The organism is Flavobacterium agri (assembly GCF_013401995.1).
Classification (GTDB): Bacteria; Bacteroidota; Bacteroidia; order Flavobacteriales; family Flavobacteriaceae; genus Flavobacterium; species Flavobacterium agri.
In genome coordinates, this window is sequence record NZ_JACBJI010000001.1 from 346,609 (window position 1) to 459,254 (window position 112,646).

Genomic DNA, 112,646 nt, shown 5'->3' on the forward strand with positions numbered 1-112,646 from the left:
AGAAAGGTTAGACGACTGCTTTCCAGATGACGTCGTCGGGGACGGGCGCGACGATTTCGATGGGTTCTTTCTTTACCGGATGGAGGAATGAGAGTTTGCGTGCATGCAGATGGATACCGCCATCGGGATTGCTGCGGTCGAAACCGTATTTGAGATCGCCTTTTATAGGTGAGCCGATGGCCGAAAGTTGCGATCTGATTTGGTGATGACGACCCGTATGTAAATTGATTTCCAGTGCGTAGTAGTTGTTTAGTTCTTTTATCACTTTATAATCGAGGCTTGCTTTTTTGCTGTCGGGAACTTCTTTGGCGAAGGCTTTGGAAGTATTCGATTTTTCGTTGCGCTTTAGGAAATGCACCAATGTATCGGCATCTTTCGCCGGACGGTTTTTCACGACGGCCCAATACGTTTTTTGGGTGTCGCGGTTCTTGAACATCTCGTTCATGCGCTCGAGCGCTTTGGACGTTCGCGCGAAAAGAACAATTCCCGTCGTCGGTCTGTCAAGGCGATGCACGACACCCAAAAATACTTCTCCCGGTTTCTGGTATTTGTCCTTGATGTATTCCTTGACGACTTCCGACAGCGGTTTGTCGCCGGTTTTATCGCCTTGCACGATATCACCGACGCGTTTGTTCACGACGATGATGTGGTTGTCTTCGTAGAGGACTTGGAGGTTGTTCTTGGTGGAAACGGTTTTCATATGGACACGCTGCGCTTGAGACATGCTGCGCTAAAGACACGCTGCGCTTTAGATTGCAGGACTCTTTTATTGAATTGATTGGTTTTTTGTTAAACTGAGACGGAATCTTGAAATCATTTTTACGATTTCGTCTAGCTTAAGATTCAGTTCTGTGAGCTTTGTTTCCGGTAGGAACTTAAGATCATAAGAAATCAACAACTGTGTCTCTATTTCAAAAGCAGAGCCCGTAGCGATTTCCAGAAATCTTGAAAAATCTTTTGAAGAATTCCTTGACGATCCCTCAGCTATATTTGAAGCAACGGAAACCGCCGCCCTTCTGAGCTGGTTAGTTAACCCGAATTTTTCGTTCTCGGGAAAATTTTCGGTTGCCGAATAGATTTCGGTACAAAGCTGACGGCTTCGTTTCCATATCTCAAGTTCTTTAAATCTGTGGTGCATATATTCAATATTTTAAGGCTTATAATAATCGGTCTTGATTAGGTCTTGCAGTCCAAAGCAAAGCGTGTCTAAAGCAAAGCGTGTCTAAGTCAATATTGCTCTTTCTCATTCGGGAAATCGCCTTTCTTCACATCGTCGTGATAATTCGCAAGAGCGCCCGTCATAATTTCCCACAAATTCGCATATCGTCTCAAAAACCTCGGGCTGAATTCGTTGTTCATGCCCAACATGTCGTGGATGACCAAAACCTGCCCGTCGACGCCGCCGCCAGCGCCAATGCCTATGATCGGGATGTTCACGCTTTTGGCGACCTGTTCGGCCAATTTCGCAGGGATTTTTTCGAGTACTATAGCAAAACACCCTAGTTTTTCGAGCAATTGCGCGTCTTCCATGAGTTTCTGCGCTTCGGCTTCCTCTTTGGCGCGAACGGTGTACGTTCCGAATTTGTAAATCGATTGAGGTGTCAATCCCAAATGTCCCATCACGGGAACGCCCGCGTTGAGGATGCGTTTTATAGATTCCTTGATTTCGCTTCCGCCTTCTATCTTGACCGCGTGTCCGCCCGATTCTTTCATTACTCGGATCGCCGAGCGCAACGCTTCCTTAGGATCGGATTGGTAACTCCCGAACGGCAAATCGACGACCACCAACGCACGGCCCACGGCGCGAACAACGGACGAAGCATGATAAATCATCTGGTCGAGCGTAATCGGTAAAGTGGTTTCGTGTCCGGCCATCACGTTCGAGGCCGAATCCCCGACAAGGATCACATCTACACCGGCCGTGTCGACCATTTTGGCCATCGTGAAATCGTAAGCGGTAAGCATCGAAATTTTCTCACCGTTGTGCTTCATTTCGATCAATGACTGCGTGGTGATGCGTTTGTAGTCTTTTTTGGCAACTGACATGGTTTGTTTTTTTGAAGAATGTAAAGGTAGGTTAATTATGAATTATAAAATATGAATTGTTTGGGCGTTGCGCCGGATCGAATTTCATCTTCAATTCACCTCTATGCCGGCGCCGGGCTGTCCGCTATTATCTTTTTGGCATCGGGATTCGCAGTTCGGGAAAATTCCGTTTGCCAAAAAGGATAGCCGCTTCCATCCCTAACGCATACGTTTCCAAACGAACATCCGGTGTAACATTTAACGATTTGTCCTAACTAACTTCAAAAATCCGAACCATGAAAAAACTACTGTTCTTATCTGTTATCCTGATTTCCCAAGCCATTTTCGCCCAGGATGCGGCCGTCAAAAAGACGATTGAGGATTTCTTTACGGCTTTCCACGCCAAGGATACCGTCGGCCTCAAGAAGACTTTCTCCAAAGAAATGGTATTGCATTCGATAGCTGAAAAACCCGACGCAGGTAAACTTTCGGTAGAACCGGCTTCCGAGTTCCTCAAATCGATGGCTTCTATTCCCGCCGACATGAAATTCGAGGAAAGGTTGCTGTCGTGGAAAGTCGATCAGGACGGCAACATGGCGCATGTCTGGACACCTTACGAGTTTTACATCAACGGCAAGCTGAGCCACAAAGGCGTGAATTCGTTTTCGCTTTTTAAGGATAAGGACGGATGGAAGATTTTGTATTGTGTGGATACGAGACGTAGGCCGTAGAAATTCCAAATTCCAAATCCCAAATCCCAAAGCGGAAATGAAGAATTCGACTAAATCTTCGGTTTGTCTCGAAGGTCTGGCAAAGAAGAAAGAAAACTCCAGACTGTTGGGTTAGGTTTTTTTTGAAGTAATTGAACGAAGCGAAGCTATGGAAGTCATCGGTCTCGTTTGGAATTTGGAATTTGGAATTTGGAATTTGGAATTTGGAATTTTTTTTTCCAGAATTTAACTTCCCTAACTTTGTCCCATGACCTCAATCCTCATCATCGACGACGAAGACAAACTGCGCGGGCTTTTGGCGCGAATCATCAAAGGCGAAGGTTTCGAGGTAAGTGAAGCGTCCGATCTCAAATCGGGTTTCAGGAAATTGGAGCAGCAGCATTTCGACGTGGTCTTGTGCGACGTGAAATTACCCGACGGAAGCGGCGTCGAGTTCGTCCAAAAAGTCAAGACTGCGTTTCCGGCCGTCGAGATTTTGCTGCTGACCGCTTTCGGAAATATCCCCGACGGCATACAGGCCATGAAAAACGGCGCTTTCGATTACATCGTCAAAGGAGACGACAACGACCGCATCATCCCGTTGTTGTACAAAGCCGCCGAGAAAGCCCAAATGCGTGAGCAGATCCAAAACCTGCAAAAACAGCTTGGTGACAGGCATTCATTCGATGCGATCATCGGCAAGTCGAAACCGATCGTGTCGGCCATCGAATTGGCGCAAAAGGTCTCGGTCACGAATTCGACGGTTTTGCTGTTGGGAGAAACCGGAACCGGAAAGGAAGTGTTCGCGCGTGCGATTCACGAAAACAGTACCCGCAAAAACAAATCGTTCGTGGCCTTGAACTGCAGCGCTTTCGGGAAAGATTTGCTCGAAAGCGAACTTTTCGGATACAAGCAAGGTGCGTTTACCGGAGCCGCCAAAGACAAAAAAGGCTTTATAGAAGAAGCCGACGGCGGCACGCTTTTTTTAGACGAGATAGGCGAGATGCCGCTCGAGTTGCAGGCAAAATTATTGCGCGTGCTCGAGTCGAACGAGTTTATCCGCGTAGGCGATACTGTGGCCCGAAAATCGGACTTCAGGCTGATCGCCGCGACGAACCGCGATCTGAAATCGGAAAGCGAACAAGGACGATTCCGTGCCGACCTGTATTTCCGACTCAACATTTTCGAGATCCGTATTCCGACGTTGCGCGAAAGGCTTAAGGATGTCGCCGCTCTTGCCGAATTTTACGTGTCGCAGTTTTCTCAAAAAATCAACCGTCAAAAACTCCCGATTTCGGACGATTTCCTGTCGGCTTTGCAACAGTATTCGTGGCCCGGAAATATCCGTGAATTAAAAAACATCATCGAGCGAGGCGTGATCCTGGCTTCGGACGAAGGCTTGACGCCCGATCTGCTTCCGTCCGAAATCCGCAATTACGAAACCAACCCGAACAAGACGGTTTCGGCTTTTTCGATGGCCAGCGTCGAAAAACTCCAGATCCGGAAAGTGCTCAATTACACCAAAGGCAATAAGGCCGAGGCGGCGCGATTACTTGAGATCGGTGTGGCGACTTTGTATAGGAAAATGGACGAATATGGGTTGGAGAAATAGCGTCGGATCAGACTTCGATCGGAACGCTTTATCCTAAACTTAACTATTTTACCCTGCGTTTTTTTGCAATGTCTTTTCAAGCCTTGCGGCAATCACCGAGATTGCGGTAAGCATGAAAGTGGCCAGAATGCACATGGCGAGAAAGCCTGCCGGGTCGTCTCTTTTGTCGTGTGCGATCTTGATGAATACGCCCGCGATGACGATCGAGCCGATCAGGAACATCGCACAATACCTTATACCCTTTAAAGTTTTGACCGCTTTTGGAGAGTAAATTTCGTTTCGCCCGACAAAGCCAAGTAGTTGGAACGTCTTATAAAGCCCGATAAAGAAAGCGATCGAGACGACATAAGCGTACAGGATGAACGGATCTGCGTAGATGCTGACCACATCCAAGTTGGCGGCTCTTCCCTCTACCGTGGGAAACCATATCAGCATAGCGATTGCCAAAATGCCTATAAGTGCTATGACTGCCTGAAGAAATACGATTGAATTTTTTTTCATGATCTGGTGAATTTTGTTGACTTCTTTTAGTGTTAGCTTTTTACTTTTTAAAAGTACTTTGAATTGCAAAGTTATTGATTTTTATTTTCCTTCGACATCGGAATTCATCTTTTTTAAAACAATTTGTTCTGTTTTCCAATGCAATAATTCCAAGCGTCAATCATAACCACATCCTTATCATTTTAAAAATGACCTTCTCATTTTGAGACGGTTTTTTAATCCAAAAATCTTTCAGGAAGAAACAATCTACTGATAATAAATGGTTTGTGTGTAAGCGTGCCATATCGGAACGCATTTTGGCATAAGCGGCGCGAACAAAATCCTAACACGATGAAAAATCGCATCACCTCGATCTACAAGCAAGCCGACCGCTTTGCCGAGATCACCAAAACGTTTATCCGCACGGGCAATATCGCACGCGCCAAAAAATGCCTGGCCATCGCCGAAAAACTGTTCAACGAAGGCAACCAGCAAACCAAGAGCGTCATCGCCAATACGTATGTGTTTTCGGTTACGACATTCATGGAATTGCGCAATTGCAAAATCGCCAACCTGTTTCCGCAATCGCTCAAGAAAGAATATATCAACCAAATCACCGCATCGGGCGTATAATGGAAACTTTTCTTCTCTTATTGCTCGCTACCGTCATGTTTGGGATTTGCTATAAATCCGTCGATTTTTTCGAAAAAATGTAAGCCATGACCGCACTGTTTATCATCGCACTTCTTGTTTTCGGCTATTTGGTGTACGTACTCATCAAACCCGAAAATTTCTAAACCAGATCTTATGTATACAGAATTTGTCGGAATCGCGCTTACGTTCGGCCTCGCCATACTGCTCGCGATTCCATTCGGGAAGTTCATCGCCCAAACGTTTTCGGGCGAAAAAACCTTTGCCGATCCGTTTTTCAATCCTTTCGAAAAAATCATTTTCAGCGTTTCAGGAATAGATCCGACGCGTGAAATGAACTGGAAACAGCAACTAAAAGCCATGCTCGGGCTCAATTTCCTGTGGTTCGGTTTGTGTTATCTCGTGTTGCTTTGCCAGGGATTCTTGCCGCTCAATCCCGACGGAAACCCATCAATGTCGCCAGACCTGGCGTTCAACACCGCAATTTCGTTCGTCGTGAACTGCAACTTGCAGCACTATTCGGGCGAAAGCGGATTGAGCTATTTTGGGCAGCTGTTGCTGATGTTCCTTCAGTTTGTCTCTGCAGCGACCGGAATTGCCGCCGCCGCCACGGTTTTCAACGCCATGAAAGAAAGAACGACCCAAACGCTCGGGAATTTTTATAACTATTTCGTCAAAAGTTGTACGCGTGTTTTATTGCCGCTTGCGGTCGTCATCGCCATTTTCCTTGCTTTCAACGGTACTCCGATGACGTTCGACGGAAAAGATAAAATCACTACGCTTCAAGGCGATTCGGTAGAGGTTTCGCGAGGCCCGGCGGCGGCTTTCGTCTCGATCAAGCATTTGGGTACGAACGGAGGCGGATTCTTCGGGGCCAACTCTGCGCATCCGCTAGAAAACCCGAATTATTTCACGAATTGCGTCGAATTGTGGGCGCAATTGATCATTCCGTTTTCGATGATTTTCGCGCTCGGCTTTTACCTGAAAAGGAAAAAAATCGCCTATGTGATTTTTGGCGTGATGACGATCGGATTCCTGCTTTTGGTGATTCCGACGGTGGTTTCCGAAATCAACGGGAATCCTGCACTCTCCAAAATGGGAATCTCCCAAACCGGTGCCATGGAAGGCAAGGAAGTTCGTTTCGGAGCGCCGATGACGGGTTTTTGGAGCATCGCCACCACGGTGATTTCAACGGGTTCGGTCAACGGCATGCACGATTCGACGATGCCGGTTTCGGGCGCGATGCAGCTTCTGGCGATGATGGTCAACGCGTTTTACGGAGGTTGCGGCGTCGGATTCCTCAATTTCTACATCTTCATCATCCTCGCGGTTTTCATTTCGGGACTCATGGTCGGACGCACGCCCGAATTCCTCGGAAAGAAAATCGAGGCGAGAGAAGTCAAGATTGCCGCTTTTATCGCGATCCTTCATCCGCTTTTGATATTGTCGGGAACCGCTCTGGCTGCCCATTTTGCGGCATCGGATACCGAAATGGGTTATTGGCTCGACGGAAAAGCTTCGGGTTGGCTCAACAATCCGGGTGCGCACGGTTTTTCGGAAATGCTGTATGAGAATACGTCGAGCGCGGCCAACAACGGTTCGGGTTTCGAAGGCTTGGCCGACAACAATCCGTTCTGGAACATCCTCACGGGAATCTTGCTTTGGCTAGGCCGTTTCATCCCAATCATCGGACCTGTCGCGATCGCCGGATTGCTTGCCAAAAAGAAATTCATCCCAGAAAGTTCGGGTACGCTCAAGACCGATACGACAATTTTCGGCATCATGGTTTTTGCCGTAATCGCGATCATCGCGGCTTTGAGTTTCTTTCCGGCTTTGGCGCTTGGGCCGTTGGCTGAATATTTTTCTTAAGTGATTAGTGAATGGTGATTGGTTAATGTGGGACTTGAGATTCGAGTTTTCCGATTAGGCCCGAAAGCAATCTTCCGATATGATTAAGCCTTTGTGTCAAATCCGTTGCTTGAGCACTAGTGATAAATTCAAATCCAAGCTTAGTAGAAGCAGTGTGTCTAATTCTGTAACAGAACCCAATGAATAATGGAGAAGCTGGATGAATTCTTTTTTGCTTTTTCTGGCCGCGCCCTCGGCAATATTTACCGGAACGGAAACCGATGCTCTCCTGATTTGCGATACGAGTCCAAAACGCTCCTGCTTCGGAAAGAAATCCGTGGTCAGGTATACAATTTTTACAAATTCGAAACTCAAGGTATAGGCGTGTAATTTTTTATGTGGATGCATATTCGAAATGATTGGCTTAGACGAACATAAGTTACCAATTTTTCATCAATCACCAATCACCGTTCACCATTTACCAAAAATCAAATCCAATGAACAATAAAAATAATTTATTCGAACGCGATCAATTGAAAGTTGCGTTCAAACAGGCATTCGTGAAACTCAACCCGGCGGTGATGGTCAAGAACCCCGTTATGTTTACGGTCGAAATCGGAACGTCGATCATGGCTTTCGTGTGCGGCGCGATTTTGCTCGGACACCAAGGCGAAGGCAGTTTCCTGTACAATTTCATCGTCTTCCTGATTCTGCTGTCGACCTTGCTTTTCGCCAATTTCGCCGAAGCCATAGCCGAAGCGCGCGGTAAAGCCCAAGCCGACAGTTTGAGAAGGACGCGAGAAGAAACGCTTGCCAAGAAAGTCCTGTCCGACGGAAAAATTGAGGAAGTCAACTCGTCTTTCCTCAAAAAGGGCGACCACTTTTTCTGCGAAGCCGGAGACGTAATCCCGATGGACGGCGAAATCATCGAAGGCCTCGCCACGATAGACGAATCGGCGATTACGGGTGAAAGTGCGCCGGTGATTCGGGAGGCGGGAGGCGATAAATCTTCGGTGACTGGCGGCACGAAAGTTTTGTCGGACCGTATCAAAGTGCTCGTCACTTCTGAACCCGGCGAAAGTTTTCTCGACAAAATGATTGCCTTGGTCGAAGGCGCAAGTCGGCAAAAAACACCAAACGAGATTGCGCTCACGATTCTTCTGGCCGCATTCACGCTCATTTTCATCATCGTATGCGTGACCTTGAAACCGTTCGCGGATTACGCCCAAACACCGATTACGATCGCGGCCTTCATCTCGCTTTTCGTATGTCTGATCCCGACGACGATCGGCGGACTGCTTTCTGCCATCGGGATTGCGGGAATGGACAGGGCTTTGAGGGCGAACGTGATCACGAAATCCGGGAAAGCGGTCGAAACGGCCGGCGATATCGATGTTTTGCTACTCGACAAAACAGGCACGATTACCATCGGGAACAGGAAAGCCACGAATTTCTATCCGGCACAAGGCGTGAGTTTCCATGATTTTGTCGAAGCCGCGGTCTTGAGCTCGCTTTCGGATGACACACCCGAAGGAAAATCGATCGTCGAACTGGCGAACCAGATGAATACCGATATCGGTCTTGATGTTTCGGAACTTACTTCACGGATTTCCGAATCCATAAAATTCACGGCCGAAACCAGAACATCGGGCGTAATCCTCAAAGACGGCACCGACATCCGCAAAGGCGCACAGGACGCGGCCCGCAACATCGCCAAACACGCAGGAAATGATTTCCCGATTGCTACTTCGGACAAGGTCACGACGATTTCCGCAAACGGTGGAACGCCTCTGGTCGTCATCAAAAACGGCAAAGTACAAGGCGTGATCGAACTTCAGGACATCATCAAAACGGGCATGAAAGAACGCTTTGAGCGCCTTCGCAAAATGGGCGTAAAAACAGTGATGGTCACGGGCGACAATCCGCTCACGGCAAAATTCATTGCCGAAAAAGCCGGAGTCGACGATTTTATTGCCGAAGCCAAGCCCGAGGACAAAATGAATTACATCAAAAACGAGCAGCTTCAGGGCAAACTCGTCGCGATGATGGGCGACGGTACGAACGACGCGCCCGCTTTGGCCCAAGCCGACGTCGGTGTGGCGATGAATTCGGGAACGCAAGCCGCGAAAGAAGCCGGAAATATGGTCGACCTCGACAACGATCCGACCAAACTCATAGAAATCGTCGAAATCGGGAAACAGCTACTGATGACGCGCGGAACGCTCACGACTTTCTCGATCGCGAACGACGTAGCCAAGTATTTCGCGATCGTGCCCGCGCTTTTCATCACGGCAATCCCGGCTTTGCAAGGCCTCAATATTATGGGCCTGCATTCACCTGAGAGCGCGATTTTGTCGGCGGTGATTTTCAATGCGGTGATCATTCCGCTGCTGATTCCGTTGGCGCTCAAAGGCGTGGCATACAAACCGATTGGCGCGAGTGCGATCCTCAAAAGAAACTTGCTGATTTACGGCCTCGGAGGAATCATCGTACCGTTCATCGGTATCAAGCTCATCGATTTGGCCGTAGGGATTTTTGTGTGAAATGTTGTTTGTGAAATGTGAAATGTGAAATGTAAAATGAAAGATGGAAGATGGAAGATGTGAAATGTCTGACATCCATAATTCAACAATTTCCAAATCACATTTTACTGATAACATATCACATTTCACAAACAACATTTCACAAACAACATTTCACAAAACAACATTTCACATTTCACAAAATGAAAAACATAACATCCATGTTGCGATTGACCCTAGTGCTCATCGTCATATTCTGCATCTACTATCCGCTTATGGTTTTCGGAGTCGCCCAGGCCGCGCCAAATAACGGAAAAGGCGAAATACTTACGATCGACGGCAAGACCGTCGGCTATAAACGGATCGGGCAAAAATTCGACAAACCCGGATTCTTTTGGGGACGTCCGTCTGCGGTCGATTACAATGCGGCCGGAAGCGCCGGAAGTAACAAAGGCCCTTCGAATCCGGATTACCTGATTCAAGTACAGAAAAGGATCGACGCGTTTTTGGTCGCGCATCCGTATCTCAAAAAATCGGATGTGCCGGCCGATATCGTCACGGCTTCGGGCAGCGGCCTCGACCCGCACATTTCGCCACAAGCCGCTTTGATCCAGGTGAAACGTGTCGCCAAAGAACGCAATCTCGATGAATCGAAAGTGAGATCACTTGTGGAGAAACACATCGAAAAACCGACAGTCGCGGGAACTGAAACCGTAAACGTGCTTGAACTCAACCTTGAATTGCAACAACTTAAACATTCAAATATTTCCAAATGACATCATTTAAATTTTTGGCGGGTGCATTGCTCGTCACACTCGGGCTTGGAGCTCAAACCGATTCGACTTCGACCGCGAAAGTGCCTTTCGAAGGCATGGACCTTGGCTGGATCAACGGCCAGAACCGCCAGACCGACTTCCCGCTACAGCTCAAGGACAAAGACGGGAATGCTATCGTGACTGGAGTGGTATACGTAGATTCGTACTACAATTACGATTTCCACCATCCGAAAGACAATACGCACACGATTTCCTCGTCCATCGGGCGCTCGAACGAGTTTACGATCAACATGGCGAGCATCGGGCTTGAGACGAATTACAAGAACATGATCGGACGTCTTTGGCTGCAATGCGGCCAGATGGGATCGATCGTTCAGGATCTGGACGGAACCGTCGGCCATGGTCGCAACACGAGCATCAACAACCTCAAGTACATCCGTGAAGCCGCGGCGGGTTACCATTTCGACGTCGATTATGGATTGAACGTCGAAGCCGGTATTTTCATGAGCTACATCGGACTTGAAAGTTATGTGCTCGGCGAAAACTGGTCGTATCAACGATCGATGGTGTGCGATTTCACGCCTTTCTATTTCCAGGGCGCGCGTGTGCAATATTTTCCTTCCAAACATTTCAAGACCGAATTGTGGCTCTTGAACGGATGGCAGTCGTACAATAGCTGGAACCGTAGTCTTGGCCTTGGGTCGTCCACTTACTGGCGTCCGAATGACAACTTACAGGTCGTGGCAAATTTCTACATCAACGGAAAAGATTCGAGAAATTCCGAAACCGCTCGTTTCCACCACGACAACAGCGTCGTGTACCGCTATTTCAAGAACAAGGAAAGCAATGGGATTTCGCAGGCGGCATTCAGCTTGAATTCGCACTACGGATTCCAGTCGGGCGGCGGTGTAGAGGCGAAAGACAATTATATGCTCGGGACCTCGTTGGCGAACCGCGTCTGGTTCATGAAAAATAAGCTGGCGTTGACCTTGAGAGGTGACGTGATCACGAATCCGGGCGCTTACCTCGCGTTTTCGCCTTCGCCTGTCGCGGATAACGATTTCAACGACGCTTTGGCAGAAGGAAAGGACTTGAAGATGTTCCAGGGAACGGCCACTTTCGACGTGATGCCGAACGACTTTGTCACCTTCCGATTGGAGTACGGCTACCGCTCGAGCAACATGCCATATTTCGCCGGACCCGGAGGGACGACTTCGCCCGATGGTTGGGTCGATACGCCTACGGATACATGGCGCCCCGATCTCAGAAAAAATGAGAACCGCATCACGCTGGCCGTGAACTTTAGGTTGTAACATTCATTTTTGGTTTGTTAGGTAATTTCGGAAGTTGATTTTTCGGCTTCCGGAATTGCCGTTTAAGTGTGAGTGACAATCGGCTGGAAAAATGACAATTGTTGTTGGAAACAAGAACGTGACGAAGATTGCCTTACGCTTTGATTTAACAAAATTTCCGTTTTTTCTGTAATGTCGCCTCAGTCAATTTTTGTAGGGATGTCATCGGCCCTTTCCCCAAAGGGAACTTACGAATTCCCGGAATAACCTCATTACAGAAAATCTGTACCAAATCATAAAATAGCTGCAATCCGCTTTTTAATCCAAATCTAAACATCATGTCAACACCCGAACATTTCCTCGAACTCATACAAAAGTCCAGGCGCGGCAAATTCAAGATTTACATCGGGATGTCGGCCGGAGTAGGCAAGACGTTCCGTATGTTGCAGGAAGCGCATTCGCTGCTCAGGAACGGCATCGACGTCAAGATCGGATATGTCGAAACACACGACCGGCCCGAAACCCACGCGCTTTTGGCCGGTTTGCCTATCATCCCGCGACGACGGCTTTTCTACAAGGGCAAGGATCTCGATGAAATGGACGTGCAGGCGATCCTGAACCTGCGTCCCGAAGTCGTCATCGTAGACGAACTCGCGCACACGAACATCGAAGGCAGCAAGAACGAGAAGCGCTGGCAAGATGTGCTTGAGATCCTGGAATCGGGCATCAATGTGATTTCGGCCGTGAATATCCAGCATATCGAAAGCCTCAACGAAGATGTAAAGCGGATCACCAGCATCGATGTACGCGAACGCATTCCGGATCGGGTTTTGCGCCTCGCCGATGAAGTGGTCAACATCGATTTGACCGCCGACGAACTTATTTCACGCCTCAAGGAAGGCAAAATCTACACTTCCGATAAAGTTCCGCAGGCACTCAAAAACTTCTTTAAATCGGAACAGATCCTGCAATTGCGTGAATTGGCGCTCAAAGAGGTCGCGAGCCAGGTCGTCAGGAAGGTCGAGACCGAAATGCCAAAAAATGTAGCGATACGGCACGAGCGACTTTTGGCTTGTATTTCCTCGAACGAGAAGACCGCGAAGACCGTGATCCGCAAAACCGCGCGTCTGGCCAATTATTACAACAGCGGCCACTGGTTCGTACTGTATGTGGAAACTCCTAACGAAAGCCCGAACCATATCGCGCTAGACAAACAACGTCATCTGATCAACAACTTCAAGCTCGCCACGCAATTGGGAGCCGAAGTCATCAAGATCGAACGAAAGCATGCGGCCGAAGGTATCCTTGAAGTCACTTCCGAAAAGAATATCACGACAGTGTGCATCGGAAAGCCACATTTCAGATTGTTTAAAGTAATTTTGAGTACGACGATCTTCAACAGGTTGCTCAACAGATTGTCGCGCTCGAATGTCGACTTAGTCATCTTGTCATGAAAACCAAAACCAAACTCAATCTTGCCGTCGGGCTGTTGTTCACACTGATTTTGCTGCTTACGATCCTCGGCTCGTATTATATTTTCGCGATCAAACGCGACACCGAGAACATCCTCAAGGCCAATTACAATACGCTCGAATATTCGCGCAAAATGCTGTCGGCGCTCGATGATATGGATTCCGGAAATGCCGCATCGGTCGCGGTTTTTGAACACAACCTGACGCGTCAGTTGGCGAACATCACCGAAGCCGGAGAGGAAAAAGCGACCAAAGACGTCGAGGCTAATTTTGCCGACCTCAAACGGAATCCGACCGACGGGTCCGTGAAGACCGTCATCCGTCAAGGGATTTTCGAAGTCATGAAGCTCAATATGGATGCGCTCAAGAAAAAGTCGGATATGGCCCAAAACACCGCAGAAACCGCCAATTGGGTCATTGCGATCGCGGGCTGTCTGTGTTTTTTGATCGCGTTCAACCTTATGGTCAACCTGCCGAACCATATCGCGAATCCGATTCGCGAACTCACCCAGAGCATCAGGGAAATCGCTAAAGGGAATTATCGTCAGCGTGTGAATTTTTCCGATGCCAACGAATTCGGCGACCTGGCCAAATCGTTTAATGCGATGGCGCAGAAACTTCAGGAATTCAACGACAGCAACCTCAACAAGCTGCTCATCGAGAAAAAGCGCATCGAAACTTTGCTCGACAACATGCACGATCCGGTAATCGGCCTCGACAACGAAGGACGCATCTTGTCGGCCAATAGCGAAGCATTGAAAATCATGGGATTGAAAGCCGAAGAGATTGTCGGGCAACCGGCTGCACAAGTAGCTTTGAGGAATGATTTGCTCAAGTCGCTGATCGTAAACGAATTCGAAAGCCCGAAAGCGCATCCGATGAAAATCTACGCCAACGGAAAGGAAAGTTACTTCGAGCGCGAAAACGTCGACATCAGTATCGTGCCGACAGGTGAGGAGCAATCCGTCGAGATCGGGAATTTCATCATCCTGAGGAACATCACGGTTTTCAAGGAACTCGATTTCGCCAAGACGAATTTCATAGCGACGGTTTCCCATGAGCTCAAAACGCCGATAGCGGCCATAAAATTGAGCCTGGATTTGCTTCAGAACGAACGCAACGGCGAACTTAACTCCGATCAAAAACAACTGCTCGAAAGCATACGCGAAGACAGCGCACGCCTGTTGAAGATTACGGGTGAATTGCTTGAGATGTCGCAGCTCGAGACGGGAAATATCCAACTCGCGATCGGGAAATGTGCGGTTGCCGATATCGTATCGATGGCACTCGAAGCCGTGAAGACTCAAGCCGACCAAAAAGAGATCTCGATCGTTTATGAGGCATTCTATTTGCCCGAAATCCGCGCGGATAAAGACAAAACGTCGTGGGTGTTGATCAATTTCCTCACGAACGCGATCCGTTATTCTTCCGAAAAAGCGCAAATTTTGGTAACGGCGAATGTAGAATCCGATTTCGTTTCGGTAATCGTAAAAGACAACGGCCAAGGCATCGACCCGAAATACCAATCGCGTATTTTCGACCGGTATTTCCAGGTTCCGGGAAAATCGAAATCGGGTACAGGTTTAGGATTGGCGATAAGCCGCGAATTCATAGAAGCGCAAGGCGGTGCGATAGGCGTAGAGAGCGATTTGGGATTGGGCAGCAGCTTTTGGTTCAGGTTGCCGTTGACTTAGATTCTTGAATCCGCTAAAAAGCTTTGAGCTGGATACCCAGCTTCTTAATTTTTGAATTCAGCGTAGACGGTGGGATGTTGAGCAGTTCTGCAGCTCCGCCACTGCCATAAATTTTCCCTTTGCACTTTTTGAGAATGGCTGAAATGTAATCGCGTTCGTTCTCTACGATCGTCTTTATTCCAAAAGGCATTTCAGGTTCTGGATCATAGTTTTGCGAAGCCGGGATGTCGATTTCGGTGATGGTGTTGCCTTCGGTAAGCAGGATGCTTCTTTGTATCAGGTGTTCCAATTGCCTGATGTTGCCGGGCCATTGGTAGGAAACGATTTCCTGGTGTATTTCTTCTGAAATCGACAGTTTCTCGCGGCCCATTTTGGAACAGTACAAGTCGATGAAATGATCGGCCAGCGCGGCGATGTCGTCTTTGCGTTCGCGAAGTGCAGGTACGGTTATCGGGAAAATGTAAAGCCGGTAATACAGATCCATGCGGAATCTTCCGGCGGCTACTTCTTCTTCAAGGTTCTTGTTCGTGGCCGCGATGACGCGCGTGTCGATTTTTATCGGGAGCTTTCCGCCGACGCGTTCTATTTCCATTTCCTGAAGCACGCGCAGCAATTTTACCTGCAGATCTATCGGCATTTCACCGATCTCGTCAAGGAAGATGGTGCCTTTGTCGGCGAGTTCGAATTTGCCGATATGTTTGTCGTCGGCACCCGTAAAAGCGCCTTTCTCATGCCCGAACAAAACCGATTCGGCCAGTTTTTCGGGAATCGCGCCACAGTTGATGACCACGAACGGATGGTTTTTCCTTGGCGACAGATCGTGTATGCACTTGGCTACTTTTTCTTTTCCTGTGCCGCTTTCGCCGAGGATAAGCACCGAAGTATCCGACGGAGCCACTTTTTTGATGTAGTTGAACACCGTGATCATTTTTTTGCTCGAACCGATCATTCCTTCAAAATGCGATGTCGTCGTTTCGGGTTGCGGCTCATCGGTCTTTTTGGGTTTTTGTTTTGATGTAGGGAACGTGCGTACTTTTTCGGCGAATTTGGCAAGCGTGCCCAAAATACCGGAAACCAAAAAAAGATGCTCATTGGTATACGCATCGCTTTGCCTCGAATAGAACAGGAAGTGGTAAATGTCGCCATGCGTTAAAGAAATGGGTACGGCCAGAAGCGCGCGCATCCCGAACGATTCGGCCACCATGCGAACCGGTGCGAAATCTTTGCAAGTTCCGGCAAAAGTACCGTTTTCTATGATGCTAGGTTCTTTCCATTGCGGTATCGTGGTTTCGTGGTCCGTTGTGAAGGAAGAGGGAGGAACGATTTGGTATTTTTCGAAATTGCCATGCAACAAGCTCACGGTTTCCTGTCCCATTTCGCCTATTTTACCGAACGTCATATAATCGAAAGGAATGAATTGCTGCAGGGTTTTGCCCAAATGCAACGTCGCTTCTTCACGGTTCTTCGCGTTCTTTAATGCCGTTTCTACACTTTCCTGCAAAAATCCGATCTGGCGCAGCACGAACTCGAGACTGTGCGTATGTCGGTAACACGCAATTTCCAATGTAGTCAGTACGTCTTTTTCGCGGAAAGGCTTTACGATGAAACCATAAGGCTGCGTTTCTTTGGCGCGATCCAGGATGTTCTTGCCCGAATTGGCCGAAATGTAAATGAAACCGATATGGCTTTCCCTGAGTTTTACGGCCAGGTCGATCCCGGTTTCCTTTCCGTGCAGGAAAATATCGAGACACACCAGATCGGGTTTCTTTTCGGTGACCAGTTGTATGGCTTCTTTTGTGTCGGACGCGATCCCGACTACTTCATAGCCCGCATTTTCAAGGATAAGCTGTAGGTCGTATGCCTCGACGAACTGGTCTTCGACAATAAGGATTTTCTTTTTTGCCATATTTTCGTTTCGTTTCATGTCGTTGCACTTTGGTCTATAGCCGTCGATAGGTTTTCCTCTACGAGTTCTTGGGGAATCGGTTTGATAGCGTTGCGGAAGGAAACCGAAATCTTCACGCCGCTTGCCGTTTCGAACAGAAGATTGCCGCCGAGTTCCTTTCCGAAACCTTTTATGAGTCTCATGCCAAGAGACGGCAATTCTTTTTCCGGAGAATAATCGGGAATGCCGATGCCGTCGTCCTTTATTTCCAGTTTGATAAGGTCATTTTCGTTTTTCAACGAAATGGAAATCGTGCCGGCGGCGTCATCGGGAAACGCATGTTTGATCGCATTGGTCACGGCTTCGTTCAGGATGAGCCCTAAAGGAACGGCTTTCGTGGTGTCGAGTTCGACGGGGTCGACTTCGGTAACGAACCTGATGCGTTGGCCTGTATCGAACGTAGCCTTGAAATACTCTACCAATTCCTTGATGTAAAGCCGCATGTCCACCGTCGTCATCGTATCGGATTGGTACAGCTTTTTATGGATCAGCGACATAGAATGGATGCGGTGTTGGCTGTTCGCGATCGCCGCTTTGGCCTTTTCGTCCTTAAGGAAATGAGATTGCGTATTGAGCAGGCTCATCACCACTTGCAGGTTGTTCTTGACGCGGTGGTGTATTTCCTTGAGCAACCATTCCTTTTCCTTGAGCAGGCTTTGGAGCGTATCGTTCTTGAGTCCGATTTCGTTTTTGATGCGCCGGTTGATGCGATAACGCCTATAAACAAAAAAAACAATCATCAACAAAAGCCCGATGGCGCCCAAACCGATATTGCGCATTTGCGTCGCTTTCGAGATATGCGCCTGCTGGATTTCGTTTTTGCGATGCAGTTGCAACAAGCTTTTTTCCTTTTTTTCGGTCTCGTATTTTACCTGCATCTCGGCCACTTGTTTGGTCTTCTCTTTGTTGAGCATGGTTTCGCGTATGGCCATTTCCTTTTTGAGATGGGCGAGCGATGTCTCGTAATCGCCTTTGATGGAATCCAATCTAAAGAAAAGATGCGCTATACTTGCCTCAATTTCGGGGCTTTTGATTTTCGCGTTGAATTTTTTGTAGCGCTGGCCGTATGATCGGGCGCGTTCGTATTGCTTGGTGGCATACAGGTATTCGATGATCGGCGGATAAAGCGATTCCTGTCCGACCGCATCGGGTGCGAGTCCATCCGATTCGGATATGGCCATTTCGATATACTTTCCTGCGCCTTCATAATCTTTTAGAGTTAGGAAGTTCCTGATCAGTACGCTTCTGGTGATCATCTGGTATTCGGGCGGCAATCTGTTGAAATGACGGTCGATGTTTTTGAGGAACATCAATGCCTCATCCTTGCGTTGGCTTTGCATGTACAATTCGAGTATGTTGCCCTCAAGTTGCATCGTCGCCCCGAAATCGTTGTACAGCAGTGAAATCTCGTGGGCTTTCGAGAAGCTTTGCAAGGCACGGTCCACATCGCGTACATGAAAATTTGCAATTCCCGCATAGTTGTAGATCATGACCGCGTCCTGGCTGTCATCCGAATATTTTTCGGCAAGACGCATGGCGCGCAGCCCATAATCGACGGCGGCATCGTATTGGCCCATCGTATCGTAAAGTATGCTCATCCAGGCGTATACGAACTGCACTTTTTCTTCCTCAATCATCGCGTAAACGTCGAGGCTCTTCTTGAACAGGTCAAGTCCTTCCTGCATGCGGCCGGCTTTGGCGATGAATTCTGCCGCACGGCTCATCGCATAGGCCTGTTTTTTGAATTCGTGCTCGCTTCGGTACAGGTCGGCGGCTTTTTGTGCCGTCATCGCGACTTCGGGCGCTTCCCTCAAATTGATTTTGGCGTAGAACAACCCCATGTAGGCGTCGGCCAACTGCGATTTTTGGTGCGGCTCGAACAGGTCGACGGCTTTTTGGGCAAGTTCTTCGGCCTGGGCATAAATCCGTTGTCTTTCGGCTACGTTTTCATGACGTGCTTTTCGTTTGTTTATGCGCGACAAAAGCGTGTAGCCCTTGCCCAATCCGGTTTTGTAATGAAGTTCCTCGCTGAGTTTTTCGGCTTTTTTGGTATAGAAAAACGAACTGTCCAAGGCTTTGGGTTTGGCTATTTTGTTGGATTCCGAAAAGTAGTTCCCGCCAAGCCGCAACAAGACATCGACTTGTGTGGAATCGGGTTTTGTCTTTACGAGAAGTTTGCGCAATTCCTTGTTCGAAAGCGAATCGGCGTTTTGGCAAAACACAAACGAAACCGCTCCAATCCAAAAAATAATCGGAAGTAAGATTCTGGACATGACGCATGAATATGGGTTAAACTACTCATTTATCGTTGTGGCAGAGAAGAGGTTGTCCGGGCATTACATAGGGTCTTAAAATTAGTGAAAAAATACCCATCACAGCTTTGTTATCCGATGTTTTTCAGTCGCTGGATGCGAATGTGGACGTCTCTGGTTTATCGGTTTTTGCGACATCGTTTTTTTCGCTGTTTAGCGAACCTACCGCGAATTTTCGTTGTGCGTTTTATGCTTCCAGATTCCTTGCGGAAAAAAATATCTATACGCTTTAGCCTTTGTTGATAAGGGTTTTGCAGAGATTCCTTATCCGTTTTTCCATAATCGATTTTTTGGCTGGCATCAAGTTGGACTTCACCAAATCGGCTTTGACCGAGCCAACCTTATGTTCAACTTAAATATTCAAGACAAATGAAAACGATTACCGAAAAGATCGGATGCAAAATGGCCTTCCGACACAGATTGATCCAGCTTTTACTATTGCTTGCCGCGCCCATTTGCATGGCACAGAACACGGCTTTGGCGGCGAGTGCCGTCTCCGGCGAGATCCGTCCTTTTAAAGTGAGCTTTTCCAAGGCCGACCTTGACGATTTGCGACATCGCATAAAGAGCACGAAGCTCCCCGAAAAGGAAACCGTCAACGACTTTTCGCAAGGCGTGCCTCTAAAGACCATCAAGGAATTGACCGAGTACTGGGCCAACGACTACGACCTTGACAAACTTGAAGCGAAATTGAACGCCTATCCGCAATTCATTACGAACATTGATGGGCTTGACATCCATTTCATCCACGTGCGCTCCAAAGAACCTAAAGCGATGCCTTTGATCCTTGCGCACGGTTGGCCCGGTTCTACGATAGAGCTCATGAAGATCATTGACCCGCTGACCAATCCGAAAGCGTATGGAGGCAAGGCCGAAGATGCGTTCGATGTCGTGATTCCGTCCATGCCGGGTTATGGTTTTTCGGGCAAGCCGACCTCTACGGGTTGGGGACCGGAACGCATCGCAAGCGCGTATACCGAACTCATGAAACGTCTCGGATATAAAAAATTTCTTGCCCAAGGCGGCGACTGGGGTGCGCTAATCGTAGATATGATGGGCGTACAGGCACCGCCCGAACTGGTCGCCATCCATACCAACATGGCGGGAGCCGTCCCACCCGAAATCGATAAGGCGGCTTTTACGGGAGCACCGATGCCGTCGGGTCTTTCTGCCGATGAACGCTATGCGTACGAACGACTCGCTTTCTTTTATAAATCGGGATTGGCCTATGCGCTCGAAATGGCAAACCGTCCGCAGTCGTTGGCGGCCTTGTCTGATTCGCCGGTCGGGCTTGCGACTTTTTTGCTCGACCACGACGCTTTGAGCCTCGAGATGATCGCGCGTTCTTTCGCCGGACAAAAAGAAGGGCTTTCACCCGATGACGTGCTCGACAACGTTTCTATGTACTGGCTTACGAACACGGCCGTGTCCTCATCGCGTCTTTATTGGGAAAACAAACTGGCCTTCTTCGCGCCCAAGAACGTAAAAATCCCGGTTGCCGTGAGCGTGTTCCCCGACGAAATCTATGCGGCTCCCAAAAGTTGGGCAGAGAAAGCTTATCCGAACCTCATCTATTATAACAAAGTAGGGAAAGGCGGCCATTTTGCGGCTTGGGAACAACCCAAACTTTTCGTGGAGGAATTGCGTGCCGCTTTCGGAAAATTGCGCAAACCGGTAAAAGGCTGATTGTCGATAAATCTAAAAACAATCGACATGAGAACCGCTCAAACTACAATTGTGCCGACGGTCGATGATCCGCAGGCCATACGTCCGTTCGAGGTACAATTTTTACAAAACGACCTTGACGACCTGCGCCAACGGGTTACTGCAACGAGATTCCCCGAAAAGGAAACCGTCGACGACAATTCACAAGGCATTCCGCTCAAGACCGTCAAGGCTATCGCGAAGTATTGGGCCAACGACTATGATTTCGGGAAACTGCAAAGGAAACTTAACGCTTATCCGCAGTTCGTTACCGAAATAGGCGGTTTGGATATTCACTTTATCCATGTACGCGCCAAAGAACGCAACGCGTTGCCGATCATCATTACGCATGGTTGGCCCGGATCGGTGCTCCATCAGATGAAAATAATTTGTGCGCTGGCCAATCCGACTTCGTATGGAGGTAAGGCCGAGGATGCGTTTGACGTCATCATCCCGTCGATACCGGGTTTCGGTTTTTCAGGCAAGCCCAATGCTACGGGCTGGAATCCTACGCGTATCGCTTCGGCCTGGATCGAACTTATGAAACGCCTCGGCTATGACCGGTTTGTAGCTCAAGGTGGCGATTGGGGCGCGCTTATCACCGAACAGATCGGCGTGCTTGCGCCACCGGAACTCATAGGATTGCATACCAATATGCCCGCAGCCGTGCCTGCTTATATAGATCGTGCGGCCGCATTCGGAGAAGCTTTGCCATCGGAAATTCCATCTGAAGAAAGACAGGCTTACGAAGACTTGGCTTTCGTGTACAAACGGGTTTATTACGCCCATTATATGGCGAGTCGCCCTCAGACTTTGGCGGCTTTGGCGGATTCTCCCGTCGGAATGGCGGCGTTCATGGCCGATTTCGATGCTCGCGGGCTCGAGCTCATACAGCGCGCTTTCGATGGGGTGGAGGAAGGCATTTCGAGAGATGACCTGCTAGACAATTTCTCGTTGTTCTGGCTCACGAATACCGCGGTTTCGGCCGGTCGTATTTATTGGGAAAACAAGCTGCCGTATTTCAGTCCCAAAGGCATTGAAGTGCCTGTTGCTGTAAGCGTGTTCCCCGATGAGCTGTATCGATGTCCGAAAAGTTGGGCAGAGGTTGCTTATCCGAATCTTATCCATTACAACAAGCTTGAGAAAGGCGGCCATTTCCCTGCATGGGAACAGCCCGAAATCTTCGTGGACGAGCTTCGGAACGCGTTGCGAAAACTGCGTACGACAAAAAGATCTCATGAGAATTATTCAATAACAATTTAAAAATGAAAACAATGAAAAGTACAGAAAACACAATGACGATGGAGGCCACCGAAATCCGTCCGTTCAGGGCAAGTTTCTCCAAAAGCGAACTCGACGACCTGCGCCGCCGCATCGCCGCGACCAAATTCCCCGAAAAGGAAACGGTAAACGATTTTTCGCAAGGCGTGCCTCTCAAAACGATCAAGCAGCTCACAGAATATTGGGCAAACGATTACGATCTTGACGGATTTGAAGACCGCGTGAACGCCTATCCGCAGTTCATCACTACGATCGACGGTCTCGACATCCATTTCGTGCACGTCAAGTCGAAAGAGGCCAATGCGTTGCCGATCATCATTACGCACGGTTGGCCCGGATCGGTGATCGAGCAGATGAAAATCATCGGACCGTTGACCGACCCCGTCAAATACGGCGGCAAGGCAGAAGACGCTTTCGATGTCGTGATCCCTTCTATGCCGGGTTACGGTTTTTCGGGCAAACCGACCAACACAGGTTGGGGACCAGATCACATCGCATCGGCCTGGAGCGAACTCATGCAACGATTGGGTTACAACAAGTTCCTTGCCCAAGGCGGTGACTGGGGCGCGCTCGTGACCGACCAGATCGGGGTTCTTGCGCCTCCGGGGCTCATGGGCATACACACCAACATGCCCGGTGCGGTTCCTGCTGCTTTGGATAAGGCGGCCTTTTCAAGTGAACCGGCTCCGGCCAACCTTTCGGCAGAAGAACGCTATGCATACGATCAGCTCGAGTTCGTTTACAGGCATGTGTTCTATGCGTTTTACATGGCGAGCCGCCCGCAAACTTTGGTAGGTCTTACCGATTCTCCGGTCGGATTGGCGACTTTCCTTATCGATCACGACGCCAGAAGCCTTGAATTGATCGCACGTTCTTTTGCAGGACAACAGGAAGGCCTTACGCCCGATGACGTGCTGGACAACGTGACTTTGTTCTGGCTGACCAATACAGGTGTGTCCGCGTCACGACTTTATTGGGAAAACAAATTCGCGTATTTCAGTCCCAAAGGCGTAAAAGTGCCTGTAGCGGTAAGTGCTTTCCCCGATGAGCTTTACCAATGTCCGAGAAATTGGGCAGAAGAGGCGTATCCGAACCTGATCCACTATAACAAAGTGGCCAAAGGCGGACATTTCGCGGCTTGGGAACAACCTGCGATCCTTGTCAACGAGCTTCGTACGGCGTTCCGTCAGTTGCGTTGAGGTTTCGTTTAGACTGTTGTGGAAGGGCGGTGATTGGCTGCCCTTCTTTTTAGAATACAAAATATAGTGTGTTGATTTTTAAGTTGTTGTGTAAAATTTGTAACTTTCATCAGATTTCGAAATGTTCGTTTTCTACAAGTCAATTCAGTTCCGATCGGAATCCCTTACAAACATGAGATACTTCTAAAAATTCAATGTGATGATAGAAAAATTATCCAACCTTCCGAATCCGTGGCAGATACTCAACGATCCGGCGTCGATAATCGTAATCGGTATATTTTTGTGCCTGATGGTGGCCGAAGCCGTATTCCCGGGACGGCCTTTGCCCAAAATACGATATTGGAAACTCAAGGGAATCGTGGCTTTTGTGGTTTATTTTTTCCTCTCGTCTTACCTGCCGCTGATCTGGAACGATTTCCTCTCAGGCTACCAAATCATCGATATGTCTGGGCTCGGCGATTATTGGGGTGCGTTAGTGGCTTTGTTGATTTATGAGTTCGGCGTGTATGTTTGGCATCGCGCCATGCACAAGAACAATGTGTTGTGGCGGGTTTTTCATCAGATGCACCACAGTGCCGAGCGCGTGGATACGTACGGGACTTTCTTTTTCAGCCCGATGGACATGATTGGGTTCACTTTTCTTACGAGCCTCGCGTTGGTCTGGATTGGAGGCTTTACGCCCCAGGCGACGATTTACGCGATTTACGGTGCGACGTTTTTGGCCGTCATCCAACATACCAACATCAGGACGCCTCAATGGATGGGCTATATTTTCCAGCGGCCCGAATCGCATTCGGTACATCATGAAAAAGGGGTGCACGCGTTCAATTATTCCGACTTGCCGTTGTTCGATATTTTATTGGGCACGTTCCGCAATCCGAAGGAATTTGCGCATGAGACTGGTTTTTATGACGGAGCTTCGGGAAAAATCGGGGCGATGATGTTGTTTAGGGACGTAAATAAGGGATAAATGCCAGATAGTTGGATGATAAGAAAGCCGCTGTTGCGGTTTTTTTGTTGCTTGGCCGACGCTGCGCCGAATCTTCTGGCCCCGAAAATTTATGTGAATACGAATCGGGGAAAGTTCATACATTTATCAACCGTAGCAAATTTGATCCAATAAGGCACCTATGGCACTTTCTCCAAAAGCGGAAAACATTTTAAGTCGAATAGACGACAAAACCAAACTCGGTGACTTAAGGAAAATTGCCGCCGAAATCAAAAAAGATCATGTGCTGGCAATGGAACTTTGGGATTCAGGAACGTTTTTGCCGAGGCAATTGTCCATCCTGATTATGGATAACAAGCTTCTTTCGCAGGAATCGATCGACAAACTGGACCGCGATATACGAACTCATCCGTTCGATGAGCGCAATCATTTGACGGATTGGTTGATGGCCAATCAGCTTACTAAAAACAAGAAGACGATCGAGTTGATCCAATCTTGGGAAAATAGCCTTTCCTCACTCCAAAGACGCGTGTTTTGGTATTACCAGGGAAGATTGAGATGGGTCGGACAAGTCCCGCCTGACGACACGGAAAACATATTGTCCGCCATCGAAAGTAAAATCGAAAATGAAGCGCCCGAAGTGCAATGGGCCATGAATTTTACCGCAGGCTGGATTGGCGTTTATGATAAGAAGTATCGGAACCGTTGCGTAGCGCTTGGCGAGCGAACTGGCCTTTACAAGAGCAAGATGGTATCGAAAGGATGTACGCCCGAATATTTGCCCGAGTTCATCGCGATCGAAAGCGATAAGAGAAAGATATAGCCGACGAATGAACCGCAAATTAAAATGAGCCTTAAATTTTCACCTATCGATTTCTACAAGGAGCTCGAATCTTCGCTGCCGACAAGCACTGAAGACCAAAGAAAAGTATGGGCGACTGCCATTATCGAAAAAAGCATAGCCATCAAAGATCTTTCGGGATTATTGAAAGGCGAACAGAAAATCGCCTCTCGGTTTCTGTGGCTGTTGGGAAGGATCGGAATGTCAAATCCGAATACGTTATTTGTCGAACTTCCTTTTTTATTGGATTTTTGTGACCAGGTCAATCCTATCTACAAAATGTCCTTTGCCAATTTTTGGCTGATCGCAGGCGTTCCTCCCGAAAATGAAGGAAAAGCGATCGACTTGTCGTTCAAATGGCTTTTGTCTGCCGATACGAATGTCACGATCAAATCCAGATCGCTTTCGGTGCTGTTCAAACTCACAAAAAAATACCCTGAACTCAAAAACGAGCTAAAATTTTGTCTGGAAGACCAGATGGACAAGCACTCGAACGAATTTAGAAAGAAAGCTACCAAAATACTTCTGGAAATAAGTCAGTAATCTGCTGTTAACCGCGGCTCGTCTCCAGTTCACGCGAACGAATCTTTTCTTAACTTCGTCAGCATCATGATTTACAATATTCTAAACGGTGATGCGCTTGCTTATAGTTTTCCCGACAGTAAAATCGAAGGAGACATAATCGTTGTCAGGGAAGCGCTTATTGACGGAGACTTGTCGGGAAATGACCTGCACGCCTTCTGGCATTCAAGGGCTGAATACCTGCAATCGACAGAATCGGAGTATCACGACAAAGTGGTAAGTGAATTTGAAAAAATAAGGAATGCTCCCGAGGATTCCGAATTCAATCTTTGGTTTGAGTACGACCTGTTTTGCCAGGTAAACATGTGGTTTGTCATTTGGGTCATCAATAGTTTTTCGGCAAAGAAAAAAGTGTATGCGGTTTACACATCTTATCTGGACAGCAGCAGCAAGCATTTTTGGAACGGGTTCGGACCGGCCGATTCCGATCAACTTCAAGTTTGTTTTTCCGACAGAATCCTTTTAAACGATAATGATCTGCAATTAGCGGATGACTTATGGACGGCTTATAAAAACGGCGCCCTCGAGCAATTGGCCCGGCTTGCGACACATCGATCTTCTGCTTTTCCTTATTTACGGGAAGTAGTGGAAGCGCATATCGGGCGTTTCCCGAAAGAGGGTACGAAAGCAAGGCCTGAACGAGTTTTGGAAGACATAATTAAAAATAGTTCGACCGACTTTCACGAAGTATGCAAAGAGTTTTGGAGAAGGGAAGCCATTTATGGATTCGGCGACACCCAAGTAAAAGAGCTTTATGATAAAGTGATGTGTCATCGCTGAAAACCCATCCGCAAAATGAACAAAGAATCAAAGCCTTTCCCGATATTGACTAGCGAAAGATTGACGCTTCGGCAACTTTCGCAAACTGATGCCGAACGAATTTTGCAATTGCGTTCGGATCCCGAAATCAATAAATTTCTCGACAGAAAACCAAGTAAAACACTGCAAGACGCTTCAACCTTCATCCAAAGCATAATTGAAAACGGAGGCGACGGACTTTTTTATTGGGCAATTACAAGAATCGGTGATGAAAAATTGATCGGTACTATTTGTCTGTTCGAATTTTCAAACGATGGGAAGAAATGTGAAATCGGATACGAGCTTTTGACCGAATACCAAGGGCACGGATTCATGATTGAGGCTGCGCAGAAAATAATCGGATTTGCAGGTAAAACGCTTGGATTGAAAACGGTGGATACCGTGACGCATAAAGACAACAAAAGTTCGACCGGACTTCTCCTTAAATTAGGCTTTGAGGAATTGGAGGATAGTGATGTAGGGAATCGGGATTTGATTGTATTCAGGTTAGCGAGATAGGAATCGATCGATGTCTGGGAGCTTTCCAGAACTTCGTATCTTCACGCATAGGAACCCTTTCCGGATTCTCCATTTTTTTCAAATTATGTCGAAAAAAAAAGCAAAAGAAATACTGACTGACTTCGGAACCGTGCTGTTTCTGGTGCTTTTTCCGCATTTCGTCCCGCTTCCTTTTTATTCGTACGCGATAATTTGTTTTTTCGTGCTTGTGGTCGTATTAAAGCGAAGCGGCCGGAATTTGGCGGACATCGGCCTACTCAAACGCGGGATGACCTCAAAGACTATTGTAGTTGGGATTATTTCCGCACTCATTTGGGTAGCGTTCATGCGATGGGTTTTCGCGCCGCTTATTTCCTTTTTTTTCACGGTTCCGGACTACACGGAATATGATTTTATTCGGAACAACATTTCCAACCTTATCATAACGATCGTCGCAGCATGGGTGGTCGGAGGATTTTATGAAGAAGTGGTCTTTCGCGGTTTCATCCATTCCACTTTCAAAAAATATTCGAATTCCTTTTGGCTAAGCGCCTTTTTTACGAGTGTGCTGTTTGGGGTGTACCATTGGCAGCAAGGCATCTTCGGAGTCGCTGCGGCCACGTTGGGAGGTCTTTATTGGAGCCTGGTTTTCAAATATTCGAAAGAGAATTTATGGAGCACGATATTGTCGCATTCCATTTTTGATACGATTACGTTGCTATTGATCTATCTTGGGTTGTTCGGCTAGGAATGTCGCTTCGGACGCTGAAACAAAGAATAATGACCGTAAATGCATCCTATGAAATCACTTTTCAAAAATAAAGTTTTGCCTTTCGCTGCGATCGCGATGTGTTTGAGCTGTTCTTCAAGATCACAGCAGCTCACCGAAATTTCATGTGCTTCGGGCGGAGGCGAATTGGGAATTTACGTAACGTTAAGGGTTACCAGGGATTCCCTCATAACACAATATAGGGATGCCCCGAAGAAGCTGGACTTCATCGAAAAGAATAAAAGCGGCCTTTGGGATTCCCTGACCAAAAACATTACCGTTGCCGACCTGAAAACGCTCAAAAGCAACAAAAGCACCGCCTACATTGACGATCCCGACGAATTCCTGACGGTTAAAACCACAGAAGGCGATCTGTCGTTCATCAATATAAAAACCGAGGAAATCAAAGACAAACGGTTATTGGAATTCGTCGAGATTTTGCAGGGCAAGCAAACGGAAATTTATGAGAAGCACAGATAGTAAAAAGACGACATGGGACATTACAAGGTAAACTCCACCGACTCGAGAAATTTCAGCTTGTCAAAAAGCGATGTTCTTATCGGCGAACTGAAATATTCAAAATGGTACTCGTTCAAAGCTGAAGTATCTCTTGCCGACGGATCCATTTATACACTTGAACCGAAAGGATTCTGGGATTCCAAGATCGAATTAAGAAAAGGTGACAAAACGATACTCTACTTTGAAATGGGCTGGAAAGGAATTGTCATTAACTTCATCGAAAGCGAAAAGAAATACCTGCTCAGGTTAAAAGGCCTTCTGAGCAGCAAATATGTCCTGGTCGACATACATGACAAAGAATTATTGGCCGTGGAAACCAATTTTAAATGGAGTAAACTGACGTTTGACTTCAACATAGAGACTTCAGGCGAATTCGACGAATTTGACAACAACGAAGTTTTACTGTTGACGACCCTGCATTGCATAAATTATTACATGGCCTTTGTCAATTCGACAGTCTAATGGAACCTACAACAAACGAATATAAAAAGTCGTTCAAAAAAGGATTGACGATTGTGGCGGTCATCATTTTCGTTCCGCTTGTCCTGCTTCCTTTGCTGAATTGGTTTATGGGCTATCACGGATACGAAAAAGAAATATACCGACGGAATTCGTGGGGCGACGTATCCGAATCAAAATACAGGGAAGCATTTGAAAAGAAACTGCATTTCATTGCGTACACCGAAGTTGATTCGATCGATTTCGATTCCCTCGATTTTTTTATCGAAAGAGGATATAAATACGGTTATTTCAGTTCCGCCAAAAGCAATTTCGATTTGGGAAAAACAAACTATCCGTATCAGGTTTCCCATACCGACAGGACGAACCATAATTTAGTAGTCTATCACATCTTAAATCCATCTGCGCCGGATTCGGTAGGTGAGCACGGGATAGTTCATTTAAAAAATCCGAAACTGTCGGATACATTACTGATGAGCATCGGGGCTTTTAAATTTATCGATAACAAGGCGCGATGGGATTCGATCGGTTATATAAAAGTGTTTGAATGAAATAACTGCGACCCATCACGATTTCCGCCGTTGAAGATTGACGGGCGCAGCCTCAGATGATGGATTGATTAAAAAACAACAGCTAATGAAAATCTGTATTTCTCTATTGCTCTTGATTGTGTCGTATGCCGTAAAAGCAGACACGATCACGACCTGGGATGTATACTACAACAATAAACTGCTCAAACAATCCAACGCGAATACGGGTTCAAAAGAAATCCGGATCAAGGCATCGGATTACAAAACAGGCGATTACCTGGCAATCAAATATGGTGACGACATGCCTTGCCATGAATGCACATACGAACTGAGTGTCGTGGTGGAAGGAAAAAACCACATTTTGACCCTGATATGAAAAGACAAATACAAATTGATCAAAATAGATATGAAAAGCATGATCGCCAAGTTCAGATCGGACAAGCGTAATGATTTTTTTGTGGTTTATTTTGCCGAGACCGATAAAAAAGGAAAGCTAAATTCCGGACCGAGGTTGTTCCATATAAAAATCACTTAGCCATATGAAGCTTCCTGATCATCGCTTTGAAATGAAACAGGAAGCGTTTGTTTTTATATCATAATATGTTTTCCGTAAAAGCCGCGACGACATTTTAAAAAATCTGTTGTTTTTCAGGAATCCCGATATCGACGCCGACACGATTTCGATACATGGCGTGAAACTCGGCGATTCCTACTACAAGTTTGCCTCTATATTCGATCCGCTTGGAATCGAGCAGCTCAGGCTGGATAAAGCGGATGAATTCGTCATTCGGCTCAAAGCTGTCGGTTCGGGGATCAAATTTGAGAATGACCGCGTTACGGGAATCTATTTTTTATTGGATGATTTCAAATTTACCGTCGCCGAGATGACTGCGATGTTCGGCCCATCCGGGAAAGCCAAAGGCGGTGATATGTTCGATGACGATAATGTTTGGTATCGGGATATATCGGATGACGTTTTCATTTACCGATCGAAAAACATCCGCTTCAAAAAACAGTACGCCTTCCTTACTTGCGAAGCATACACAATGACACTATCGGAACGAAGAAGGCGATTAGACTATCACTAACTTACATTGCGCTAACTTGCCGCGACCACTTCCATTCCCGAACTCTGTGTTTTCTACACTTTTCAGGTCGGGCCGTCGCCGGTTATGGACACGTTCGGCCAACGTTCCACCTCTTTATACCCTTATGAAATCCTTAGATACGTTCCATAGCTTAGATGCCTCCTCCTTATCCAAAGCGTAGTGTGCAACACCCTCAAAAATCGCAGGCCGTTTGTAAACGGTGGGAGCCTCGTTCGAATTCTCGAAATAACGGCCGCCTATACCATCCAATAGGGGTGACGCCGCCAATAATACCGATGTCGCCGCTCCCTGCTGCGGTGTCTTATGGAATTCCGGCTTAGACTGCAGTTTGCCGCCTACATATTTTTGCAGATTGGTCTGGATCGCGCCCGGGTTCAACGCATTCACCCTGATTCCGTCGTCAGCCCATCTTTTATCGGCCTCGATCGCGAACAAGATACAGGCCGTCTTCGATTGCGCATACGCGTTCCAGGCGTCATACGGGCGGAAATCGAAATTCACGTCGCCAAAAACGACAGGCGATAAAAGGTGGCCGCTGGAGCTTACCATTACGACTCTCGCCGAAACCGTCTGCCGAAGGAAGGGATGCAAGCCCCTCGTCAGTGCGAAGTGCCCCAGGTAATTGGTCATGAATTGCATTTCTATCCCGAATGAGGTTTTTTGGAGTTCGGGCAGGGCCATGACTCCGGCATTATTGATAAGGACATGCAGCGGCTCGGTCCATTGCCCGACAAACTCATTTACCGATTCCAGACGGCTAAGGTCAAGGTGGCGCACCTCGACATCACGATTGCCCGTCGTTGACCTTATTTCCCGGGCGGCTTTTTCCCCGGCCGATATGTCTCTGACAGCCAGCGTTACCGATGCCCCGGCCTGAGCCATCGCTCTGGCCGTCTCTATCCCGATGCCCGAATTGGCACCGGTTACAATGACGTTCTTTCCCGAAAGATCTATTCCGTCTATTATCTCGCTTGCCTTGGATTGGAATCCGAATTTTGTTTTTATAAGGCTCATGATTGTGTTTTTTGCAGTTATTCTATTGTTAGCCCGGTCTTCCACTAACTGTTTCCTATCAGAGATAAGATTGGCTTGAGCCGTCCCTGGCCGCCTTTTCTACGGCATCGATCATTTTGTGGCGAAGCAAGGCATCTTCGAACGTCGGAGCCTCTCCCGACTGTATCAGCATATAGTTCTGTCCCACGCTGGCCGGGATGTAATCCAGGCCGTAATCCGATACAAGGTTATAGCTTTGAGGTACCGGCGTCGGTTCCATCGGTCCGTTCAAACCGGCACTTATCCTTATTTCGGGTTCGAATACCGCAAGGCTGCCGCCTGCAGCGCTGATTTGTATATCCCCTTTTGTGCCGTTGATTTCCCAGAAAAAATTTGTTCCCGGAAACATACCTCCCCTAAAATGGATGCTGGCGACCGCGCCCGAAAGTAACTTGCCTGTAACAGCAACTTGGTCTGCGATTTTCATGGGGATGATATCTCCGTCTTCGACAATCGTGGTGGTCGCTCTTCTGGTGGCCGTCGTGGCGTTCAGCTCAGAAAATTCGCCCAGCACATAGCAAAGTGCGTCGGCCGCATTCCCGAACGTTACGTTTATCATCCCGGCTCCGTTTACGGGATCTACGGTATAGTCATTCGCCTTAGGCGTAAATTCCCCATAGATGATCCCGCTTCCAATCATACTCGTCGACAACACTTCGCCTATATTCCCCTGATCGATGTAATCCTTGATGAACCGTATGGCCGGTACCGATCTGGACTGTAATCCGATATATCCCTTGACGTTTTTTTCCTCAGCTAATGCGGTAAGTTTCTCTGTCTCCTGCAGGTTTTTTCCTAAAGGCCATTCACTGAACACCGATTTCCCATTTTCGATGGCTGTGCGCACCGCATCGAAATGCAGCGGTACCCGAATGGCGACCAATATCATATCCACGTCCGGGCTTTTGGCCAATTCTTCGCTTCCGGCGACAATATTTGCCACGCCGAATGTCTTGCTTAAAATTTCGGTGTTCGCCGCGTTCCTGTTCGACAAAGCGCTTATTTCATACCCCGGTAACGATTTCAACGCAGGGATGTGTGCCATGGACGCCCAGCCTCTTTCCGGATTGGCACCTATGATTCCGATTCTTGTTTTTTTCATTTTCTTGTGATTAAGTATTAATATCCACGTACGGACCGGCAGTTTTGATTCGAGTCCGTCGGTTGTAACGGTCAATGTTGGCTCGCCTAACTTAAGCCGAAATAGTTTCCGGATAAACGACCCGAGAACCAATTGGCGTGAAGTATATTATCGAACGTCGAATCGGCGATATGCCTAATTCGTTGCAAAAGTAGCCTTCGATCAGCAGTTCCGACATGGACAAAAAAGACTATTCTTTGGACAAATCGGCAACAACCGAAATGCCTGTTTTGTCCCGGAAGATTTGGGGTGAGACCCGTGTATGCTTTTTGAACATCCGGCTAAAATAAAATTGATCCTCGAACTTAAGCGTATAAGCAATCTCCTTGATACTTTTTCGGGTGAGGTGCAATTCTTGTTTCGCTGCCAGGATGATCCTTTCAGCGATGAGCCGGGACGGCGTCTTCTTGAAATATTTTAGGCATCGCCGCCTGAAATTATTGGGCGACATGCGCAACAGTGCCGCATAATCGCCTGGCTTACGAAGATCTCGATACCGCTCTTCCAGCAACTTCCGGAACAATTCCATTTTGTCGTCCCGGACAAACGGCGAAAATTGCCCGACAGTATCGGCCCTGACTTCGCTTGACTTCGCCAGTAAAAGCTGTAGAAAAGCTTTCAGAACTATGTCTGAGGGCCCGTTCTTCAGCAATTCTTGTTCCAGCAAATCCAGTAGTATGCTAAAGTTCCGGTTGTCGGCATCCGCAGGTGTTATCGACGGTTCAGTATAAATATTATCGAAAAGCACCCCGTTGCAGGCGACCTCTTCCTTGTGCTTTTCGATACAATAGAAATCAGCATGGAAACGAAGCAACGAATAGTCCAACGGATGAGCTTCCTGTATGCCGATGACCTGCATAGGGGAGGCGAAAAGGATAACGGGCGCACGGAAAGGCATGGAAAGCAAGTCGGAATAAAAGACTCCCTCGCCCTGATGGACAAAGAAAATCGCGTATTCGCTGAATTGTGTGGGATGCGACATGTCTATTCCGCTGCGTCGTAGTCCTAACAGGCATTCTCCGGAATCCGCAAGGAATTTATTGACATATGGCACGCCTGTTCTGTTATGTTGCGGGTACATGGCTGTCTGCGTAGTTAAGCGAACTGGTTCACTTTAATTCCTAGTTTTTTTATCTTAGAATACAACGTGGTAGCCGGAAGTTGCAGGATTTCGGCTGCACCGCCCACGCCCGACACTTTCCCTTTGCATTGTTTGAGTACAAATGATATGTAGTCCCGTTCATTGTCGTGCATGGATTTGAGGACATACTCGCTAAGGACCGGCGAGTTCGAAGGGGATGGTACGGTTCGCTCGAAATACAGGTCTTTAAGGACGCTGCCTTCACCCAGAAGCATCGCGCGATATATCCTGTTTTCGAGTTCACGAATGTTTCCCGGCCAGGAATACGCGGCCATTTCCTGGAGTACATCGGCAGATATGTCACGGACGGCCGTCTGGTGCCGTTGGCAGTAAAGAGCTACGAAATGACGCGCCAGGGATTCGATGTCATCCATTCTTTCCCGAAGGGCCGGGATACGGATCGGGAAGGTGAGGAGCCTGTAATAAAGATCAAGGCGGAAGCGCCCCGCGGCCACTTCTTCCTCAAGGTTTTTGTTGGTGGCGGCAATTACCCGTACATCTACGGGAATCTGGATATTGCCGCCAATACGCTCAATGGTCTTTTCTTGCAATACACGTAACAGTTTCACTTGCAGAGCGATAGGTAGTTCCCCGATTTCATCAAGGAAAATCGTTCCCCCTTGGGCCATTTCGAATTTTCCGGTATGCCGTTCGGTAGCTCCCGTGAACGATCCTTTTTCATGTCCGAACAAAATAGATTCCGATAACGTATCGCTGATCGTTCCGCAATTGACGATCACGAATTGCTTTTCCTTACGGCCCGAAAGCTCGTGTATCACCCGGGCAACTTTTTCTTTTCCCGTTCCGCTTTCCCCCAATATCAGAACCGATGTGTCCGACGGCGCGACTTTTCGTATGTAATCGAAAACCTCGATCATTTTTTTACTCCCGCCAATGATCCCAAGATTGGGCGTATCGGTCTTTTTTTCGACGGCCACCTGTTTAGGTATTTCTGTATTGTCGTCCCTGAAAAGTTCCGAGATGGACTTGGAAATTTTAAGGAGGATTTCCAGGTGCTGCTCACCATAAAAGTCCTCATCCCGCGAATACGCTACGATGTAAAGGCATCCCGAGTCTTTTGCTTTACAGCGGACTGAAATTCCCGATCTCATGCCGAAGGCTGTCGCGGCGAAACGAACCATTCGGTTTTGTGCACACGCCGCGGTAAAGAGCGTGCCGTTTAGGAGGGCAGAGTCTATCGGGGTAGGAATCGACGAGAGCAGTTCACGTTGCACGTCGATGTCGATATCGCTCATTTTTAAGATACGCGAATGGTCGAAAAGCTCGTAATCGGTTGCAGTTTTCCGCAGGTAGCATGACACATGGGGCTCCCTGCCCGTGTGCAGTACCGACATGAAGTCAAACGGGACCGACAATTGCAACGCGTGGCACACTTGGGTGAGCTTTTCGGGCAGCGTCGAAAAAGATTCCCCGATCTGGCGCACCTTTTCCTTTATGACGCGCTGTTGCTGCAATCGCATCTCGATACTGTGGTTGTGTCGGTATGAGGCGATTTCGAGCGTGGTTTTCACGTCCACCTCGCGAAACGGCTTGACGATAAATCCATAAGGTTGTGTTTTTTTTGCCGCATCCAGTATTTTCGCGTTAGAATTGGCCGAGATATAAACGAATCCGATGCCTTTTTCGCGTAATTTTTCGGCCAGTTCTATACCGGTCTCCGGACCTTGGAGGAAAACATCGAGGCACACGAGATCGGGCTTTTCGTTGAGTACCATTTCCCATGCCTGCGAAACCGAGCGCGCCGTACCCACCACATCATGTCCCGATTTTTGCAGTATTATCTTCAAGTCGTGCGCTTCGACGAACTGATCCTCGACAATCAATATCCGCTGTTTAAAAATCCTTTCCATAGATTTCTTGTTTTTCAGTTCATATTACGGGCTCTTTCATGTCGAATATCAACGAAATCGTCAATCCGTCTTTATTCTCGACTTCCAACAAGGCGTTCAGTTCGTCGGCGAGCCCGCGTATCAACTGCATCCCGAACGTTTCTGTAAAGCCACTTGCGGTGGGGGCCGTATGCAGTCCTTTGCCATTATCCGAAATTGAGAATAGAAAGCGTTTCTCAGCTATTATTTCTGATAATACGGTAATGGTGCCGCCATCGGGTCCGAAGGCGTGTTTGAGGGAGTTTGTGATCGCCTCGTTCAAAATCAATCCGAGTGAGACAGCCTGCGAAGCCGGAAGTTCGATCGGCGCCAGCCTGGTGAAAAAACGGATCTTCTCTCCGTTATCTAATGTAGATTTGAAATATTCAGTCAATTCTTCGATATATAGTGACATCTCTACAAACGAAACGTCTTTGGACTGATATAGCTTTTTATGAATCAGGGCCATGGAGTTGATACGCGCTTGGCTGTTCTGTATGGCCTTCATCGCCGATTCGTCGCGTGTATAGTGCGATTGGGCATTGAGCAGGCTCACGACCATTTGCAGGTTGTTCTTTACACGATGATGGTTTTCTTTCAGCAACCATTCCTTTTCCGCCACCAGACGCTCCAAAACGCTGTTCTTTTGGTTTATTTCGTTTTTTTGCGATTCAAGCATCCTGTTTGTTTTTTGTTTCACCCTGTATCGTCGATAACCGAGCAAGAGGGCCACGCCCAAGCCCGAAAGCACGGCCATGCTCACGTTCCTGACCAAGTTTGCGCGTGAAAGTTCGTACTGCTGTATTTTAGCGTTTTTAGAGAGCTCCAGGTTACGTTTTTGTTGTATGGCGAGGTTTTTCTCTTTTTTTTGGGTTTCAAACGCAACCTGCATCGCCGCGAGGCTTTTGTTTTTTTGTACGTTAAGTATCGAGTCACCGATTTTTTGCGATGCCTGCAGGTGTTCGATGGCTTTCTTGTAGTTGGCCTCGACAGAATCCAGTTGGAACTGCATCCGTTCCGCATCCCGCATCCCTTTCAGGATTTTGAGGCTTCCGTTGACTGCGGCGAACTTTCGGGCATAGGTGCGTGCGTTCCCGTATTGGCCCGTCGCGAAGTAATATTTGAAAAGAGGACCCGAAAAATACAGCTGTTCTTTTGCATCGTCCGGGAAACGATCTGATACAGGCTTTGCCTTGGCGACGTATTGTTCCGCTTCACGGAATTTTTTGAGGGATACGTACGTGACGATAGCCCTCGACAAAAGCATGTACTTTCCTGACGGTATCAGGTAATCATATTCTTTTTCCATTTCTTTCAGGTAGGAAACTGCCTGTTGTGGCTGGCCGAGCTGCATCAATACCAGGATGACGTTTCCCAGTACCATGGTGTTCAACTCACGGTCGTCGTACCGGCTTGAAATGGCATACGCTTTCAGGAAATAGTCCCTCGCCCGTGCTTTCTCTTTTATGTTCGACAGCGTGATGCCCGCGTAGTTGAGTATCTCCGCCGCTTCGGGAGAGTCGTCGTTCCTCTTCTCTACCAGCGACACGGCTTTGAGCTGATATTCGAGCGCCTTTTCATAATCTCCCTTTTCATTATAAAGCAACCCTGCCAGCGAATAAGCTCTTTGAGCGGAATCCGGGCTGGAGGAATTGTAAAGTGAAAGGCTCTTCTCCAACGCCTCCAGGGCCTCGGGTATCCGCGCCGCCTTCATGTATACATCGGCATAGGCCGTCCACGCCTGAGCTTCGCCCTTTTTGTCGTTTGCGTTCCTGAATGCGTCTATGGCAAGTTCTATGTTGGGCAAGTGCTCCCAGGGATAAGCTTGGTAATTCGCGCTCACTAAGGTCATATAGGCATATCCCAGCGACTTCGACTTCTGCGATTTATACACATCTATTGCCCTTAATGCGTAGTCGGCGGCGATGTCACCTTCCCGTAAAGCACGATAAGACTTGGAAGTCAATAAATAATTGTCGGCGATTTTTTCCTTATCGGCGGCCGTCGCGAGGAGTATTTTTTCACTCTGGAGCGAATAGTATACCGCGCTGTCGGCGGCGGTGGGCATAGACAGTTTGCGGGCATTTTGCAGATAAAAGCCGGCTAAAGCCTGAAATACCTCCGAAATTGCTTGTTGCGACGCCGCTTTTTTTAACCTAAGGTGCAATGCGTCGGGACCGGGATCAACTTGGCAACACGCGTGCCAACAATACAGCATCCCCGTCAGACAAATGACAGCTCTTTTCATGGCACATGTTTTTGGAATGCTACCGGGGCGTGTAACAATGTTAAATATAGTAAAATAATGCATCATTTACATGAAAAATATATAAGAATTGTTGTGATTTAACGTTTGTTTAAACGTTTGTATATCGTCGCCGCCGGACGTCTGTTCGTGTACTCCACACGCTCTCAATTATTGATGATGAAATCAAATGCGTATCCGGCCTCTTCCTTCCATCCGGGCGAACCCACCACGTAGTAATTGCTGCCCGTGAATTCTTTATACGCCGTCACCGAGTGCGGATTGCCCCGTTTATATTTCAAATAGTTACGGTAGTTCAGCCCCGCACCGACTATTTCGTCCGAATCACCCGCGATGAACAATAACGGCCCGTGGGCGGAGCTATATTCGATGCGATGCTTTTTCCCGAACAAGTCCCGCATTAAACGTTTGGACTCGGGAACCGCATATTTTTCATAAGATTGTATTTGCTCGTCCACCGTCATGCCGTTCGTGATACGCCATTTCCAATCCGACAGGCTCACCATATATCCCTTTTTAAGGGAGCCGAACAATCCTATCGGTTTCCATAACGCATACAGGAAAGAGGGCACATAATAAAGCGCTCCGGCCGGCGGAAACGAATGGATGGCGATGGCGGCCTGCACCAGGTTGCGATGCAGCAAGATTTGCGCGACCAGCCCCCCGAGTGAATGCCCTATAACGATAGGCTTTTCGGGAAGCACACTGACGGCCGCCTCATAATGGGCAAGCACATCCTCAAGACCAAGGCGCGCCGGCGATTTGTCTTCCTCGGCCGGTTTCGCGGCGATCGCGTTTTTTTCAGGCCGGGGTAGGAGTACGGTACGGAAGCCCTTGCCGTTGAAGAACTCCGCCCAATTCTGCCAGCTATTGTGATCTATGAAGGCGCCGTTGAGGAATACTATCGTTTTCGACGTGATGATGCCCATCTAAAAAAAGAGATTTGGGAATTGATGTCTGGACAAAGGGAGGGGAACGTTTGAAAAAGACAATGGGTGATCCGTGGGTCCTCTTTTTTTCCTGTTGAACAACGTTTCGGTTATGCGGAATGCGAGCATGGTCGGGTCGCACGTGTGGTCCACGTGGAGGTTTTCAAGTCTCGGCACGTCGACGTTCGGATGCCTCTGCATTTTATGGCGCAGGATGTTCATGTACGATCCGATGACATGGCGTACGCGGCGGTCGACGTCCTCATGTCTCAAGAGCCGCAGTGTGGGCAAAGAAAGGTCAATGATTGCGCTTTGCCTCTTTTTCTTGATTGTCGCCACCAATGTTTCCGAAATTGTTATCCCCGATAAAAATGCCGCTTCTATCCTTCCGGGATCCGCGATCACCCGTCCATTTTCCGTTTCGAGGTAGAGTTGCCCGCCGTTGTGGATGAATACGTTCACTTCAGGGAAGCATCGTTCGACCTTGTCCAGCAATGCTTCGACCTCCCTGCTGTCAGACAGGTCGCAGAACAGCACGGTGATATTCGGTGATTCCGCCTCAAGGCGCGCCAGCGATCTTTTGTCGATACCGGTGGCAATGACCCTGTTGCCCATGGCCGATAGTATACGGGTAAGGTGAAGGCCGGTGCCTACGTTCCCGCCCGTAATCAAAATAGAATTCTTGTTCGTTTTCATGCGATGCGTGTATGTTTGACTTGAATATGCCATCCAATACCCGTACCGTTTGCATTAATCCCCAAATGGCGGCAATTCACGGACCATGCTTTTACGATATCTCGTAATTGTCGGTAATGATAATCGATATATAGTAAATATCGGGCGCCGTCCGTTTCCTTTATGTCATGGCGTCCGGGCTTGCTCGTTTTCCGAAGTGGTTACTAAATATCGACACGATCCTGTAAAATTACGATATATAGTACCACAAGAGCAATTTTTAAAAATATAACTATTTGATTATGAGTGTTTTGTAATTAAGGCACACACATTGCCCAGAACCAACCAACCGAGAGGAGACAAAGTACCGCACCGCGTCATCCGCTACGGTATCGTAAAATTTTAATCAATAGATATTATGAAAACAAAAGACGTTTTGAATTTAGCCAAGTTGAGCACCATGCCCTTGGTATTCGTAATGGTATCCTGCAACAGTACCCAGGATTCGCAACCTGCGACAGAGGAGCAGGTTATCGCAGGCGAAACGGTCACCCCGGCAGACTACGCCACAGACCCGCACCTTGACAAAGACGTGAGGGAATTTCTCGGAAAGCTGAACGCCGGCGGCACTCCGTTGGAAACCCTTTCCCCGAAAGCCGCCAAACAGGTTCTGGTCGATGCCCAGGCATCGGTCGACGTGGACTTGAGCGGCGTGGAAGTTTCCGAGAAAACCATTTCCCAGGACGGACATACCATCCTGCTGAACATCGTGCGTCCTAAAGGGGTTTCCGAAAAATTGCCGGTATTCATATTCATACACGGAGGCGGATGGATCCTTGGCGACTTCCCGACGCACGAGCGCATGGTCCGTGACCTGGTCGTGCTCACAGGATATGCGTCGGTATTCGTGAACTACACCAGGACTCCCGAGGCGCAGTTCCCCGTTGCGATAAACGAGATATATGCGGCCACGAAATGGGTCGCGGAACACGGCGACGAAATCAATGTGGACGGAAAAAATCTGGCAGTGGTCGGGAACAGCGTAGGCGGTAATATGACGGCCGTCACGGCATTGAAGGCTAAGGAAAACAACGGCCCGAAAATAAAGGGTCTCGTAATGATGTGGCCGATAGTGGATGCAAATTTCGAGACGGAATCCTACAAATTATTCGGGAAAGACCGGTTCCTGAGCACCCCTTTAATGAAGTGGATGTATGATTTTTATATCCCGGACCCCTCGAAACGGAACGATATACACGCCTCGCCGCTTCAGGCATCCTTGGAGCAATTGAAAGGTTTGCCGCCGACATTGGTCGTCACTGCAGAAAACGACGTCTTAAGAGATGAGGGGGAGGCATTCGGAAGGAAACTCAACGAAGCGGGAGTCAAGGTAACCACCACGCGATACAACGGCATGATACACGATTTCGGTCTTTTAAATGCTCTTGCGACCCTGCCGGCCACCAAAGCGATGTTTGAGCAATCAGCCGGGCAACTCAAGGAGTTTCTGGGAAAATGACGCCGGATTTGCCGAATTGGCATACAGAAAGCCAAAATAGATAACAGCTAAATTATAATTATGAGCAATTTATATATAGATCGCAGGAAATTCATAGGATCCACAGGAATCCTGACGGCCGGATTATGGCTCTTCCCAAAACTTGTTTTTGAACAGGAAAGCCCCGTTGCCATCATTCGAAGAGCGGCAGCCACGGCAAAGATCACTGTGACCAGGCTTCGCGGAAACCTTTCCATGCTGGAAGGTTCGGGCGGAAATGTCCTGGTCCTTAACGGTCCGGAAGGCAAGCTGATGGTCGACGGAGGCATAGACCTCTCGCGGACGAACATGACCGCTGCGTTGGAGAGCATCAGCCCCGCGCCGTTGAAGCACCTGATCAATACCCATTGGCATTTCGACCACGTCGACGGAAACCTGTGGTTACACGAATCGGGTGCTTCGATTACGGCCCACGAAAATACGCTGAGGAACATGTCCAGGACAGTGACCGTCGAAGATTGGAATTTCACGTTTCCGCCTTACCCTGCCGGGTCGCTTCCCGAAAAGACATTCAGAAAAAAAGAATTCCTGGCGTTCAACGGGGAAGACATCGCCATGAGATATTACGGGCCTGCGCATACCGACAGCGACATTTCGGTTTATTTTCCGAAAGCCGACATACTTCACGTAGGCGACACGTGGTGGAACGGGCATTATCCTTTCATCGATTACAGCACGGGAGGCCATATCAAGGGTATGATCGAGGCCACGAACTACAACCTCAGGAAAGCCGGTGACGATACCATCATCATCCCTGGCCACGGCGAGATCGGCAATAAAAAGCAGTTGACCGTCTACAGGGACATGCTGGTCGATATCTACCAAAATGTAAAGACAATGAAAGATTCAGGTAAAAGCCTAAACCAGATCATTGCCGCGAAGCCCACCTCGAAATACGATGCAGTATTCGGGACATTTATCATAAACCCCGATTTTTTTACGAAACTGGTTTATAAAGGAGCCTGATGCATCGCGATCCTCAACAAATGAAAGCGATGATATTGGAGGAGCAGGGAGGTGTCGAGAACTTTTCGGTGGCCTCGGTCAAGATTCCCGCGATAAGCGCCGATGAAGTCCTGGTAAAGGTCAAGGCACTCAGCATCAATCCTGCCGATGTCATACTCCGCGTCAATAAAAATGTCAGTTGGGTCTTCGGTGGCGAGAAACCGATGATTCTCGGTTGGGATATTTCAGGTGTCGTGGTAGGAGTGGGACGGAACGTAGAACGTTTTGCCATCGGGGACGCCGTTTTCGGAGCCGTACGCCATCCCGGACACGGTAAGGCTTATGCCGAATATGTAGCGGCTCCGGCCGACCATCTCGCACACAAGCCGGAAAACCTGTCCCATTCAGAGGCAGCTGCTTCCACGCTCGCCGCTTTGACCGCATTGCAGCCCGTGCAAAAGGTAGGGATAAAAGAAGGCAGCCGGGTATTCATTACGGCCGCGGGCGGCGGGGTGGGCCATTTCGCGATTCAGATAGCCAAATATTACGGAGCCCATGTCGTGGCCTTGGCCTCGGAGTCAAAAAGGGAATTCGTGTTAGGTTTAGGAGCCGACGAGTTTATCAATTATGAGAAAGAGAGGTTCGAGGACAAAGTTTCCGGCATGGACTTGGCGATCGACTCGGTACGTACTCCCGGACATGTCTTGAGATCCCTCGCCGTGTTGCGTAAAGGAGGTGTGCTGATCAGCCTTTGGTCAGGCATCAGCGCACAAGAAGAGAAGGCGGCAAAGCAATTGGGAGTCACTGCCTTTTATAATGCCGTACAGTCATCGGGCAAAGACATGGAGTTTCTTGCCGGTCTTCTGGAAAGCAGGACAGTCGTCCCCTATATTTCAAAGACATACGGTTTCCTTGAAATTCCGCAGGCACACCTGGAAATAGAAACAGGCCAGACAAAAGGTAAGATTATAGTCGAAATGTGATGGAACAAGTAATTACTTCTACGGAAGCCGCCCTTGCCAGCGGTTTTGCGATGTCGGCTTACTGTCGGCTACTGGATATCAAAAAATGGGATTCGTGGAAAGACCTTATGGCCGGCGAGGCGACATTCGAGTTCCTGGACATTTCCGGGAACCGGGAACTATATTTTGATTCTCCTTCGGCCTTCGTGGCCGCCACAAAAGAATATATCGGTACAGCCGTTACCGTCCATCATCTTCACAATCAGGAAATATTGCAAACAGGGGCGGGTTCGGTCACGGTAAGATGGTCCATGGAAGACCGTATATGTTTCGATAAAGGGGCGCGTGCCGATTTTACCTTTTTCCACGGATTCGGACATTATACCGTAACCTTCGTAAAACGCAATGACGCGTGGCTTATCTCAAAGTTGGTACTGAGCAGGCTGGCGATATCCTTTCGTTGAGAAGCATCGATCACGCTTTGCGGCCGAGGTACCCGGTATACAATCCTTAACATTAAAAAACTAATTATGGAAAACAATAAGATGAAAGCACTCGTGCTCGAGGAGTTCGACAGGGAATTCGTCATGAAGGACCTGGATTTGCCCCAACCGGCCTCGGGCGAAGTCCTGGTCGCGATAAAGGCCAGCGGGATAAATCCGCTTGACCTTAAAATCAAGTCGGGGAAAGCCAGCCATGCCAAGGTCAGTTTACCGGCCATTTTGGGAATCGACATGGCGGGAACCGTGGCCGCGACCGGAAAAGGAGTCACCATGTTCAAACCGGGTGATGAGGTTTTCGGTATGACGGGCGGCATTGCAGGAGTGCAGGGTTCACTGGCCCAATATGCGTCTGTGGATCAAGACCTAATTGCGATCAAACCCCCCAATATCGATTTTAAGGAAGCCGCCTCGCTGCCTTTAGCGTTCATCACCGCCTGGGAGGGACTGGTAGACAGGGCGGCGATAAGCCGTTCCAAAAAAGTGCTCATACACGGCGGCGCCGGCGGGGTCGGCCACATTGCCGTGCAATTGGCACGGTCATTCGGTGCCGAGGTGTATGCAACGGGCGATGTGGCAAACAAGAAAGACATCGAGGATTTCGGCGCGGTCTTTATCGATTACAAGACACAAAGCGTTTCCGACTATGTGGGAGCATTCACCGACGGGGAAGGTTTCGACATCGTGTTCGATACCGTCGGCGGCGAAAACCTCGACCGATCCTTTACGGCAGTCAAGAATTACACAGGCCATGTAGTAAGCATTCTTGGTTGGGGAACCCACAGTCTGGCGCCCCTGTCCTTCAGGGGAGCTACATACTCCGGTGTGTTCACTTTGTTGCCGTTGATAACCGGGAAAGGACGCAAACATCACGGCGAGATCTTGCGCGAAGCTTCGAAGCTTGTCGAAGCAGGCAAGCTTCGGGGCAACACTCATCTTGGCTCGTACCGCCTGCATGAGGCCGAAGCGGCCCTCCAGATGATAGAGCGAGGGCTTGCGAACGGCAAGATCGTAATTGAGATAGACTGACCGGCCGAGCGTCTGAGCCCCGTCCAGATTCCAAAAAAAAAAAAGGGAAATAACAGAAATGATTCTAATAATTTTTAAATACTAAACATTATGCCTTTTGTAAACATCAAATTAGTAGACGGCGTCTTTACGCCTCAGCAAAAACACGAGATGGCCGCAGCCATTACCGACGTCATGGTAAAATTCGAGGGCTCCGAAGCTTTCAGGGAAGTCGTCTGGGTGTTGATCGAAGAATTGCACACCGACGGATGGCACATCGGAGGACGCCCTTTCGAGGGACCGAAATCTTTGATGCAGACTTTGGCGAACTCCAAATCCATTTATGAGACGATCGACGGGAATCCTACCTCTCGCGAGGAATTCGCCAAGGCAGCGCCTGTGAAAAGCAACTAGGAACCGATGGGATATCCTATAATTTTTATCGTTATGGCATTATTGGCGATCAAAACCGCAGTTGCTCAGGCCACGCCCGAGCAAAATCTGGAAGAAATGGGGATCATACTCCCGAAACTTCCGGACCCGACCAGCAACAGTTATGTAAACCTTGTCAGGAGTGGGAACTATGTCTTCGTTTCCGGAAAAGGACCGTTGACTCACGACTCGAAATACGTTACCGGCAAAGTGAACCGAGACATCTCGCTCGACGAGGCTAAAGAAGCGGCAAGGCTTTGCGCCATCCATCACATCGCAATCCTGAAACAAGAATTGGGAAATCTTGCCGGAATCAAAAAGGTGATCAAGGTTTCGGGTTTTATAAACAGCGACCCCGACTTCAACGATTTTCCGGCGGTCATGGACGCGTTCTCCAATGTGTTCATAGCCGTATTCGGCGAAAAGGGCAAGCATACCCGGACTGCCATAGGCGCCAACTCCTTGCCGTTCAATTGGGTGTTGGAGGTAGAAATCGTGGTCGAGGTTACCGATAGTAAGAGGCGCATGAAAGAAAACTGAAATGTTGCATGATAAGTACAAAGGCCGCTGTAGCGGCCTTTTTTTGCTGTTTACCAAAATTCCCCGTGCCTCCCGTCCGTGCCCCGATCAGGGTTCAGGGGCGTAAGTATCGGTAATGCAGTTGCGCGATGAGCTGACCCGATCCGTCGGTATCTGCGCCGTAGCCCGCCACAAGGATACCTTTGAGCCCGCATTGGGCAGACAAGGCAAAAACGATAGCCTCGTCGGCAGGGTCGGTGTCTCCTTCGTACCGGTAGACATCGGTTATCTCCAGCTCGTCCGGACAAAAAAAACGCCCGTCTGCCTTGAGTTTGCCGTCATATACCGTAAAATCGTGTCCGTACCCCTGTTCGCGCAAAATAGTGATGGCTTCCAGGACCGTCCCGTAATGAAATTGTCGCGTCGTTTCCATAGATTGGTTGTTTTTCGGATTATCGGATATGCTATTTTCCCCGTAAATGTAAAGCCTGTGTCCGTCGGGAACGATGTCCTTGAAAAGGTAATCGGCCGCAAAAGCCGCGGCTTTATCCGGGGTGACGTCCTTGAACCAGATGCCCTCAGGTTGGCTTATAACTATAGGCCCGTCGTTGCATCGTCCGTTGCACAAGGTCTTGGTGGTATGAATGCTTCCCGACCGGTCGTTTTCATCAATTTTCCGGCGGATGACCGCGGTGCTTTCCTCCGCTCCTTTCGCCTTACAGCTTCCGCCATTACACAGGAACAAGTGCTTTTTTATACAGGTGAGGTCTTTAATCGGCATTGGGCTTAAATGATTTGGTGCGCATGAATAGGTATGAGTAGAAAAGAAACATCAACACGAAGAAGGCCATACCGAACCCGGCCAACACGTCTTCCGCCAGGACAAACCACGGGAAAAACGACGACACCGTTTTATAACCGCCTACCAACAAGGCGGTACAGGCTATTATCCAGCCTAATTTCCTTCGGTAATCGGAAACCACCCGGTCGCCCGGGGCGGTCCTCATGATGGCATACAATACCCGGCAGTCTATCGTATCGGTAAAGATCATACCCGCAGAAAACGAAAAGCCCAACAAAAAGGAATACGAGATGCCAAGACCGCTTGTAGCGGTATAGGCCAACGCGGTGGCTTGTGTGGTAGTGTCGAAAACCATTGCGAAAAGTGCGCCGGTTGCCAATATGGCCAATGGATTCGAACTTCGCCGAAGCGGGGCGGGAAGGAACATCGATTTTAGGCCTTTCGGTCGGTAGGAATCGATTTTGAGTAGTGCGTATAAATTAGAGAAACCTACCCCCAATAAGATTATTCCGGGCACGAATTCAAGAAAATCCACCAGCGCACCCGGTAATTTCCAGGACGCGCTGAACACAGCGATGGCCACGATCACCAAGGTCACGACGAATCCGTGCCCCGCGGCAAATAAGGTGCCTGTCCACTTGGCCAGGTTCGGTTTCGTGTCGGCCAGCCGCACGCTCATCCCGTCGATGGCGGCGATATGGTCGGGATCGAACCCGTGCCGAATCCCCAAGAGCAGCATCAGCCATAAGCCCGGGAGTTCCATGATCAAAGGACGAGGTTATATCTTTTGGCCACCTCGGCTGTCTTTACGGCGATCTCGTCGGGCGTCAACACGCCTTTTTGGAGGAGTAGGTTAGAAGCCGAGACGATCCACTTTTCATAGTAAGATAATTTTCCGGCCATTTCACTCCCGATGTTTTCGGTTCCCCGCCTTTTTTCTTCCGTATTTACGATTTTATGGTAGTCAAGCACGTCCAAAAGAGCGTGGCAGCGTTTCTCCCACGGATAAAGGTCTCGTTCGAAGATGTGTATCTTATCATCGCTGCTCCCGGTACCGCCGATATCGTTAGGCAGGTGTTTTACAAGATTTTCAGTTGACATATGCGTTCTGTTTAGTTGCTTATACTCGGCAGGGCCACGCCGATCATGGTGTCCCTGGTGACCAACGCTTCCAGTTCTTCAGCGTTGAAGTTTTCAGTGCCCGCGGGGCGTAACGGCAACACCATATAGCGTTCGCTGGCGGTCGAATCCTGGACGATGACCTGCACCTCCTCGGGAATCAGTGTGCCGAATTCGGCCAGTACTGCCCGCGGCTCTCTCACCGTTCGCGACCGGTACTCCTTGCTTTTGTACCAATCAGGCGGAAGTCCCAGTATCGGCCTCGGATAACACGAGCAAAGCGTACAGACGATCACATGGTGTACGCCCGGGGTATTCTCCAGTACGGTCAGCTTGGTATTGTCATATATCGAAATGCCCATTTCCTCGGCCGCTGCGTTTCCATTTTGCACCAGCCGCGATCTGTAGGCAGGGTCCAGCCATGCCTTCACCACCATCTTCGCTCCCAATGCGGGGGAGCGGGAATCAAGCACCTCTATTTGCCTCCTGATTTCCTCGGGGCGGAGAATTCCTTTTTCGGTCAACAATTCCCGGATGCTTATTTCAAGTATTTCATAGTACGAAGGTGCAGCCTCATGAATTATAGGCTCGTGCTCTTCGGCATGGTCGTGCCCTTCGGGATGATTGTCCCCGTCGCGGCCCGTGTGCGGATTGTGTGCATTCTCGCTCATGTGATATCTTTTTTAATGGGTTCCAGCCAGTTTTCAAAAATCTCGATTTCAAGCATGTCGGTATCTGGCCCGTTGTACTCCTGCCACAGTTCTGTTTGCGGTATCCGTACCATGTAGTACCAGGATTCGTTGCCCGCGTTCCTGCCGAATGCTTCTTCCTCTGGGTTTATATGCCTTCCCAGGTTTTTCGAGATCGTGACGGTCCGTCCGCGCATGTACATCGGGACCCTATAATGTCCTACCGGAAATTTCATCGCGATCCTTACCTGTTCGCCGACCGTGTATGTTGCGGGGTTATAGTCTGTTGCCGATTTCATACTGGTTGTCGTTTACAACGGACCACACGTCAAAACAGATGCCAACCGGCCGAGATTCCGGTTAGTCACGGAAACGGGCCTTTTTGCCCCACGGTTTATTACGACATATGGTATTTTTACGTCACCGTTATGATATTTCGTACTGTCGGCAAGCCGTTTGGATTCACATGCGGTGGGAAATTCAAGCGTCGTGAAAAAGCATCGATTCGCGGGCAGACCTGTTGCCATCCGCATGCCGCGGTATTGCGGGCTAAGGCTGGTTATCGGCAGTGCGGGCCGGTACAATTGCGACCGCACTTAGCACGATTTTGGTACAAGCGACTCTATCAGCACGGTCCTTGCAGGGTCGGCAGATAAGATAGTGACCTAAAATAAACTGTAAAATGAAGACAACCAGCATCGGTATAACCGCGCCGTCTAAAGACCAGGTGGCACAGAAGCTCTCCCACATACTCGCCGACGAGTTCCTGTTATATACCAAGACCAGGAACGCACATTGGAACATAGAGGGACGAGACTTCCACGCCATGCATATTTTTTTCGAGTCGCAATATAAAGAGCTCGACGCCATGGTCGACATGATCGCCGAGCGAATCAGGACTATCGGGCATTATGCTCCTGCCTCCCTCCAGACGTTTCTTAACCTGACCCATCTCACCGAGCGCATATACCAGGAGAACAACGGCGAAGGTTTTATGAGAGAATTGCTTGCCGACCACGAAACGGTCGTCATCAAACTCAGGGAGCTTGTCGACTTCTTTTCGGGCAAGCTGCACGATCAGGGGTCGGCAGACTTCATCACAGGCCTCATGGAGCGGCATGAAAAACTCGCCTGGACGCTTCGGGCTCATTTGGTATGACGCCGGTGATTTCGACGAATAACATCCTGTAATCTTAATCTTCGAACGATGGAACATCCAAAAAAGAAAAAAGCACCCGACGGGAGCTTGCCGCCAATTACTTCTCAGCTGCGAAATGACGACGATCCTCCTCGCGAGGATGGGCCAAATACGACTAAATACCTCGAGCTGGAGCAAGCCGATCCCACTTATACGCCTCAGGGCCACCCGACGATGAACTCGGATTATTTTGAAACGGTCGAAGAGGGCAGGGACGAATATGACGAAGATGGCGACAACAGCCGCAATTCGGAGGCGTTCGACCAAGACGAAGATCTCCTGATTGACAATCTCGATCTCGATGAGGAAATGAACCGCTCCGTTTCTTCGGACGATTAAACGGGTTTTCTCGTCGCGCTTTCGGAACGACGGCCGGGTGCGTTGGGAAGTGGAGACGCCGGGCAATCGTTCCCGGATTGCGGAAAGCCGCTTAGTTAAGTTTATGCAACGACCCGCCCCCGCCGCCTCTTTGCCTCGCTACAAAAGAACCAATTCTACGCACGTATGGTTCCGGCACGAACACTCTGGCGATCTCACCGTAAAAAGACCGGAAGCGAGAAACCTGTCGGTTTCCAAGATCTCAAGATGTCGGGAAGTCCTCTGCACATATATGACCCGGCCGGGAAGACGTTTATTTTGTCGTGCGCAATCCACTCACCGGGAAAGTTTTTCGTATACCCTATAAGTACGCTTTTGGCCCCGATTCGCCTATGCCGCTTCCAGTATGTCGAAACTATCGATCCCCGGCCCCCAAACGCCTCAAAATCACCGACCGCAACCGTTCTTCATTCTCATCGCCCCATTGGCCTAAAATCGAGATCACCGGGATCAAGGTCTTGCCGAAATCGGTCAGATTGTATTCCACTTTCGGCGGCACGACCGGATAGATCGTTTTCGCGATAAGTTCGTGGTCTTCCAGTTCTTTTAACTGCATCGTCAAAACCCTCCTGGAGGCATCCGGAATTTTGCGCTGCAGCTCGCTGGGGCGCTTGTGCCCCTGATGGATGAACCACAACAGACGGACCTTCCATTTTCCGTACAGGACTTCGCCGATAAGGTCAAGCCCGCAATTCAGGTTCAAAGGTATCTTTCTCTCGTACATGGCGTAAAGGTAGGCAATGTTACAAATCGCGGATAGGGGAAAAATTCATCCCTATGCGATTCGATATTCCCTTATTGCAGGAACGTTACATACCTCCCAACTTTGCATGAAAATAATAAACGATGGAACACACATTCAATTTCAACAATGAATTATCGGGCAAGATCGCCCTTGTGACAGGAGGCACCAAAGGAACCGGACGGGCCATTGCGGAAAGGCTGCTGCAAGCCGGCGCGACGGTTGTGATCTCGGCAAGGAACGCGCCGGAAAACGAAGACGACAAGCTGCATTTCATTCCCGCAGACCTAAGTACGGCGGGAGGGTCTGAAAAAGTGATCAGCGAAGTGCTGTCGAGATACGGCAGGCTGGATATTCTCGTGAACAACCTGGGTTCGTCCTCGACACCCGCCGGAGGTTTTGCGGCATTAAGCGACGAAGAATGGGAATCGACCCTACAAGCCAACTTGTTTGCGCCCGTTCGGCTGGACAGGGGATTCCTGCCACAGATGATCGATCGGAAAAATGGGGTCATCATCCACATCGCCTCCATCCAGGGCCGATTGCCGTTGCATGACTCCACTTTACCGTATGCGGCCGCAAAGGCAGGCTTGATCAACTACAGCAAAAGCCTGTCGAATGAAGTGACGCCGAAAGGCGTGCGCGTGCTGACCGTTTCGCCGGGATGGATCAATACCTCGGCATCGACGGCGTGGCTGGGTGAGATCGCCCGAAACTCGAACAGCACGGTAGAAGAAGCCCGACAAGGCGTCATGGATGCGTTGGGCGGCATACCGTACGGCAGGCCCGCCGAACCCGAAGAAGTAGCCGAATTGGTCGGTTTCCTTGTTTCGCCAAGGGCCAATTATTTGACGGGAACCGAATTCGTGATCGACGGCGGCACGGTGCCCACAATTTAATCGTCTTTAAAAATAATGGAAATGAATTTACCGAAAGCGATAAAAGACCTGGTCGATGCTCAGAACAGCTTCGACAGCACAGCTTACGCCAACTGTTTCGCCGAAACCGCCGTGGTATCCGATGAAGGCAGGACCCATAACGGAAGAGGGGAAATCCGGGATTGGATTGAAGAAGCAAACCAAAAATACAGGTCGGTGATGCGACCGCTTGATTATACCGAAAACGGTGCGTCGGGCGTCTTATCTGCCGAGTGCTCGGGCACGTTTCCCGGCAGCCCGGTCGTATTGAAGTTTCATTTCGGGATCCTCGACGGAAAAATCCGGAATCTAAAAGTGACCGGATAACGAAATAAAATCAGCACGCACCCGATTTGCCAAAAACAGAACAACCCTTCCGACCTGGAGGGGTTTCTTTTTGCCCGGCCACGACAAAGCCGCTCAATCCGAGACGGATAGGTCGGGACGGCCCTTTCAGTCGTCGGATGAGAACATGACTAAAGAAAGATGATTGATTCGGAAATTTTAAGGGTAAAACCATAAAAACGTCTGGTAACCGCGGCGCTCGTCATCGCTGGCCGCGTTAGCACGAACGATCTTTTTCTTAACTTCGTCTTCGTTCGGCAGAGAGAACGCTCCCTGAATGCGGCGACGGCCAAGATGCCGGAGGCGTAGCCCGAAAGCTTTACCTAAATGAACATTCCATATGAAATTCACCTACAGTTGTAGTATAGATGATTATTTACAGTATCAACTTTATACCGCATCTACAAGTCCGACAATCAAAAAGCAACGGCTAAAAAGCCTGCTGATATTTTCTATCGTACTGATCGCTGCTTCCTATTTCTTCAATGAATTCAGGAGTTTTTTTGAAGTTGCAGTGATTACTGCCCTAAATCTCGGATTGATAACGTTGTACGCTGTCTACTTACGCAATCATTACAGGCAGCATTACCGGAAATTCATTAAGGACAATTACAAAAATAAAGCTGAAAAAATATCGTCTGTTACCTTCCGGGAGCACTATATTGAAACGATCGACGAAACCGGAGAATCTAAAATAAATTACACGAATCTGGAAGAAGTTAATGAAATCAGGGAGTATATCTTTCTCAAATTGAAAACCGGCGAAAGTCTTATCTTCCCCAAATCAGAAATTCAGGATATCGACGGCTTACGTGGAAAATTAGCGGAGCTGTCGGATGAATACAATTTGAAAAGTAATGTAGATTTAAACTGGAAATGGTAAAAGCTTCAGCTGACAGCCGATCGTGACCGTAACTGGCTTTGAATGAATCGCCGGTCTGATTTGCTGAGATAACATTACTTTTCCGATGGTCGCAATGGCTGTAAAGGTGCCACATGTCGCCATCAATCACCCCCAATTATGATGAATAGAATTCTCTTTCTTTTACTAATTTCAACCAACGGATTGTTCGCCCAGAACAACGGTGATACTGAAATATTGATAAAAAAAATTCTTAGTGACAGCACGTATGGCAAAGGTGAGCTTCGGGTTATCATGGAATTGGAAAAGGATCCTGTTGAAGATGCGTTGAAAGAAATGGAATCTTCAACCGAATTTGTAAATCCTTCAGACGGTGCAAAAATTGTTATTTCAAAGAAAGAGAAGAAGGAGTTGATTCGCGGCATACGATCCCAATACGGAAAAACAATTGACGGTAAATTTTTTAACGGGCATAAATGGATAAGCTATAAATACATAAAGCCGTATCTGGAACAAAGCACAAATAGGGTTGACGGCAATCGTGTAATGATGATTACCGAACCTGTATACATCAGGAACGGTGAAATATGCATGATATACACGTTGCATTTATGTTGTGATTTCGGGGGACAGGCAAGTTTGTGGTTTTACAAAAAAGAAAAGGGCAATTGGCGCAAATGGATCCCTATAAGCCAGGGGTTATTTAAAAGGCACGAATCGTCGTAAACAAACAGCATGTTACAGCAGAAATTTTTAGTCAGACGCGGTTTTACCGACAATCATTTACGAGAATTGACCATCAACGAAGATGAACTGAAATTCGAAGATGGGGATTCGACGAATCCGTTTAAAATTTTTCAGGGTTCTGAAATCAAAGATTACAGAAAAAAAGTTACATTAGACAATAATTTTTCCGAAAATAAATTTCTCTCCTTTAGGGGAAATATGCCGAACAGGTACCTTTTACAATAGTAGGCTTAATCAAATTTATTTTAAGATGAAAAAATTATTTGTTGTTCTGGCAATGTTGTTGTCCTTTGGAATCAACGCACAAGAGAAAGTTGGCGAAGTTAGAAGCGGTTCTTACGTTATTACTGCAAGTTTGAATCTGGTCAAACCAGTTTGGGCTCAGCTTGCAAGGGATGCGGGCTTCAATGACCCGCTCATATTTACCATTGAAAAAATCACAAACGACGATAGTACTTTTTATTACTGTCTATATGCAACGAATGCTGCAAAAACGGTAAGTATTGCAACCGGTATTGAATTGAGCGGATCGAACTTCTTGAAATTGCCGATTTCTTCAGGATCTTTCGGGGGCGGGACATTAACCTGCTCCGGTTGTAATGTCGGTTGCCATCCTAAATACCTTAGCAAAGATAAGGTTTGGATATGTTGGCCGGGATGCGTTGATGGCTGCACTAAGACAGAAACTATTACTACCAAAAACTTTTCTTCCCAATGAGAAATTTGATGTATATTCTGATCATTACCTTATTTGCCCAGTGCAAACAGGTAAGTGATAATAGTGTCGGCTATGAAAAAGATGGTCGGTTTACACTGGACTATCCTCAAAAAGACTCCATCGTTACCGCATGGAATAAAATACTATCCGACAACAAATTACAGTCGATGGTGAAGGATATTTCCATAATCGAAGGCACTGATTATGGCAATCACAAAAAATTTTATGCCTTGTTAGGACGCACCTCTGCCGATTCTGCCCAGGTAGCACAAAGTCTGATAAAAAAAGGATCTAAATTCTATTTCGACGGTGAAACCCCACAAACATTGGTCTGTCACGGTTCCAATGATTGCAAGCCTGTTAAAGGATACGATCAATGGGGGTGCGATTCAGGAGATGATCTGAAGTGTCATAAAATAGAGTCCATCAATGTTTCTCAGGATTCCCCTTGACTTAACTTTAGAATTCATAATCACAAAGCGATCTGTCTGAACCTTTGCGGCGTCAGGTGCCCGTCTGCGCGCTCATGGCGCCGGGATAGGAAAGGTTTATTTTAGCTGCGCCGAATCTTCGGAGCTGGAAAGTTTGCATGAATATCGAAGTACAGGCATGGGCCTCGATTTCCTCCGCTGCGCTTTGGAAAAGGGCGTAGTGTAAGGGAAAGTTAAGTCTTACGATTGATAGGATAGGGAATAGGTTGAATAAGGGAAAGTTTATACATTTATAAACCGTTATGCAAGATTTGAGAACGCGAACATCGAAAATAACATATTATGAAATTAAGATTTGTACTTTTTTTAATACTTCCTTTTCTTTCGTATGCGGATTGCTCAAGTAATGGAATTTGGGTCTTTCCCGGTAAATCTCAAATACAAACTAATTCCGTTTTTGTGATTACTGGATACGCAAATAGCCAAGAGATAATAAAAGGATTCAATGACAAATTCAATATTTATCTGTTCGACGGGATTGAAAAAGTAAATCTGGTTGTAAGGGAAACCAATATTGGTGGGTTTTCACTAACTCAGGCAATTTTAAAGCCCGATGGGATCTTAAAACCGAATCATAGTTACAGGATAATAATTGAGAACCTGCCAGAATATGAACTGATCGAAAGATACGATCCGGATGGCATCAGAACCTACAACCCGGAATATACGGTGATAGATTCTAATGACTCCGAGCCTCCAAAATATTCTGAGCCCGCAAAGATTGTAGATAAAACATATAACATGTATGGTTGTGGTCCCGCCGAATATGTGATATTCAATTGCCCAATCAAAGATCAATCAGAATATTTGATCAAAGCCAATGTCAAAAATTTGGAAAATGGCACAATTAAATCCTTCTATGTACTTCCATTTAAAAACCAGCTAAGCATCGGTCACGGAATGTGTTCAGGAGAATTCAGTTTCAATGGAAGCTCGACGTACGAAGTCTCATTTGAAATCATGGATGCATCAGGGAACTCTACTGAATGGACACAAAATCCAATCTCTTTTTCACGTCCTACTTTCGAAGATCAAAAAAAATAATCTGGAAGAACAAACCTCGCATAACGCCTATTCACGCCATTGCTGGCTGATGACTGATTGAACGAGCCGTTTCCAAAACTTCGTATCTTAACCGCGGAGAATGCTCTCATGTCGCCATCAATCACCCCCAATTATGATGCATAGAATTCTCTTTCTCTTACTAATTTCAACCAACGGATTGTTCGCCCAGGACAACGGTGATACCGAAATACTGATAAAAAAAATCCTTAGTGACAGCACGTATGGCAAAGGTGAGCTTCGGGTTATCATGGAATTGGAAAAGGATCCTGTTGAAGACGCGTTGAACGAAATGGAATCTTCAACCGAATTTGTAAATCCTTCGGACGGTGCAAAAATTGTTATTTCAAAGAAAGAGAAGAAGGAGTTGATTCGCGGCATACGATCCCAATACGGAAAAACAATTGACGGTAAATTTTTTAACGGGCATAAATGGATAAGCTATAAATACATAAAGCCGTACTTGGAGCAAAGCACAAGTAGGGTTAACAGCAACCGTGTAATGATGATTACCGAGCCTGTATACATCAGGAACGGTGAAATATGCATGATATACACGTTGCATTTATGTTGTGATTTCGGGGGACAGGCAAGTTTGTGGTTTTACAAAAAAGAAAAGGGCAATTGGAACAAATGGATCCCTATAAGCCAAGGGTTATTTTAGAAGGCACGAATCGTCGTAAACAAAAAGAATGGTACAAGAGAAATTTTTAGTCAGACGCGGTTTTACAGACAATCATTTACGGGAATTGACGATCAACGGGAATGAATTGAAATTTGAAGATGGGGATTCGACGAATCCGTTCAAAATTTTTCCGGGTCCTGAAATCAAAGATTACAGATTCGGAATCCGGTGGATTAAATTCGAATTGACCTACGGAAGGGAATACCAAATATTTGTTCGCGATTCGGATAACAACTCAATCAAGATAACGTTCAAATCTTACTTCGGAAGAAAGCGAAACCAACTGCATAAACTTTACATCAACATCTTGGATCGACTTTGGGATTGCTACTTCTCGCGAATGGTAGATAGATATCGCGAGCAATTTGCGGATGGTATGGAATTTTCGATCAACGACGTGCTGTTCAATAAAGACTTTATCGAAATCAGTGTCAGCGGAATAGTAAGCCAAAGCCGGAAACGAATTTATTGGGACAACGTCAGGACATCAAGTTACTGGACCTATTTTGCCATCTACTCTGTTGAAAACCCATCCGAAATAAATAGGGGATATAGTTATAAAGAAGATTGGAACACGAATGTCCTGTATAGTACTTTGAGGACAATTTTGCGGGAAAAGGGAATCGAAAAATATGAGTAAAACGGTATGGCCTTTAGCAAGTCGATATAATTGCTATTTGTATCCAGTAGTTTCATTGTAATGGACATCTTGTTCGGCATATGGAAGGAGTGCACAAAATGTTAATCGAAGTTGGCAATGGGCACAAGATGGAATCGCCATCAAAGAATTTTTATAAAAACCGTGTGTCAATTTTTTCAAACAAAAATGATTGACACAACTTTTGTGTCAAAAGCAAATGAAGCGAAAAATTGACACAGCTTTTTTTTTTCATAGTACAAAAAGTATGATTGCACCATTGGGAACGGATGTTTTCATTTTCATAACCTTTGCGGCGTCAGGTGCCCGCCTGTGCGCTCATGTCGCTGGAATAGGAAGTTTTTTATTTTCAGCTGCGCTGAATCTTCGGGCCCGGAAAGTTTCCGATATCGAGGTACAGGCTTGGGCCTCGATTTCCGCCGCTGCGCTTTTGGAAATGGGCGTAGGGTAAGGGAGAGTTAAGTCTTACTAACGATAGAATAGGGAATAGGTTGAATAAGGGAAAGTTTATACATTTATAAACCAGTCGTACGACATTTTTGAAACTGTCTTCCAACAACCAAACACGTAAATATGAAATTCAAACTCTATACATCGTTTTTAGTTCTTTCATTAGGTCTAATAATTAAAGTTTTACAAACGGAAAATGACATTGTAGGAACATGGAATTATGTTGAAACCCGTAATTCGTCAGGCCAAAAAATAAAATCGTATACCACAGGATTTGGAGAAGTTGAAGCCAGTGGACCTAAAATTATTTATAATTCTAACGCATCTTATAAAATGATTTTCTCTCCAAAAAATATTGACTCCGGAAATTGGAGATTTGATAAGTCGGAAATGAAAATCATTCATCAACTTTACATTGACAGTACAGATTGGATTGGAAAAGATTTAATCAAAAATGGCGAAGCAAAAAAGTATAAAGACGGAAAATATTACGAGATGATTGAAACAAAAGTTTCGAAGCTAACTAAAAATGAAATGGTCATAGTTAGCCGAGATGTTTTGGAAGTATATAAAAAATCAAATTAAAACGTCGCACAACCGCCACTAACCAAAATGGCGGATGATGACTAACGGGAAAATCTCTGTTCCAAAGCCGCAAAACATTTATTTTTTCAAACTTTTCAAGTTAGAAAAAATCAAAAGTTTTGCTACCTTTCTTCCGGGCGGAGAGTACTTTCTCCGCCAGCCGCCTGACGTTGGCAGAAATATTTGAAAAAATTGTAGAAAATGAAAATTATAAAAATACTATTAATTCTATTAATTTTTTCTTCTTGCAAAAACAGAACTGAATATGTCAGAACCAAAATTATCTTATCGGAAATAGACAATTTAAAATCTAAATCTGAAATAGAAAAGTTTATACAAAAAAGCGACACAAATTATAGAAGCTATGAATTAAAAAATCTTCAAGATTTTGACAGAGGTTTTGGAGGTGATAGTCTAAACAAAATTTTAGCCAACAAGCTTAATGTAAAAATCAATTATAAAAAAGTTGATTTTGATAATAATGGCTATACAGATTTGCTCGCAATTGGAGACAATCATACATGTTATGGCGAAGCTGAAAAATCCTGTAGTTTTTCACCTATCGTCATAATGAATTATGGAAAAAACAAAACTAAAGTATTTAATATCGATTTGGACCGGGGAAAAGCGATAGTTCCCAAAGTTGAATTTGTAGATACTCAACCATTTTTAGTCATCTACCAGAATAAATTAACTGATTGGCAAAAGAAAACCTATTCCGTATCCAAAACTATTTTAACTTTTAAATTTGGGGATTTTATAGAATATAATGCAAATCCAAAATCAAACAAAATCACTAAAATTGAATTCGAGACTTCCGGATGTTTTGGTACTTGTCCTGTTTACAATCTAACTTTGAATAGGGATTCGTTATCCACATTTGATGCCCGACATTATAACTTCAATAAAAACAGGGAAATCGCATACGAAAAACAAGAGGGTGTTTTCACAACTTCAATTAATAAAATGGAGTTTGATAAGTTAGAAGAAATTTTAAATTATTGCGATTTTGAAAATTTAAGTAGCGAATACTCTGTAATGCATACCGACGATCAAACAGGAAATTTGAAAGTCATCTTTAATAATGGTAAAGTAAAAACGGTACATGATTACGGAATGATTGGAACTAATGGCTTAAAAATTCTTTATGAAAAATTGGCGGAACTCAGGTTTAATCAAAAATGGAGGAAAAAGTGATATATGAGACAAGCCAAAACATCTAAGTGAGAATTCAAATTTCGTCACAATGAAAAATGCAAATGTCAAATTTGGAAAACATTATAAACTAGAAGTACTTTTCAAAGACAAAATAATTTTTGAATCCGAATTATACAATCACGGAATTGATTTTTATTTTGAAGAAGATCAACCTAATATTTCGCAAGGAATCAAATATTTCTTGAAAGATTCTGACAGAGCTGAAGTTGACTCAATAATTGTGCAAAATGAGATAGTCGCGAGCACTGAAACAATCCAATTGTCTGATTATAGAGATGAGGCAAAGGTTCAAAAACTATATTTGAAAGTTACAGTTGTAATAACAATATTAATCGGAGTTGTTTCATTAATTATTTCTTTAATGAAGTAAAGGCACGATCCCATAACCGCCGTTAATTTCGATTACGGCAAGCGGACTAAGTTTACGAGCTCTTCTTTAGTTTTCGTACTTTTCCACGGAGAGTACCCTCTCAGAATCGCCGCAACCGAAATCAGCCCCCTAACGTTACCAGCAATTTACGATGGACTCAAAACACAAGAAAATAATCAGTTTACTAGAGTCATATCTAGAAAGAAATCCTGACCAAAGATTTGGACAAGCTCTGTTAAATCTTGGTATAAATCAATTTAAGAATGAAAATCCTGAAAGAAAAGATTTTTCTATCCGCGATATTTATAATGATTCAGACCAAGCAATAATTGGACGCATCGAATCGCAACTGGCTTGGTTTGATTTACAAGAGACTGTTAGCAATGCTTTATCCGGAAGTCTTGAATTAAAAGGGATGACAGTAAATGAAAAACTATATATGACTGGCTTAATGAATGAATTTGATAAACATAAAATCCACAATAAGGAATTTGCCAGATTTATATTAAAGTCTTTAAGTGTTGATGCAGATTCAATCTCCTTAATTCTAATGTAAACTGCTGGTAACAGCGGCTTTTTGTTACCTCTGGTTCATTTTAACGGGAACCAACGTTTTCTTCGTTTGCATTCGGTGGAGAGTACTCTATCCGAAAGGCCTCAACCGAAATTAGCGGTCTAACGTTAGCAATGTCTACGCAGGTTCAGAAAACAAATACAACACCCATGAAGAAAATTCTCTACAGAGGCGGACTACTTCAATTTAAAATCCCCGAAAACGACGTCGAGGAATACGATGAAATCGAAGGCGCAACCTTTTATGAAGATGGCCCGTATACCGGAACTGTACGGCTGAACGTGATCACGTTGGAGAAACCGGGCGGGAGCGTTGCAGAGAGATAGAAGATTTTTTAATCCGAAAGAATGCCGACAATAGTACGCTCCGGAAATACGCTTCCGCGAGGAAAAAAATTTATCGTCGCTGTTTCGGCTTATCCGACGTCTTTGTTTTAGAAGTGTAAACTGAATAAGTTTTTGGTAGTTCTCGTGATAAAGGAAGAAAATCGCCGTCCTTCACAAGTAGTAGTTCTTTATCGCTTATGATAACAACCCATACTACTACGTTCGTACTCGGCTTCATTTGAATAACATTCAATTCGTTGCTATAGCACCAAGTTCCTTTACGAATTTCCCCCATATTGTTTTGAGTGAAACTTAAGTCCTTGTCAAATGTTATTTGAAAATCGAACACATGGCTCATTTTTGTGCCGTTAGATGTCGTAAAACTGTATTTCCAACTTTGACATAGTGTTTTTTCAATTTGAGTTTTATCTATTTTATTTTGTTGGGAATAGCTCAAATGACTTGTCAATGATAGTGCAATCAAAGCAAATGTTCTTAATAAATTCATTGATACCGTACATCTTGGATGACGAATATATGAAATGGTTTTTGTGTAATCCGATTGTGGGAATAATATATTTTTATAACGGTACAAAAATGTGTGTAGTATAGTATTGCATTTTTTTCGGCTCAACACCTGTATGCTTCGTGCCGACTCAATCACGATCTGCCGCTGTAGAGAAGTAAGGAACGATGGATTGATAAGCATTCTTCACGTAATCGTGGTTAAGAGTGCGGGAGATTGTTATTAACTGCGTTGCGAAGCCTTCTTTTCCCTCGCAGCAAAAGAGGCAACCCCGAAGCATCTGGAGCGTGTTGCGGGACCGCACACATGGCCGCCACATTCGGAAGCGAAAAAAACTCGCCAGTAGTACATTGGTTTCCGGAAGTCCGGTTCGGCTCAAACAGTTTTTCGCTTTTTCCGAACCTTTGTGGCGTCAGGTGTCCGCCTGCGCGCTCATGGCGCTGGGATAGGAAGGTTTTCTTTTTAGCTGCGCTGAATCTTCGGGCCTGGAAAGTTTCCGTTTACATCGAGGTACAGGCTTGGGCCTCGATTTCCGCCGCTGCGCTTTGGAAAAGGGCGTGGGGTAAGGAGAGTTAAGTCTTACTAATGATAGGATAGGGTAGTTTGAATAAAGGAAAGTTTTACATTTATAAACCAGTTGGCTGCAATTTCAAAAGACGGGTACCAAAAATCTCCACATTTATGAATGAAGTAAATCCTGAAAATAACCCACCAAAGCCTTTATCGCTAAAACTCGTAAGTGCCTTTAAAAACTTTAAAGAATATCTGCCTTTGGCAATTGCTTCCGCGACTATTATTGGTGGAATAAATCAATTTTACAATCTCCTCTCGATTGACACTTATTATGTGAGATTTTTTTCGGCAACTCAGCTAATAAGTGATGGTCTTTGGATTTTATATCTCTTACTTCCTTTTTACATCATTTTTACAATAATGCTCCCATTCATAATTGCTGGAGACAAATATTATTTAGAGAGATTCGACCCTGTAAGTGAGGATGGAAAATTCCAACGGAAAAAAGCGATTTGGTATAATGTTTTGCTGATTATGACTTTGTATCCGACGAGTTATTACTTCATTTTAACTGGTAGATGGCCGTATATGAGCTTTCTGCTGGTTATGTACACATTCCCAGCAATGAGAGCCAATTTTAAGCTCGCGAAAAAATATGATAAAGAAATTATTTTCGAATTATTCGGATTTATATCTTTTCTTGCATTTCTTTCGGGACTATACTTTACTTGGACTTGGACTTTTCGAGATAACGAAATTCCCAATAATTTGGAGAATAGTAGTTTTGTGACTGACAAGATTATCAAGAATTATCCAAACTACTCAAACAAAATTTTGTACATGAATGATAAATACGTGTTCACACAGATTTATTGTGATTCCATTGATGATCCTAATCGAAAAATTCTGTTGTTCCCAATAGAAACTTTTCAAAAAAGCGAGTCCAAATAATAGAAACTGCAGCCAACCGCCGCTAACCAAAATGGCGGGTGATGACTAAGTGGAAGATCTTGTTTCCAAAACTCCGTATATTCGTTTCGGAGAATACTCTCTCCAAAAGCCGCCACTTTTGGTTAGCGGCCTAACGTTGTGCAACAGCGATTGACGACCAAGCGTGTAAAATACAGTAATTGAAATAATTCTTAGAAAATATGGATATGAAAAATTTTATATTTATTTCTCTACTAACCTTACTTACTTTGAGTTCACAAGGTCAAATTCAAAATAATTCTGCCTTACCAAAACCAATAGAAGGTCAATTTGAAAATCCAATCTATAAGTTATTTCCAACTGAGAACTATTGGACTTTCATTAAGTTGGATACTCGAAACGGAAAAATGTCACAAGTTCATTTTACAATATCCGAAGAAGGCTACGAAGGTGAACTAATCTTAAATTCAGATTCACTTGTATTGACTAGCGAAGAGGTTAATGGAAGATTTACACTCTATCCAACAAAAAACATGTACAATTTTATATTACTTGACCAAATCAATGGAAGAACATATCAAGTTCAATGGAATAGTGAGAAAGAAAAAAGATTTGTAAGTCGCATATATTAAATCTGCCTAATTATTTCGCCGATCGCACAACCACCGTCATGGTAGCAGAATGACTAAGCGGAAGAGCTTGTTCCAAAAGCCGCAAAACTTAGATTTTCCTGCTTTGCCAAGCTAGGAAAAATTTTCGTCTCGGCGGAGAGATCCGTCTCCGGAGGGCTGCCACGATTGTTATAAGGAAGACAAATACGATACGGCGACAAATCAACTAAAAATAGATCAATTATGACTACTGAAGAATATAACAATATTAGTATGCTTTATCAATTTCTAACAAAAAGATTTGATATAAATCAAAATTATACATCAAGTGATTATCACAGATGTTATCACCCAAATTATTATGGCGTTCGAGGAAACGGATTGGAAGTTTTGAAAAGATTCGAACATTTAAACTTTCAAGATTTATATAGTGAGGAATATTTAAAATCTCAATTTTATTCTCAGGAGTATTTAACTTCTAAACTTGTTATTATAGAAGAAAATAGAGTTTGCGTAATGCCTGAATTAGGGAGCATACTATTTTATCAGTTAATTAGTATGATGAAAGGAGGAATCACAGAATATTTACGACAACTAAAATATATCGTCGAAAACAAAATTGGTATTTTCAGACTAAGTGATGACGGAGATCTTTTAAAATTTGACCTTCGTTCTTATGAAAATCTACTTCTAAAATTTGAGGCAATTAAAGACTTCAACCTGTTTCATCACTTATTTACTAAAACTAATTCAAATATAATTATGTTGAATTGGGACAATCAAGTTGAAATTCCAATTCATGAAATTGAAAAATTTATCGCGCATATAGACCATATGACTTTCCGCTAAACAACTTGCCCAGCTCATAACGCCGCTAATTTCGATTGCGGCAAGTTGACTAAGTGCGTGAGCTGTTCTTTAATTTCGTACTTTTCGGCGTAGAGTACTCTCTCCGAAGGCCCGCAACCGAAATTAGCGGCCTAACGTTACCGGCAAGCATTAAAACACGAATCGTAATAAACACAAGAAAAATGGATCAAGAACAAGAAGAAAAATGGTACTCAGACGGAGATGATGATTCCATTGGATATTCATTTAAAGAGTATGATATCACTTCTACTCCAAATGATTTTAATACCAAAACTATAATCGATTTTATAGAATCTGGATTATTTAAAATTCCCGGATTTCAACGAAATTACGTTTGGGATGTAAAACGTGCTTCAAAATTAATTGAATCAATTATAATTGGCTTACCCATTCCGCAAGTATTTCTGTATGAAGAAGGGAAAAACAGTTATTTGGTTGTAGACGGGCAGCAGAGGTTATTGACGCTTTTCTTCTTTCATAAAATGAGATTTCCGCGAAAAGATAAAAGATTTGAACTAAGGCAAATTTTTGAGGAAAGCGGGAAGTTTCCGGACGAAGTTTTATATGATGATAAATACTTTGAAGACTTTAAATTAAAACTTAATGAGCCTGGAGTTGAAAACAAGCTTGAAAATTTGAACTATGCAACTTTAGGTGAATTTAAAAATGGTTTTGATTTACGCACGGTGCGAAATATAATGATTAAGCAGAATTTTCCTAGTGATGACGATTCTGCAATGTTTGAAATTTTCAATAGATTGAATTCGGGCGGCATTACGTTGAAGCCACAAGAAATAAGAACAAGTTTATATCATTCACAATTTTATAATTATTTGTATAAGATAAACTTGTATCCTAATTGGAGAAGATTACTTAATAAGGCCGAACCGGACACTCACATGAAAGATGTTGAGATTGTTTTGCGCGGATTTGCAATGCTGATGGATTCAGAAAACTACCGTCCTTCAATGACGCAGTTTTTAAATAAATTTTCAAAAAAATCTAGAAATTATGATGCTAACGCTTTAGAATATTTTCAAAATCTATTCCAAGCTTTCTGTGATTATATCGTGGAAGTAGATCCAAATTTATTTGTTGCAAGAACTGGAAAATTCAGCATCACAATATTTGAATCAATATTCGTCGCTCTATGCTTCGATGCTTTAAAAAATAAAACCCTGGAAATAAAGAAAACTTCGCTAGCGAAAGTAGTTGAATTACAAGAAAATGACACTTTCAATCGGGCGTCGCAAGACAATACTGCCGGTAAAGCTAATGTTGAAACGCGATTGAGAATAGCAAAAGAAACTTTAGGATAATGGCTGCTGCAACACCAACCATAATTGATCAACAATATGTAAGTGGAAATTCGCTAGTTGACTATTTGAAGGCACAGAAAGAACTAACATTTTACAGTGAAGCTGAAAACAATTTTCGAAAAACGATTTTGCTTTCAGCCGCAAGTTTTTTTGAAAAAGAATTCACCGATTTACTTTCTGATTTTGCAAAATCTCAATCTGATGGTAATCAAATGATCATGTCGATAATTAAACAAAAGGCTATTAGCAGACAGTACCACACTAACTTTGATTGGGATTCGTCGAACGCAAATAAGTTTTTTGCGCTTTTCGGAAATGAGTTTAAAACAAAGATGGCGAATCAAGTTAAAGAGAACGCAGATTTAGATAAATCAATAAAAGCATTTCTTGAAATTGGAAGTGAGCGAAATAAAATGGTTCACCAAAATTTTGCAGAAATCACAATTGAAAAAACAGCCGAGGAGATATATAAACTTTATAAAACTTCTTTACTTTTTATCGAAACCATGAAAAGTGAGCTCATTAAAAAAAAAGTCAATTAAAAATATGTCAGCTGGTAACAGCTGGTAAGCGAAATTGCTGGATTTTTGGTAGCCGGAAAAGTTATTTCAAGAAGAAATTATTACTGCGGCAGAGAAAACTCGGCTTGTTTTGACCGCGACTTCGCTTTACCGGCAAAACGTTATGCGCAAATGACAACAACCATGAATCCACAAGAAATCGAAGATAACAGAGAATGGTCTAAAATCTATCTGCAACAATTTGTAGATAATTTAAAAGGCAACACTTTTATTGAGGCAGTTGAAAATTTAATTAAGCAATTCAATTCCGAACTGTCCAAAGAAATCGAAGATCATATTGAAGCTGAAAACGAATTTCAACAGCCGCTTCATCTCGATACCGATTATTGGGAAGATAAATTACTAGCTCTAACGGAAATGAATATTGTTTACGCTTATAAAGAGTTTGAAGTAAATCTAAAACGGCTAATCAAAATGACTTATAAAATAGATACTCGTGATTTATTCAGATGGCAATCAATCGAAGTCTTTTTAAAATCAAAAGGCATAAAATTATCTACATTAAAGAGTTTTAAAGAAGTTAATGAAATAAGACTTGTCAATAATTCCATCAAGCATTCAAATAAAATTGAAAATGAACTGAAAAAGATTGCAGAATTTAAGTCACGTGAATACATGGATTATAATTCCTTGTATAAGTTTTATCACCGCGTGAAAAATCATCCCTATATTTTCCTGGAGGATTTGTCAACCCATATTTATGACAATCTGTATAATTTTGACGAGAAGAGATTAGATTTCATAGCCAATTTATACGCAGAAAGGATGGATAAAGAATCAGCTATAAAATTTATGGAACTTTTAAAAACAAAATACTAAACTTCATTTGCGCATAACCGCCGCTAACCGCCATGGCAGCGGGTTGTTGGAAATACAATTAATTTCGGCGTAAAATGGGTGGGAAAAGGACAATGCTTCTTTTCAGGTTGCGACGGGTCTACAGCCACGGCACATAAATCGACTATGCTACGACATATATAATCTGAACTTTATAAAACTTCAAAATGATTACACCGCAATTGAAGGACCGCGTCTTAAAATGCTTATGTGAAAATATTCAACCAGAATCACATGTGCAAATTGATGTAGATGTCTTTTTGAAAACTGCTGAAATAGAATTTGACAATTTGAATTCAATTCTAAGATATTTTGATAGGATTGGATTCATCGAAGAATTAAATTGTAGAAGAGACGCACTATGGTTAGTTTTAAGAGTGGAAGCAATTGATTTTTTTAGACGAGGAGGGTTCTATGGACAGGAAGAGTTACTGGAAAATAACCTTCAAAAATTATTACTTGAAATAGACCATTTGAACAAACAACTCGGTCCAAATAATCTAGAAACGTTAAATAAACTTGCTTCAATTTCATCAGCGGTAATTTCTGGGATTGGTTTATTTAATAAGTAAGTATCTTACAAATACTAAGCAATATTCTAGGCTTTCCAAACCTGACCTCCGTCTCGATAACGAGCTTCATCAAAAGAAGTCCTGAGTCAATTTTTTTGTGAAGGAGAGAAAAAAACACTCATAAAAAAAGACCGCATTGCGGGTCTTTTATAATTTCATGTACACCTTAGTTCTTGCTCCTTTTCTCAGCTTCAAGTAACCTTTCATAAAGTTTTTTATTTTCTTCATAAGCCTCAATCAACTTATCCAAAGGATTAAAAGTGCAATGATGTCCGAATGCGCCATTGCTATGACTGAAATCATTGTCGTATATATTATTAAAATAGTTAATCACTGCGTCTTCCGAAAAATTCTTAATCGCCTCCGGACTAACCCCCAAAGCCTTCGCCACCTCAACCAATTTCTCCTCGTCGATAGTCTCACTGTTCTCCATCAGGGATATCGCTTGTTGGTTGGTGCCGAGGGCTTGCGCTAAGGCTTCCTGCTTCATGTCGCGCAGTTCGCGGATTCTGCTGATTTTTCGGCCGATGTGGTTTTTGGTAGGTGTCATGGTGCAAAGGTATTGATTGTGTTTGTTGTGCCGTAAATGTAAGAAACATGTACCATACACAGCGAAATGATTCGGTACGGAGAATGGTCTTTTTTACTTGCGGGCGTAACAAAAATACGATTTTTCAGGAATGTCCAACATTGCAAATCAGGAGTTATGTACCACAACGCGTTAGTCACCAAAGACCACCCCCAACAGGCCGCACTGGAGAAGGCCGTCGAACTGATCCTGGCGTTTTCGGATGCCAACACCGTGTATTTTTCGCCTCATCTCGAAGAGGGCCTTAATGCGGGCATCGTCATAGTCATCATTTCAAAGGACAGCCCGCACGGCTGGGATGAGCTGACCGATAACTATTGGAAGGTCTTCGAGGCGTTCCCGCAATTCTCCTTCCGGATTTTCGACCGGTACTGGGTCAAACAGGAGCTCAAGGACGGCAACCCGTTCTTTGCGATGCACTGCAACAAGAACAGCCTGGTCTACAGTACCGCGAAAAGCGATGAGTTCTTGTTTGTCGAACGGCTCAAGCCGAAGCGGTTCCTTAAGAAGGCGAAGTACCGTTTCCGTATAGACGATGAGTCGGCGTTTACGCTGTCCGTCAACGTGCGGTTTTATATCAGGCGCGGGAATTACGTGCAGGCGGCCTACACCTTGCACCAGAGCATCCGGTGGCTGTACGTCGCCGCGTCCTGGTTCCTGACGGGGGAGTGGCTCGTGGAGCACGATCTCGAAATACAGCAAAAGCATGTGGGTAGGTTCTCGAAAGTGCTGGCGAACGCGTTCGACGCCGAAAACGAAGCGGAAGCCCGGCTCTCGGACATCCTCAATGCGACGTGTCGCGCCATCCACGACGGGGGCGCCGTCCCCGAAGTCACGTTGGGAATGGTCAAGGCCATACAGGCCAAGATGGAGGGGATGCGAAGCGAGGTCAAACGGCTTTTCGAGGAGTGCGTCCACCGCTGCCGCTATGAGTTCTCGCGCACCAAAAGCCCGCTTATCGCGATCGATGATCCCGACCCGTTGAAGCACATCACACAGATCGTTACGCAAACGGTAGACGCCTCGGCGTTGTACTGCTTCGGGGAACGCAGCATAAGCACATCGGCTGCGGGTGTGCTGATCGAAAACAATGCGGTCGACAGCCAAAACACCCACTATTACCTGTTTTTGATCGTCAGGGAGTATCGCGCGGACGTCCCGGGAAACATCGCCTACCACATCAAATCGCAGACAAACGGCCGCTGTACGGCCACCGTCGTCATGCACTCCAACAAGTCGCTGCGGCAGCGTCCGGGCGACCAACAGCATTTCTTTTACCGGATCATGCAGCGCGCCCGATTGCTGTATCAGGAAACCGCGAAGCCGCCTTTCCTGAAGTTCGAAAAAGTGCCCGCAAGGGACGTATTGTCCGCGAAAATATATTGGGCGCAGGGCGACCGCACCAAATCGTTCCTGATGGAGGCCGAGGGGCTCGACGGCGGAGGTGCCACCAAGATCCACGTCTACCTGATGAACCTGGTGATCGAGCAGACCTGCCTGGGCCTGATCCGGGTGTTTCTGGGCTATATGCCCAACCATTTTTCGCTGTCCTTCCTGTTCGAGCTATGCGAGTACTTCACGCCGCTGACGGCCGAGATTTTCCCGCGCACGACCGACAAGGACAAGGAACTGCTGAGGATACTTTCCGGTCGTACCACCTCGCTGCGGTACGGCTTCATCGACGACGTACAGTACCACGACTATGAAGTGTTGAAAAACCGCTACCACGAATTCGTCGAAAGGGCCGATAAACTGGCCGCCGCCGAACTCGAACGGCTGGAGCGGTTAAATGAATCAAGTAATCCAAATACCTGACCGATGGAAGACAAGATCAATACGCTCGAAGACCTGAAGGAACCCGCGGCACACGCGTTTCACGTCGTCGAGCCCTCAAAGAACCGCAAAGGAATGGCGACCGTAAGGATTCCCGTGAACAGCTACGCCGAACTGAGCTATTACCTGATCGACGCGCTGAAAGTCTCGGTAGCCGCGCTCGATGCCGAACACGAAGACGTGACCGCCGTAAGGAACGTGTCAAGCGCGGTAGGCGGCGTGCTGGAAAAGCTGATCGAGATAATTCCGTTGGAAGAAATGGTGCTTTTGGATAAAGTCCGGGAATTGGTGTCGGATGCGGCTCAGGAAAAACAGCCAACGTAGCGCCCGCTTTTTCTAAGAAATTACGGCTTAATTTCCGTTCTTCTCTCTTGTTTGTTTTTTGAAGGGAACAGGTTGGGCTGGTTAAATGTTTGATAGATAGAGGCCGGCATAAAAAGTGCGATGCGGTCCCTAAGAATAAACATTTTCAAACAGACCGTCCAAATAGGAAAAGCGGTAATTTTGCACCCAGGATTGCCCCATTTCCTAAACCACGCGAAAATGAAAAATTACGTACGGCTTTTCGATGAAAGTCCGGCGCCGATGTACATCTACGACGAACGTACCTACGAGTTCCTCGCGGTCAACGATGCGGCCCTGCACCAGTACGGCTACGGCAGGGAAGAGTTCCTTTCCATGAAAGCCTTTCAGATACGGCCTCCGCAGGACGTAGAGCTTTTTACGAAAGCCAACCTCGATGTCCCCGACAGCTACTTCGACTTCGGGACCTGGCGGCATTGCCGAAAAAACGGCGAGCTGTTCCATGTCCACATCTATGCCCACCGGACGGTGTTCAAAGGCAGGGGCGCAAGGTCCGTGCTCGCGGTAGACATCGACAGCAGGGTGCGCACCGAAAGGGCGATCGCCGAAAAGAGCGCCGAGATCATCGACATCCTCGAAAGCATCACCGACGGGTTTTATGCGCTGAACAGGAATTGGGAGATCACCTATTTCAACAAGGCTGCCGAAAAAGTCCTTGGCCGCAGGCGCGAGGAGGTGATCGGCAAAAGCCTGTGGGAGTCTTTTCCGCGCTCCCGCGAAGGGAAGTTCTACGCGGAATACGAAAGGGCGATGACCACAAAGGAATCCGCACATTTCGAAGAAGAGTACGCCCCGTTGGGCGTCTGGGCCTCGATCAACGTCTATCCGACCAAGGACGGCATCGCGGTCTACTTCATGGACATCACCGAGCAGAAGAAGATCCGGCAAAAAATAGCGAACGACGAGCGCAACCTACGGGCCATCATCAACAATACGACCGACATCATCTGGTCCATCGACCGCCAGAACAACATCATCAGCGCCAACGATGCCTTCTGGGACCGTGTCTCCTCGCTTACCGGCAAGACAGGCGGCACGCTCACCGAACAGGATTTCGATAAGGACCGTTCGTCAAGATGGAAGCAATATTTTGCGAGGGCGTTCCAGGGAGAAGCCTACAAAATAGTCGTCGACGACGTATACCAAGGAAAAGAAATATTCGAGGAAGTCAGCTTCAACCCGATACGCGACATCCACGATGAGATAATAGGGATCAGTTGCTTCTCACGCGACATCACCACCCAGCACCTGTACTTGAAGCAGATCGAAAAGCAGAACGCGAAGTTCAGGGAAATTGCCTGGTCGCAGTCGCACGAGGTCAGGGCACCGCTTTCCAACATTATGGGGTTGACCGCATTGCTCAATCATGACGATGCCTCAGATTCCGGCAATGCCGAAGTGATACGTCTGATCGGCGAAGCCTCGCGCCAACTGGAAGAGATCGTCAAGAAAATAAGCGCCAAGGCATCGCAGGAGGGATGGGAGCAGTAGCAGTTGGCAGTCGGCTTCCGTTACCGCTATATACACAAAAGCCGCTTTATGCGGCTTTTTTAATGCGTCGCCTTCTTGGGCTCGCGGCAAAAGAACAAATCCCTGAAGCGAAAAAATACCAATTCGATCTGAATCAGACATTGGTATCGAAACAATTACGGAAATCCGTAAAACGCTTTTTCCTCGAGTAGCTACCTTGCCCAAAATAAAAACATCTATATATGGCTTGGTCGTACAGAAAACGAATTAAAATTATTCCCGGTGTCCATTTGAACGTAAGCAGGAGAGGTGTCTCCACTTCACTTGGCGTACGAGGGGCAAGTCTCACGTTGGGAAGCTCCGGAACGTTTTTGAACACATCCATCCCCGGGACGGGAATATCCAATCGGGTGCGGCTCGATTCTCCTGCACCTGCTCATCCGTCGCCGGTAGTTTTACCCGATGTGGAAGACAATATCTTCAGCGCTGAAATCTCTGGTATTACGTCCGATGGCATGCAGGGCGTCAAAGAAGCCATACTCTTGGCAAGACAGCAGCGGCTTGAGCTCAATGGCGATCTTCGTAAGGTAAAGTTGTCGCTGAGTGCTTCCCGGTTAAAACTTTGGGCAAGTTATTTTATGGTCTATGGGCTTGTAAAAAAAGAAATTCCAATAAATCTTAAATTGGACATAACCACTCAGAAACATGCGATAGCCGAAATCAAAGAGCAGATTTCCAAGTGTTACGTCGGGCTCGATGTCGAATTCGACGAAGAGACACAACGGCTCTACGAAGAGATGGTTTCCTCGTTCAAGGATTTGGCGACTTCCAATAAGATTTGGGACGTAACTTCGGCCCACAGCCAGGATAGGGTGGCGGCGCGGTCGGCTGCCGGTACCTTGGTGAAGAAAAGGCAAACCTGTTTTGGGATACGATCCGTCGACGAAATAAAGTCGAACTACCAGACGCTGTGGATGAAAAATGCCAATGGTGCCGATCTTTATTTCTATCCAAATTTTATCCTGATGCATTCTTCGAAAACCCGGTTCGCGGTGATTGGCTTGGATGAGCTCGACTTCGCCCATTCATATTGTCGTTTTGTAGAAACGGGTATCGTCCCTAAAGATTCGAAAATCATCGACCGCACCTGGGCGAAAGTCAACAAGAATGGCTCCCCGGACAAAAGGTTCAAGGGGAATTATCAAATCCCGATCGTGAAGTATGGCGAAATCAGCCTCAGGACGGCTACCGGCTTACACGAGGAGTTCCAGATCAGTAACTACGAGTTTACTGAGCGTTTCGGGCAAGCGTTTCAAAGTTATCGATATCTGATAAATACATTTTCGTAGGCTCGTGATTTGTTTCTTCCGTCGCTTGATAAAAAGAAAGCAATAATGACGAAAAATGTTAACGCATTGTGAAAATTTATACATTTGCAGCCCAAACAAATTTCCTTACAGTTTAATCTGGCTATTGCCTTGATTTTGATGCCTGGCCCTTATTTGCGAATACGGACAATGCCGTATTGTATGCTTTTAAGTTCGGGCTTATCCTTGCATTTAAATTTTTGCCTATGAGGAATATTTTACTGTTCGTCTTATCAGTTGTGAGTTATGTTGCGGTAGCAGGTGCTTTACCGCCTTCTGCCACAATTGCAATTAGTTCAAGCGCCGCCGTTTGTCAAAATAGCGCAGGTCCGGTGATTACTTTTACGGGTAGCGGAGGAAATGCACCTTATACTTTTACGTATACGGTTAACGGTGGCGCGAATCTAACGGTCAATTCGAACGGCGCAGGTATCGCAACAATTAATGGGACAACGACTGCGGCTGGGACAATGACTTACAATTTGGTAAGTGTTTCTGATTCGACAGGTTCGGTATTAATTGGAGCATCTGTCAATTACGTTGTTATATCTTCTGCATTTGCTATAAATGCTGGTAATAACATTACTGTTTGTAAGGGGAATACGATCAACTTAACTTCATCTGTAACGGGAAATGGCTCAAGTGCGGTAACTTACTCTTGGACGGGGCCAAACGGTTTTACCAGTTCTGCTCAATCACCAACAATCAATAATGCTACAGGCGCTATGTCAGGAAGCTATACGGTGGTTGCTTCAATTGGGAATTGCCAGGTTCAGGATGATATAAATGTTCAAGTAATAACAGTTACAGCCGCAAATCCATCAACTTTGAACGGTTGTGTCTCACAAGGTCAGACGACTTACAACGTAGGATTACTATTATCTCTTTCTAGTCCATCCAATACGCAGACAATATCGATTAATTGGGGTGATTCATCTCCAGTTATAAATGTACCGCAATCAGATTGGTCAGTTCCACAAACACATACTTACCCGATTGGTTTATATACTGTCACCATATCTGTCACCACAACTTTAGGATGTAGCTTTAATCAAACTTATTCGGCATTTGTTGGATCATCTCCTCAAGCAGCAACCTTAGCGCTTTTTGCGAATCAGGCAAATGGATGTTCTCCGCATACCACAAATTTTACCCTAGCTATACCTACCGCAAATAATGCGGGTACAAATTATCAGATCTGTTTTGGAGATAATACTCCGTGTATTAATTATGTTCACGGAAGCCCTATTCCGACTGATTGGATTTTTGCAGGTTCTGCGGCGGGATTGAATAATTATACTCTAACCCATGTCTATAATTCTACATCGTGTGGAAATACTGTAAACTTAAATAATACGGTCTACAACAACGTCTTCCTGCCATCAGTTATAACAACCAATCCATGTACTACTCCACAACCTCAGGCTGGAAGTCTTATAGCAATAAGTCAGAGCCCAGCCGCTAGTTTCACTCCAAATCCGTTGCCAAGCAAGTGTATTAATTTGCCAATTACATTGAACAATACTTCAAATTTTGGCGGTGCAATTAACCCGAGTGATAGTACTTGTAGTCAGTCTCCCTTTTATTGGACTATTTCGCCTAATACACCAGGAATGTGGACAGCTAACGGTTTAGGTTCAAATAATAATAGTACCAATTACAATTTTTGGACTTCTGGTTCAATGAATCCGGTCATTACGTTTCTTCAAGCTGGAACTTATACCATAACTCTTACAGTACAAAATAGCTGTGGGTTAAGTTCTGCTTCTCAAAACATATGCATAGAAGCACCACTTCAACCTCAATTCACGTTGAATAATAACACAGGTTGCACCCCTCTTTCCGTCACGGCAACCAATACGACAAACATGGCTTCGGCTTGCGGAGCATCAACCAATACCTGGTCAGTGGCGTATGCTTCGGGCTTTTGCGGAAATGCCAATCCGAACTTTCCCAACCAGACCACTCCGAACGCGACCTATAATTTCACGGAACCCGGAACGTACACCATAACATTGACCACCACGAATTCCTGTGGCTCGACGACAACCTCACAGACGGTTACGATCAAAAAGCCGCCGACGGCCTCGATAAACGCGGTTTCCGATCTTTGCGGCCCGGGCACGATCAATCCGCAGGCGTCGGTAAATTCGTGTGCACCGGCCGGAAGCACGCTCACCTACAATTGGAGTTTTCCGGGAGGAACGCCGGCTTCGTCAACGTCGGCAAATCCGGGGGCGATTTCGTATTCTACAGCGGCAAGCCATACGATTTCGCTTACCGTTACGAATGAATGCGGAAGTTCTGCGGTAGCTACCGAAACCTTTGTGCTCAATCAGGCGCCATCGATTACGAACAGCAACCTCAACCAAACGATATGCTCCGGGACGGCAACTACCGCCACAACCTTGACATCGTCCATGGCGAACACCACGTATACCTGGACGGCGACGACAAGCAATGGCGTCACCGGATTCCAAACAAGCGGAAGCACGGCAACTATTGCGTCCCAAACCTTGATTTATACAGGTTCGGGAACAGGGGTGGTCACGTATTCGGTCACGCCTTCCGTTGCCGGTTGTGCCGGAACGCCTGTGACGTTCCAGATACAGGTCACGCCGGCACCTACCATAACGGCGCAACCTCAATCGCAGACGCTTTGCCAAAATGCAAGCGCGAATGCGTTGACGCTTTCCCTCAACTCGGGTTCTTCGTCACCAACCTATCAATGGTACTCGAATTCGACGAATTCGACTTCGGGAGGAACCGCAATCCCTACGGCAACGACTTCCTCGTATACGCCGCCTACGACGGCAATCGGGACGGTTTACTATTACGTAATCGCATCTTTGGGTTCGGCAGGATGCGCGAATTTGACCAGTCAGGTCGCAGCCATTACGGTAGAGCCGCTTCCGCAGGTCACGGTACAGCCGACGGCTTCGCAGCAGGTGTGTGTCGGCGGATCGGTTTCGGCCTTATCGGTTTCGGTTTCGGGAGGAACAGGAGCGCCGGCTTACCAATGGTTTTCGAATACGACCAATTCCTCTGCAGGCGGGAACCCGATTTCTGGGGCGACCTCATCATCGTATACGCCGCCCATTTTCAATACGGCCGGTAACTTTTACTATTACGTCGTAGCGTCGTTTACGGGAAGCGGATGTGGCGCTGCGACAAGTCAGGTAGCGCAAGTCCAGGCAATCCCTGATCCGACGCTGACAGCACAGCCGATCGCGGCCCAAACCCTTTGCCAAAATGCGACGCCCCAGACGCTCCAGGTTTCGGCTTCTGGAGGCTCTGGCGCCTTTTCTTACCAATGGTATGTCAACAACGTCAACAATACTACCGGAGGAAACCCGGTTTCAGGCGCTATTAATGCTACGTTTACCCCGCCGACGGCAACCGTCGGCACGCTGTATTACTATTGCGTGGTTTCCCAGCCGGTTTCGGGTTGTGGCGTGACAAGCTCGACTTCGGCGGTACTTGTCAATACTTCGCCTTCGGTGGTGAACCAACCGGTTTCGAGTCAGGTTTGTCTTGGCGGAACGGTTCCGGTTTTGTCTTTTACTACGGCAAACGGACAAGGGACGGCGACCTATCAATGGTTTTCCAATACCGCCAACAGCAACTCGGGCGGAAGTGCGATCACCGGAGCGACATCTGCTACTTACACGCCTCCGGCCAATACGCAAGGCATCGTATATTACTATTGCGAAATCACTTTTTCGGGCATAACGGGTTCTTGTGCGACGATTGCCACGCAGGTCGCTTCTGTAGAAGTTACGCCTGGAGCATCTGTTTCAGCACAGCCGATTCCCACACAAACACTATGTGTTGGCGGCACGGTTGCAACTCCGTTATCGGTAGCTTATACGGGCGGAACGGGAACCCCGACGTATCAATGGTATTCGAATACTGTGAATTCCACTTCCGGAGGACAACCGGTAGGGACGAATTCCTCGTCATTCACACCCTCGGTTTATACTGCCCCGGGAACGTATTATTATTACGTGTCGATCCAGCTCAGCGCCAGTGGTTGTGCACCTGTTACTAGTCAGGTCGCCCAAGTCGAGGTCGTGCCCGATCCGACGGTAACGACACAACCGATAGCTTCCCAAACGCTTTGTCCGAACGAGACGCCGACAACGCTTTCTGTTTCGGTAGCCGACGGAATCGGTACAAGTTACACATACCAGTGGTATGTTTCCGCCACACCGAACGGAACGGGGACGCCTTTGGCTTTGCAGACCAATCCCGACTTCGTCCCACCGACGACGACAGCGGGGACACTTTATTATTACTGCATTATCGGCCAACCGACGAGCGTGAGCTGTAATGTGCAAAGCGATGTTTCATCGGTGACGGTTTCCCCCGCACCTCAAATCACGGTTCAACCGATATCCCAGACGATTTGTAACGGGCAAACCCTTTCGGCTTTGGCCTTCACGACGGTAAACGGCGTCGGGACTCCGGCTTACCAATGGTTTTCGAATACTTCTTTATCGAATGTCGGCGGAAGCCCTATTTCTGGCGCCACATCGGCTACATATTTACCGAACAATGCGATCGTCGGCGAATTTTATTACTATGCCACGGTGACTTTTTCGGCTTTGACAGGTAACTGTTCAAGCGTAAGCACCGATGCCGTACAGATTTCGATCAACCAGGATCCCGTAATTTCAAATCAGGCACAGACGATTTGCAGCGGAGCTACTTTTACGATAACGCCCGCAAATTCAGGAAGCGATATCGTACCGGCCTCTACGACGTACACATGGACGAACCCTGTGGTTGCTCCGTCAGGAGCGGTTACCGGAAGTGCTGCACAACCGATTCCGCAAACAAATATCAGCCAACAGCTTGTGAACATTACTGTTTCTCCGGCAACAGTCACGTACACAGTTACGCCACAAGCGGGAAATTGTCCGGGTATGCCTTTTCAGGTCGTGGTTACGGTAAATCCGGCAATCAGTCCAAACGTAACCATTAACGATAACTTGTGTTTTGGTGCCGATAGCGCTTCTGTCACAACAAACGTCACGGGAGGAATTCCGTTTCCGGGTAGCCAGCCTTATACGTTTTCATGGACGGGTCCTAATGGATTCGCGTCGTCGGCCGCGAGTATTTCCAACCTTGAACCCGGACAATATTCGGTTACGATCAACGATGCCGGCGGTTGCCCTTTTTCGCAAACGTATACGATTTCCGAACCCGCCGAACTGGTATTCGCAGGTACGACCGAAACGGACGTGACGTGCAACAATTTGGCGAACGGGACGATTTCGGTCAATATAGGGGGCGGTACGCCTGGCTATACGTTCAATTGGACGAAAGACACCGCGCCGTTCTCGACCTCTCAAAACCTTACAGGTTTGGCACCCGGTGTTTACGAGGTTACGGTTTCAGACCAAAATAATTGCGGACCTATTGCAATGTCTTTTACGATTACCGAACCCCAACCGCTTGTCGCTTCAATCGTTTCCCAAACCAATGTGGAATGTTATGGAGCAAATACGGGCGCGCTTTCGGTTACGGCGTTGGGAGGAACACCAATCGAGACAAGTCCGGGCGTGTTCGGTTATCAATATGCGTGGACAGGCCCGAACGGTTTTTCAAGTTCCGACCCAAACATCGCCAACCTTTTTGCAGGTGATTATACGTTGACCGTTACGGACGCGAACAATTGCCAGACAAACCTTTCGGTAACGGTTACGCAATCGCCTGAGATAGTCATCGCATACACGGCTACCGAAATTACGTGTTACGGTGCAAACGACGCAAACCTGACGGTAAACCTTAGCGGAGGCGTCGCGCCCTATACGTTCACCTGGAGCAATATGGCCACGATCCTGAACCAGACGAATCTCGCAGCAGGTGATTACACGATAACCGTGACGGATGCTTTGGGTTGCGTGAAATCGCTGGCGATAAATATTCCTGAAGCGCCCGTTTTCGCGATCGACCCAATTGTGACGCAAATCAGCTGCCACGGGGAACAGGACGGAAGCATCCAATTGAACCTGGTGGGAGGAATAGCTCCGATTACATTGGTTTGGAGCGACGGAAGTCCGGCAGGCCTGACGCGAAATAATCTCGGACCCGGCACCTATTCGGTTACTATAACCGATTCGAAACCCTGCGTCATCCAGCGCACTTTCATAATCGTCGAGCCTCAAGCGCTTGTTCTTTCGGGCCAAGTAGAAAACGCCGATGACTGTAATTCCGCGAATGGCGGCGCCATCGATCTGTTGGTTTCGGGAGGAACGCCTCCGTATACATATTCCTGGTCCAACGGCAGCACTTCAGAGGATTTGGCCAACCTCACAAATGGAAATTACGCCGTAACCGTGACCGATTCAAGAGGCTGTATCTCAAATGGGCAATACACGGTTTTGCGTCCGGATCCGATAACGATAACCATTGCCACCGAAACGGATTTCAATTGTGAGACCCACGAGGTAAGCCAGGATTTTGTCGCCACGGTTTCAGGTGGCGTGCCGCCTTATCAGTTGCAGTGGTCGAGCGGGATCATTTCGGGTGCGAACAATGAAATCATGCATACCGACGTAAACGGGATCGTGAACATAACCGCGACCGATGCTTTGGGATGCTCCATGCAGTTTGCGCTTGACGTCCAGATTCCGGTTTTGGGTTATATCGATTTTGAGCCTGAATCTTTCGGTAATGAACATTACGGGATTTTCTCCGTGCACGATCCGATAACGTTCAACAGTACGGTTACGGGCGATTACGAAACGATAGTCTGGGATTTTGGCGACGGAACTTTCTCTAACGAAATAAGCCCGGTGCACACGTATGTGAATCCGGGTTCTTATGTGGTGGTCCAAACGGTGACATATCCGTTCGGATGCCAATATACCAAAGTCATCACGCTTATCGTGGAAGAAGGTTATTTCCTCACGATCCCGACGGCTTTTACCCCGAATAACGACAGCCTTAACGACAAGTATCGCCCGGTTTCCAAACGCCTTGAATCCATCCGCATGGATATTTACGATTCATGGGGTTCGATGATTTTTAGCGAAAGCGGAGATGTGCTGATAGGCTGGGATGGTTCGATAAAAGGAATCGGTGCCGAAAACGGGAACTACTATTGCAAGATCACCGCTAAAACCTTCTACGGAAAGCTCATAACAGAAACCAGAACATTTGTATTAATCAAGTAAGCCGACGATGTCAAACACCATAAAACTTTTTATTTTACTGCTTTTGATGCCGATGGCAATATGGGCTCAAGACCCGATTTTTACGCAGTTCTACAACATCCCGGAAGCGCTGAACCCGGCTTTTACCGCTTCTGCAAATACCTGGAATGCCGGGCTCGCCCATCGTCGCCAATGGCCGAACGAAAACCGTCGCATCGATACGGAGTACGCGTTTGTGAGCAATTTGGCGACGGACGAACTCGGTCTTGGCTTGACAGCCCAAAATCATAGTGAAGTATTCACGGGTTATAATTATTTCAAGATCAACGGGGCGGCGTCCTATCGCGTAGATGTGAGTTACGATTGGCACGTGAGGTTCGGACTGGAAGCCGGATATGGCCGCAAAGACTTCGGTTTCGGCGGATTGTTGCTAGAAGATCAGATCAACATCGGCACAGGCGAAATCGATGGGCCAAGTGTAGATCCGGGAGTGATGCGAAATAACAAGCTGAGTTTTTTCGACCTCAATGCCGGGATTTTGGCCGATAACGAAAGCTCTTGGGTAGGTGTTTCGCTTCGTCATTTGAACCGTCCCGATGTTTCGTTCACCGAAAACGGGAACGTGCCCCTGAACATGTTCCTGTCGGTGCACGGCGGATATTTCCTTGAACTCGGAGGTTTGCCTTCTTTTCTTTTTCCCGAAGGAAGCACCGTCATGCTTATGGGAAACTATATGAGACAGTCCGAATACAATCGACTTGATATCGGAAGCGTCCTGGATTACGGGCATTTTTCGATAGGAGTTTTTTCGGCGGTAAACCTAGAGCGCAAAACGGGCAACGGCCATTTTTTGACTTCGGTCAATCCGGTAATGACAGTGAATTTCGGAGAGTTCAGGTTCGGGTATTCTTTCGACATCAATACATCCGGTATCGGAAGGACCGGCGGCGTCCATGAACTGACGTTGGTTTGGCAATCGAGCCGTGAATGTTCAAAATGCGACAACTACAAAGTGCGGTTGAAGCGCAATGGGGAAGCAGGATACGTCAAAGGATAAAAAAGCTGTCCAGATTTACCGAACAGCTTTTTTTGTCAAGGATTTAAAGGCAGATCGCCGTTTTCGCGTTTGCGCCTGTACATTTCGTTGAGGCTGATTTTCGCGGTCGAGGGCAATTCGTTTTTCGGATTTTCTTCTTTAGGGGCGGTCTGTATTTCCGACAGCAACTTGACCAAAAGCTCGTTCGTTCTTTCCTGAACCGAAATCCTCCTGTTGATTTTCCAATACCAACAATTGAATTCCCTCAGTAAGAGGAATATGACCAGTACTACGAATAAGTACAGGAGTCCGAAGGCGAGAAGTTCTGTCAATCCGTTCATGGTCGGCTTTCATTTTGAAGATCTTTCAAGTTTTTAGACAGCCAGACGTTCCCGAAAGCTCCGAAGCCGATGTTCTTTTCTTGTCCTTCCCAAGTCACTTTGGTCAAAGAAAACAGTACGTAGTTTTCTGAAGTGACTGCGCCGTCGACAAGTCGATCGATCAGTGCGGATGCTAAAAGATTTCCGAACCCTTGGCCGGCTTTAGACCATTCGTTGTCTGCGGTTTGGGCATTAGAATCGGCCATCTGTTGATCAAGGTAAGCTTTTAGTGTAGTCCTCACTGTTTCTTTGTGTACTTGCAAGTCAGGATTCGTGATGGCTGCAATCAATAAAAGTAACACGCTGCCCGCTAAAAAAATGTGTTTTGTTTTCATGTATTTGGTTTGTTGGTTATCGGCACTTTTTATAGGCACATTGGGTCAGTCCTATAGCCTCGGCTTCTTTCACGCTTGAGGTCTTAATTTCGTGCGAACACCTTTTAAGACCACCGCAATTCCGGTTGAAATGATATTTTTTAGCCCCGGCGCTTTTGCAGACATACACAGACTGTCCCGCCATAGCCAAACCTCCATCGGGTTTTATATCCGAAGTAGGCAGCATTACAGCATCAGCCGACGTATGGCTTGGTACGATAGATAAGGGTTCGGTCTCAGTATCACGGCAAGCCAAGGCACAAAAAGCCCACAGCAAAACCAACCCGACGCGCAGGGTAAATTTTGTTCTCATAATGGTTTTGGTATTTAGAAAGGCGTGGAAGGACAGGCTAAGGAAATAGCCATGGCGTGAAGGTGACGCTAAAATGTTTTTGGACGACCAATTAACAGAACAGCGCCGTAAAATGGATAAAAAAGTATTGGAATTTCGATGAACGTTTTGGTTTTTTCCGTGAATTGTAAGTCGTTGTAAGTGAAGGATGACATTTAGGTTATGCCGTTTCCTTGTCCTTTTCGTATGCGGCCAACGCGTCCGACAGGATGTCCGAATGTTTGAAAATATCATCCACGGTCGCGATCTCGTGCTTGATCTCCTTGCGTTGCTCGTCCAAAACCGCAAGGTATTTCTTGCTGCCGTTGAGGTAGAGTCGGCATAACGTCTTGCGATTGTTGTCGTCGAGCAGGATGGCGAAATACGATTGGGCATCGCGGTGCACGATACGCGAGGCATTCACCTTTTGGCGCAAAATGGTTTTCACGATAAGGAAACCTTCAAGCTCTTCCTCGGTAGTGATCACAGAGTCGGCCGGTTTTGCAGATTCAGTAATTACTTCAAGCTCACGGCTGGTTTCGTCCTCTTTGTTCAGGGCCGATTTGAGCCTGTCGGTAATCATATCCGAAATGTACTGGTGCAATGATTTCTTCGTAAGGTTCAGGAACTGCTCGAGCACTTTTGCCGTAATCGGCCCGGGATATACCTGTCGAGCGAAATGCTTTACGAAATCTGCACTTGGTTCGTTGAATTCAGAATCGATAAGCTTCTTTAGCTCATAGGTGTATTTCAATTCGCTTGCCGTGGTCACGATATTGTCGAAATCGTAGTATGCCTTGTGGAACTTTTTGAGCTCTTCGATCTGGTTGTCGCGTATATCGGTGATGTTGAACGCAAAGAACGGTTTCTCGTCCATTTTGTTCGTCTCGACGAGATCGGTATAAAAACGATATTCGATGCCGTTGGTCAGGATAGAGAATTTGGCTTTCGTCGTATGAAAATACCTGAAGAGCTGGGAGGCGTTGTGTACGCTAAGCGGCGCGCCGTGGTGCTTACATTCGATAAGGATGATGGGCTCGCCGTCCTTGAGTATGGCATAGTCGATTTTTTCACCTTGTTTGATGCCGACATCGGCCACCAATTCCGGCGTGACTTCTGCGGGATTGAAGACATCGTACCCAAGTTCCCTGATAAAAGGCATGATGAAAGCGTTTTTGGTCGCTTCCTCGGTCTGGACCTGCGCCTTGAGTTTATTTACCCGTTCGCCGAGCAGCTTGATTTGGTCTTTGAAATCCATTGGTTCGATTTTTTACCAAACCTAAAACCATTCAACCCCATTTCCTTACGGTTTTCCGTAACCCCATTAATTAATCTCAAAACGCATCCAGATCGGCAAGTGGTCCGACACCTTGCGCGCTTCATGAAGCGTGGGGAATGGTAGGTAAAAAGGAAGGGCGCCTTTATCAAGTATTTTCAGGCGCGAATGTTTGAAGAAAAAATTATCGAATTCGGAAGCGGTGCAAGTCGTGCCGCATTTGTTTTTCAATGTAGTCTTGGTACCTGAAAGCGCAGGAGCGTATCCGTTTTTCCGTAACGGATTGAATACGCTGTGCGATTGCGGACAATTGAAGTCTCCAGTAAAGACCAGGTTCAGGCCGTTGTATTTATCGGGGAAAAACTTGAAGTATTTGATTTCCGTTTCGGGTTGCAGCCTTTTCGTGATCGCATGGAAATTGACGAGCGTAAAGGTCTTTCCCAGATAGGTGAAAGTTCCCAAGTAAGGTTCGCGCTCGATTTCCGATGCGAAATGCCGGTCGAGCCATGCGTCGCCCTTTTTGGAGATGAACGATGTTTTCCAAAGGAATGCATACCGTTCGCTCTTTTGCCTGCTTCCCGATGTAGGCGCACTCAAACAATAATCCCATTTGGCGCCCGTACGGTTCAATGCCTGTACCAAACGAGCCACGGCTTTGGCGCCTTCCGGACCAGTCACTATTTCCTGGAGCGCGACCAGATTGTAATCCTTAAGCACTTTGGCCATGAATGCGATGGATGCCTCCGATTTGGATTTGCCCATGTCGCACAGATTCCATGAGCACAATCTCACCTGGCTGCAAACCAAGCAGGGTAAAAGCAGAAAGAAGAATAGGAATTTCGTCATACCAACCCAAGGTCTTTTGCAATGGCGATCAGCTGTACGTTGTTGTTTGCCTTGAGCATGATTTTAAGCCGGTTGATGCGTTTTTCGATGCTGCTCACGCTGTTGGGCGACCAGTTTTTTTTCTGGAAGGCCTCGGCAATGTCCGCCTGGCTGGTTCCTTGCGCCAAAAGATGCAGCAATTTACGATCATAATCTTCTATTTCGTCGAGCGATTTATCTGTGAGCACTTGAGAAAGTTCGGGCGAGATATAGTGGTTGCCCGAATGCACGGCGGCAATGGCCTTTTTGAGTTCCGGGATGTTGTGGCGGCCTTTGAGTACATATCCGTCGATTTCAAGTTCGCGGAACAAGTGTTGTATAGGATGAGGTTTGTTTTCTACCGAGAAGACGAGCACATTGAGCGAAGGTTGTATGTGCCTGGCTGCCGCGATCAATTCTTGGCCCGAACCCAATTTGACGACTTTGTGGTCACGCTCGAAAGAAAGGTCGGTAATGAGCAGGTCGTACGGTTTTTCGTTCTGGTGCGCTTCCTTGATCTTCAACAACGCTTCGTCGCAATAGCCCACACCGTGGATGTCTTGTATATCCATGTCTTTGAGAACCTGTTTCAGGGCGAGGTTCATGCCGTCGTAATCTTCTGCAACCAATACTTTTTTAAACATGTTCAAATGCTGATTTCGATTTCTGCCCGGAAGCCTTTTCCGGGTTCGGAATCAAAAGTAGCCGTTCCGCCCAAGCCGGAAATACGGTTTTCCATAATGCGCAGGCCGTTTTTCCTTTTTTGTGTGTCGTCGGTCGTGCCCTTGCCGTTATCCGAATACGTGATGCGTACCTTTTTTCCCGATTGCCCGAAAGCGAAAAAGGAGTGCGAACAATCGCTGTGTTTGCGCATATTGGTAAGCAATTCCTGTATGACACGCGAAAGCTCTATACGCTTGAACCGTTCGATTTTCTGCCAATTGACAGATTGTATGCCTTGCGCGAGAACCGCACGTTCGTCAGAATTGTATTCCTGGAGCAAGGCGCGCAGATAATTCCCGAAATCTTCCTGATGCGGTATTTCACCATGGTCATGCGAGATGCTGCGCGTGCCCGAATAAATGGTGTCAAGCCGATTGAGCAGCGTTTCTTTGTTTTCCTTATCGGATAAATCATTGGTTTCGGCAAATACGATGGTCCGATGCACGTCGTTGGCCAGGTCGTCGTGCAGGCGGCCGGAAATGCGGACTTCGGTGTCGTACGAGGCTTTGCGCTTAATCCGTTTCGAGCGGCGCACGAAATAAGCGACAAGCCATAAAATCGCAATGGTCAAAACAAGCAAAAGCAACGTCCATACGAATCGCTCGTCTTGTTTTTCGAGTTGATGCCGGGCTTCATCCTGTATGCGTTTCTCGCGCTCTTTCCAAAAATTATATTTGATCAGCGCAAACGAGTTCTTGGCTTTACCGCTGGCCGATTTCAGACTGTCGTCTAACCTGACGAAATCGATCGCATATTTTTTTGAAGCCGGAGCATCGGCATTTTTTACAAGGAATCGCAGCACTTCGAGCCTGTCGTAAGCAGATTTGTTTTCCTTCGCGATTTTTTCGGCCAACATCGCTTTTGCGAGACTTGAATCCCGGTTTGAGCTCAATTCGACTTCGGCCAAATTCAGATAGCTCGTAATAAGCCCGTTCGTATCGTTGTTTCGTTTCCTGAGTTCCAACGCCAAAGCCATAGGATCTCCGTCGACTTTGCGATGGGCCTTGAATGCCGAAAACCCGTAGTTGTCGAGAATCTTGGCTTTGATCGGAAGCGTATCTGAAAGGTTGTATTTCGTTTTGGCTGCCGACAGGATTTCGAACGCCTTATCGAAGTTTCCTTGCAAGATATTCGCATGGGCAAAGTTGTTATCGAAAGTGGCTTTTTCAAAATCGGTGGAAGCGTATCGTTTTCCCAGGCGATAGTATATTTCGGCGTTTTTAAGATCTTCCGACATGGCGAAACTGCGCTCCAAATGAGTATATACGCTAGGAAGATAGGCGGTATCCCGCTTAGTATTCAGATAATGTAATGCCTCTACTGCCGTAGTTTGCAATTCGTCATAATCGTTGTATTCATAGAGAATTTCACACGTTTTGAGTAAGACATAGGCCGTATTAGCACTGTCTTTCGCCCTGATGTAAAGTTCCTTTGCTTTGTTATAATAAGTGAACGCGCTGTCCAGTTGATGGATATCATGAAAAGCCACGGCTTTCGTCCTGGCCTCGTAGCCAAGTCTTTGGAGTTCCTTCGGATTTTCGGCTTCAGTGGTTTCCGATTTCGTGCATCGGCAGAAAACCAATATCACCAACAAAAAAAACGGGGAATGAAAAAATCGTTTCATTCCCCGAAAATACTAAAAATCAATTATCACGGATAGGGCGGTGGTGGTGGAGGGATTGTTCCGCCGCCTCCGCTGGTGCCTCCGGATCCTCCCGGATTGCCCTCAAGTTGCACATTACCTCCTTTTGGTGCAGCCTCGTCATCAGCACTGCACGCTCCGAATAGCAAACCGGCGATTGCCAGCATGCCAAAAATCACTTTTTTCATGATTAGTTTCTTAAAAAGTTTGACATAGGCCGGCCGGGGAGCGGGATGGTGTATGCTCCTAAAAGTGGCCGGGCCGATTTTTCGGGAAGTGCAGTGCGCCTGTACGGATCGTTCGGTTTATACTTCCCGGAATAATCCTCGCGGTCCGTAAGGCGTCACTGTTTTGCGGATTCGTTTTGTACATTTGCCCATGATGCATATAGGGCGGTTTCGAATCCTGAAGGCAAAGTAATGTGCTGGAAGAGTGGAGATTGATGTGGAAATCCTGAAAATCCTGAACGTCCTGAAGTTGTCCTGAAAAATCCTGGAAAGTCCTAAAGATGTAGTGTATGGATGATTTTATTCTCTATAAGACTGAGCTTAAAAAATGGTATCATCACGTGAAGAATGGAGTTGATTCACGTTTTCTTTTGATGCCTGCACAAGCAAAACTTCGAAATCTCTGCATTCAAATTTGCCGTAACGGCAAAACTCAAGATTTGATTGGGTTCCGAAATTTTTTGGGATTCGATTTTGATCCTAATGCAATAAATAAAATCAAAGAGAGAACCGAAGATTTTAAAAAGATAGCCCGCTTCTTAAAAGACAAAAGCGTGCTCGCTGATCCTGAACCGGTAGAAATGCTGGCTGTCTTGATTGATTTTCCATATCGGCCTTATCAGAAATTTTTAGAAAACAAGGATAGGTTGGAAGATTTGTATACATCAGGGCCACCCGAAGTAGATGTTCCCTTTCCAGAGGTAAAAATTGATACTGAATCGAAAGAAGAAGGCGGTATTGATAAAACCGAAAAAAAGAAAAAGAAAAAAAAATACCCCATAATATTTATTTTCAGTAATGAAGGGAGAGCTCAAATACGTGAGTGGGGGAAAGCACATAAAAAAAGAATTGCCGCCGTCGCGGGGACAATTCTTATCTTGGGAACCGGGTTTTATGGTACAAAGCTATATCATCAAAAAGCAATCATACGATGGAATAAAGATCATTATGAAATAGCCAGCGATGGTAAAGTTTCCAGTCAATGGGACCAAATCGGCCTGATGGACACGGCACAATTCAAAGTTCGAAGGATTCGTGTCTATGATACCACGACCTTTTTCAAAAAAGGGAAGCCGATAATATGGTATTCCAGAAACAATGGGTACGAATTCTTTAACCATCCCGGATATCATCCTGTTTCCAGAGAAAACCTCAAGCCTGTATCGCAAAGAATTGCAACAAATGTGCACGATAGAGTAATCAAAATAGACTATTGAATAAATTTCGTTATAAGGGAGTTCTTTACATATAAGTTACAAGGAGAAGATGTCATTCAAGATACTTAAAAGCATATGATTAGTTGTTGACAGACTATTTGAAGAATCCTCAAGATTTTTACCTTATTCTTCGTGAGGCTAAGCCTACTCAAAGCGTACTCAAAGCCTACTCAAAGCGTACTCAAAGGGTAGTCAAAGTGCACTCAAGTGCAACTTCACCCCAAAACCCATCCGTTGAAGATTCCGCAAAAATCCATCCCGTAACAAACAAAGCGTCAACTATCTTCAACCAACCGCCTTACCTCCAAAAGAAAACCCCGCTGCGCCTCATTCACCTTCTCCAAACCTTCCTCCAACGTAAACCAACCCGCCTTGTCCACTTCGGGTATTTCCAGTTTACGCCCCGTTTTGGGCGGCGATTCGATCTCGAATGTATTGCTCACAGTATTTTCGGCGTCGACGTATTTCTCCAAAGCCCAGGCGTGTACGGTTTTCCCCGATCTGAGCTTTACGGATTCCAGTTTCCTGAAGTCCGAATCGGGTTTCAGAACATGTCCCGTTTCCTCACGTAATTCGCGTATCGCGGCCGAAAGCGGTTCTTCGTCCGATGAAAATTCCCCTTTCGGGATCGACCAGGCGCCCAAATCCTTGTTCTTCCAGAAAGGCCCGCCCGGATGCACCAAAAAGAAGCGCAGCGGATCGGTTTGATAAAGCAATATGCCGGCCGATTGTTTCATATCCAAATATAACCAATCGAAAGCCCGATGTAAAACTTTCCGAAAATCGTATAACATGATCCTAAAACCGCGGCACTACTTTTGGCTTGATAACCTGACAAAACGAAAGTATCATGAAAAAGTTAGCCATACTATTGATCACGGCGCTGGCCTTTACGGGATGTAAGGACATGGCCGCCGAAAAAGCCCAACAGGATCAACAACGCGAGCTCGATTCGATTAAACTCGTCATGGAGCAGCAAAGAGCAGAGCAGGAACGCCAGCGCGTCATCGATTCGATGGATGCCGTAGCCGCCGCACGTGAGGCCGAAGCCCGACGTGTAGCCGCGAACAACAACGCAACCGCAGCCGCTCCGGCCGCCCAAAAGAAAAAAGGGCTTAGCGGAGCCGCGAAAGGAGCGTTGATCGGTGCGGGTGCGGGTGCGATCACGGGTGCTTTGGTCGATAAGAAAGGACCCGAAGGCGTGATCGTAGGTACGCTCGGCGGTGCCGCGGTAGGTGCGGGTGCGGGAGCCGTCATCGAAGACAAGAGCAAGAAGAAAAAATAACCGCAATAACTCTCTATATATATTTGACCTCGTCAAAACGAAGACCGGACCCGAAAAGTCCGGTTTTTTGTTGAACTTTGGGCGAGCGAAACCAGTATGAAAACAATAGTTATCGGAGCCGGGGCGGCAGGTCTTATGGCCGCCTATGAACTTTCCCGAAAAGGAGTCGACGTTATCGTGTTAGAAGCCGAAAACCGCATCGGAGGCCGCGCGCATACTTTTACTCCAAGCGGATTTGCGAATTTTATCGAGGCCGGTGCCGAATTCATCCACGGTAGTTTGCCGCTCACGTTGCGTCTGATGAAAAAGGCAAAGCTCGAATATGCAGAAGCTTCGATGAACATGGACGCATTTCGCAACGGCAAGTTCGTTACGGCGTTCCATTCGCCGTATTGGGAAGCGTTCGAGACCAAAGCGTTTGAGCTGAAGCGCGATTGTACATTGTCGGAATTCTTCGACCGTCATTTTTCGGATGCCAAATACGATCAATTGCGCAAAGAAGCGTTCGAAATGGGGCAAGGACTCGATCTGGCCGATCCTCAAAGACTCAGCGTATTCTGCATCCGCGACGAATGGACGAGTACCGAAACCCAATACAGACCCGTCTCGGGATATGCGCCGTTGTTCGGATTTTTGGCCGATGAGGTCTCACGGAATCACGGCAAAATCCTGCTCGATCATAAAGTACGACACATCCGATGGGAAAAAGGCAATGTGGAAGTACAGACGAATAACGGCAGCTTTTCGGCCGATGCGGTAATCGTCACCACGACGCTGGGCAATCTTCAAAAACGCACCATTTCATTCGAACCTGCTTTCGACGATCGTTTTTTCGACGCCGTCGGATTCGGAGAGGTCATCAAGATCCTTATGGAATTCGAGTTCCCGTTTTGGGAAAAAACCCATCCCGAACTCGGTTTCCTGTTCACCGAAGACGAGTTCACGTTCTGGACGCAACTGTCGCTCAAACGTCCGTTGCTCACAGGTTGGATCGGCAATGACAGGGCATCCGAAATTGCAAAAAAGGACGATGAAACTATAGTCGAATTGTTATTGTCGAAACTCGATGAAGCCTTTCCCAAAGCCGATGTCCGCAAAATAGTGAGAGCCAAAGCCGTGTTCCGATACACGAAAAGCGAACCCACGAACGGCGCTTATTCGTGGACGATGCCCGAAAGCAAAAAAGCGGTCAGCCAAATCAACAAAGGCATTGCCGATACGGTATGGTTCGCGGGTGAAGCCTTCGAACGCACGGGCGATGTCGGAACGGTAGAAGCCGCGTTTGGCAGCGGCCGTTACATCGCACGCAAAATCCTCAAACTAAAGTGAATCTTTGGCCGAAAGGAAATCGGAATACCATTTTCCCGAATCTTTGATCGTTCGCTGTTGGTTTTCGAAGTCGACGTGCACCAAGCCGAAACGCGCGTCGTAGCCTTCGGCCCATTCGAAATTGTCGGTGAGCGTCCACACGAAATAACCGTCTACATTAACGCCTTCAGATTTGGCACGCAGCAATTCACCGAGGTGGCGTTTGATGTAATCGGTTCGTCTTTCATCATGTACTTTTTCATGTGAAACCGTATCGCGAAAAGCCGCGCCGTTTTCGGTAACCAATATTTTTGGCATGTTGGCATAAGACGAAAACCGCTTCAGGAGTTCGTACATCGATTCCGGATAAATTTCCCAACCCATTTCGGTAAAAGGTACACCGCGCTTGGCCGCACCGATGATTTTGGCTCTCACATATGGCGTGAACACGGACGATTTCACCATTTCACGCGTATAACACTGCAATCCGATGAAATCAAAATCGAATGCCATCGCTTCCTCGTCGCCGGGCTTCCTATATTGCCTGATTTTTCGAAGTACGGGCAAATCGTCCGTCGGATAACCCAAACCCAGCAACGGTTCGATAAAACTGCGGTTGAGCAACGTATCGACACGTTTCGCAGCCGAAATATCGCTTTTTTTATTCGAATTCGGGGTGATGTGAGTACATGAGAAAGTAGTGCCGATATGTGCATGTGGAAGTTCCGATTTCAAGATTTTTCCGCCCGAAGCAGTCGCCAGAACCGCATGATGCATGGCTTTGAGGAAATTGGGCAATCCACGTCTTCCAGGCGCGTGTACACCCAAGAAGTAACCAGCGCCCGTAAACACCGACGGTTCGTTCATCACCATCCAATCGTGTACGCGATCCCCGAAATGCCGCGCACAAAATGCCGCGTATTCCGAAAACCAATCTACGATATCGCGATTCGTCCAGCCGCCTTTGAGTTCGAGTGCGTGCGGCAAATCCCAATGGTAAAGCGTGACCCAGGGCGAAATGCCTTTTTCAAGCAGTGAGTCGATTAGACGGTCATAGAAAGCGATGCCTTTAAGGTTCACCGGACGCGTGCCGTTCGCGAAAATGCGCGGCCAGCTTAACGAAAACCTGAAATTAGGAATATTGAGTTGTTGCAGCAGATTGAGGTCGCGCTCCGGATTTTGGTAAAAATCACACGCGGTTTTGGCGTGATGGCCGTTTTTGACGCGCCCTTTGGCATCGGTAAACACATCCCAAATGGAAAGTCCTTTACCATCAAGGTCGTGTGCGCCTTCGGTTTGGAATGCGGCCGTGGAAACACCCCATACGAAATCCTGTCCGAAATCGGAGCGGTTCAGGTCCATTCAGGAGTCAGTGCAAAAAAGAAGATTGCAAAGCCCTTTTGAAAAGCCAATTCCTTAAAAAGGCGGGTAATATCTTAAACAGCAGTGACATGCGATTTTTTATGGCAAGTTACTACCGAAGACGTTTTGCAGACGTAAAGCGAAGATTATAAAAAGGTTAGCTTCTGTTGGCGAAAGGTTTCCCTTTCAAGCCTTTTTTGTGCGCCTTTTTCCAAATCAATTGGCAGGCGATGACCGACAGGAACAATACGAACAGGAAAATACTCAACATGAAAAATGTCGAATGCGGCATGATGTGGCTCACGTGTTCGATCTTGGCTTCGATGTCGACCAGTTTGGGGCCGGCGAAAAGCAATGCGATCTGACACACGCTGTTGATACGTGTAATTAGGGAATACGGAACTTTCAACAGGCCGGCAATACTGAAGCTTCCCAAGATAAGTTGGCTTACGATCGGCAATACGAGGATGATGACGACTACATGGAACATGATGCTGCGATTTGAAGTGGATTTCAGAAAACGGTTTCCGCAATATGGATATCGGAATATCCCACGTTTAAATTACGAATTATTTCGTTTCGCAGCAATAATTTTGAACGATCAGCAATCGGCCATGTTCACGGCGATCGCAAGACCGCCTTCTGAAGTTTCCTTGTATTTGGCGTTCATGTCTTTTGCGGTCTGCCACATCGTATCGACGACTTTGTCGAGCGGGACTTTAGCGTTTTTGGCATCGGTCTCAAGCGCGAGTTCGGCCGCATTGATGGCTTTGATCGCACCCATGGTGTTGCGTTCGATGCACGGGATCTGTACAAGTCCGCCAATCGGGTCACAGGTAAGCCCCAAATGGTGTTCCATCGCGATTTCGGCCGCCATCAATACTTGCTCGGGAGTTCCGCCGAGCAATTCGGTAAGCGCGCCTGCCGCCATTGCCGAGGAAACGCCGATTTCTGCCTGACATCCGCCCATAGCCGCTGAAATGGTCGAACCTTTCTTGAAAATACTGCCGATTTCGCCGGCGACCATGAGGAATTTCTTGATGTGTTCCTCATTGGCCGTGTGGTTTTCGATGACCATGTAATACATCAGGACCGCCGGAATCACGCCCGCGCTTCCGTTTGTAGGTGCGGTCACGACACGTCCCAAAGAAGCGTTGACTTCATTGACCGCAAGCGCGAAACAGCTTACCCATTTGAGGATCGAGCGGAATTTTACTTCGGTTTTACGGATGGTTTCAAGCCATTGTTGGGGCGTCTCGTAATTCGAAAGCCCGATCAGATTCTGGTGCATGTCGAAAGCGCGACGCCTCACGTTGAGCCCGCCGGGCAAAATCCCTTCGGAATGGCAACCGATGTACATGCATTCGAGCATGGTGTTCCAAATACGCATCAACTCGTGGTCGATATCGCTTTCGGAGCGCATCGATTTCTCGTTTTCGTACACGACTTCCGAAATCGACTTGCCCAAATCACTGCAATAGGCCAGAAGCTCGTCGGCTTTTTGGATCGGGTACGGGAACGAGCATTTGATCGCTTCCTTGGCCTTGGCGTTCGGTCGGTCTTCCTTGACCACAAAACCGCCGCCTATCGAATAGAACGTAGACTCGTATCCGGCATCGCCATAATAAGCCGTAAACTTGAGCCCGTTGGCGTGGAAAGGCAGGAAATCCTTGTGGAAAACGATGTCCATAAGGAAAGAAAACGCGATGGTTTTCTCGTTGCCGAGTACGATCTCGTTGTTGTTTTCTATGTTTTTGATGATACCCGAAATGTTCTCTACCGGAATGTATTCGGGATCTTGCCCGCTCAAGCCCAACATGACGGCCAAATCGGTTGCGTGGCCTTTTCCGGTAAGGGAAAGCGAACCGTATAAGTCTACTTTTACGCGTTCGACCGTGTCAAAAATTCCCATTTCGCGTATTTCGGAAAGGAAACGTTCGGCCGCGCGCCACGGGCCTAAAGTGTGTGAACTCGACGGTCCGACGCCGATCTTGAGCATGTCAAAGACGGAAATGCATTCTTCCATAACTGTAGTTGATAAAACCGATGGGGCTTTGGTGCAAATATAATAACGGAAGTTGCTAAATCGATTTCGTTTTTGAGGAATGTTAGGAATTCGCAATAACGATTTAACGATTGCGTAAAAATCAAACGCAAGATCGTGATGGCGTGATTGTTGGTCGGCGATGGCAAAACCTTACGAGATGAACAGACAAAACCAGATCAGAATTTTAAGTTGGGCCGCGGTCCTGCTTTTGTTCGCGCCTATGTACCGTCAATGCAACGGCGGGAGATCCAACCCAGAAAAACCGGCGGAAGAAGCTTATCCCGTAGAACAGGTAGAGGCAATAAACGAAGATTCGCTTTCTGCAAGCGAGATTGATTCTTTGGAGAAACTTAAGCAGACAGTCGAATCCCAACTTGTTGAATGTCCGCCTTATCAAGAAGAAAACGAGAAAACGCAAACCGAGATCGTGCTCGAGTTCGCAGAGCATTACATGTTGGACCCGTTTCGTGTTTATGATGGTGACAATGCTTACGAGATGGCCTATTACGGAGCATTGGAGATATGGAATTATCTTTCGGACATCCAAAAATCAAACGCCGACTTCCGTAAAGAATCGGCCAAGTCGAAGCAGATTTCGATTTGCCAGACTTTGCGGTTCGTGAGTTTTTTTGTTATCGTGTTCCAAACGTGGCTCGTCGCTATTTTCGTCGACAGAAGAAAAAAACTAGGCATGCGGCTTATGTATTCGAATATGGTCTTTCTGGCTATTGCAATCGTTACGATCTTTCCCGATCCTTGGTTCGAAACCTGGAATCAGATCAAATGGGGATTTTATGCATACATCGCGATCCAACTTGTCTTGTTTTTCCTGACCTGGAAAGCGCATTCAGACGAATCTTAAGCCATCGGATGTCATCTTGTCATATCTAACTGACAATTTCCCTCTTGGCACAACAATTGACTAAAAGCGTCCGAGTAATTAAAACACACACGCAAAATAAAACACAGTATTATGGGAAAAATAATCGGAATTGACTTGGGTACGACCAACTCCTGCGTAGCCGTAATGGAAGGCAGCGAGCCGGTGGTAATCCCGAACTCGGAAGGAAAACGCACCACGCCTTCGGTAATCGCTTTCGTTGAAGGCGGCGAAATCAAAGTGGGCGACCCTGCAAAACGCCAGGCGGTGACGAATCCTAAGAAGACAGTCGCTTCCGTAAAGCGTTTCATGGGTAACAAATACTCTGAATCACAAAATGAGGCCGGACGCGTTCCTTACTCTGTCGTGAAAGGCGACAACGACACCGCCCGCGTCGACATCGACGGACGTTTGTACACGCCTCAGGAATTGTCTGCGATGACACTTCAGAAAATGAAAAAAACGGCCGAAGACTATCTTGGGCAATCGGTAACCGAAGCGGTCATTACCGTTCCGGCTTACTTCAACGATGCACAGCGTCAGGCGACGAAAGAAGCGGGCGAGATCGCGGGCTTGAAAGTGATGCGTATCATCAACGAGCCGACCGCGGCGGCTTTGGCATACGGTCTTGACAAAAAAGCGATCGACCAGAAAATTGCCGTATACGACCTTGGTGGCGGTACGTTCGATATCTCGATCCTCGAATTGGGTGACGGTGTTTTCGAAGTATTGTCTACGAATGGTGACACACACCTTGGCGGTGACGATTTCGACCAGGTGATCATCGATTGGCTCGCAGACGAGTTCAAGTCGGAAGAAGGTGTCGATCTGCGCCAGGATCCGATGTCGTTGCAACGTTTGAAAGAAGCGGCCGAAAAAGCGAAAATCGAGTTGTCTTCATCGGCACAGACCGAGATCAACTTGCCATACGTTACGGCTACGGCTTCAGGACCGAAGCACTTGGTGAAAACCTTGACGCGCGCGAAATTCGAGCAATTGGCCGACAATTTGGTGAAGCGTTCTATGGATCCGGTTGCCAAAGCTTTGAAAGATGCCGGTTTGTCTAAATCGGATATAGACGAAGTGATTTTGGTAGGTGGTTCTACACGCATCCCGAAAATCCAGGAAGAAGTAGAGAAATTCTTCGGAAAGAAACCGTCGAAAGGCGTTAACCCTGACGAAGTTGTAGCGATTGGTGCCGCAATTCAAGGTGGTGTTTTGAGCGGAGACGTAAAAGACGTACTTCTTTTGGACGTGACACCGCTTTCTCTCGGAATCGAGACGATGGGTGGCGTAATGACCAAATTGATCGAATCGAACACCACAATCCCAACCAAAAAATCGCAAGTGTTCTCGACAGCCGCAGACAACCAGCCAAGCGTGGAAATCCACGTATTGCAAGGGGAGCGTTCTATGGCGACCGACAACAAAACCATCGGCCGTTTCCACTTGGACGGTATTCCGCCAGCGCCAAGAGGCGTTCCTCAGATCGAGGTGACGTTCGACATCGACGCCAACGGTATCATCAAAGTATCGGCTACCGATAAAGGTTCGGGCAAATCGCACGACATCCGTATCGAGGCTTCATCGGGCTTGACCCAGGAAGAAATCGAGAAAATGCGTAAAGATGCCGAAGCGAACGCCGACGCCGACAAGCAATTGAAGGAAAAAGCCGAAAAGCTGAACGAGGCCGACAGCATGATCTTCCAGACCGAAAGTCAGTTGAAAGAACTTGGCGATAAGCTTTCTGAAGGCAACAAGTCGAACATCGAGGCTGCTTTGGGCGAATTGAAAACGGCTTACGATTCGAAAGATCTGGACGTGATCCAGGTCGCTCTCGACAAAGTGAACGCCGCTTGGAAAACCGCATCCGAAGAAATGTACAAACAAGGGGAAGCCGCACAAGGCCAACCGCAGCAAGAAGCGCCACAAGGTGAAAGCCAAGGCGACAACGTGCAGGATGTAGATTACGAAGAAGTTAAATAATCTATTTCAGATTTTGACGTTATAACATTAGACGTTGAGTCGAATGCAGGAAAACCGGATTGGAAACAGTCCGGTTTTTTTATTCAATAAGCAATAAGCAATAAGCAATAAGCATGATTAATCCTCGTCTGCGAATTTGTTGAGTTTCGGTTGCATGATCCACAACCCGACGGCGAAAAACCAAATCAGGAAGAATTCACCGATGTAATCGTTGAGTATGGCTTCGCGTTTCAATTCGACCGATTTTATCGTCTTGGCCACGAAATACTGGCAGTAGAACAGGCAGAACATCGCAAAAAGATGCACGGGAAAGAACAGCATGACGAACACGAAAAACGAATCCACGTCTAAATCGGGATTGAAGTTCTGGTCGAACGTAATCTGACTGAAGAACCACGATATGCTGCCCATAAGCATCAACATATAAAGTATCGGAAAGAAGAAAAAGAAATAAAAACGCCCGAGTTTAAGTGCAGGAACTTCACTCACTTTTGGGTTCAATAATCTTGCGGTACTAAACATCCAGCCGTATTGTCCGAACATGAAAAGCAGCATGATTGCAGGGAAAAATCTAAATATAAGGAACGGATTACCACTTCCAATGGAATACGCAAATGTCCCGATGTAGATCCCGAAAGGAATCACTACAGCCAAAACGAAAAGTTGCCAATGCTTGAGTTTGAGGAAAAATTTCATGAGTGATATGCGGTATAGGTTCGCATCGAAGATACAAATTAACATTCGCCCATTTCTTATTTTCGTATTTTGCCCTAAAATCCAACTTAACTATGAAAAAAACCATTTTGTTTGCCCTGATACTATTGTTTACTGCCTCTATCGGCGTTGCCCAAAAGTCAAAAAAAGCTAAAGGCAAGGCCAAAGCTTCGGTGGCGGCCGGACCAAAGTCGCTTGCCAAAGCCGATAACCTGACCGCGAACTACGCAAAAAGCGAATTATTCCTTACCGTAAACGGAGTCGCGAGCGATACCATAAGCCTTAGAAAGAACGGCATCAGCGATCCGGCACAAGTCGCGATCAACCCGATCTCGTGCGGCGGCCAAAAGCTGTATTGCGTGACCTGGACCGAAAACAAAAAGACGGGCGACATCAAGACCAAGCAAGAAGACGTGACTCAAAAACATACGATGATCGTAGACGTAGCCTCGAAATCGAAAGTGCTTGCCAATATCGAAAGTGCGAACCACATTACCGAAAAGGTCTACCTTTCTGCCGACAAATACGTTTCGGAAACACAGGAAAAGGTGAGGAGGGAAGGCTTCGAATGCGCCTTGCAACCCGACGGGACTGTCGTTTTGAAGAACAAATCGACACAAACCAAACTGGTTTACGACGCGGCTACCAAGAAATTCGTCGCCAAGAAATAATCGATACCCAATTAAAAAAGAAGGCTTCCTTTTGGAGGCCTTTTTTTATCGGAACCAGTTGCGGACGTGGTAATACGTCCTTTTTATAAGGTTTGGACGCGTAGTGGTCACGATTACGCCAATCGTGACATAACCATCCTCGAGAACCGCATCGCAGGTTTGTGAAGTCCCGATTTGTATCGATTTCTCCTTCATTCCCACAAACGAGAACGTCAAGGTATCGCCGGTTTTGGCCTCGATGCTGTATTTCCCGTCAGCATCGGTTTGAACGCTCATTTTGTCGTCTTTGGCTACGATCGCGCCAGGCAAAGGTCCGTTGGCGTCCGAAACCGTTCCCGAAATGATACTTTTCTTGTTTTGGGGATTCGGTTTTCCGACAATCGCCACTTCGCCTTTTACGAGGATGGGTTGTTCCCGTTCGACTTGCTGCAATGGGGCTCCTACCAACAGTACAGCATCGGGTTTCTCTTTTTCCTGCGCTTGTGCCGAAGCCATAGAGAGCAATCCCAAAACGCCCGTTGCGGCGATAGACCAGGCCGTCGATTTTTCTTTTTGTTCGACGATTTCGCGTTCGAGTTGTGAAGGAAGAAAGCGTCCGCACGCCTCATCGGACTTGCGGAGTATCGCGATGATTTCGCGGTCGGACGCCATTGTGAAGTCGTGAGCTTTTTTTTGGCAGGAAGAGCAAAACCGGCCTTTCTCGACTTGGGTCATTTCGTGCCAGTTCTCGTGGCAAGGTTTCGGAACGGAAATGTGCATTTTACGGTTGGGTTTTTATTATAGGGATGAACCCGCGCACAAAAAGGTTGGAATCGGCATAAAAAAAGCGGAATCTTTCGAATCCGCTTTGTATTTTCTGCTTCTGCCCGAAGTCTTACTTTACCTTAATCTCAAACATCTTATCCCAATTCTTACCCGTCACGAAAAACGTCTTGGTATTCGAATTGTACGCGATGCCGTTGAGTACTTCCGATGCCGGATTTCTCAATTCCTTGCGAAGGTTCACGAGGTTCAGGATGGCTTCTACGGCTCCGGTTTTAGGATCGACAACCGCGATCGCGTCTTTTTGCCAGATGTTACCGTAGATTTTTCCGTCTACGTATTCCAATTCGTTCACGCTCTTGATCTTGCCCGAAGTTGAATAAACGTTCACGAAATCGAGCATTTTCTGGGTTTTTGGATCCATGCGCCAGATTTTTTCGGTTCCGTCCGATTGGTAGATGTACAGGCCGTCGTTCGTCATGCCCCAACCTTCGATCTTCTTGTCGTAGCTGAACGTCTTGACGCGTTTGAAATTGCCCGGATCGTAAATGAATCCAACATTCGATTGCCAGGTGAGTTGAAACAATTGTCCGTTGATGACCGTGATGCCTTCGCCGAAATACTGGCGCTCCAAATCGGTTTGCCTGAACGCTTTTCCGGTTTTGAGATCGACTTTGCGGATGAACGATTTCCCGTTCTGTCCCGTACTCTCATATAAAGTATCCTTATAGAATTCGAGGCCTTCCGTAAACGAAACCGTATCGTGAGGATAGGTTCTCACAACTGTATATTCCAACAATTTCGGTTCGATGCTCGACACGACTTCTACGCGCGATTTGATTTCCTGTCCTGTCGTTTCTCCGTCAAAATAAACGATGGCTTTGAGTTGTTGGTAACCGAGTTTGGCGTCGGCCAGCGAAAAATCGGTCTTGCCGATGCCTTTTACCGAAGCGATGCGTTTGTCGTTGGCGAAATAAGCGATGCTGTCGATGGTTTTGCCTTCCGGATTCGCAATTTCAAGGCTTACCGTTTCACCGATCTTGTATGTCGGTTTGAATTTTGAATCATCGAACGAAAAGTTTTTTTGACCTTTGTCGTCTTCTTTGCAGCCGTTCATCGCAAGTGCTAAAAACATGGCTGCCAAAACGTTATATTTCATAGTGAGGATCATTTCTGATTATTCGCCCAAATCCTGTATTTATTGGTATTGCGGCCTTGCGAAAATACGAAAAGATTGTATATTTGCAACGGCAAGTCCTGCGCGACCAGCTCCTGTAGAATCCTCCAGGATGGGAACATAGCAAAGGTATATGGTTGTAGCGGTGCGACGCAGGTCGCTTGCCATTTTTTCTTTCTTTTGAAGTCTCCTTTTCGGGAGATTTTTTATTTGGAGCCGGTGCTAACTTGTACCTTTAAACCGTAAACTTCAAACCATGAAATTCTCTCCGATAATTCCGATGCTTTACACCAACGAGCTCGAAGCGACCATAGATTTTTATGTGAACGGCCTGGGCTTTACTTGCGGCGAGTACAACGAAGACTGGGGTTGGGCCGCGTTGCATTTGGGTGATTGCGAGATCATGCTTGCCAAACCGAACGAGCACACCTCTTTCCACAAACCGACTTTTACAGGAAGTTTTTACATCAAGACCGATTCTGTAGAAGTGCTTTGGGAGCGATTCAAGGATAAAGTCAACATCTGTTACGGGCTTGAGACATTCGATTGGGGAATGCGCGAATTTGCCGTTTACGACAATAACGGATATGTGATCCAGTTCGGACAGCAGGTTTAGGAGTCAGGCTCGTCTTCCGTACTTTTCGCGAAGCTCTAGTTTTTTGATGCGTGAGTTGATCGCGCCTGTGTTCCTCGCGAATATTTCGGAAAGTTCTTTCGTCTTTTTTCCTTCGCAGAACAATATTTCGAGTTTGTCATCTTCTTGCTGCGACCAGCGTCCATAAGCTTTTTGAGAAGTATTTGTTGTCGATGGTTTTTTGCGGTCAGCCTGATTTTTCGATTTGAGCATGTTGAAATCCTCAAGCGTTTTTTGAAACGTTTTGAAAAAGCCTTCCATGTCTTCTTCAAAAATTATGAGCCTGTGGTGTTCGAAACCGGAAGCCGTTTTCTTGCTTTCGGAAATCTTCAGGTAGAGATTGCCGTTTTTGCTTTTGTTGATGTCGAAAAAAAAGGTGCGATGGCCTCTCGTCATTTTGAGGGAGGAAATTTCTTTCATAGCGGTTGTGGCTTCCTTTATTCGGTTCTTCTCAAAGCTATCGACTTTCATCGTGGTGTGATTACAGTTTTTCTGTATCAAATGTTAAACGTTTTGCGAAATCTTTGGCATTCGATAGAGCCTGTTATTCTAAAAATAATTCGGAATTTTGTTACCGGACAAAATTGCTGATCCATGAAAACCATTCTGATTACGGGTGCTTCATCCGGCTTAGGCAAAGCCATAGGCGAATATCTTTTCCACAAAGGACACAACGTTTTCGGCACGAGCCGCAATCCTGAAAAAGTGACGAATTCGCTTTTTCCGTTGCTTGCTCTCGATCTCAACAAACCCGAAACCATTGCGCATTGCGTGGAGAAAGTGATGTCGATTTCGGGTCGTATCGATGTTCTAGTGAACAACGCCGGAGTCGGAATTCTCGGACCACTTGAAGAAATTCCTACGGACGAATTGCGCAACCATTTCGAAACGAATCTTTTCGGTCCGATCGAAGTCATGAAGGCCGTGATTCCGCACATGCGTGGGCAACGTTCGGGACACATCATCAATATAACGTCGATCGCGGGTTATATGGGATTGCCATTCCGCGGCGCGTACTCGGCTTCGAAAGGCGCATTGGAATTGCTCACCGAAGCGATCCGAATGGAAGTCAAGGCGTTCGGCATAGAAGTCTGCAACCTCGCTCCCGGCGAATTCGCTACCGATATCGCCTCGCGCCGATATTACACCCCTTTGTCGCCGGCCTCGCCTTATGCAGAAGTGTACGGAAGGACGATCGATTTGGTGAACCAGCACGTAGATTCGGGAGACGATCCGATCGTCGTCGCTCACGAAATCGAAAAGATCATGAATACCGCAAACCCAAACGTGCATTATAAGGTTGGGCCGTTCTTATCGAAGTTTTCGATCGTACTGAAACGCATCCTTCCGGACAAGCGGTACGAAAAAATACTCATGAAACACTACAAATTGTAACATGAAAGACGCATCCTACGATTATCAAGGTTTAGCCGACGGATATGCGAATCATCGCAAAACGGACGAACGCATCGCGAAATATGTTTTAGAAGCTTTGGGCGATGCCGAAACAATCTTGAACGTGGGAGCGGGCGCGGGTTCGTATGAACCCGAAGATAAATATGTCATGGCGGTGGAACCTTCGTCTACGATGCGTGCACAACGTATCGAAAAAGGGAAGTCGCCTGCAATAAACGCTTTTGGTGAAGATTTGCCTTTTGACGACAATGCGTTCGACGCGGTCATGGCGATGGTTACGATCCATCATTGGCCGAATATTGCGAAAGGCTTGCGGGAACTCAAGCGCGTGGCCCGTAAAAGAGTCGTTGTCATGAGTTTTGATCCGGGAGCGTTTGCCGTTTATTGGAATTCGGATTATTTCCCCGAAATGGTCGAAGCCGAAATCAAGCGCTTTCCTAAAATAGATGCGATTATCGACTATTTTGGAGAGAATTGCGAAGTCATAGACATTCCGGTGCCTTTTGATTGTACCGACGGTTTCCGCGAAGCGTTTTACGGACGGCCCGAAATGTTCCTGAATCCCGACGTGAGAAAAGCGCAATCAGCTTGGGCATTGATTTCTAAGGAACTTGAGTTGAAGTGTATCGAGCGGCTAAGAGAAGAATTGGAATCGGGCGAGTGGGACAGGAAATACGGGCAGTTGCGCAACACGCCTTTTATAAACGGTTGTTTGAAACTAGTGGTTGCGAATAAATAAATGTTTAAAGTACACTTATTTTAATTTCATTTGTGACAGATGGGAAATAAGTCGTAATTTTGGGCTGAGTTTGCGTTTGCCTGAAAAGGCCTGTTCGCTACGCTCAAGTGGGATACTTGCATTTGTTTGAGCTCTTTATTAAACCTCAAAGGTTTTCAAAACCTTTGAGGTTTGTAAAAGCGAGTGCAAGTAGCCCGACGGTGGCTAACCATACGAGATTCCAAACAGGATTTTCCTGCCGCCGGAACGCCCAAAAAAGAATTTGAACACACAATATCCATACTATGAAATTTTTTATCGATACGGCTAACCTTAGCGAAATCAAAGCAGCTCAGGAACTTGGGGTTCTTGACGGAGTGACCACGAACCCTTCGCTTATGGCAAAGGAAGGCATCACGGGTACAAACAACATCCTGAAGCACTATGTCGACATCTGCAATATTTCGGATGGTGACGTGAGTGCCGAAGTCATCGCCACCGACTACGAAGGCATGATCAAGGAAGGCGAGGAGCTTGCCGAATTGCACGAAAGGATCGTCGTGAAATTGCCGATGACGAAAGACGGCGTGCGCGCTTGTAAATATTTCTCTTCGAAAGGCGTGAAAGTGAACGTGACTTTGGTGTTTTCGCCAGGTCAAGCGCTTTTGGCCGCGAAGGCCGGTGCGACTTACGTTTCTCCGTTTATCGGGCGTTTGGACGATATTTCTACGGACGGTTTGAACCTGATTGCCGAAATCCGCGAGATTTATGACAATTACGGATATGAGACGGAAATCCTTGCGGCTTCGGTACGTCATACGATGCACATCGTGAACTGCGCGAAAATTGGAGCCGACGTGATGACGGGGCCGCTTTCGGCGATTTTAGGTTTGTTGAAACACCCGTTGACCGATATCGGTTTGGCTCAGTTTATTGCTGATTACCAGAAAGGGAATAAATAATTTTATTCTTTATTTTAATTATTTATTCGGAATAAAAAACGGGACGTCCTGATTAAAAAGGATGTCCCGTTGTATTTTTACATAAACAATAAAAAATAAATCAATTGGTCGTCAACGCATGGTTGAATGGACGCGCGTCGAGTTCTGCCTCGAAGTTCACATCGAAAAGATTCGCGAATGCATTTTTGATTGTGCCGTCCTGATTGGTAATGATCGTACGATGAATTTTAGTGATCGCCCATTTGTCTTTCGTGTCCTGAAAATCTTTGCAGCGCATTTCGACAACGCCAGGAAATCTGTTCGCGGATAGGATTTGCGCCCATTTTTCAGCATCGTCATCAACGTTTACGGCCACGAATTGGTAATCGGGATGGCGTAATTTGAAATCGATGACTTTGCGGTGTGCAGCCCTAAAATGCGATTCGAGTTTTTGTGTCCAACAGAAAAACACGGTCTTTTTGCCGTTGAAAGACGAGGAAGGAACGGTTTTGCCGTCCAATCCTACCAATTGTACCGATGGCAAGCGATTACCCGATTTCAATTGCTGGATCGCAAGCCCAATTTTATTGATCTCGTTCTTTTTGCTGTTGTCGGTAGAAAATTTATGGAACATCTCGAGGAACTTGTGGTTGTTCTCCATGTTCTGGTCTTCGAGAAGATACGTGAAGGCGATGTTATTGAGGATGATATTCTTGACTTTTTCGTCCTTGATCAGCGTATCCGCAATCTGTAGTTTGTTGACGTTGGTCTTGAGCGCCAGGTCGACTTCGCTGAAATGGTTGTGGTAATTGATCGCGGCCATATTGCCGAGCATATGCGACAGGTAATTGAGGTAAGGTGCGTAACCCGACAATTGCTCGTCGTTGAAATCCAGTTTTTTGCGATAGGCGTAATACGAAGCAGGGATTTCGTCCGTCATGTCTTTTCCGGTGCGCACACGATGCACGATCGGATAAATTTCCTTCTTGGAATAGTAATGGAAATCGAGCGCGGCTTTGGCGAACTTGTCGAAATCGTCGCTCCATTTGATTTCGGCTTTTTTCTTTTCGTAGAATTTGTTTGAAGCCTCATACGATGAATCCGCCGCTTTTTCGAAGCCTTTCACGTCGAGATCGAAAATAGGGTAGAACTGGTTTTTGTCGGATTCGTTGCGCAGGTACATTTCCATGAGGAAATTGTTCTTCTGGTCGCCTCGTCCGCAAAACACCACCGATTCGTCGAAGTCGCGCGCATTGACGCGAACCATCAGACTGTCGTTCTTATCGAAATAAACGTATTGGTATTCAGGATCATGTCGGAAAGAATACAAACCCGGAGTAAGCGAATCGAATTCCTTGAAGAACGTATTGTTTTCCTTGAGCGGAATAGTGTCGATGACCTCGCCGTCTTTGCAGAACAATACGTAACGGTTCACCGGGTTCAGGACTTCTCCGCCAAAATAAGCGGTGTAGTCCTTTCGGCCGAACTTCTTTTCACACGACATCATCAGCATCATTGCGGCACACGGCACAACCAGTGATCGTATCACTTTCAAATCGTACATAAAGACAAGGGATAGGAAACAAAAATATGTTTGTGGTACTAAAATTTTTGTTAAGGCATAGTTAAAAGTAGGCGTTCCGTTTTTAGCACACCGGGACAAGGCCAAACTGCATTTAATTTGCTACTTTTGCCGCACGTTTTTTAAAAGCCATTACACAAGATGTTAACAGTAAATAATTTATCGGTACAATTTGGCAAGCGCGTGTTGTTCGACGAAGTGAATACCGTGTTTTCGGACGGAAACATATACGGTGTCATCGGAGCCAACGGTGCCGGAAAATCTACCTTCCTTAAAATAATCGCGGGCGACCAGGATCCGACTTCGGGAAATATTTTCCTCGAGCCGGGCAAGCGCATGTCTGTATTGAACCAGAACCACAACATGTTCGACGACCACACGGTTCTCGAGACGGTGATGATGGGCAACAAGGAACTTTACAAAGTCAAGACCGAAATGGACGCTTTGTATGCCGATTACGACGACAAGAACGCCGACCGCATCGGGGAACTTCAGGTGCGTTTCGAGGAAATGAACGGGTGGAACGCCGATTCGGACGCGGCCACGATGCTTTCCAACCTCGGTATCGGCGCTGATTATCATTATACGATGATGGCCGATCTTGACGGAAAACTCAAGGTACGCGTGCTTTTGGCACAGGCGCTTTTCGGTAATCCCGACGTGCTGATCATGGACGAACCAACGAACGACCTCGATTTGGAGACGATCACATGGCTCGAGAATTTCCTCGCCAATTATGAGAATACCGTTATCGTGGTATCTCACGACCGTCACTTTTTGGATGCCGTTTGTACACATATTTCGGATATCGACTTCGGAAAAATCAACCATTATTCAGGAAACTATACGTTCTGGTACGAATCGAGTCAGTTGGCCGCCAAACAGCGCGCCCAGCAGAACAAGAAGGCCGAGGAGAAAAAAGCCGAACTCGAGGAATTCATCCGTCGTTTCTCGGCTAACGTAGCCAAGTCCAAGCAGGCGACTTCTCGTAAGAAAATGATCGAGAAATTGAATATCGCCGACATCAAACCGTCGTCGCGTCGTTATCCCGCGATCATTTGGGAACAGGAACGCGAGGCTGGCGACCAGATTTTGAACATCAAGGATTTGGCGGCTTCGATTGAAGGCGAGACATTGTTCAAAAATGTAGACCTGAACATGGCCAAAGGCGATAAGATCGTGGTTTTCTCGAAGGATTCACGTGCCACGACCGCTTTCTACGAAATCCTCAACGACAAGCAAAAAGCAGATGCGGGTACGTTCGAATGGGGAATCACGACCACACAAGCCTATCTTCCGGTAGACAACCACGAATATTTCAACGTCGACTTAAATCTTGTCGATTGGCTGCGCCAATGGTCGAAAACCGAAGAAGAACGCGATGAAGTCTATGTTCGCGGTTTCCTTGGCAAAATGATTTTCTCCGGAGAGGAAGCGTTGAAATCGGCAAGAGTTTTGTCGGGTGGTGAAAAAGTGCGTTGTATGACATCGAAAATGATGATGCAGCGCGCCAACGTGTTGATGTTTGACGAACCGACGAACCACTTGGATCTCGAATCCATCACGGCTTTCAACAACTCGCTCAAGAATTTCAAAGGCTCAGTGTTGTTCACCACTCATGACCACGAATTCGCTCAAACCGTGGCGAATCGCGTTCTTGAATTGACTCCAAAAGGGGTAATCGATCGTTACATGACGTTCGACGATTACCTCGACGATCCAAAAATACAGGAACTCAGGAAGAAAATGTATTCATAAAAAAATCCCGGTCACAAGCCGGGATTTTTTATTTCCGGAATCTCGAAATAATGAAAATGATTACCGCGAGTATGGCGATCACGATAAAAATCCCGACGCCCATTCCTGCCTTGAAAATCCCCTCGATCAAATCGCAACTCGTCAAAGTAAGCGAACAAAGAAGTACAAATGCCGAATAAAGTGAAAAGCGTTTCATGGCTAGTTGTTTAAGGTTATGAAGTAAAGTTCCGAAAACGCCCAAGCCTTGCCCTTACAGCATTCGATATTTCTTTTGCAGAATTATTCCTATTAATTACGATGGGATGTAAATCGTGAAAGTAGCGCCTTTTCCCTCTGTTCCGTCGGCGAAAACATAACCTTCGTGATTCTCGACGATTTTTTTTACGATGGCCAATCCGATTCCCGTACCCGAATATTCCTCGCGCGTGTGAAGTCTTTGGAACACTTCGAAAATACGCTCTTTGTACGCTGGATCGAATCCGATGCCGTTGTCGGCAACCGTGATTTTTGAAAACGATTTTTGCGTTTGGTGACCGCCCGGGATTTCGCTTTCTGGTACCATTTGGTTTTCGATGACGATATGCGGCTTGACGTCGGCAGGCGTGAATTTGATCGCATTCGATACCAGATTGAGCAACAGTTGCCGGAATTGCGAACTGATGATCTTGATTTCCTTGTTTCCCTTGACCTCGATTTTTGCGTCTTTCGCATTGATTTCATCGACAAGTTCGTCCCTGACCTCATTCACAAGTAAATATAGGTCTTCATTTTTGGAAGGGAAAATCTCCTTGTTCACACGCGAATAGGCGAGCAAATCCTGAATGAGGTTCTGCAATCGGCTGGCGGCATCCTGTGTGCGTTTGAGATAGTTTTTTCCGGTGTCCGACAACGTTTCCTGGTCTTTGTCGAGAATTCGGCTGATGAACGTCTGCATCTTGCGCAACGGTTCCTGCAGATCGTGGCTCGAGATATAGGTGAACGACTCGAGTTCCTTGTTCATTTTGTCGAGCGATTTGTTGCGCTGCTCGAGCGTGGCGTTGCGTTCGGTCAATTGCGACTGGCTTTCCTCGAGGTCGTCTCTCAACAAATTCGAGGTGTTGAGTTCGCGGTTTACCATGAAATACGAAGCGATCAACACCAAAAGTGCCGCTACGGTAAGAAACACGGTGAACAAAGGCGTGATGAGCATTTCCTCGTCGAGCGAGCGCCTGCGAAGTTTTGACAGCATGTCCTCTTCTGTGCTCATGTGCGAAACGTGGGCGCGGAGTTCCCCCATTATTTTACGCGCTTCTAGCCATTGCGGGATCTCGATTTTTTTGGTTTCCGATTGTTTGAGCAGATAGTGCATATAATCGATGCGTCGGTCTACGATTTCCCTGAGTTTGACCACATTCGCGCGTTGTGAATAATTGTCGTGGATGTGCGCGCTCAAACTGTCCATCTGGACATCGAGTTTTGCCAGCGTACGATCGAAACGGTCGATGTAAACGGAATCTTTGGTCAGGATGAATCCGCGATGGCCCGAATCGGCTTCCGAAACAGAAGTGTAGATATTTTCAAGATCGAGCTTTACCTGCGTGGTGTGGTTGACCATTTCGGACGTCTTGTGCAACGCGCTGATGCGCCAATACGAAAGCACCGAAAGCAACAGCAACAAAATGGCCGAGGAAATAAAAATGACGCGTATGCGGTTGATGCGGATATTGCCCATATTCCTCATGCGACAGTCACGACGAAACGTTCGCGTGAGGGTTTGCGGTTCAACTCTTCGGGCGCCAAAGACAACACATAAGCCAGTGTTTTTTTGAGAAGCGAAAACGACGAAGGTTTGGTCATGTAAAGATTGGCGCCTTCTTCATATACTTTCTCGATGATATCCGAACTGTTCGATGTCGTATAGATCACGATCGGGATTTGCCCGAATACAAGCGACTTCCGGATTTCGTGCAGGCATTCGAAACCGTTTTTCCGAGGCATGTTCAAATCGAGGAAAATGACTTCGGGTTTTTCATCGGCCGAAGCGTCGAGAGCTTGCATAAGCGTCACGCCGTCGCGGGCTATGGTCACATCTGCGTCGCATTTTACTTCTTCGAGCGCTTCGAGGAACAGCGAGCAGTCGTCGTTGTCGTCATCCGATAACAATATGTTGCGTTTTTGAGGCATGGCGTTAAAGGTAGGCAAGAAAGTTTCACAGGGCAAGTTTGTGATGGAAATTAGTGTTTGTTTAAACTTTGGATTGAAGACCGATTTTCTGGCAAAAATCCCTAACTTTACACCCCGAACACAACACGTCACTATGGGTCAGAAAATATTGCTCACCGCCAAGGAAGTCAATATCATCCTGCATCGCCTGGCTTGTCAGTTGATTGAAAAGCACCTCGATTTTTCCCAAACCCTTCTTATCGGAATCCAGCCACGCGGCTCGTTTTTGGCCGATCGCCTCAAATCGTTGCTCGAATCGGAATACGGAGTGAAGCAGGTGAACCTGGGCTATCTCGACATCACGTTTTTCCGCGACGATTTCCGCAGGCGCGAGAAACCGCTCGAAGCCAACTCGACCAAAATCGATTTCATCGTAGAGAACAAGAAGGTGATTTTCATCGACGACGTACTCTATACCGGACGCAGCATCAATGCGGCGCTCACGGCTCTGCAATCGTTCGGGAGACCTTCCGAAGTGGAGCTTTTGGTACTCATCGACCGTCGCTTCAGCAGACATTTGCCGATCCAACCCGATTATCGCGGACGTCAGGTCGACTCCATAAACGACGACAAAGTCAAGGTGAATTGGGTAGAGAATGAAGGAGAAGACGTTGTGTATTTGGTAAACAACAACAATTAAGGAATGGCCGAGTTAAGCGTAAACCATCTTTTAGGCATCAAGTACATCACCAAAGGCGATATCGACCTTATTTTCGAAACCGCCGACCACTTCAAGGAAGTCATCAACCGACCGATCAAGAAAGTGCCTTCTTTGCGCGACACCACGATCGCGAATATCTTTTTCGAGAACAGCACGCGCACGAAACTGTCGTTCGAATTGGCGCAGAAGCGTCTTTCGGCGGACGTGCTTTCGTTTTCGGCGGCCCAATCGTCGGTCAAGAAAGGGGAGACGCTTATCGATACGGTGAACAACATCCTCGCGATGAAAGTGGATATGGTCGTGATGCGGCATTCAAGCCCAGGAGCGGCGTATTTCCTTTCGCAGAACGTAAAGGCTTCGATCGTCAATGCGGGCGACGGCGCGCACGAACACCCGACGCAAGGTTTGCTCGATTCATTCTCGATCCGCGAACGATTGGGTGAAGTAGGCGGGAAGAAGGTCGTGATCGTGGGCGATATTCTGCACTCGCGCGTGGCCTTGTCGAACATCTACGCTTTGCAGATGCAAGGTGCCGAAGTGAAAGTGTGCGGACCGAAAACGTTGATTCCGAGATACATCGAATCGCTTGGCGTAAAAGTTGAACCCGATTTGAGAAAGGCTTTGGAATGGGCCGACGTAGCCAATATGCTGCGCGTACAGAACGAACGCCTTGATTTCAGTTATTTCCCGACCACACGCGAATACACCCAACAATACGGCGTCACGAAAGAGCTTTTGGATTCTTTGGACAAGGAAGTCGTGATCATGCACCCGGGACCGATCAACCGAGGCGTAGAGATCACTTCGGACGTGGCCGATTCACAACAATCTCTGATTTTGGATCAGGTGGAAAACGGGGTCGCGGTTCGTATGGCGGTGATTTATTTACTCGCTTCGAAGATTAAGTAATCGAAATCCAGACATGGGTTGACTATATAAAAGGATGCGATTGCGTCCTTTTTTTATTCGGATATTTTTCACCTCACAATTTCTGTGATCAGCTACCGCCATCTGCCACTGTCTTGCTATCTTTGTGAGTAACCAAAGAAGCGCGCCATGAAATGCGAGAACAAAGGCAATATCTGTATCATTAAGGACAATCAGGACGATATCACGGCTTTTCTGATGAAACTCACGCACGAACACAAAACGTTCGAGAAGCAAAACCTTATCGTAGACATTTCGAAGCATTCCGATATTTCGGTCAAGCAAATCAATGCGTTCCTGCCACTTTCGAAAGCTCACAAAAAAGGGAAGAAGTCTTTCGTAATCATTGCCGATGTCGATTTCAACAGCGTTTCGGACAAACTTGTGATCGTTCCGACACTGCAGGAAGCCCACGACATGATCGAAATGGACGAGATCGAGCGCGACTTGGGTTTTTGAACCGATAATTCCGATGAAACTGACCATACTTGGCTGTTATGCCGCCACGCCACGCACTTTTACCAATCCGACGTCACAGGTTCTCGAAATCAAGAACCGCCTTTTCCTGATCGATTGCGGCGAAGGTACGCAGGTGGAACTCAGGCGCAACAAGATCAAGTTTTCGAAAATCGAGCACATTTTCATTTCGCACCTTCACGGCGATCATTTATACGGGCTTATCGGATTGGTTTCGTCGTTTACGTTGCTCAATCGCACGGCCGATCTGCACATTTACGGGCCAAAAGGCATAAAAGAGATCATTTTGCTGCAACTCAGGCTCGCCAATTCGTTCACGGGTTACAATTTGTATTTCCATGAGTTGACGTCGGCCGAAAGCGAATTGGTTTACGAGGACGATAAAGTGACGGTTCATACGATTCCGCTAAAGCATCGCGTGTATACGAACGGTTACCTGTTCCGCGAAAAGATGGGAATCCGAAGACTCAATGCACAAGCTGCCGAAAATTACGGTGTGGACAAGGTGTATTATCGCAATATCGTTTTGGGAAAAGACATCCCGTTGGACGACGGCCGTATCATCCCGAATTCGGAGCTTACTTTTGAACCGGTTCCGCCCAAGAGCTACGCATTTTGTTCGGATACTATATATAATGAGGAAATAATCCCGATCGTGAAGAACGTCGATGTGCTATATCACGAGTCGACTTTTTTGGAATCGGAGGCCGAACTGGCGCATAAGACGATGCACGCGACGGCCATCCAAGCAGCGACGATCGCAAAACTCGCCGATGTGAAGACGCTGTTGCTTGGTCATTATTCGACGCGTTACGATTCGATAGAGAAATTCCGCGAAGAGGCGAATACTGTTTTTGAAAGCGTATGGCTTGCGGATGACGGATTAAGTTTTGATTTGTAATAGATGTAAGATGTAAGATGTGAGATGTGAGATGTGAGATGTGAGATGTGAGATGTGAGATGTGAGATGTGAGATGTGAGATGTGAGATGTG

The 112,646-nt window shown here is 46.8% G+C and carries 115 protein-coding genes, 1 other RNA gene and 1 pseudogene; 77 read left to right on the forward strand and 40 right to left on the reverse strand.

Annotated elements, in window-relative coordinates:
- Window positions 1-7: 7 nt before the first annotated feature.
- The 3 genes from HZF10_RS01670 to panB all read right to left on the reverse strand — a co-directional run bounded on the left by HZF10_RS01670 (window position 8) and on the right by panB (window position 2,046).
- A complete protein-coding gene (locus HZF10_RS01670; RefSeq protein ID WP_176004437.1) occupies window positions 8-700 on the reverse strand; it encodes an RluA family pseudouridine synthase in 693 nt (230 codons plus the stop codon).
- A gap of 66 nt (window positions 701-766) precedes the next feature.
- The gene (locus HZF10_RS01675) at window positions 767-1,138 is read right to left on the reverse strand and encodes a four helix bundle protein (RefSeq protein WP_176004438.1); all 372 of its coding nucleotides are present in this window, start codon (window positions 1,136-1,138) and stop codon (window positions 767-769) included.
- Window positions 1,139-1,227: 89 nt separating this feature from the next.
- Window positions 1,228-2,046, reverse strand: coding sequence for a 3-methyl-2-oxobutanoate hydroxymethyltransferase (gene panB, locus HZF10_RS01680; protein WP_176004439.1), 819 nt, complete (start codon window positions 2,044-2,046; stop codon window positions 1,228-1,230).
- Window positions 2,047-2,321: 275 nt separating this feature from the next.
- On the opposite strand from panB, the gene HZF10_RS01685 reads away from it, so the two are divergent.
- Both HZF10_RS01685 and HZF10_RS01690 read left to right on the forward strand, forming a co-directional pair.
- Window positions 2,322-2,756: a nuclear transport factor 2 family protein gene (locus HZF10_RS01685; protein ID WP_176004440.1), complete on the forward strand. Its 435-nt coding sequence runs from the start codon at window positions 2,322-2,324 to the stop codon at window positions 2,754-2,756.
- 247 nt (window positions 2,757-3,003) lie between these two features.
- Complete coding sequence (locus HZF10_RS01690; RefSeq protein ID WP_176004441.1) at window positions 3,004-4,347, forward strand: sigma-54-dependent transcriptional regulator; 1,344 nt, start codon at window positions 3,004-3,006, stop codon at window positions 4,345-4,347.
- 48 nt (window positions 4,348-4,395) lie between these two features.
- Here HZF10_RS01690 and HZF10_RS01695 read toward each other — a convergent pair whose 3' ends face one another.
- The gene (locus HZF10_RS01695; RefSeq protein ID WP_176004442.1) at window positions 4,396-4,848 is read right to left on the reverse strand and encodes a DUF2975 domain-containing protein; all 453 of its coding nucleotides are present in this window, start codon (window positions 4,846-4,848) and stop codon (window positions 4,396-4,398) included.
- Between the two features lie 330 nt (window positions 4,849-5,178).
- Between HZF10_RS01695 and HZF10_RS01700 the strand changes: the two genes are divergently transcribed.
- The 3 genes from HZF10_RS01700 to kdpA all read left to right on the forward strand — a co-directional run bounded on the left by HZF10_RS01700 (window position 5,179) and on the right by kdpA (window position 7,347).
- Window positions 5,179-5,460 carry a DUF7674 family protein gene (locus HZF10_RS01700; RefSeq protein WP_176004443.1) on the forward strand — a complete coding sequence of 94 codons (282 nt, stop codon included), beginning with the start codon at window positions 5,179-5,181 and terminating at the stop codon, window positions 5,458-5,460.
- Window positions 5,461-5,546: 86 nt separating this feature from the next.
- Complete coding sequence (locus HZF10_RS01705) at window positions 5,547-5,624, forward strand: potassium-transporting ATPase subunit F (RefSeq protein WP_176004544.1); 78 nt, start codon at window positions 5,547-5,549, stop codon at window positions 5,622-5,624.
- Between the two features lie 10 nt (window positions 5,625-5,634).
- Window positions 5,635-7,347 carry a potassium-transporting ATPase subunit KdpA gene (gene kdpA, locus HZF10_RS01710; protein ID WP_176004444.1) on the forward strand — a complete coding sequence of 571 codons (1,713 nt, stop codon included), beginning with the start codon at window positions 5,635-5,637 and terminating at the stop codon, window positions 7,345-7,347.
- 96 nt (window positions 7,348-7,443) lie between these two features.
- Here the strand turns inward: kdpA and HZF10_RS01715 are convergent, their stop codons facing one another.
- Window positions 7,444-7,734 carry a four helix bundle protein gene (locus HZF10_RS01715; RefSeq protein ID WP_217703325.1) on the reverse strand — a complete coding sequence of 97 codons (291 nt, stop codon included), beginning with the start codon at window positions 7,732-7,734 and terminating at the stop codon, window positions 7,444-7,446.
- Between the two features lie 89 nt (window positions 7,735-7,823).
- On the opposite strand from HZF10_RS01715, the gene kdpB reads away from it, so the two are divergent.
- The 5 genes from kdpB (at window position 7,824) to HZF10_RS01740 (ending at window position 15,082) form a co-directional block, all read left to right on the forward strand.
- Window positions 7,824-9,869, forward strand: coding sequence for a potassium-transporting ATPase subunit KdpB (gene kdpB, locus HZF10_RS01720; protein ID WP_176004445.1), 2,046 nt, complete (start codon window positions 7,824-7,826; stop codon window positions 9,867-9,869).
- Window positions 9,870-10,051: 182 nt separating this feature from the next.
- Window positions 10,052-10,624 (forward strand): K(+)-transporting ATPase subunit C, encoded by a 573-nt coding sequence (locus tag HZF10_RS01725; protein ID WP_176004446.1) that lies wholly within the window; start codon window positions 10,052-10,054, stop codon window positions 10,622-10,624.
- Window positions 10,621-11,937 carry an outer membrane beta-barrel protein gene (locus HZF10_RS01730; RefSeq protein WP_176004447.1) on the forward strand — a complete coding sequence of 439 codons (1,317 nt, stop codon included), beginning with the start codon at window positions 10,621-10,623 and terminating at the stop codon, window positions 11,935-11,937. The genes HZF10_RS01725 and HZF10_RS01730 overlap by 4 nt, the downstream gene beginning before the upstream one ends.
- A 317-nt stretch (window positions 11,938-12,254) precedes the next feature.
- Entirely contained in the window at window positions 12,255-13,370 is a 1,116-nt protein-coding gene (locus HZF10_RS01735) for a sensor protein KdpD (protein ID WP_176004448.1), read from the forward strand.
- Complete coding sequence (locus HZF10_RS01740) at window positions 13,367-15,082, forward strand: sensor histidine kinase (RefSeq protein WP_176004449.1); 1,716 nt, start codon at window positions 13,367-13,369, stop codon at window positions 15,080-15,082. The genes HZF10_RS01735 and HZF10_RS01740 overlap by 4 nt, the downstream gene beginning before the upstream one ends.
- 13 nt (window positions 15,083-15,095) lie before the next feature.
- Here HZF10_RS01740 and HZF10_RS01745 read toward each other — a convergent pair whose 3' ends face one another.
- Window positions 15,096-17,006 (reverse strand): sigma 54-interacting response regulator, encoded by a 1,911-nt coding sequence (locus HZF10_RS01745; RefSeq protein WP_176004450.1) that lies wholly within the window; start codon window positions 17,004-17,006, stop codon window positions 15,096-15,098.
- Window positions 17,003-19,300 (reverse strand): sensor histidine kinase, encoded by a 2,298-nt coding sequence (locus HZF10_RS01750; RefSeq protein ID WP_176004451.1) that lies wholly within the window; start codon window positions 19,298-19,300, stop codon window positions 17,003-17,005. Before HZF10_RS01750 ends, HZF10_RS01745 begins: the two co-directional genes overlap by 4 nt.
- A 408-nt stretch (window positions 19,301-19,708) precedes the next feature.
- On the opposite strand from HZF10_RS01750, the gene HZF10_RS01755 reads away from it, so the two are divergent.
- The 14 genes from HZF10_RS01755 (at window position 19,709) to HZF10_RS01820 (ending at window position 30,556) form a co-directional block, all read left to right on the forward strand.
- Window positions 19,709-21,025 (forward strand): epoxide hydrolase family protein, encoded by a 1,317-nt coding sequence (locus tag HZF10_RS01755; RefSeq protein ID WP_176004452.1) that lies wholly within the window; start codon window positions 19,709-19,711, stop codon window positions 21,023-21,025.
- A 27-nt stretch (window positions 21,026-21,052) separates the two neighbouring features.
- Window positions 21,053-22,306 carry an epoxide hydrolase family protein gene (locus HZF10_RS01760; protein WP_176004453.1) on the forward strand — a complete coding sequence of 418 codons (1,254 nt, stop codon included), beginning with the start codon at window positions 21,053-21,055 and terminating at the stop codon, window positions 22,304-22,306.
- A gap of 11 nt (window positions 22,307-22,317) precedes the next feature.
- Window positions 22,318-23,523 carry an epoxide hydrolase family protein gene (locus tag HZF10_RS01765; RefSeq protein WP_217703326.1) on the forward strand — a complete coding sequence of 402 codons (1,206 nt, stop codon included), beginning with the start codon at window positions 22,318-22,320 and terminating at the stop codon, window positions 23,521-23,523.
- 199 nt (window positions 23,524-23,722) lie between these two features.
- The gene (locus HZF10_RS01770; protein ID WP_176004455.1) at window positions 23,723-24,493 is read left to right on the forward strand and encodes a sterol desaturase family protein; all 771 of its coding nucleotides are present in this window, start codon (window positions 23,723-23,725) and stop codon (window positions 24,491-24,493) included.
- Window positions 24,494-24,653: 160 nt separating this feature from the next.
- On the forward strand, window positions 24,654-25,295 hold the full coding sequence (locus tag HZF10_RS01775) for a DNA alkylation repair protein (RefSeq protein WP_176004456.1): 642 nt from the start codon (window positions 24,654-24,656) through the stop codon (window positions 25,293-25,295).
- 24 nt (window positions 25,296-25,319) lie between these two features.
- Window positions 25,320-25,856, forward strand: coding sequence for a hypothetical protein (locus HZF10_RS01780; protein WP_176004457.1), 537 nt, complete (start codon window positions 25,320-25,322; stop codon window positions 25,854-25,856).
- A 66-nt stretch (window positions 25,857-25,922) separates the two neighbouring features.
- Window positions 25,923-26,675 (forward strand): DUF1835 domain-containing protein, encoded by a 753-nt coding sequence (locus HZF10_RS01785; RefSeq protein ID WP_176004458.1) that lies wholly within the window; start codon window positions 25,923-25,925, stop codon window positions 26,673-26,675.
- A 15-nt stretch (window positions 26,676-26,690) separates the two neighbouring features.
- A complete protein-coding gene (locus HZF10_RS01790) occupies window positions 26,691-27,212 on the forward strand; it encodes a GNAT family N-acetyltransferase (protein WP_176004459.1) in 522 nt (173 codons plus the stop codon).
- A gap of 85 nt (window positions 27,213-27,297) precedes the next feature.
- Window positions 27,298-27,939: a CPBP family intramembrane glutamic endopeptidase gene (locus HZF10_RS01795; RefSeq protein WP_176004460.1), complete on the forward strand. Its 642-nt coding sequence runs from the start codon at window positions 27,298-27,300 to the stop codon at window positions 27,937-27,939.
- A 51-nt stretch (window positions 27,940-27,990) separates the two neighbouring features.
- Window positions 27,991-28,440 carry a hypothetical protein gene (locus HZF10_RS01800; protein WP_176004461.1) on the forward strand — a complete coding sequence of 150 codons (450 nt, stop codon included), beginning with the start codon at window positions 27,991-27,993 and terminating at the stop codon, window positions 28,438-28,440.
- A gap of 12 nt (window positions 28,441-28,452) precedes the next feature.
- Window positions 28,453-28,941 carry a hypothetical protein gene (locus HZF10_RS01805; RefSeq protein WP_176004462.1) on the forward strand — a complete coding sequence of 163 codons (489 nt, stop codon included), beginning with the start codon at window positions 28,453-28,455 and terminating at the stop codon, window positions 28,939-28,941.
- Complete coding sequence (locus HZF10_RS01810; RefSeq protein ID WP_176004463.1) at window positions 28,941-29,489, forward strand: hypothetical protein; 549 nt, start codon at window positions 28,941-28,943, stop codon at window positions 29,487-29,489. Before HZF10_RS01805 ends, HZF10_RS01810 begins: the two co-directional genes overlap by 1 nt.
- 85 nt (window positions 29,490-29,574) lie before the next feature.
- A complete protein-coding gene (locus tag HZF10_RS01815; RefSeq protein WP_176004464.1) occupies window positions 29,575-29,844 on the forward strand; it encodes a hypothetical protein in 270 nt (89 codons plus the stop codon).
- A 265-nt stretch (window positions 29,845-30,109) separates the two neighbouring features.
- Window positions 30,110-30,556: a hypothetical protein gene (locus HZF10_RS01820; protein WP_176004465.1), complete on the forward strand. Its 447-nt coding sequence runs from the start codon at window positions 30,110-30,112 to the stop codon at window positions 30,554-30,556.
- Between the two features lie 114 nt (window positions 30,557-30,670).
- On the opposite strand, the gene HZF10_RS01825 is transcribed toward HZF10_RS01820, so the two are convergent.
- The 7 genes from HZF10_RS01825 to HZF10_RS01855 all read right to left on the reverse strand — a co-directional run bounded on the left by HZF10_RS01825 (window position 30,671) and on the right by HZF10_RS01855 (window position 39,692).
- Complete coding sequence (locus tag HZF10_RS01825; RefSeq protein ID WP_176004466.1) at window positions 30,671-31,591, reverse strand: SDR family NAD(P)-dependent oxidoreductase; 921 nt, start codon at window positions 31,589-31,591, stop codon at window positions 30,671-30,673.
- A gap of 58 nt (window positions 31,592-31,649) precedes the next feature.
- A complete protein-coding gene (locus HZF10_RS01830; RefSeq protein WP_176004467.1) occupies window positions 31,650-32,732 on the reverse strand; it encodes a Gfo/Idh/MocA family protein in 1,083 nt (360 codons plus the stop codon).
- A gap of 229 nt (window positions 32,733-32,961) precedes the next feature.
- Window positions 32,962-33,852 (reverse strand): helix-turn-helix domain-containing protein, encoded by an 891-nt coding sequence (locus HZF10_RS01835; RefSeq protein ID WP_176004468.1) that lies wholly within the window; start codon window positions 33,850-33,852, stop codon window positions 32,962-32,964.
- A 14-nt stretch (window positions 33,853-33,866) separates the two neighbouring features.
- Entirely contained in the window at window positions 33,867-35,783 is a 1,917-nt protein-coding gene (locus HZF10_RS01840) for a sigma 54-interacting response regulator (protein ID WP_176004469.1), read from the reverse strand.
- Window positions 35,784-35,802: 19 nt separating this feature from the next.
- Window positions 35,803-38,049, reverse strand: coding sequence for a tetratricopeptide repeat-containing sensor histidine kinase (locus HZF10_RS01845; RefSeq protein ID WP_176004470.1), 2,247 nt, complete (start codon window positions 38,047-38,049; stop codon window positions 35,803-35,805).
- Between the two features lie 164 nt (window positions 38,050-38,213).
- Window positions 38,214-38,996 carry an alpha/beta fold hydrolase gene (locus HZF10_RS01850; RefSeq protein ID WP_176004471.1) on the reverse strand — a complete coding sequence of 261 codons (783 nt, stop codon included), beginning with the start codon at window positions 38,994-38,996 and terminating at the stop codon, window positions 38,214-38,216.
- Complete coding sequence (locus tag HZF10_RS01855) at window positions 38,997-39,692, reverse strand: SDR family NAD(P)-dependent oxidoreductase (RefSeq protein ID WP_176004472.1); 696 nt, start codon at window positions 39,690-39,692, stop codon at window positions 38,997-38,999.
- A 397-nt stretch (window positions 39,693-40,089) separates the two neighbouring features.
- Here HZF10_RS01855 and HZF10_RS01860 point away from each other — a divergent pair, with 397 nt between their 5' ends.
- The 7 genes from HZF10_RS01860 to HZF10_RS01890 all read left to right on the forward strand — a co-directional run bounded on the left by HZF10_RS01860 (window position 40,090) and on the right by HZF10_RS01890 (window position 45,616).
- Entirely contained in the window at window positions 40,090-41,190 is a 1,101-nt protein-coding gene (locus tag HZF10_RS01860) for an alpha/beta hydrolase (RefSeq protein WP_246282434.1), read from the forward strand.
- Between the two features lie 60 nt (window positions 41,191-41,250).
- Window positions 41,251-42,195 (forward strand): MBL fold metallo-hydrolase, encoded by a 945-nt coding sequence (locus HZF10_RS01865; RefSeq protein WP_217703327.1) that lies wholly within the window; start codon window positions 41,251-41,253, stop codon window positions 42,193-42,195.
- Window positions 42,195-43,157, forward strand: coding sequence for an NADP-dependent oxidoreductase (locus HZF10_RS01870; protein ID WP_246282435.1), 963 nt, complete (start codon window positions 42,195-42,197; stop codon window positions 43,155-43,157). The genes HZF10_RS01865 and HZF10_RS01870 overlap by 1 nt, the downstream gene beginning before the upstream one ends.
- Window positions 43,157-43,600 (forward strand): nuclear transport factor 2 family protein, encoded by a 444-nt coding sequence (locus HZF10_RS01875; RefSeq protein ID WP_176004473.1) that lies wholly within the window; start codon window positions 43,157-43,159, stop codon window positions 43,598-43,600. The genes HZF10_RS01870 and HZF10_RS01875 overlap by 1 nt, the downstream gene beginning before the upstream one ends.
- Window positions 43,601-43,666: 66 nt before the next feature.
- The gene (locus tag HZF10_RS01880; RefSeq protein WP_176004474.1) at window positions 43,667-44,665 is read left to right on the forward strand and encodes a zinc-dependent alcohol dehydrogenase family protein; all 999 of its coding nucleotides are present in this window, start codon (window positions 43,667-43,669) and stop codon (window positions 44,663-44,665) included.
- 90 nt (window positions 44,666-44,755) lie between these two features.
- Entirely contained in the window at window positions 44,756-45,058 is a 303-nt protein-coding gene (locus tag HZF10_RS01885; protein WP_176004475.1) for a tautomerase family protein, read from the forward strand.
- Window positions 45,059-45,064: 6 nt separating this feature from the next.
- Window positions 45,065-45,616 carry a RidA family protein gene (locus tag HZF10_RS01890; protein ID WP_176004476.1) on the forward strand — a complete coding sequence of 184 codons (552 nt, stop codon included), beginning with the start codon at window positions 45,065-45,067 and terminating at the stop codon, window positions 45,614-45,616.
- Window positions 45,617-45,710: 94 nt separating this feature from the next.
- Here the strand turns inward: HZF10_RS01890 and HZF10_RS17905 are convergent, their stop codons facing one another.
- From HZF10_RS17905 to HZF10_RS01915, 5 genes are read right to left on the reverse strand one after another with little or no spacing between them, the layout of a single operon-like run.
- Window positions 45,711-46,376 carry a (2Fe-2S) ferredoxin domain-containing protein gene (locus tag HZF10_RS17905; RefSeq protein WP_217703328.1) on the reverse strand — a complete coding sequence of 222 codons (666 nt, stop codon included), beginning with the start codon at window positions 46,374-46,376 and terminating at the stop codon, window positions 45,711-45,713.
- Complete coding sequence (locus tag HZF10_RS01900; protein ID WP_246282442.1) at window positions 46,366-47,160, reverse strand: HoxN/HupN/NixA family nickel/cobalt transporter; 795 nt, start codon at window positions 47,158-47,160, stop codon at window positions 46,366-46,368. Before HZF10_RS01900 ends, HZF10_RS17905 begins: the two co-directional genes overlap by 11 nt.
- 2 nt (window positions 47,161-47,162) lie before the next feature.
- Entirely contained in the window at window positions 47,163-47,498 is a 336-nt protein-coding gene (locus HZF10_RS01905) for an SH3-like domain-containing protein (RefSeq protein ID WP_176004478.1), read from the reverse strand.
- 11 nt (window positions 47,499-47,509) lie between these two features.
- Window positions 47,510-48,187, reverse strand: coding sequence for a nitrile hydratase subunit alpha (locus HZF10_RS01910; protein ID WP_176004479.1), 678 nt, complete (start codon window positions 48,185-48,187; stop codon window positions 47,510-47,512).
- Window positions 48,184-48,504, reverse strand: a complete 321-nt coding sequence (locus HZF10_RS01915; RefSeq protein ID WP_176004480.1) for an SH3-like domain-containing protein — start codon at window positions 48,502-48,504, stop codon at window positions 48,184-48,186. Before HZF10_RS01915 ends, HZF10_RS01910 begins: the two co-directional genes overlap by 4 nt.
- Window positions 48,505-48,887: 383 nt before the next feature.
- Here HZF10_RS01915 and HZF10_RS01920 point away from each other — a divergent pair, with 383 nt between their 5' ends.
- A complete protein-coding gene (locus tag HZF10_RS01920; protein WP_176004481.1) occupies window positions 48,888-49,364 on the forward strand; it encodes a Dps family protein in 477 nt (158 codons plus the stop codon).
- 48 nt (window positions 49,365-49,412) lie between these two features.
- Window positions 49,413-49,742: a hypothetical protein gene (locus HZF10_RS01925; RefSeq protein WP_176004482.1), complete on the forward strand. Its 330-nt coding sequence runs from the start codon at window positions 49,413-49,415 to the stop codon at window positions 49,740-49,742.
- A gap of 394 nt (window positions 49,743-50,136) precedes the next feature.
- On the opposite strand, the gene HZF10_RS01930 is transcribed toward HZF10_RS01925, so the two are convergent.
- Window positions 50,137-50,505: a winged helix-turn-helix transcriptional regulator gene (locus tag HZF10_RS01930; RefSeq protein ID WP_176004483.1), complete on the reverse strand. Its 369-nt coding sequence runs from the start codon at window positions 50,503-50,505 to the stop codon at window positions 50,137-50,139.
- 122 nt (window positions 50,506-50,627) lie between these two features.
- Here HZF10_RS01930 and HZF10_RS01935 point away from each other — a divergent pair, with 122 nt between their 5' ends.
- From HZF10_RS01935 to HZF10_RS02040, 22 genes are all read left to right on the forward strand, one after another.
- A complete protein-coding gene (locus HZF10_RS01935) occupies window positions 50,628-51,422 on the forward strand; it encodes an SDR family oxidoreductase (protein WP_176004484.1) in 795 nt (264 codons plus the stop codon).
- 21 nt (window positions 51,423-51,443) lie between these two features.
- Complete coding sequence (locus tag HZF10_RS01940) at window positions 51,444-51,767, forward strand: nuclear transport factor 2 family protein (protein WP_176004485.1); 324 nt, start codon at window positions 51,444-51,446, stop codon at window positions 51,765-51,767.
- A 358-nt stretch (window positions 51,768-52,125) separates the two neighbouring features.
- On the forward strand, window positions 52,126-52,668 hold the full coding sequence (locus tag HZF10_RS01945) for a YcxB family protein (protein WP_176004486.1): 543 nt from the start codon (window positions 52,126-52,128) through the stop codon (window positions 52,666-52,668).
- Window positions 52,669-52,806: 138 nt separating this feature from the next.
- Complete coding sequence (locus HZF10_RS01950) at window positions 52,807-53,373, forward strand: hypothetical protein (protein ID WP_176004487.1); 567 nt, start codon at window positions 52,807-52,809, stop codon at window positions 53,371-53,373.
- Between the two features lie 271 nt (window positions 53,374-53,644).
- Entirely contained in the window at window positions 53,645-54,112 is a 468-nt protein-coding gene (locus tag HZF10_RS01955) for a hypothetical protein (RefSeq protein WP_176004488.1), read from the forward strand.
- On the forward strand, window positions 54,109-54,564 hold the full coding sequence (locus tag HZF10_RS01960; RefSeq protein WP_176004489.1) for a hypothetical protein: 456 nt from the start codon (window positions 54,109-54,111) through the stop codon (window positions 54,562-54,564). Before HZF10_RS01955 ends, HZF10_RS01960 begins: the two co-directional genes overlap by 4 nt.
- Before the next feature lie 321 nt (window positions 54,565-54,885).
- On the forward strand, window positions 54,886-55,647 hold the full coding sequence (locus HZF10_RS01965) for a hypothetical protein (RefSeq protein ID WP_176004490.1): 762 nt from the start codon (window positions 54,886-54,888) through the stop codon (window positions 55,645-55,647).
- A 133-nt stretch (window positions 55,648-55,780) separates the two neighbouring features.
- Window positions 55,781-56,329, forward strand: coding sequence for a hypothetical protein (locus HZF10_RS01970; RefSeq protein WP_176004491.1), 549 nt, complete (start codon window positions 55,781-55,783; stop codon window positions 56,327-56,329).
- Between the two features lie 28 nt (window positions 56,330-56,357).
- Complete coding sequence (locus HZF10_RS01975; protein ID WP_176004492.1) at window positions 56,358-56,990, forward strand: hypothetical protein; 633 nt, start codon at window positions 56,358-56,360, stop codon at window positions 56,988-56,990.
- A 217-nt stretch (window positions 56,991-57,207) separates the two neighbouring features.
- On the forward strand, window positions 57,208-57,459 hold the full coding sequence (locus HZF10_RS01980) for a hypothetical protein (protein ID WP_218833177.1): 252 nt from the start codon (window positions 57,208-57,210) through the stop codon (window positions 57,457-57,459).
- A 122-nt stretch (window positions 57,460-57,581) separates the two neighbouring features.
- Complete coding sequence (locus HZF10_RS01985; RefSeq protein WP_176004494.1) at window positions 57,582-58,043, forward strand: hypothetical protein; 462 nt, start codon at window positions 57,582-57,584, stop codon at window positions 58,041-58,043.
- A 201-nt stretch (window positions 58,044-58,244) separates the two neighbouring features.
- Window positions 58,245-59,240, forward strand: a complete 996-nt coding sequence (locus HZF10_RS01990; protein WP_176004495.1) for a DUF6438 domain-containing protein — start codon at window positions 58,245-58,247, stop codon at window positions 59,238-59,240.
- A 49-nt stretch (window positions 59,241-59,289) separates the two neighbouring features.
- On the forward strand, window positions 59,290-59,631 hold the full coding sequence (locus tag HZF10_RS01995) for a hypothetical protein (protein WP_176004496.1): 342 nt from the start codon (window positions 59,290-59,292) through the stop codon (window positions 59,629-59,631).
- 151 nt (window positions 59,632-59,782) lie between these two features.
- Complete coding sequence (locus tag HZF10_RS02000) at window positions 59,783-60,187, forward strand: hypothetical protein (RefSeq protein WP_176004497.1); 405 nt, start codon at window positions 59,783-59,785, stop codon at window positions 60,185-60,187.
- Window positions 60,188-60,354: 167 nt separating this feature from the next.
- Complete coding sequence (locus HZF10_RS02005) at window positions 60,355-60,531, forward strand: hypothetical protein (protein ID WP_176004498.1); 177 nt, start codon at window positions 60,355-60,357, stop codon at window positions 60,529-60,531.
- Between the two features lie 1,207 nt (window positions 60,532-61,738).
- A complete protein-coding gene (locus tag HZF10_RS02010; protein WP_176004499.1) occupies window positions 61,739-62,521 on the forward strand; it encodes a hypothetical protein in 783 nt (260 codons plus the stop codon).
- Between the two features lie 206 nt (window positions 62,522-62,727).
- The gene (locus HZF10_RS02015) at window positions 62,728-63,132 is read left to right on the forward strand and encodes a hypothetical protein (protein WP_176004500.1); all 405 of its coding nucleotides are present in this window, start codon (window positions 62,728-62,730) and stop codon (window positions 63,130-63,132) included.
- Window positions 63,133-63,354: 222 nt separating this feature from the next.
- The gene (locus tag HZF10_RS02020) at window positions 63,355-63,960 is read left to right on the forward strand and encodes a hypothetical protein (RefSeq protein WP_176004501.1); all 606 of its coding nucleotides are present in this window, start codon (window positions 63,355-63,357) and stop codon (window positions 63,958-63,960) included.
- 182 nt (window positions 63,961-64,142) lie between these two features.
- Window positions 64,143-65,300: a DUF262 domain-containing protein gene (locus HZF10_RS02025; RefSeq protein ID WP_176004502.1), complete on the forward strand. Its 1,158-nt coding sequence runs from the start codon at window positions 64,143-64,145 to the stop codon at window positions 65,298-65,300.
- Complete coding sequence (locus HZF10_RS02030; protein WP_176004503.1) at window positions 65,300-65,842, forward strand: HEPN domain-containing protein; 543 nt, start codon at window positions 65,300-65,302, stop codon at window positions 65,840-65,842. Before HZF10_RS02025 ends, HZF10_RS02030 begins: the two co-directional genes overlap by 1 nt.
- Window positions 65,843-65,887: 45 nt before the next feature.
- Entirely contained in the window at window positions 65,888-66,700 is an 813-nt protein-coding gene (locus HZF10_RS02035; protein WP_176004504.1) for a hypothetical protein, read from the forward strand.
- Window positions 66,701-66,885: 185 nt separating this feature from the next.
- Window positions 66,886-67,290 (forward strand): hypothetical protein, encoded by a 405-nt coding sequence (locus HZF10_RS02040; protein ID WP_176004505.1) that lies wholly within the window; start codon window positions 66,886-66,888, stop codon window positions 67,288-67,290.
- A gap of 166 nt (window positions 67,291-67,456) precedes the next feature.
- Here the strand turns inward: HZF10_RS02040 and HZF10_RS02045 are convergent, their stop codons facing one another.
- Window positions 67,457-67,840 (reverse strand): helix-turn-helix domain-containing protein, encoded by a 384-nt coding sequence (locus HZF10_RS02045; protein WP_176004506.1) that lies wholly within the window; start codon window positions 67,838-67,840, stop codon window positions 67,457-67,459.
- Between the two features lie 156 nt (window positions 67,841-67,996).
- Here HZF10_RS02045 and HZF10_RS02050 point away from each other — a divergent pair, with 156 nt between their 5' ends.
- The 6 genes from HZF10_RS02050 (at window position 67,997) to HZF10_RS02075 (ending at window position 81,132) form a co-directional block, all read left to right on the forward strand.
- Window positions 67,997-69,694: a hypothetical protein gene (locus tag HZF10_RS02050; RefSeq protein ID WP_176004507.1), complete on the forward strand. Its 1,698-nt coding sequence runs from the start codon at window positions 67,997-67,999 to the stop codon at window positions 69,692-69,694.
- 3 nt (window positions 69,695-69,697) lie between these two features.
- The gene (locus HZF10_RS02055; protein ID WP_176004508.1) at window positions 69,698-70,036 is read left to right on the forward strand and encodes a hypothetical protein; all 339 of its coding nucleotides are present in this window, start codon (window positions 69,698-69,700) and stop codon (window positions 70,034-70,036) included.
- A gap of 219 nt (window positions 70,037-70,255) precedes the next feature.
- Window positions 70,256-71,566 (forward strand): PAS domain S-box protein, encoded by a 1,311-nt coding sequence (locus HZF10_RS02060; RefSeq protein WP_217703329.1) that lies wholly within the window; start codon window positions 70,256-70,258, stop codon window positions 71,564-71,566.
- A 221-nt stretch (window positions 71,567-71,787) separates the two neighbouring features.
- Window positions 71,788-72,894, forward strand: coding sequence for a DUF4236 domain-containing protein (locus HZF10_RS02065; RefSeq protein ID WP_176004510.1), 1,107 nt, complete (start codon window positions 71,788-71,790; stop codon window positions 72,892-72,894).
- A 1,886-nt stretch (window positions 72,895-74,780) separates the two neighbouring features.
- Window positions 74,781-80,096, forward strand: a complete 5,316-nt coding sequence (locus tag HZF10_RS02070) for a DUF8696 domain-containing protein (protein ID WP_176004511.1) — start codon at window positions 74,781-74,783, stop codon at window positions 80,094-80,096.
- A 7-nt stretch (window positions 80,097-80,103) separates the two neighbouring features.
- On the forward strand, window positions 80,104-81,132 hold the full coding sequence (locus HZF10_RS02075) for a PorP/SprF family type IX secretion system membrane protein (protein WP_176004512.1): 1,029 nt from the start codon (window positions 80,104-80,106) through the stop codon (window positions 81,130-81,132).
- Window positions 81,133-81,167: 35 nt separating this feature from the next.
- On the opposite strand, the gene HZF10_RS02080 is transcribed toward HZF10_RS02075, so the two are convergent.
- From HZF10_RS02080 to HZF10_RS02110, 7 genes are all read right to left on the reverse strand, one after another.
- Complete coding sequence (locus tag HZF10_RS02080; protein WP_176004513.1) at window positions 81,168-81,452, reverse strand: hypothetical protein; 285 nt, start codon at window positions 81,450-81,452, stop codon at window positions 81,168-81,170.
- The gene (locus HZF10_RS02085; RefSeq protein WP_176004514.1) at window positions 81,449-81,826 is read right to left on the reverse strand and encodes a DUF4359 domain-containing protein; all 378 of its coding nucleotides are present in this window, start codon (window positions 81,824-81,826) and stop codon (window positions 81,449-81,451) included. Before HZF10_RS02085 ends, HZF10_RS02080 begins: the two co-directional genes overlap by 4 nt.
- A 16-nt stretch (window positions 81,827-81,842) precedes the next feature.
- Window positions 81,843-82,178 (reverse strand): hypothetical protein, encoded by a 336-nt coding sequence (locus tag HZF10_RS18025; protein ID WP_246282437.1) that lies wholly within the window; start codon window positions 82,176-82,178, stop codon window positions 81,843-81,845.
- 199 nt (window positions 82,179-82,377) lie between these two features.
- Complete coding sequence (locus tag HZF10_RS02095) at window positions 82,378-83,454, reverse strand: type I restriction endonuclease (RefSeq protein ID WP_176004515.1); 1,077 nt, start codon at window positions 83,452-83,454, stop codon at window positions 82,378-82,380.
- A 66-nt stretch (window positions 83,455-83,520) separates the two neighbouring features.
- Complete coding sequence (locus tag HZF10_RS02100) at window positions 83,521-84,318, reverse strand: endonuclease/exonuclease/phosphatase family protein (protein ID WP_176004516.1); 798 nt, start codon at window positions 84,316-84,318, stop codon at window positions 83,521-83,523.
- Entirely contained in the window at window positions 84,315-84,980 is a 666-nt protein-coding gene (locus HZF10_RS02105; protein ID WP_176004517.1) for a response regulator transcription factor, read from the reverse strand. The genes HZF10_RS02100 and HZF10_RS02105 overlap by 4 nt, the downstream gene beginning before the upstream one ends.
- A gap of 2 nt (window positions 84,981-84,982) precedes the next feature.
- Entirely contained in the window at window positions 84,983-86,683 is a 1,701-nt protein-coding gene (locus HZF10_RS02110; protein ID WP_176004518.1) for a sensor histidine kinase, read from the reverse strand.
- A 535-nt stretch (window positions 86,684-87,218) separates the two neighbouring features.
- Between HZF10_RS02110 and HZF10_RS02115 the strand changes: the two genes are divergently transcribed.
- Window positions 87,219-88,145, forward strand: coding sequence for a hypothetical protein (locus tag HZF10_RS02115; protein WP_176004519.1), 927 nt, complete (start codon window positions 87,219-87,221; stop codon window positions 88,143-88,145).
- Between the two features lie 275 nt (window positions 88,146-88,420).
- On the opposite strand, the gene HZF10_RS02120 is transcribed toward HZF10_RS02115, so the two are convergent.
- Complete coding sequence (locus HZF10_RS02120; RefSeq protein WP_176004520.1) at window positions 88,421-88,882, reverse strand: NUDIX hydrolase; 462 nt, start codon at window positions 88,880-88,882, stop codon at window positions 88,421-88,423.
- 113 nt (window positions 88,883-88,995) lie between these two features.
- Here HZF10_RS02120 and HZF10_RS02125 point away from each other — a divergent pair, with 113 nt between their 5' ends.
- On the forward strand, window positions 88,996-89,430 hold the full coding sequence (locus HZF10_RS02125) for a glycine zipper 2TM domain-containing protein (protein WP_176004521.1): 435 nt from the start codon (window positions 88,996-88,998) through the stop codon (window positions 89,428-89,430).
- Window positions 89,431-89,514: 84 nt separating this feature from the next.
- Window positions 89,515-90,759 (forward strand): annotated as a pseudogene (locus HZF10_RS02130) (flavin monoamine oxidase family protein); the annotation flags it as partial.
- On the opposite strand, the gene HZF10_RS02135 reads toward HZF10_RS02130, so the two are convergent.
- The 3 genes from HZF10_RS02135 to HZF10_RS02145 form a co-directional block, all read right to left on the reverse strand.
- Window positions 90,751-92,100 carry a GH1 family beta-glucosidase gene (locus HZF10_RS02135; RefSeq protein ID WP_176004523.1) on the reverse strand — a complete coding sequence of 450 codons (1,350 nt, stop codon included), beginning with the start codon at window positions 92,098-92,100 and terminating at the stop codon, window positions 90,751-90,753. The pseudogene HZF10_RS02130 and the gene HZF10_RS02135 sit on opposite strands and share 9 nt — an antisense overlap.
- Before the next feature lie 157 nt (window positions 92,101-92,257).
- The gene (locus HZF10_RS02140) at window positions 92,258-92,590 is read right to left on the reverse strand and encodes a hypothetical protein (RefSeq protein WP_176004524.1); all 333 of its coding nucleotides are present in this window, start codon (window positions 92,588-92,590) and stop codon (window positions 92,258-92,260) included.
- Between the two features lie 111 nt (window positions 92,591-92,701).
- A complete protein-coding gene (locus HZF10_RS02145; protein ID WP_176004525.1) occupies window positions 92,702-94,126 on the reverse strand; it encodes an L-serine ammonia-lyase in 1,425 nt (474 codons plus the stop codon).
- Window positions 94,127-94,304: 178 nt separating this feature from the next.
- On the opposite strand from HZF10_RS02145, the gene HZF10_RS02150 reads away from it, so the two are divergent.
- Both HZF10_RS02150 and dnaK read left to right on the forward strand, forming a co-directional pair.
- Entirely contained in the window at window positions 94,305-95,009 is a 705-nt protein-coding gene (locus HZF10_RS02150) for a hypothetical protein (protein WP_176004526.1), read from the forward strand.
- Window positions 95,010-95,120: 111 nt separating this feature from the next.
- Window positions 95,121-97,013 carry a molecular chaperone DnaK gene (dnaK, locus tag HZF10_RS02155; protein WP_176004527.1) on the forward strand — a complete coding sequence of 631 codons (1,893 nt, stop codon included), beginning with the start codon at window positions 95,121-95,123 and terminating at the stop codon, window positions 97,011-97,013.
- A gap of 117 nt (window positions 97,014-97,130) precedes the next feature.
- Here dnaK and HZF10_RS02160 read toward each other — a convergent pair whose 3' ends face one another.
- Window positions 97,131-97,754, reverse strand: coding sequence for a hypothetical protein (locus tag HZF10_RS02160; protein WP_176004528.1), 624 nt, complete (start codon window positions 97,752-97,754; stop codon window positions 97,131-97,133).
- A 47-nt stretch (window positions 97,755-97,801) separates the two neighbouring features.
- Here HZF10_RS02160 and HZF10_RS02165 point away from each other — a divergent pair, with 47 nt between their 5' ends.
- Window positions 97,802-98,398: a hypothetical protein gene (locus tag HZF10_RS02165; RefSeq protein WP_176004529.1), complete on the forward strand. Its 597-nt coding sequence runs from the start codon at window positions 97,802-97,804 to the stop codon at window positions 98,396-98,398.
- A gap of 45 nt (window positions 98,399-98,443) precedes the next feature.
- On the opposite strand, the gene HZF10_RS02170 is transcribed toward HZF10_RS02165, so the two are convergent.
- Complete coding sequence (locus HZF10_RS02170) at window positions 98,444-99,157, reverse strand: carboxypeptidase-like regulatory domain-containing protein (protein ID WP_176004530.1); 714 nt, start codon at window positions 99,155-99,157, stop codon at window positions 98,444-98,446.
- 115 nt (window positions 99,158-99,272) lie between these two features.
- Window positions 99,273-100,319: a glutaminyl-peptide cyclotransferase gene (locus HZF10_RS02175; protein WP_176004531.1), complete on the reverse strand. Its 1,047-nt coding sequence runs from the start codon at window positions 100,317-100,319 to the stop codon at window positions 99,273-99,275.
- An 89-nt stretch (window positions 100,320-100,408) separates the two neighbouring features.
- Between HZF10_RS02175 and ffs the strand changes: the two genes are divergently transcribed.
- Together ffs and HZF10_RS02185 are read left to right on the forward strand one after the other, a co-directional pair.
- Window positions 100,409-100,507, forward strand: an RNA gene (gene ffs, locus HZF10_RS02180) — signal recognition particle sRNA small type.
- 86 nt (window positions 100,508-100,593) lie between these two features.
- Complete coding sequence (locus tag HZF10_RS02185; protein WP_246282441.1) at window positions 100,594-100,953, forward strand: VOC family protein; 360 nt, start codon at window positions 100,594-100,596, stop codon at window positions 100,951-100,953.
- Between the two features lie 3 nt (window positions 100,954-100,956).
- On the opposite strand, the gene HZF10_RS02190 is transcribed toward HZF10_RS02185, so the two are convergent.
- Window positions 100,957-101,391, reverse strand: coding sequence for a DUF3276 family protein (locus HZF10_RS02190; protein ID WP_176004532.1), 435 nt, complete (start codon window positions 101,389-101,391; stop codon window positions 100,957-100,959).
- A gap of 174 nt (window positions 101,392-101,565) precedes the next feature.
- Here HZF10_RS02190 and HZF10_RS02195 point away from each other — a divergent pair, with 174 nt between their 5' ends.
- The 3 genes from HZF10_RS02195 (at window position 101,566) to fsa (ending at window position 104,067) form a co-directional block, all read left to right on the forward strand.
- The gene (locus HZF10_RS02195; RefSeq protein WP_176004533.1) at window positions 101,566-102,366 is read left to right on the forward strand and encodes an SDR family oxidoreductase; all 801 of its coding nucleotides are present in this window, start codon (window positions 101,566-101,568) and stop codon (window positions 102,364-102,366) included.
- Between the two features lies 1 nt (window position 102,367).
- On the forward strand, window positions 102,368-103,126 hold the full coding sequence (locus HZF10_RS02200) for a class I SAM-dependent methyltransferase (RefSeq protein ID WP_176004534.1): 759 nt from the start codon (window positions 102,368-102,370) through the stop codon (window positions 103,124-103,126).
- Window positions 103,127-103,410: 284 nt separating this feature from the next.
- On the forward strand, window positions 103,411-104,067 hold the full coding sequence (fsa, locus tag HZF10_RS02205; RefSeq protein ID WP_176004535.1) for a fructose-6-phosphate aldolase: 657 nt from the start codon (window positions 103,411-103,413) through the stop codon (window positions 104,065-104,067).
- Window positions 104,068-104,167: 100 nt separating this feature from the next.
- Here fsa and HZF10_RS02210 read toward each other — a convergent pair whose 3' ends face one another.
- Complete coding sequence (locus tag HZF10_RS02210) at window positions 104,168-105,610, reverse strand: TlpA family protein disulfide reductase (RefSeq protein WP_217703330.1); 1,443 nt, start codon at window positions 105,608-105,610, stop codon at window positions 104,168-104,170.
- Between the two features lie 159 nt (window positions 105,611-105,769).
- Between HZF10_RS02210 and HZF10_RS02215 the strand changes: the two genes are divergently transcribed.
- Window positions 105,770-107,386 (forward strand): ABC-F family ATP-binding cassette domain-containing protein, encoded by a 1,617-nt coding sequence (locus HZF10_RS02215; protein WP_176004536.1) that lies wholly within the window; start codon window positions 105,770-105,772, stop codon window positions 107,384-107,386.
- 28 nt (window positions 107,387-107,414) lie between these two features.
- On the opposite strand, the gene HZF10_RS02220 is transcribed toward HZF10_RS02215, so the two are convergent.
- The 3 genes from HZF10_RS02220 to HZF10_RS02230 all read right to left on the reverse strand — a co-directional run bounded on the left by HZF10_RS02220 (window position 107,415) and on the right by HZF10_RS02230 (window position 109,567).
- Window positions 107,415-107,582 carry a hypothetical protein gene (locus HZF10_RS02220; protein WP_176004537.1) on the reverse strand — a complete coding sequence of 56 codons (168 nt, stop codon included), beginning with the start codon at window positions 107,580-107,582 and terminating at the stop codon, window positions 107,415-107,417.
- A gap of 96 nt (window positions 107,583-107,678) precedes the next feature.
- The gene (locus tag HZF10_RS02225; protein ID WP_176004538.1) at window positions 107,679-109,097 is read right to left on the reverse strand and encodes a sensor histidine kinase; all 1,419 of its coding nucleotides are present in this window, start codon (window positions 109,095-109,097) and stop codon (window positions 107,679-107,681) included.
- Between the two features lie 5 nt (window positions 109,098-109,102).
- Window positions 109,103-109,567 (reverse strand): response regulator, encoded by a 465-nt coding sequence (locus HZF10_RS02230; protein WP_176004539.1) that lies wholly within the window; start codon window positions 109,565-109,567, stop codon window positions 109,103-109,105.
- 115 nt (window positions 109,568-109,682) lie between these two features.
- Between HZF10_RS02230 and pyrR the strand changes: the two genes are divergently transcribed.
- The 4 genes from pyrR (at window position 109,683) to HZF10_RS02250 (ending at window position 112,554) form a co-directional block, all read left to right on the forward strand.
- Window positions 109,683-110,228, forward strand: coding sequence for a bifunctional pyr operon transcriptional regulator/uracil phosphoribosyltransferase PyrR (gene pyrR, locus HZF10_RS02235; protein ID WP_176004540.1), 546 nt, complete (start codon window positions 109,683-109,685; stop codon window positions 110,226-110,228).
- Window positions 110,229-110,231: 3 nt separating this feature from the next.
- Window positions 110,232-111,158: an aspartate carbamoyltransferase catalytic subunit gene (locus HZF10_RS02240; RefSeq protein WP_176004541.1), complete on the forward strand. Its 927-nt coding sequence runs from the start codon at window positions 110,232-110,234 to the stop codon at window positions 111,156-111,158.
- Between the two features lie 147 nt (window positions 111,159-111,305).
- On the forward strand, window positions 111,306-111,635 hold the full coding sequence (locus HZF10_RS02245) for a ribonuclease Z (RefSeq protein ID WP_176004542.1): 330 nt from the start codon (window positions 111,306-111,308) through the stop codon (window positions 111,633-111,635).
- 13 nt (window positions 111,636-111,648) lie between these two features.
- The gene (locus HZF10_RS02250; RefSeq protein ID WP_176004543.1) at window positions 111,649-112,554 is read left to right on the forward strand and encodes a ribonuclease Z; all 906 of its coding nucleotides are present in this window, start codon (window positions 111,649-111,651) and stop codon (window positions 112,552-112,554) included.
- Window positions 112,555-112,646: the final 92 nt, after the last annotated feature.

What these genes read in the sequence shown, in the direction of transcription:
- HZF10_RS02160 (WP_176004528.1), bottom strand. Translation starts at nt 97,754, where the DNA reads ATGTTAATTTGTATCTTCGATGCGAACCTATACCGCATATCACTCATG.
- HZF10_RS01705 (WP_176004544.1), top strand. Translation starts at nt 5,547, where the DNA reads ATGACCGCACTGTTTATCATCGCACTTCTTGTTTTCGGCTATTTGGTG.
- HZF10_RS02250 (WP_176004543.1), top strand. Translation starts at nt 111,649, where the DNA reads ATGAAACTGACCATACTTGGCTGTTATGCCGCCACGCCACGCACTTTT.
- HZF10_RS01860 (WP_246282434.1), top strand. Translation starts at nt 40,090, where the DNA reads ATGAAAACAAAAGACGTTTTGAATTTAGCCAAGTTGAGCACCATGCCC.
- HZF10_RS01965 (WP_176004490.1), top strand. Translation starts at nt 54,886, where the DNA reads ATGAAATTAAGATTTGTACTTTTTTTAATACTTCCTTTTCTTTCGTAT.
- HZF10_RS01950 (WP_176004487.1), top strand. Translation starts at nt 52,807, where the DNA reads ATGATGAATAGAATTCTCTTTCTTTTACTAATTTCAACCAACGGATTG.
- HZF10_RS02175 (WP_176004531.1), bottom strand. Translation starts at nt 100,319, where the DNA reads ATGAAATATAACGTTTTGGCAGCCATGTTTTTAGCACTTGCGATGAAC.
- HZF10_RS02085 (WP_176004514.1), bottom strand. Translation starts at nt 81,826, where the DNA reads ATGAAAACAAAACACATTTTTTTAGCGGGCAGCGTGTTACTTTTATTG.
- HZF10_RS18025 (WP_246282437.1), bottom strand. Translation starts at nt 82,178, where the DNA reads ATGAGAACAAAATTTACCCTGCGCGTCGGGTTGGTTTTGCTGTGGGCT.
- HZF10_RS01815 (WP_176004464.1), top strand. Translation starts at nt 29,575, where the DNA reads ATGAAAATCTGTATTTCTCTATTGCTCTTGATTGTGTCGTATGCCGTA.
- HZF10_RS02110 (WP_176004518.1), bottom strand. Translation starts at nt 86,683, where the DNA reads ATGAAACGATTTTTTCATTCCCCGTTTTTTTTGTTGGTGATATTGGTT.
- HZF10_RS01840 (WP_176004469.1), bottom strand. Translation starts at nt 35,783, where the DNA reads ATGGAAAGGATTTTTAAACAGCGGATATTGATTGTCGAGGATCAGTTC.
- HZF10_RS01975 (WP_176004492.1), top strand. Translation starts at nt 56,358, where the DNA reads ATGGTACAAGAGAAATTTTTAGTCAGACGCGGTTTTACAGACAATCAT.
- HZF10_RS02225 (WP_176004538.1), bottom strand. Translation starts at nt 109,097, where the DNA reads ATGGGCAATATCCGCATCAACCGCATACGCGTCATTTTTATTTCCTCG.
- HZF10_RS01725 (WP_176004446.1), top strand. Translation starts at nt 10,052, where the DNA reads ATGAAAAACATAACATCCATGTTGCGATTGACCCTAGTGCTCATCGTC.
- HZF10_RS01940 (WP_176004485.1), top strand. Translation starts at nt 51,444, where the DNA reads ATGAATTTACCGAAAGCGATAAAAGACCTGGTCGATGCTCAGAACAGC.
- HZF10_RS02150 (WP_176004526.1), top strand. Translation starts at nt 94,305, where the DNA reads ATGAACAGACAAAACCAGATCAGAATTTTAAGTTGGGCCGCGGTCCTG.
- HZF10_RS02065 (WP_176004510.1), top strand. Translation starts at nt 71,788, where the DNA reads ATGGCTTGGTCGTACAGAAAACGAATTAAAATTATTCCCGGTGTCCAT.
- kdpB (WP_176004445.1), top strand. Translation starts at nt 7,824, where the DNA reads ATGAACAATAAAAATAATTTATTCGAACGCGATCAATTGAAAGTTGCG.
- HZF10_RS02240 (WP_176004541.1), top strand. Translation starts at nt 110,232, where the DNA reads ATGGCCGAGTTAAGCGTAAACCATCTTTTAGGCATCAAGTACATCACC.
- pyrR (WP_176004540.1), top strand. Translation starts at nt 109,683, where the DNA reads ATGGGTCAGAAAATATTGCTCACCGCCAAGGAAGTCAATATCATCCTG.
- HZF10_RS02000 (WP_176004497.1), top strand. Translation starts at nt 59,783, where the DNA reads ATGGACTCAAAACACAAGAAAATAATCAGTTTACTAGAGTCATATCTA.
- HZF10_RS02095 (WP_176004515.1), bottom strand. Translation starts at nt 83,454, where the DNA reads ATGGATTTCAAAGACCAAATCAAGCTGCTCGGCGAACGGGTAAATAAA.
- HZF10_RS01990 (WP_176004495.1), top strand. Translation starts at nt 58,245, where the DNA reads ATGAAAATTATAAAAATACTATTAATTCTATTAATTTTTTCTTCTTGC.
- HZF10_RS01735 (WP_176004448.1), top strand. Translation starts at nt 12,255, where the DNA reads ATGTCAACACCCGAACATTTCCTCGAACTCATACAAAAGTCCAGGCGC.
- HZF10_RS01800 (WP_176004461.1), top strand. Translation starts at nt 27,991, where the DNA reads ATGAAATCACTTTTCAAAAATAAAGTTTTGCCTTTCGCTGCGATCGCG.
- HZF10_RS02050 (WP_176004507.1), top strand. Translation starts at nt 67,997, where the DNA reads ATGTACCACAACGCGTTAGTCACCAAAGACCACCCCCAACAGGCCGCA.
- HZF10_RS02145 (WP_176004525.1), bottom strand. Translation starts at nt 94,126, where the DNA reads ATGGAAGAATGCATTTCCGTCTTTGACATGCTCAAGATCGGCGTCGGA.
- fsa (WP_176004535.1), top strand. Translation starts at nt 103,411, where the DNA reads ATGAAATTTTTTATCGATACGGCTAACCTTAGCGAAATCAAAGCAGCT.
- HZF10_RS01825 (WP_176004466.1), bottom strand. Translation starts at nt 31,591, where the DNA reads ATGAGCCTTATAAAAACAAAATTCGGATTCCAATCCAAGGCAAGCGAG.
- HZF10_RS02215 (WP_176004536.1), top strand. Translation starts at nt 105,770, where the DNA reads ATGTTAACAGTAAATAATTTATCGGTACAATTTGGCAAGCGCGTGTTG.
- HZF10_RS01745 (WP_176004450.1), bottom strand. Translation starts at nt 17,006, where the DNA reads ATGAAACGAAACGAAAATATGGCAAAAAAGAAAATCCTTATTGTCGAA.
- HZF10_RS01960 (WP_176004489.1), top strand. Translation starts at nt 54,109, where the DNA reads ATGAGAAATTTGATGTATATTCTGATCATTACCTTATTTGCCCAGTGC.
- HZF10_RS02025 (WP_176004502.1), top strand. Translation starts at nt 64,143, where the DNA reads ATGGATCAAGAACAAGAAGAAAAATGGTACTCAGACGGAGATGATGAT.
- HZF10_RS01790 (WP_176004459.1), top strand. Translation starts at nt 26,691, where the DNA reads ATGAACAAAGAATCAAAGCCTTTCCCGATATTGACTAGCGAAAGATTG.
- HZF10_RS01755 (WP_176004452.1), top strand. Translation starts at nt 19,709, where the DNA reads ATGAAAACGATTACCGAAAAGATCGGATGCAAAATGGCCTTCCGACAC.
- HZF10_RS01685 (WP_176004440.1), top strand. Translation starts at nt 2,322, where the DNA reads ATGAAAAAACTACTGTTCTTATCTGTTATCCTGATTTCCCAAGCCATT.
- HZF10_RS01925 (WP_176004482.1), top strand. Translation starts at nt 49,413, where the DNA reads ATGGAACATCCAAAAAAGAAAAAAGCACCCGACGGGAGCTTGCCGCCA.
- HZF10_RS01875 (WP_176004473.1), top strand. Translation starts at nt 43,157, where the DNA reads ATGGAACAAGTAATTACTTCTACGGAAGCCGCCCTTGCCAGCGGTTTT.
- HZF10_RS02120 (WP_176004520.1), bottom strand. Translation starts at nt 88,882, where the DNA reads ATGAAACAATCGGCCGGCATATTGCTTTATCAAACCGATCCGCTGCGC.
- HZF10_RS01905 (WP_176004478.1), bottom strand. Translation starts at nt 47,498, where the DNA reads ATGTCAACTGAAAATCTTGTAAAACACCTGCCTAACGATATCGGCGGT.
- HZF10_RS01810 (WP_176004463.1), top strand. Translation starts at nt 28,941, where the DNA reads ATGGAACCTACAACAAACGAATATAAAAAGTCGTTCAAAAAAGGATTG.
- HZF10_RS01915 (WP_176004480.1), bottom strand. Translation starts at nt 48,504, where the DNA reads ATGAAATCGGCAACAGACTATAACCCCGCAACATACACGGTCGGCGAA.
- HZF10_RS01740 (WP_176004449.1), top strand. Translation starts at nt 13,367, where the DNA reads ATGAAAACCAAAACCAAACTCAATCTTGCCGTCGGGCTGTTGTTCACA.
- HZF10_RS01845 (WP_176004470.1), bottom strand. Translation starts at nt 38,049, where the DNA reads ATGAAAAGAGCTGTCATTTGTCTGACGGGGATGCTGTATTGTTGGCAC.
- HZF10_RS02140 (WP_176004524.1), bottom strand. Translation starts at nt 92,590, where the DNA reads ATGTTCCATGTAGTCGTCATCATCCTCGTATTGCCGATCGTAAGCCAA.
- HZF10_RS02165 (WP_176004529.1), top strand. Translation starts at nt 97,802, where the DNA reads ATGAAAAAAACCATTTTGTTTGCCCTGATACTATTGTTTACTGCCTCT.
- HZF10_RS02005 (WP_176004498.1), top strand. Translation starts at nt 60,355, where the DNA reads ATGAAGAAAATTCTCTACAGAGGCGGACTACTTCAATTTAAAATCCCC.
- HZF10_RS02195 (WP_176004533.1), top strand. Translation starts at nt 101,566, where the DNA reads ATGAAAACCATTCTGATTACGGGTGCTTCATCCGGCTTAGGCAAAGCC.
- HZF10_RS01945 (WP_176004486.1), top strand. Translation starts at nt 52,126, where the DNA reads ATGAAATTCACCTACAGTTGTAGTATAGATGATTATTTACAGTATCAA.
- HZF10_RS01730 (WP_176004447.1), top strand. Translation starts at nt 10,621, where the DNA reads ATGACATCATTTAAATTTTTGGCGGGTGCATTGCTCGTCACACTCGGG.
- HZF10_RS01700 (WP_176004443.1), top strand. Translation starts at nt 5,179, where the DNA reads ATGAAAAATCGCATCACCTCGATCTACAAGCAAGCCGACCGCTTTGCC.
- HZF10_RS01930 (WP_176004483.1), bottom strand. Translation starts at nt 50,505, where the DNA reads ATGTACGAGAGAAAGATACCTTTGAACCTGAATTGCGGGCTTGACCTT.
- HZF10_RS02100 (WP_176004516.1), bottom strand. Translation starts at nt 84,318, where the DNA reads ATGACGAAATTCCTATTCTTCTTTCTGCTTTTACCCTGCTTGGTTTGC.
- HZF10_RS02040 (WP_176004505.1), top strand. Translation starts at nt 66,886, where the DNA reads ATGATTACACCGCAATTGAAGGACCGCGTCTTAAAATGCTTATGTGAA.
- HZF10_RS02045 (WP_176004506.1), bottom strand. Translation starts at nt 67,840, where the DNA reads ATGACACCTACCAAAAACCACATCGGCCGAAAAATCAGCAGAATCCGC.
- HZF10_RS01835 (WP_176004468.1), bottom strand. Translation starts at nt 33,852, where the DNA reads ATGTACCCGCAACATAACAGAACAGGCGTGCCATATGTCAATAAATTC.
- HZF10_RS01850 (WP_176004471.1), bottom strand. Translation starts at nt 38,996, where the DNA reads ATGGGCATCATCACGTCGAAAACGATAGTATTCCTCAACGGCGCCTTC.
- HZF10_RS01870 (WP_246282435.1), top strand. Translation starts at nt 42,195, where the DNA reads ATGCATCGCGATCCTCAACAAATGAAAGCGATGATATTGGAGGAGCAG.
- HZF10_RS02245 (WP_176004542.1), top strand. Translation starts at nt 111,306, where the DNA reads ATGAAATGCGAGAACAAAGGCAATATCTGTATCATTAAGGACAATCAG.
- HZF10_RS02020 (WP_176004501.1), top strand. Translation starts at nt 63,355, where the DNA reads ATGACTACTGAAGAATATAACAATATTAGTATGCTTTATCAATTTCTA.
- panB (WP_176004439.1), bottom strand. Translation starts at nt 2,046, where the DNA reads ATGTCAGTTGCCAAAAAAGACTACAAACGCATCACCACGCAGTCATTG.
- HZF10_RS02170 (WP_176004530.1), bottom strand. Translation starts at nt 99,157, where the DNA reads ATGCACATTTCCGTTCCGAAACCTTGCCACGAGAACTGGCACGAAATG.
- HZF10_RS01775 (WP_176004456.1), top strand. Translation starts at nt 24,654, where the DNA reads ATGGCACTTTCTCCAAAAGCGGAAAACATTTTAAGTCGAATAGACGAC.
- HZF10_RS02115 (WP_176004519.1), top strand. Translation starts at nt 87,219, where the DNA reads ATGGATGATTTTATTCTCTATAAGACTGAGCTTAAAAAATGGTATCAT.
- HZF10_RS02015 (WP_176004500.1), top strand. Translation starts at nt 62,728, where the DNA reads ATGAAAAATTTTATATTTATTTCTCTACTAACCTTACTTACTTTGAGT.
- HZF10_RS01805 (WP_176004462.1), top strand. Translation starts at nt 28,453, where the DNA reads ATGGGACATTACAAGGTAAACTCCACCGACTCGAGAAATTTCAGCTTG.
- HZF10_RS02190 (WP_176004532.1), bottom strand. Translation starts at nt 101,391, where the DNA reads ATGAAAGAAATTTCCTCCCTCAAAATGACGAGAGGCCATCGCACCTTT.
- HZF10_RS01770 (WP_176004455.1), top strand. Translation starts at nt 23,723, where the DNA reads ATGATAGAAAAATTATCCAACCTTCCGAATCCGTGGCAGATACTCAAC.
- dnaK (WP_176004527.1), top strand. Translation starts at nt 95,121, where the DNA reads ATGGGAAAAATAATCGGAATTGACTTGGGTACGACCAACTCCTGCGTA.
- HZF10_RS01985 (WP_176004494.1), top strand. Translation starts at nt 57,582, where the DNA reads ATGAAATTCAAACTCTATACATCGTTTTTAGTTCTTTCATTAGGTCTA.
- HZF10_RS01795 (WP_176004460.1), top strand. Translation starts at nt 27,298, where the DNA reads ATGTCGAAAAAAAAAGCAAAAGAAATACTGACTGACTTCGGAACCGTG.
- HZF10_RS01670 (WP_176004437.1), bottom strand. Translation starts at nt 700, where the DNA reads ATGAAAACCGTTTCCACCAAGAACAACCTCCAAGTCCTCTACGAAGAC.
- HZF10_RS01765 (WP_217703326.1), top strand. Translation starts at nt 22,318, where the DNA reads ATGAAAAGTACAGAAAACACAATGACGATGGAGGCCACCGAAATCCGT.
- HZF10_RS01885 (WP_176004475.1), top strand. Translation starts at nt 44,756, where the DNA reads ATGCCTTTTGTAAACATCAAATTAGTAGACGGCGTCTTTACGCCTCAG.
- HZF10_RS01780 (WP_176004457.1), top strand. Translation starts at nt 25,320, where the DNA reads ATGAGCCTTAAATTTTCACCTATCGATTTCTACAAGGAGCTCGAATCT.
- HZF10_RS01830 (WP_176004467.1), bottom strand. Translation starts at nt 32,732, where the DNA reads ATGAAAAAAACAAGAATCGGAATCATAGGTGCCAATCCGGAAAGAGGC.
- HZF10_RS01920 (WP_176004481.1), top strand. Translation starts at nt 48,888, where the DNA reads ATGAAGACAACCAGCATCGGTATAACCGCGCCGTCTAAAGACCAGGTG.
- HZF10_RS01690 (WP_176004441.1), top strand. Translation starts at nt 3,004, where the DNA reads ATGACCTCAATCCTCATCATCGACGACGAAGACAAACTGCGCGGGCTT.
- HZF10_RS01750 (WP_176004451.1), bottom strand. Translation starts at nt 19,300, where the DNA reads ATGTCCAGAATCTTACTTCCGATTATTTTTTGGATTGGAGCGGTTTCG.
- HZF10_RS01890 (WP_176004476.1), top strand. Translation starts at nt 45,065, where the DNA reads ATGGGATATCCTATAATTTTTATCGTTATGGCATTATTGGCGATCAAA.
- HZF10_RS02210 (WP_217703330.1), bottom strand. Translation starts at nt 105,610, where the DNA reads ATGTACGATTTGAAAGTGATACGATCACTGGTTGTGCCGTGTGCCGCA.
- HZF10_RS02030 (WP_176004503.1), top strand. Translation starts at nt 65,300, where the DNA reads ATGGCTGCTGCAACACCAACCATAATTGATCAACAATATGTAAGTGGA.
- HZF10_RS02105 (WP_176004517.1), bottom strand. Translation starts at nt 84,980, where the DNA reads ATGTTTAAAAAAGTATTGGTTGCAGAAGATTACGACGGCATGAACCTC.
- HZF10_RS02200 (WP_176004534.1), top strand. Translation starts at nt 102,368, where the DNA reads ATGAAAGACGCATCCTACGATTATCAAGGTTTAGCCGACGGATATGCG.
- HZF10_RS01675 (WP_176004438.1), bottom strand. Translation starts at nt 1,138, where the DNA reads ATGCACCACAGATTTAAAGAACTTGAGATATGGAAACGAAGCCGTCAG.
- HZF10_RS01785 (WP_176004458.1), top strand. Translation starts at nt 25,923, where the DNA reads ATGATTTACAATATTCTAAACGGTGATGCGCTTGCTTATAGTTTTCCC.
- HZF10_RS01910 (WP_176004479.1), bottom strand. Translation starts at nt 48,187, where the DNA reads ATGAGCGAGAATGCACACAATCCGCACACGGGCCGCGACGGGGACAAT.
- HZF10_RS02055 (WP_176004508.1), top strand. Translation starts at nt 69,698, where the DNA reads ATGGAAGACAAGATCAATACGCTCGAAGACCTGAAGGAACCCGCGGCA.
- HZF10_RS01900 (WP_246282442.1), bottom strand. Translation starts at nt 47,160, where the DNA reads ATGGAACTCCCGGGCTTATGGCTGATGCTGCTCTTGGGGATTCGGCAC.
- HZF10_RS01865 (WP_217703327.1), top strand. Translation starts at nt 41,251, where the DNA reads ATGAGCAATTTATATATAGATCGCAGGAAATTCATAGGATCCACAGGA.
- HZF10_RS01980 (WP_218833177.1), top strand. Translation starts at nt 57,208, where the DNA reads ATGAAGCGAAAAATTGACACAGCTTTTTTTTTTCATAGTACAAAAAGT.
- HZF10_RS02075 (WP_176004512.1), top strand. Translation starts at nt 80,104, where the DNA reads ATGTCAAACACCATAAAACTTTTTATTTTACTGCTTTTGATGCCGATG.
- HZF10_RS02125 (WP_176004521.1), top strand. Translation starts at nt 88,996, where the DNA reads ATGAAAAAGTTAGCCATACTATTGATCACGGCGCTGGCCTTTACGGGA.
- HZF10_RS02010 (WP_176004499.1), top strand. Translation starts at nt 61,739, where the DNA reads ATGAATGAAGTAAATCCTGAAAATAACCCACCAAAGCCTTTATCGCTA.
- HZF10_RS02080 (WP_176004513.1), bottom strand. Translation starts at nt 81,452, where the DNA reads ATGAACGGATTGACAGAACTTCTCGCCTTCGGACTCCTGTACTTATTC.
- HZF10_RS01855 (WP_176004472.1), bottom strand. Translation starts at nt 39,692, where the DNA reads ATGAAAACGAACAAGAATTCTATTTTGATTACGGGCGGGAACGTAGGC.
- kdpA (WP_176004444.1), top strand. Translation starts at nt 5,635, where the DNA reads ATGTATACAGAATTTGTCGGAATCGCGCTTACGTTCGGCCTCGCCATA.
- HZF10_RS02060 (WP_217703329.1), top strand. Translation starts at nt 70,256, where the DNA reads ATGAAAAATTACGTACGGCTTTTCGATGAAAGTCCGGCGCCGATGTAC.
- HZF10_RS01760 (WP_176004453.1), top strand. Translation starts at nt 21,053, where the DNA reads ATGAGAACCGCTCAAACTACAATTGTGCCGACGGTCGATGATCCGCAG.
- HZF10_RS02135 (WP_176004523.1), bottom strand. Translation starts at nt 92,100, where the DNA reads ATGGACCTGAACCGCTCCGATTTCGGACAGGATTTCGTATGGGGTGTT.
- HZF10_RS01955 (WP_176004488.1), top strand. Translation starts at nt 53,645, where the DNA reads ATGAAAAAATTATTTGTTGTTCTGGCAATGTTGTTGTCCTTTGGAATC.
- HZF10_RS01970 (WP_176004491.1), top strand. Translation starts at nt 55,781, where the DNA reads ATGATGCATAGAATTCTCTTTCTCTTACTAATTTCAACCAACGGATTG.
- HZF10_RS17905 (WP_217703328.1), bottom strand. Translation starts at nt 46,376, where the DNA reads ATGCCGATTAAAGACCTCACCTGTATAAAAAAGCACTTGTTCCTGTGT.
- HZF10_RS01995 (WP_176004496.1), top strand. Translation starts at nt 59,290, where the DNA reads ATGAAAAATGCAAATGTCAAATTTGGAAAACATTATAAACTAGAAGTA.
- HZF10_RS01695 (WP_176004442.1), bottom strand. Translation starts at nt 4,848, where the DNA reads ATGAAAAAAAATTCAATCGTATTTCTTCAGGCAGTCATAGCACTTATA.
- HZF10_RS02185 (WP_246282441.1), top strand. Translation starts at nt 100,594, where the DNA reads ATGAAATTCTCTCCGATAATTCCGATGCTTTACACCAACGAGCTCGAA.
- HZF10_RS01880 (WP_176004474.1), top strand. Translation starts at nt 43,667, where the DNA reads ATGGAAAACAATAAGATGAAAGCACTCGTGCTCGAGGAGTTCGACAGG.
- HZF10_RS01715 (WP_217703325.1), bottom strand. Translation starts at nt 7,734, where the DNA reads ATGCATCCACATAAAAAATTACACGCCTATACCTTGAGTTTCGAATTT.
- HZF10_RS01935 (WP_176004484.1), top strand. Translation starts at nt 50,628, where the DNA reads ATGGAACACACATTCAATTTCAACAATGAATTATCGGGCAAGATCGCC.
- HZF10_RS02220 (WP_176004537.1), bottom strand. Translation starts at nt 107,582, where the DNA reads ATGAAACGCTTTTCACTTTATTCGGCATTTGTACTTCTTTGTTCGCTT.
- HZF10_RS02070 (WP_176004511.1), top strand. Translation starts at nt 74,781, where the DNA reads ATGGCTTCGGCTTGCGGAGCATCAACCAATACCTGGTCAGTGGCGTAT.